The following is an 82,680-nucleotide window of genomic DNA, read 5'->3' on the forward strand; positions in this document are numbered from 1 at the left end:
CAAAGGTGAGTTAAAAAATCTTGCCTAAACTTTAAAGCTTAGAATTTATCATTGAAGTTTTCAGAAAATTCTGCTGAGAGTGAGAAATTGTGCTTTGCAATGGACGGGAGAAAAGGAAATGATAATTTTATGTTATAATCTAAAGCTAAAGACCTCTTAAGGAAAGCAATGCGGCGCAAAGATTTTGATTGTAAAGATTCTAAGTTGATTGCGGAATTTTTAAACCAAATAGAGTTTGGCACACTCGTAATACCTGATAGTATCCCTTATGCTGTGCCACTTAGCTTTTGCTATGAGGATTCTAAAATTTATCTGCACGGAGCAAAGGCTGGACGCAAATACGCACTTTTAAAGCAAAATCCCAAAGTTGCCTTTAGTGCAGCAAAGCCTTATGCTTATATCCCCTCATACTTTTTACATCACACGATGATTCCCACGCAATTTTTCTTTTCTATCTTTTTAGAAGGACAATTTTGCGTGGTAGAAGACTTGGTAGAGAAAAAGCATATTTTAACGCGCCTTGTTCAAAAATATGAGCCAAATAATCAAACAATGGATATGGAGAAAGGGCAATTTATCGGTCAAGAAAAAGGTGTATTTGTAGGAAAAATCCTTGTGAAATCTTTAACTGCAAAAGCGAAATTTGGACAGAATCTTAAGCAAGAGGATTGGGAGGAAATTGTGCAGGATTTAAGCAATCGTGGGGATAGACTAGATACACAAACGATAGAGCAAATGAAGAGATTTTCACCTCAAAGGCTTATTAATCCCTAAGCTTTGCCTGATGCCAAAATCCTTTGTCGTACAGAGTTTGACAATTAAATCCGCGATGCTTTTGCGAGAGATTCTCCCACTTGGATTTTTAAAGGCTTCGCCCTTTTGCGTCAGCTCATAGTCTATCTCATCGGCGTTGCTAAACCACTGCGCTCGGATAATCGTGTAATCAAGCGGGGAAGATTCTATAATCTTTACTTCCTCTCTGTGTAGCGCGATATAGTTTGCAATGCGCCTTAGCTCACTCTCTGGAATCTCTTGGTATTGCCCATTATACACGCCAAAGGAAGTTATCCACACAAGCCTTTTAAGCCCCACTTGCTGCATAGAATCTATAATTACTCTTGCCATTTGCGGCGTGTCTGTGCCATAAAGATTCGCATAGACGACATTGACATCACTCATTGCCTTTTTGAGCGCATTTTCATCAAGTGCATTACCCTCCACTACTTCCACACGCGCACTTTTGAGGTGGGAAAGTCGCTTTGAGTTTCGTAAATAAAGTTTCAAATCTACATTGGTATTTTGTAAAAACATCGTAGTAGCTACCCTTGCGACACTCCCATTCGCACCGATAATCAGCACTTTGAGCCTTTCACCTTTGCCTTGTGTGCTTTGGGATTTCACATTTTGTGCGAAAAGTGGATAAGACGCATAAGCCGTGAATGCCACTGCTCCTGCAAGTTGTGCTAGATTCTTTAAAAAGTCCCTACGATTTGTCATTATTGCTCCTTTATTAGAATCTAAAACGCGCAACTTTGCGCTTACTAAAGCTCTATTTGTCAAAAACCTTTTTCAAATGCGCCTCATAGTCTTTGATATATTGTTCCACTTGCGGATTTTTGACGACATCATTACAGATAAAGCTCGGCAAAGCCTGCATTCCCATAAACTCGTGTGCTTTGTGTAAATGCAAATACACGCCATCTACCCCCACTCCCTCAAAAAATCCATTTTTTTCTGTGAAAGCCTCAATCGGAGCATTCCAGGTAAGAGAAAACATATATTTTTTGTCTTTCAAAAGTCCGCCTGTGCCATAGCCTTGAGTTGGATTATTACTATGCCGCCCATCACTTGTAAAAAACTTCCCAGCCCCAGCAATACCTATCTCATCAATATATTTTTTCACAATCCACGGCTCACCCATCCACCAACCGGGCATTTGATAGATGATTGCATCACTTTGAAGCCATTTTTGCACCTCTACTTGCTCCTCATAACCCTTATCAATATGCGTTTGCAAAATCTCAAAGCCAAGATTCTCTAAAGTCTGTTTTGCGACATCGTGCAAAGTTTGGCTAAGCCTCCCACCAGAGCCTCCAAAGACTTTGCCACCATTTAAAAGTAAAATTCTTTTCATTTGTTCTCCTTAAAATAGATTTTGAAATTATACAGCCTGATACTAAGTGTTTGTCAAGGGGTTGGAGAGGGAAAATCTATAAAGGTTACTTACCAAAAAATAAAAATGCTAGATTCTAAAGCTAGAGTAAATCAAAAACTTTTACAACCACGCATAAAATTTGCAAGGCAAGGACAATTTCCCAAGCACATTGCTTAATGCGTTATTGCAAAACACATCTCCCACTTGCACATTGATTGATAAAACGACTAAGGGGCATATTGCGAGTTCCTCTCCTATCTTCCCCCTCACCGCTACAATTATTATTAGATACAAATGCATTAATGGGATTAGGATAAATCTCACGCAAACGCAAGGAATAAAGCATATATAAGTTGAGTGTGCCATTGCGCGTAACGACATTGTATGCCTCTCTTAAATTATGTGCAAAAGAATTGGATAATGCCCGCTCATATCCCTCATAGTTCATATTTGTTAAGTTAGTTGGGATAAATTGGATTCCATCACCTGTCCTTAGCACAGGCATTCCGTGTCCATTGAAGCTACCATCTCGGGCGACATAATACATCTGCACCACCCATAAAGTCCCAGCAGGTTGTTGAAACAAATCTCTCAACGCACTTCTTATTGTAACATCACTTGTGGCAAACTCTGAAGAGAGCCAAAAATGTCCGGGAAAAAGGCTTAAGGCAATGGCTCTATACATCTGTGCTGCATATGCAAACACAGCAGAGCGAGATAAGCCCGGTGGAGTATTAGAGGCACGATATTGTTCAAGCGAAGCAGCAAGCATTGGATAACGCGCACGAAAAGAAGTAAAAGGATTACGTCCAAAAGCTGTATCAAAGAAAAAGCCTCCAGATTCTAGCGGAGTAGCAGTATATTCATTCATTTCAGCAATCATTTGATAGCTATGCAATAAACACACGCCACAATCTCCAGCTCTTTCTAAAACTCCATCGGTTGTCGTTGCAATCTGCCATAATCGCTTTTTCCACTCTTGCGTTAAGACAAAGCTAGGGGGTAATTTTACACTCGCTTTTAGATTCTTTGCATAAGAGCCATTTGCAGGGCAAGTGGGGAGAGAATCTGAAAGATTTGCATTTTTAAATCTTTCCAATTTGAGCCATATTTGGTAACGCGTAAAAAATTGCCTAAATAATCCTTAAGCATTGCGCTATCATTATCCGCAAACATAAAAAGTTTCCAATTTTGCGCGTTTAATTTAGATGGTGCTGCTTTATTTTCTCGCAAATTTTGCTGCAAACATTCTTCCCAACTCACCCAATTCCAATCTTGCTTTGCATTCTGCTTAGAAGTAAGACAAAACATCTTTGCACTTGCTGAATCATATTGTGCGATAATGCCATTTTCAAGGTTGAAATAAAGCTCTTGCGGGTCATTTTTAATCGATTCATTATTGCGCAAATAATATACATCAAAACCTTGAGGGCTAATGAATTTCCAGGCGATAAAGCCCTTTTGCATTAAGGGTGCAGGAGTGGCTATTGTATCAAGCCATTCTTGCATATTATGGAGGATAAGATTAGATTGCACACCTTTAGATTGGCTTTTTTGCAGAGTAAGGAATCCATTGGCAATACGAACCACAAAGCGCAAATCAGGAGTATATAGCATATTGTCTTTGATTGTGAAACTTTGCGTTTTATCATCAATAACGCAAGGTCTTAAGATGAGTCGCTTACCTTGATTATACTTTTCATTTTCTGCACTTAAACATACCCAACCATCGCGAAGTTTCCACGCTATGCGGCTAAAGACATCATAACGCGCATCTATTGCTTCTTCGCAATCACTTACACCCACATAACCCTCAGAGTTTGTAAAGACTGGCGTGAGACACTGCGTCAGCGAATCAGGCTTACTTACAAAGGCAATGGGTCTGTCTTTGGGCTTATTGGCAAGTTTTTGGGAGACTTGCTTAGGATTTTCAAGCGCAAGAGCAGTATAAAAGGGCACACAAAGGCTAAAAAAGAAGAAAACAAAGGCATATAAGCGTGAAACTAAGCTTTTCATATATATATCCTTTTGGGGTATCTAACTTGTGTTTATTATAGCAGTTTTGGCTGAATATAAAATTTCTACCTGCCTATAAATGCCCTTAAGATGTAGAAACTTGTTATTGCTTTATGTGGCTATTTCTCATACCCCTCAATGCTTTTTAGCACCCTTGCAGGGTTGCCTCCAACAATCACATTTGGAGGAACATCTTTAGTTACCACACTTCCAGCAGCAATCACAGAATTTTGCCCAATGGTTACTCCCGGACAAATGGTTGCATTAATCCCTATCCATACCCTATCTTTTATCACAATGGGTTTGCAAAAAGTCGCTTGGCGATTGTAGGGATTAAAATCGTGATTAATCGTTGTGAGGCAGACTTTTGGTGCGATAAACACATCATCACCGATTGTGATGCCGCCCCTATCCATAAAGGTGCAAGCTTGATTCATAAAGAAATTTTTGCCCACCTTAATATTTTTGCCAAAATCCACATAAAAAGGCGGGATAATCCAAGTGCTGCAATCCACCTCTTTGCCAATGATTTGCGAAAATAGCTCCCGCACACGTTCAGTGCTATGATGTACGCTATTTAGCTCACTTGTAAGCCTAATCGTCTCTAAAATAATCTCTTTAATCCTCTCAAACTCTGGGTCATTCATATCTATAAGCTCCCCACCCAAATCCCGCGTGAAAATATCGCGATTTGTGCTAGGTGTGGGTGTGCTACGAAGCGAAAAAGTTGGTTTCATAGTTTCTCCTTAAAAACTTTTTTAGCTACAAACACCGCATTAAGTACCTTTGGAAATCCTGTGTAAGGAATGCACTGCATCAAGCATTCAATAATTTTTTCCTTGCTTATGCCAACATTTAAAGCCGCATTGATATGCACTTCAAGCTGTGCTTCGCAGCCTCCTGCTGTGAGCAAACTAGAAAGCGTAATCATCTCTCGCTCTTGCAGATTAAGCTCACCTCGCGTATAAATATCACCAAAGGCAAATTCTATAATAAAGCGTCCCAAATCAGGTGCAATATCCTCTAAGGAGCTAATGACTTTGTCCCCCGCCTCTCCATCAATGCTTTGAAGTTGTTTTAAACCTTTTTCAAATCGTGTTTGCATTCTCTCTCCTTGTTTGATTTGTATTTGTTGATGATGTGTTTTAGCAAATGCTTGCGTGCCAAGCACTCCTAATCCTCCTGCAATAATGAGTGAATCTTTTAGCACCTTACGCCTTTTAAAATCTTGATTTTTCATTTTTGCTCCTTCACCTGTTCTTTCAAAACCCTTTTGCACTCGCTAAAGCTAGAATGCCGATAATCCACTCCATTTTCAATCAAATCTGTATAAAGCTGCTCTTTGTATTCAAGCATTGCGATATTTTCCTTAGCTTTTGCAAGTTGGGCGAGATTCTTTTTCTTTTGCGCTTGAATGATTTTTAATCGCTCTTTTAATGTTTCATCGCCCTTATCACACAAATCTTTGTAATATTTAAGCTCTTTAATACTCATTCCAAGCTCACGATAAAGGTTAATCCAACAGAGCCAATCAATATCTTTTGGATTAAAAAGCCGTGTGCCGTTTTTGTCCTTATAAATGCGTGGAAAAAGTCCCTTATCTAGCCAAAAGCGAATCTTGCGTGAGGGAATGCCGCTTTTATGCTCCGCTTCTAAAATGGTGAAATTCATCTCATCTCCTTTTAAAGTTTTTAACCAAGTTTTTGAGGCTTATAAAATGACATTATAAATCCTAACACTTAGTGTTTGTCAAGGGGTTGGAGAGAAATTGTAGAAAAATATTTGCTTTTATGAGGTGAGATTAGCCTTTTTCCTCTAAGCGACAGATATTGCCAAATCCAGCGACAGGCACACCAAGAGCGCGGATAAGCCTTGACCAATAATTCACCTGCGCAATGGTTGAGGTAATAATCACAATACCACGTTCAGAAAAATGCTCCTTAAGACTACAAACAATCTCTTTTGAAATAAAAACAGGCGTATTTGTCGCCATTTCTACGTATTGTAAGATAATCCTTTCTTTTTCACTAAAAGTATGATAAGTGTAATTTTTATCAGCTATTGCATTGATTTCATCGAGTTTTAATCCAAATTTTTCATACTCAAAGGCATTCATATCAATACAAAATGGACAAGCCACCAGCATAGAAACCTGCACACGAATGATTTTTAGAATCCGCTTATTAATCTCTGCATCATCGTGAGCTACGAGGCTTTCTAAAACTGCAGAACTCACCGCTGCCTTAGGATACCAAGTCAAAAGTTTAGCGATGAGCACTTCTTTCTTGACGCTTTTTTGCGCTAAATAAACGGCTATTTTTAGCAAAAATGGCATTTTTTTGGGTGGCTCTATATAAGCCTTATCTTTGTCTTTGAAAAAGTTATTCTCATCATTGATTGTAAAGCGCATACTTCCTCCTTAACACAAAATATATGTGATATTATAGAATCTTACACTTAGTATTTATTAAGGGGATTTGGTAAAATGTAGAGTGAGAAAAACAGCAAATCTTGCTTAAGATAATAAGAGTAATTGAGATTTTTCAAAGTGCTTAATGCAGTTTAAGCACTCTATTTTACCCTCCCAAGCAATCTCCAAACACCTAAGCTTAAAGCAAGGCTTATAAGCCCCAATATTCCCAAAGTGTAAGAAAAAGATTGCAGATAAATAGAGGGTGCATTTGCTGAAATCAGCGGATTCTCAACCGCACTAAGATTTCCACTTGCGATACTTTCCACAATGGGATACACAGAATCTTCACTATCCAAAAGATAGGAGAGATTTGCGGTAATAAACACCACCATAAGTGCGCCATAGAGGCTTACTCCCACCGCTTCAGAGCCTAAACGCAAGGAATTAAGCACTCCTGCGCCTAAGCCACTTTTAGCAGATTCTACACTCCCAAGAGCCAATCCATCAATCGCCCCTGCGTGTAATCCCATACCACAGCCAATAACAAAAAGCACTAAAAGCGTCATTAGCTGAAGCGTAACACCGCTTAGAGTATGCAAGATGATTAAAAGTGCAAAGATTCCTAAGCTCATCATCAAAGACATTGCAAGGGCAAGAGCTTTAGAATCTACCCCTTTGTTTAGCATTTTTCCTGCAAGAATTGGACAAAATAGCATAGGCGTAGTGAGGGAGAGCATAAAAAGCCCAGAAAAAGAGGCAGAGAATCCAAAGTTTATGGAGAGAAAAGTAGGAAAATAAGTGAGTAATACGACAAAGCTAAATCCAGCAATCACTGCTACAAGGCTAAATCCAAAAAACGAAGCATTTTTAAGCACTTCAAAGTCTAAAAGCGGTTGAGGAATGTGCAGGGTAGGATTTGGTGTAATATTTTTATAGTGCAAACTTCTCTGATGCACCCCAAAAACTATCCCTACAATGAGACAAAAGGCTAATATTCCAAGTGTTTGAGGCTCTTTGAAAGCGTGGATTTTGGTGATAAAAAGCATAAAGCTTGACATAAAAGCGATAAAGAGAAGTGCACCCATTTTATCAAACTTAAAGGCTTTTTGTTGTTTTTGTGGGTCTTTTGGCAACATAGGTGAAAGGAGCAAAACAACCCCAAGTGTGAGAAAATGAAAGACAAAAATCGCCCTCCACGCAAAAAGATCAATGAGGAATCCACTTAATGTGGGTCCTAAGGTAATGCCAAGCCCTGCGGTTGTGCCAAAAAATGCAAAGGCTTTCACTCGTTCCTTGTCTTCAAAAGTGCGGATTAAAATAGCACTTCCACACGCAAAAACACTTGCCCCACCAATCCCCGCTAAGGCTCTACCCACATCAAGCCAAAGTAGGCTAGGAGCGAGAAATGAGAGTATTGAGCCTAAAAGATAGGTTGCCACCCCAGCAATAAGACAAGTTTTTGCACCTAATCTATCACTTATAGTACCCCAAATGAGCGTAAAACACGCAAAAAATAGATTAAAGCTATTCACAACCCATTGTAAGAGCGTGGTATCACTTCCAATATCCTCTGCGATATAGGGTAAGGCAATAGCTGTGCCAGAAATAGAGCTAGGCACAACAAATACAGCAAGCAGAATAGTAAAAAGAATGGGATTCATTGAGTCTCCTTAGATTTTAGCCTTTTTAATGTAATAAATAATATTACAACTAGGAATAGAGGAAGTATAAAACAGTTTTGTTATAATGTCAAGTATTACAATACAATCTTGTGCTACAATACCACAAATCAATCAAAGGAATCTTATGCAAATCCCCTCACGCTTTAGTATTGCTATCCATATGTGTTTGTGTTTGGAGTTTTTCAATGAGGATTCAGGGTTCAATGCAAATACTAACAAAACACATTGCAAAAAGATGACAAGCAAGGCTTTAGCGGATTCTGTGGGAGTGAATAGCGTGATTATCCGCAATATCCTTGCTCAACTTAAATCTGCGGGGTTAATAAATGTAGCAAGAGGCAGTGGCGGGAGTGTATTGAGTAAAAAACCACAAGAAATAAGCCTTTTAGATATTTTTAACGCAGTGCAGTCTATGGGTGGCAAAGAGACTAATAGCAAAAATCGGCTTTTTAAGTTTCACGCTAATCCTAATGAGCTTTGCCCTTTGGGTAAAAACATTCATCTTATTTTAGATTCATCTTTTGAAAAAGCACAAATTACTTTAGAATCTTATCTTTCAAAAGTAAAATTAAGCGATTTATTGAAAAAATTGCAAAACTTGCCATTGTGATAAGGTTTGCAAAAGTTTTGATGAAGCACTCTACACATTTTTCGTGTGAATTTTGTATATTTGCCCCTTTCAAGATAAAATAATAGTATAAATCCTAACACTTAGTATTTGTCAAGGGGCAAATAAGATTTTAAAATCTACAGCCCCACGCTCTTTGCCGCATCGCTATTGGGTGCGTATCTATCACCTACAATCACAAGCTTACTTAACTCCTTGTTCATTTCTTCTAACTCACTTGGGCTAAAGGTTAATAAACTTGCGTTAAGATTCTCCTCTAGTCTATGAATCTTGGTCGTCTCTGGGATTGGAATCACAAAGCTTTTATTAGAGAGAATCCACGCTAAAGAAACTTGTGCAATGGTGGCAGGTTTGCCATTAATGCTTTTACTCTGCGCTACCTTTTTGATAAACTCAATCACACTTTGATTTGCTTCTAGGGCTTCTTTGGTATAACGTGGCATAGACGCTCGGAAGTCAAGCGTTTTGTGAAAAGTCGTGTTTTTATTAAAGTTTCCACCTAAAAATCCTCTATCAAGTGGAGAATAAGCAACAATCGTGATTCCTAGCTTTTGGCAAGTGTCCATTATGCCATTTTGCTCTAATTCACGGAATGCCATAGAGTATTGACTCTGCATTGCCACAGGGGCAAAGACTTTGTGCGCCCTCTCTATTGTCTTAATCCCTGCTTCGCCTAACGCCCACGCCTTGATTTTGCCCATTTTGACTAAATCTTTCATCGTCCCTGCCACTTCCTCAATAGGCGTGTCAATATCCACTCTATGCTGCGTGTAGAGGTCAATACAATCCCTTTTTAAGCGTTTCAAGCTCCCATCAACTGCGCGCATAATAGACTTGCGACTAGAATCTAGCTGTTGTTTGCCAAAGGGATAGTAAAAGCCAAATTTGGTATTGATGACGATTTTGTCTTTATAACCTTTCAAAGCCTCGCCGAGTAGCTCCTCATTGGTATGTGGTCCATACACTTCAGCGGTATCAAAGAATGTATATCCCAAATCCACCGCTTTATGCAGCAGCTTTATCATTTCTTTTTTATCCCTTGCCGGTCCGTGATTGGCACTCATTCCCATACAACCTAAGCCAATCGCGGAGACTTTGAAATCGCCAATTTTTCTTTGTGGAATCGCTGTTTTTGTCATTTTTGCCTCCTTAGCATTTACGAAAGTTTGTGCGCTTAAAAATGCCATTGTAGCAAGTGCTGCACTTGTTTTTAAAAACTTTCGTCTTGAATCTTTTGCTGATTTTTCTTTCATCGTATTTCCTTGTATGTTTGTTATCATTTATTTCCCTATTACTACAACGGCGCAATCTCATCAAGCGCACTTAGGGCGTTTAAGCTTCTAGGGTAGCCGATGTAAGGCACAAGTGCGGTGATGACAGAGATGAGCTTGCCTCTATCATTTCCTACTCTTATATTTCCTGCGATATGCGCCCTCACTTGAGAATCTGCCCCGCCCATTGAGAGAATATACACAAGGGTTAAAAGCTCCCTAAACTTTAGAGGAAGCCCACCGCGCGTGTAATAATCCCCAAAGCAATTCGCACTTAAAAAGGTGCGGATATGTTGGTAATCCTTTGGTGCTGCGGCATTGCCTTTGTCAATCGCCTCACCAAAAAGTGCGCGTTGGGTTTCTAGCCCTTTTTCTCTCCTTTGAGCGTATTCTACCCTGCCTTGAGATTCCAAAGGAAGCGCAATTCCAAGTTGTGCAAAGATTTCATTGGTGGCGTTAATAAAATCTAGCACTTTCCCCATACCCACATAAGGCGTGGCTTGATAGAGAATCTCCTTAATTGCCACAGGTTCAACGCCATTTTTCAAAGCCGCATTGAGAATTGCCTTAAACTCACTCAAAGCAGGAATAGCTACAAGTGAGGCAAGAGTAATCATCAAGCCCTCTTTTAGCTCAAGCTTAGATTCTGTGGGGACTTCATCAAAGGCAAAATTCACATAATTACTAAAAAACTCGGGGTCGCTTTTGCTTAGTGGCACATCGGTGCTGCCAAAAAGCTTTTCAAAGGTTTGCTTGGCTTTTGGGGTTAGATTAGTTTTCATTATGTCTCCTTGAATGTGTTGTGTTTGCGTGTTTGAAGTCTTAGAATCACACGCACTTAAGGCAAATCCGCTAAGGCTCACTAGACTTGCTCCTATGCCTAATTTTGCAGAGGTTTTGAGAAACTCCCTGCGCTCTAATAACTCTTTGTGCTCTTGCATTCTTTCTCCTAAATAATAAACTTAATATTTGAAAATCTCATTTTCTCATCTTGCCCTCTGCCTCCTTGATATAGCCCTCATATTCTGTATCGCTTAAAAGCTCTAGCCAAGTAACATTCTTGCCATTTTTCTCGTGCGTAAGGGCGATATGCACGCCCTTTTCTTTCAAGCCTGCTCCGTGCCAATGCTCTACATCAGGCGGACAAAGCACCACATCACCAACCTTTGCGATTTGTGTAATACCTGCTTTTGTGCCCGTATAAATCGTGCCTTGTGTAACTATAAGCGTCTGTCCTGCGGGGTGAGTGTGCCACGCTGTCCTAGCCTTTGGGCTAAAGGTAACCTCCCCACCTCCATAAGGGCGATAATCTCCGCTTTTAAAAAGTGTTTTGACACTCACTTCACCGCTAAAGATTTTAGAATCTCCTTTAAATCCTCCAAGACTGCCACTTTTAACCACTTCTTGTGTTTTTTGCATTTTTGCCTCCTTTGTATAAGCGATATTCACGCAACCTAAAGCTGTAACCAAAGCAATAGCAATGAGTTTTTGCATTTTTTCTCCTTATGATTTTAAAATACATTTGAAATTATAAAGCCTGATACTTGGTGTTTGTCAAGGGGAATATTAAAATTTATCATAAAAGATTTTGTTATAATCACAGCATAAGGATTGATAATCGCAGAGGAAACAAGGGGTGCAATGTCGGCTTGGAATAAATCACTACAACCACACAAAGATGAAATCATTTATGAGTTTAAGTATAGTTTTCCAAAGGGAAAATTTAATCGTTTTGAGCGGATAGTAGATAGAATAGCGACAATAATAGTTTTATTTGTCTCACTTGGATTGATTTTAGATTTTTATAATTATAGTGCAATCTATGATACGATGATTCTAATCTTTAGTTATCCTACATATTTGAGCTTAGAAAATTGGCTTGTTTTGGGGTTATATAGTATTTGCTTTCCTGCACCTTTTTTATTGGTTTTATGGAGCTTTAATGGGCTCTTGTTTCGTCAAAGAAATGCTATTTGGCTTACTAATGAGGGAATGTATATACGCTCTAGTGGTTTTTTAAAGCTATGGTATCAGCATAGATTCTATAAATATGGGGAATTTGGGTTTTATGTAAATTGGGTATCAAGTGCTATCTATACGGGTTCGTGGGTAATAAGAATAAATGATATAAACACACAATATCGCCACTACTTTCATAATCTTTCAAACAAAGAATCTAAAGTTTATGTGATAGTTGATAATGATGAACAAGATATGAAAAAGCTCCTTGAAATCCTAAGAGAAAAAACACAAGAAGCCTTAGAGAAACAAGGCAAAGCAAATCAATATGATTTGCGTGAGAAAATTAAACCTATAAAAAAAAGAAGAGGCTTGCAAGAGGAGGAGCAAAAATGAATGGCAATTGGAGTAAATCACCACAACCACACAAAGATGAAATCATTTATGAGTTTAAGTATAGTTTTCCTAAGGGGTGGTTTTATCGTGTAGAGAGATTAATGATAAAATTAGTTTTTTGGGTCGGTTGTTTGTTTGCTCTTTTGATGTTGCAATACCAAATAGAATCTACACTCAACTTTATAACCTCTAATTTAATAATGCTACAAAATATTGAGATATTAGACTATATTATTCTTGCTTGTTTGTGTTTTATTATTTATATCATTCCTTGTCTTTTACTCTTTCTTTTTATTTGTGCTTGTATTAATATCCTTTTCTTATGTCCTTATCATTCTATCACCTTAACACACAAAGGTGTATATATCAAATATGCTCCCCTCTTTTTTCCATATTATCAATACAAATTTTATGCTTATGGGAATTTTTCATTTCATAGTTATTTTGGTGGAAAGATTTTTTGGGCAGTAAGAGTTTGTGATGATATAAGCAAAAATTATAAATTCTTTGATTTTAAGCACTCACATACAATACCCTTTTTAGAATATGTGGGAATGCAGTATGAACAAGAAATCATTAGAATCTTGCGCGAAAAAACGCAAGAAGCCCTAAAGAAACAAGGCAAGGCAGAAATATATAATGTGAATGATAGAATTAAAAATATCCAAAAGGGGTAAAAATGAATGGTAATTGGGAATATTTTCCACCTTTAAATCCAAATAATATACCACACTATATCAATGAACTTGATAAATATGAACGCGAACAAGATGAATTAATCTATTCCGATAAATATATTCTTATATCTAAAATTAAAAACATAATAAAAATCACTTTACAAAACTTATCTTTTGAGGGCAATGGCTCGGATATTGGTATGGCGACTATTAGCGCAATTCTATCCTCTATTGGTGAAGGCATTAATAGGCTTACGAAACTAGGATATATAGCCCCAAAAGTAGGTCCTTTGCAATATGTATTTTTTGTTTTTGATGTATCTATTGTTTTTACCTATAATCAGGGAACTAAAGATTGGTATAGAGGTATTGCTGCAACAACTTTCAGCCTTTTTACTTTAATAATTACAATACTTGTAGGATTTTTTATCTCAACTTGGTGGCTTGCCCTCATCATTGCGGCACTCATTGCCTTTATTGCTGCTCTTTTTGCAACCTCAAAATGGGGTAAAAGCGCATTAGAGTGGAGTGCAGAGAAAATACAGGAGCTTGCAGAAACCATTAAAACCAACCTAGAAAAAGCAAAGGCATTTTTTGAGGCAAACGAGCAAGACTACTACAAGCCCTTTAGAAATAAAGATTTTATGAAAAATCTCTGTGAGGATTTGACTTGCAAGGATTTCAGTGAGCAGAGTTTGCGCGATTTACTCGCATATAGTGGCTATAAGAGAGATAATAATGAGTGGCAAACCTTTGTCTATTATCATACTCGCTTAAGTCTGCAAGATATATTTGATAGAGAAAATGGCACATTCAAAGCAAGCTATAAAGCAATGCGTGATACTGCTTTTGAAAAAGGAGTTGAATCTCAAAAAGAAGCACGACTTACCTACAATGCAAGCAAGCCAAAAATAACTTCTGTGTAGCAAAGATTTCATCTTGCTTAGAATCTCCTCTCCTCAAAAACTTTTTATTTCTTTTTATCCTTGTCTTTCACTTTGTCTCCTTGCTTTTTATGAGAATCTGCCCTCTAAGCATTAAAAATATAATGCTTAAAACCACCAAGCACACTGCCGCTAAAACTGCAAAGCGTGAGCCATTGAGTGAGATAAACAGCCCACAAAGCGAAGTGCCAAGCGTGATACCGATATTTGCAGCACTGATGAAAAGTCCATTTGCGAGTTCCTTTGCCTCTGGGATAGGCGAGGTTACGACAAATTGTGCCATATTATTACCAATCCCCGCAAAGATGCCAAGAATGATGAGAATCACACTCGCTCCCCAAACATTGCCACCACCAAAAAAGAGTGCGTTATATAACACAATGAGGCTTAAAGGCACGATTCTTAAAGTCGCATTGGGCGCACTCACAAGGCTTTTACCCGCAATGAAATTGCCGATGACATTGCTTAGCCCATAGATAAGCAAAAGCACGCTAATGAGATTAAAAGAAACCTGCGTGAAATTGAGTAAAAACTCACTCATATAGCTATAAAAGCCAAACATTGCGCCATTTAGGAGCATTACAACAATGACAGAAGCCCACAATATGGGCTTTGATAATACCTTGAATTGCTCGTTTTGTGGAGCTTTTTGCTCTTGCTTTTGATTTGGGATAAATAAAAGTGTGGCAAGGAGGCTTAGGGCATTAAGCGCACCAAAAAAGATAAAAGACATTTCAAGGCTTGTATTGCTTGCGATAAAGCTAGTAAGCGGCACCCCAAGCGTCATACCTGCAGAGACAGCGATAAAAATCTTTGCGATTGCCTTTGGGGATTCGTTGTGTGGGACAGAATCCGCTGCCATACTAAAGGCAAAGGCGCAAAAGATAGGGTGAAAAAATGCTGGAATTGCGCGCAAGATAAGCAACACAATAAAATTTGTGCAAAAGGCTGCCAAAAACGAGCTAACGCTAAAGACAAGTAGGCAAAATAGCAAAACTTTTTTCGCGTCATACTTCGTCAAAAGCGGGGGTAAAATCGGTGCGACAAGCGCAACAATGAGTGCAAAAATACTCACAACCCACCCCGCGTCTGCGACACTCACATTATAGACTTCCGCCACGATAGGCAGCACACCCATCATTCCAAGCTCCATACTCAAAAGCGCAAATACACCAAGCATTAGCGTAGGAAGCAAAAGAGGATTTGTTTTTATCATTTAGATTCCTTTGTTTGAAATAATAAAATTGACATTATAAAGCCTGATACTTGGTATTTGTCAAGGGGTTGGAGAAAAAATATATTAAAATTATGAAGCAAATATTGCGCTACTAATCTAGCAAAAGCCAAGTAAATATAAACCTCGTAGTTCTTTAGCCCCAAGAGAAGCTAAAGATTCTAAGCTAACTAAAATTTATGATAGTGCCTTTAATCCCACGACAGAGATAATAATAAGTGCGATGAAAAAGAGTTTTTTTGCACTTTTGCTTTCTTTAAAAAACACCACGCCCACAAGCACGCCTCCAGCTGCGCCGATGCCTGTCCATATCGCATAGGCTGTCGCCATTGCAATGCCCTGCATAGCCATTGATAGCAGAGCAAAGCTTAGCATAAACTGCACCAAAAGCCCGAGTAAAAAGATTTTTCGCCCACTTAGGGAGTATTTTTTCATCGTAATTACGCCTATGATTTCCATACAACCAGCCATTATGAGATACACCCAGCTCATTTTGCCTCCTTGATAGAATCTTGCACGATTTCATCAATTCCCAAATCGTGTGAGAGCGTTTCTGCGAGTTTTTCTCCTTGAGTTTCCTCTGTCTTATCTGCTGAAAGCTTTAGCCCCACCACGCCAAGAAGTAAGGTCGCAATAAAGAGGATTTTAAGAAGTGAGAAAGGCTCACCAAAGATAAAGATTTCAGCAAGTGTAATGCCCGCTGTGCCAATGCCCACAAACACGCTATAAGCAATACCAATCTCTAAGACTTTTATCGCTAGAATCATACTTACAGAGGATATGAGAATCCCGATTCCTGTGAGTGTGTAAAAAAAGAGATTATCGGAATATTTTAACCCACTCGCCCAAAAGCATTCTACAATGCCACCAAAAAGCACCAATCCCCACGCGAGATTGTGGGTAAGTTTGATATTTTTCATTTGTTTCCTTTGTTTTATTTTATACATTTTATGGGTTCAAAAAGCCAAAGCCCATAAATGTAATTAGAATTTATGTAATGATGTGATGTGTAAAGGTGAGAAGCAGAGCTTAAAGTGAGGAGATAGAGAAAAAAATAGATGAGAAACGCAAACGATTGATAGCCTTGGTCCCAAAACATTGCCTATCCCTCCATTTTAAGAATCTTAAATTTGCGACATTATAGCATAAAAGCTATATCTCTTACACTGCCAAGCACAACACTTGTGTATTTAATGGTTTGCAAAAAAGTTTAAGAAACTTATCTTTATCTACCCTAACATTCCATTAAAGTCATTTTCAATTTTGAGTATATCTAGCGCGGCGGCAATTTGTCCGCGATGATGTGTAGCGTGGTTTAAAAGTGCGAGGATAAAAAATCCACGAGATTTTTTAAACTCTACACCCGGAAAGCTAAGTGTGGCAATGCTTTCAAAATCCTCAATGGATTCTATCAACGCGATGATTTTGCTATCTACTTTGGCGCGCAACGCTTCAAATGCACCCATATCCTCATAGAATGCGCTTTTTAGCCTGTGCATACCCTCATAAATCGCACTTTGCAACTTACCCTCTTCTAGGTTAAGAGTTTGCAAAATCTCCTCCATACCCTCTAAGGGTTTGGAAGCAAAGGCACTAAACCTCCCCAAAACAAGCTCTATATCTTCGCAAAGAATATGCTCTGCTGTTTGCATCACACTCCCAAAATACAACCCACAATCCTTATACAACTCTTCCTTTGAGCATTTCTTAAAAGTCGCAAACATATTTGCATTGGCAAGTTGATTGTATTGCGCCTGAAGCAATAAAGTCTCTTTCATTCTATTTCCTTTTGCATAAAATCTGTGCCATTATATCATTAGAATCTATAATTCAATGAGGCTTATTCTTTGGCGCATTTTAATCTCTCCACTAGAAAGCAGTTTGATAAGTGCAGTCGCATAAGTGCTATAAGACACTCTACTTTCACCTTTTGCATTGACTTTAAATTCCTCGCCTATTAACTCATAATTTTGCGATTTACCCTCATAAAAAAGTGCTGCAGGGCTGATATAGAGCCAATTGAGATTGCTTTTGCGCACAAACTCAATCTTTCTTTTATGCAAACTTTTAAGGATTAATAGTTTTTGCCTCAACTAAAGGAGGGAGAATGAGCATAAGTTTATACAAATTTATGGTTAATATTTTATCTACACTACAAGGAGTAATGCCAATGCCCCTTCCTGAAGGTAAGCGAGGGTTAAAAAACACCGAAATACATTCTGTTTTATCCAAAACAAAAGAACGAATTTGCACCGCAGAACTTGTTGTAGGAATAATTGTAAATACGGTTTCAAAATTTTTACTTTTTAAATCCTCTTCACAATTTTTAAGCGCAAAAAATCCGCTTTCATCAATCCCTAGGCACGACTTTGGATCATCTGCATTAACAAATTGCATAGCCCCTAAATTAAACTTATCAAAAGGATCACTTTTGCGGATTTGCTCATCAAGATCAACTTGCTTGAGATTCCAATTTGGTTTTCTATAATCTGGAGCAAGCAAATCTCCTGTTGCAAGACTTCTTAGAGAAAATGGTGCGGTAAAATCTGGTAAATCTTCAGGATCACCTCCATATACAAAGCTTGAGATTAAAATGAATAATAAAGTAAATTTTTTCATTGATGCCTCCTAAAATCGTCCAAAATGCACAGGTGAATGGTCAGATGAGAGGTGTGCGCGTATATTTGCTGCCATAAGTATTGCTGCAATTTGCGGCAATACTATAGTGGAACGAGAAGGGCTTGATCTACCTACTACCGCATAATCAAGTGTTCTATTTGTTCCTCTAGAGCTAAAATGTGTAGCAGAGTTTGGAGCAGTAATACGGATATGATTGGCGATTCTCGTATCTAGCCCCGATTGCAAGAGCGCTGGATCGCGATTGAAATCTCCAGCGATAAGCCAATTTATTTGTGGCATATTAATAAAATTATCGTGTACAGCTGTAACTAAAGCAGGCGCATCACCACCTCCACTTGCTAAAGCGTGAATATTAAAAAACACATCATTGCCGATACGAATACCAATAGCTGGACGCGATGCCTCTGTAGCAACAACATTTTGATGCACTACAAGAACTTCATCGGCTCTTCTATCAGAAACTATGGCGAGATTCACCCTTCTTGCTCCCACATCTAGAGGAGCATAATAGATATAAACTGTATTTGGTCTAGAATAAGTTCCAAGTTCCCATGTAAACTCCTCTACAGGTGTTCCACCGGGCTGAACCATTCTGCCTGTTCTTCTCGCTGAAGCAGGTATAGCGCCAGCCTCTTGCACCATAAGGACATTAGCGGGATTGTCTCCTGTGATGAGTTGTCTCACACTTATATTCCATTTACTCTCAGTATTTGCTGAAGAACCTTGCAGATTCCAAGTACTTACCCTATAATCTTCAAGATTGGCTAAAACAAAGGTAAAACTCATTAAAAAGCATAATAGTATTCTCATTTTTACTCCTTAATATTGATTATTTAATGAAAAAAATAGGCTCTGGTTCTAGTGCCACAGGGGTAATATACCATTGTTGGTCAAGGTTAGAACTCGTCGCACATTTTGTTAAATAAATACTATAGTATGTCGTTGTTCGCACAGTTGGTGTTTGCAAACAAGTTTTTGCACTCACACTTTGAATTTGTATGGCTTGATTGTCAAAAAAGTTGAGATTCCATAATTGTGCTTGATTTTTACTATCGCATATATCGTGAATTACACCATTTCCGTAAGCCTGAAGACAAGTATCTTCTTGCATATTTTTAATTATCACTTGCCCATTTGAAAAACTTATAATACGCCAAAATTTTGCTCTGCCAAACTCAAAACTATCAATAGGCGTATATCCCCATACCCAATTTCTTGGCTTAAGCGCCCAAAGTGTTAAAAGACCTCCCGATGAAGACATAATTGATATAGGATTAGAAACATTTTTATCTATTTTTGATGCATTTGCATCAGGAATCCTAACAGGAATTTCACGCCCTTCCATTTCCATCAGCATTGCTCTTGATTTTTCACCCGGTATTCGTTCATTAGGTGGAGGCGTTGGACTTAATCCTATACCCAAATCTTTTTCAGTCTTAGACGAATGCTTAGGCTGATGAACCTTTGGTGTTGAAGAACACGCTGCAAACAAAAGAGTTATTAAGAGAAAAAATAAAAGTCTCATTGTTATATCCTTTGTAAAATAAATTGATTAAATACACTCAATAGCAGTCTATAACCAAAAGTTAAATACTTAAACATTTTAAACATTAATGTAAATAAGAATCTAAATTTATATATTAAAATTAAATAAAAAAGTTTATTTAATTTATTCTATAAGATAGAGCTAAATACTTTAATTTTGCTATTTATTTTCATAAAGAGCCTGATATATTTAATATTTGGCAAAACTGCTTTATTCAAATGTATTTATATCATATATTAAAATGATTAATAATGCAAAAATTTTTATTTTTTTTTAAAATTTATCATTTTAATCCTTTTTTTAATTGCTCCTTAACTATTTACGCTCATTTGTTTTAAACGGATAACCACTTATTTAGCAGTGGGTGCGTGAAGCGGTATAATCGTATAAAAGCTTTTTATCTTGCTTTTTAAATCGTTTATGCACATCAGTTAGTGTCCCACCTTATCATCAATGTGTAAAGACAGACTCCCTTTTTCACTCATTAATTCTTTGATTAAAATTAGACGATAGTAGAGAAATTCCAAATAAGATTCCAAATTAAATTTGTCTTTATATGCAATTTTTGAATCTAAACTTGCGCTCATCGTGCTTCCTAGTCTAAAGATATTATTTGTGGCAAAAGGAGGGTCAATATAGATTAAATCAATGCTATTTTTGAAGCTTTTAGCTTGATTTTGCAAGAGATTTTGCATAGCATTGAGGTTATCATCAAAAATAAGTAAATTTTTTTGATTGTAACTCCCTTGTAATTCTCTACTCAATGGGAGTTTTAGAAAATCTTGCGATAAAATCTAAGCCTTTTAGGCGAGTATAGCTTAATATTCCTTTGCAAATTTTTGCATAGCTGTATCTGAAACATTTATGATACAATCACACATAAAAATTCATTTTACCAAGTGAGGAAAAATCTTTATGCAAAGGACTGTAAATCTTTTAGAAATTTGCAATCTTTTTAAAGAAGAAGAATTACTATCGGACAAACATATTAAAGAATTTCTACAAATTCAAAATGTTAAAAAACACGAGATTCAAAGTTTATGTCTTTTATGTCAAGAGTTTAGAAAATTAAAAGATGAAAATTTTAATGTTTTTGAGGGCTATTACATTAACTACACTATTCCACAAATCGGAAAAGAATTTGATTTAGTTAGATTTGAAAAGAATAAAATTATTAATATTGAGTTAAAATTTGAGGAGATTGCAACCGATAAAATTCTTAAACAACTTCAGTGTAATTACCACTATTTTTCTCCTCTTAACAAAGAGATTCATTGTTATACCTTTGTGGCTACTCAAAAGAAACTCTATAAATATTTCAAGGGAGAATTGAAAGAAATTGAAACACCTAACTTACTCCAAGAACTTAGAGAGTTTGAAAGCGAACAAAGACATCCAGATACTTTATTTGCCCCAATTAATTATTTAATCTCTCCTTTTAACAATACACAATCTTTTATTAATGAACAATATTTTTTAACTAACTATCAAGAACAAATCTGTAAGGAGATATTAGAAAAGATTCATCAAAAAAGTCATTATATATTTTCAATATCTGGTCAAGCTGGAACAGGAAAAACTCTGCTAACATATCACATTGCAAAAAAATTAATGAAACAAAGCTATAAAGTTGTAATTGTGCATTGTGCAAGTCTTAATGAAGGAATATATAAACTTAGAGATTTGAAGTGGAATATTTACCCAATCAAAGATTTTAATCATATTAAACAAATTCAAGCCGATATTATTATTGTTGATGAATCTCAAAGAATAAGCGTTAAACAGCTAAAAGAAATACTGCAAATAAGAGAAAATGGAATATTAATTTTTTCTCACGATGTTCATCAAAGACTTAACAGAGCTAACGAAGCAAAGGAAGTAACGCAGACGATTCAAGAAGCTGCAAAAGAAACTGATTATAAATTAAATAATAAAATTAGACACAATAAAGAAATTGCTTATTTCATTAAAAAAATATTTAATCCAAAAAATAAAGAATCTCAAGATTCAAAACCAAAGGAATTTAAGAATATATCCTTATACTACGCAAATAACTTACAAGATACGCAAGAATATGTTAATTTTTTAATTAAAGAAAAATGGAAATATATTTATCTCTCCACTAGTTTGCATACACAAGAAAAATTAAGCCAAGTTAAACTTTCTTCAGACACAAGCTCTCATCAAGCTATTGGACAAGAATGGGATAATATTGTTATAATAATTACTGAAGATTTCTACTATACAGAAGAAGGTAGATTAAACTATAAAGCTAGAGCTTATTATAATCCCTTAGAAACACTATTTCAAGCCCTAACAAGAGTAAGAAAACGACTTAAGTTGATTATTATTAATAATCCCGATATTTATAAAAAGTGTGTGGAAATTCTATGTGAAAACTAACTTTGATTTTGCTTAATAAAGTTTGAAAGTGATACTACTATGCTACACGCGGTTAATGCCATCTACTTCGTTAATGATTCTATCATTTGCAAATTCCAAAAAGCTAGAATCTAGCACTGCATTTTCTAAGCTTCGTTGTGAAAACAAAAATCGCCCATCGCACACAAATCCAAGTTCCTCCCAATCCACATTATTAAGCCTCTCACATAATATCCCCAATCTTATAGAATCCACCTTAAATTTTGGAAAAACTGCTAAAACAGAACCATCATAAACATTGCAAGGATGCAAGAAAAAAGGGGTTTTGTTTCGTGTTTTAGTATTAACATAGATTCTAGGATTCTCACTTTTATAATAGTCTCTACCCCATTCCCACCAATTCAATTCATTAAATTTTTTAATCCTCCTCCTCAAGAGCTGTTCTTTAAAATCTTGCAAATATGCACAATCTTTGCCATAGATTCCATAAATCATTTTTCTCGTTTTGCCACTTTTAGCACTTTGTGAGCAAACAAAATCCATATTACCCCATTTTTCATTCGCAAAGATAGAATCTGCCCCACTCACTGCTCCAACTTTGACAAAAAATAAATCTTTAAAAGGAATCGTGTAGGCTTTTTTAGTAAAAAGTAGCTGTCCATTGATACAAGAAAACTCTCTTAAACACTGCGTCTTACGCGTAAAATTATCCTTTTCAAATCTCCAAATCGCACAATTTGGCTGGGCGTTATCAAAAATCTTTTTATCGCCCAAATCAATAAAATGCGTGATACTGCCTTGATGAAACAAAAACTCATTTAAGCGCACACTTGAGGTTGATTTTAAAAAATCTCGAGGGGTAATAAAAATCAACTCTCCTCCCTCTTTCAAGTGCAAAATACACTTATAGATGAAAAAAAGATAGAGATTTGAGCGAGAATCAAAAAGCTTGGAATAAGACTTAAGAAGATCTTTTGTAGATATAGCAATGTCTTGATAACGCACATAGGGTGGATTCCCAATAATGCAATCAAATTTTTCGTTTGTAGAATAAGCAAAAAAATCTTCTTGCAAAATCGCCTTATCACAAACTACACCAGAATCTATTTCAATGCCTACTTTATTTTTAGGTAGATTTTGAAAAAATGCTCCATTGCCACAACTTGGCTCTAGAAATCTAGGATTAGAAAGCTTCTTTGTGCTTTGAATAAGGGCTAACATATCACTCACAATATGTGGTGGGGTAAAAACCTGTCCAAGATTTACTACATTAAGATTCATAAAAATATGTCCTAAAATGCAAATAAGCATCAGCTCGAAGTTTTAAAGATTCCTCAAAAGTTCCAAGTAAAAAGGCTTTTGCACTTTCAAAATCTCTATGAATAAGTTGGCGATTATTATCCCACTTAGCTTGAAAGGGGAGATTATTACCATTTGGCAAGATAAATTCTAAACTTTTTAACGAAGTAACAAACACATCACTAGGGTTATCTTTATTTATAATTAAAAAATAATAATCTTTGCTATTTGCTTCTAGGTTCTCACTTAAAGTTTTAAAATATATTTCCCAGCTTACACCATTATTAAAAGGTGGAATTTTACCTGTTAAAGCATAATAAATTCCAAGTTTGCAATTAAGATTATCAGTTGTTTTTGTCGTGCTAACTTTAATATTTACAGGATAGAATACATTATTTTCATAAAAGCTAAAATCCACCCAGTCACGCATATTTGGGTGATTTATTGCAAATTTTGATTCTAAAAGTCTAAAGATTTCATCTTCATTAAAAGCTGAATTTATCCGCCCATCACGACTTTGATTACTTAGTTGTAGATTTTGTTTTTTAAGAAAATCTACTATATCATTTAATAGATTGGGCAATGTGGTTTTTTCACTCATTTCCTACTCCCACTCAATCGTGCCCGGGGGTTTGCTTGTAATATCATACACCACGCGGTTAATGCCCTCTACTTCATTAATAATGCGATTACTCACAGATTCTAAAAAATCGTGGGGCAAATGCGCAAAAGTCGCTGTCATTCCATCAATCGCTTCCACTGCACGCACACAAATCGTATTATCATAAGTGCGATTATCGCCCATTACACCCACGCTCCGCACATTGAGCAGCACACAAAACGCTTGCCATACTTTATCATAATAGCCTTGCTTGTGCAGTTCATCTATAAAAATAGAATCCGCCTCGCGCAACAAATCTAAATCCGCCTTATTCACCTCGCCCATAATGCGAATCGCAAGTCCGGGTCCCGGGAATGGGTGGCGCATTAGCATAGATTCAGGCATTCCAAGCTCTCGCCCTAACGCCCTCACTTCATCTTTAAAAAGCTCCCGCAAAGGCTCAATGAGTTCAAACTTCATCCACTCCGGCAATCCACCCACATTATGGTGGCTTTTTATCGTCTTAGAGGGACCCTTCACACTCACAGATTCTATCACATCAGGATAAAGTGTGCCTTGTGCTAGGAATTTTATCTCGCCTTTGGTATTATGCTTTTTCGCCTCTTTTTCAAATACTTCAATAAAAGTCTCACCGATAATTTTACGCTTAATCTCTGGCTCAAGCACACCCTTAAGGCGGCTTAAAAATAACTCACTTGCGTCCGCAGTAATCAGTGGCACTTTGAGATTCTCTCTAAACATTTTCTCTACCGCCTCTCTCTCGCCTTTGCGCAAAAGTCCGGTATCCACAAACACCGGAATAAGATTCTCCCCAATGGCACGATAAAGCAACGCTGCAACCACACTGGAATCTACCCCGCCACTCACCGCACACAACACTTTGCTTGTCGTTGGCTTTTGGGCTAAAATATGTTTAAAATCTTGGCATTCCACAATTCTAGTATTTGCGGTGTGGCTGTGTAAATTTTTTGGATTTTTTGTAAGGTTAGCGGACTTAGCGTCCGTGCCTTGCGAAAAATCAAAAATCTTATCGCATTGCATACCCAAAGATGAATTGCACTTAAAGCACGAGGTAAGATGGTCATTCACCATTCCAATACTCTGCATCATCGCATACATAGTCGTAGTGCCGACAAACTTAAACCCGCGCTTTTTCAAATCCTTAGCGATTTTATCCGATAGCGGCGTGGAAGCGGGTAAATCCGCAATGCTTTCAAAGGCATTGATAATCGGCTTACCTCCCACAAAGCCCCAAATATATTTATCAAAGCTCCCAAACTCCCTTTGCACCGCCATAAATGCCTTAGCATTGATAATCGCTGCTTCTATTTTGGCACGATTCCTAATAATCCCCTCATTTCGCATTAGCTCTTTGATTTTGTCCTCATCATAGTTGGCTACAATGTGAGGGTCAAAGTCATCAAATGCCACCCTAAAAGCCTCGCGTTTTTTAAGAATTGTAATCCAAGAAAGTCCCGCTTGAAAGCCCTCTAGCACAAGATGTTCAAAGAGCTTTTTATCCTCGTGCAGTGGTTCGCCCCACTCTGTGTCGTGATAGTCCTCATAGAGCTTACGCGCCGCCTCGTCCTTATCGGTAGCCCAAGCGCAACGCACCTTTTCACGCACACCCTCATTTGAATCTTGCGCCTCAAGCCCCAAAGACTTTTGCAAACTCTCACGCGCAATGCTTAGAGGGATAAGTTCGGGTGAAAATGCACCAGCACTCCCCGCAGGGATAGGCTTTTTTCCTGTTTTTGCAAACCCCAAAGCCTGATAGAATCCTAAAGCCCACTCAAGACTATTAACCTTTATCACTTCAAATGCACCTAAATACCGCATAAATGCCTCTTTGAGCAGTGCCTTGCCCAAACCCTTTCTAAAGGCTTTTGGAGCGACAAAAAGCATTGCAATTTCATTTTTTTCTATCTCAATAAAACCTAACCATTCTTCATTTTTTTGCGCTATAAGTAAATTTTTAGATTTTAATATAGCCTCCCGTATTTCCTCTCTCATACCCGCAATTTCATTTTCGCTTAAATCTTTGTGTGTAGCCCTTGCACCTTCCTCCCAGATTTCAACAAGTCTTTGTATGGTTTGTGCTTTGCCAATGTGCTTAAAGGCTTCTTGAATCTGCATAAAACTCATAGGATTTTCACAATGTGCCTTGCCTCCATAGACGATACGGCGCAATTTTTCAATCTCATTTTGCGCGAAATGACGCATATTCCAGCAAGTATTTGCACCGCAAATCCCTACTGCAAAGTTTTGCAACATTTGCCCACCACATTCACTATGCACAACTTCAGGGTGAAACTGCAGGGCATAAATCTTGCGTTTAGAATCCGCAATCGCGCAATAATGCGTATTTCCAGACTTTGCAAGCTCTCTAAATCCTTGCGGGATAGATTCTACCTTGTCCGCGTGGCTCATCCACACGATAGAATCTTGCTTCACGCCTTTAAAAAGTGAGCAAGATTTAAAACCTTGCGTGGCGCTATTTCCTAATTCTTGCCATACTTTTTTTTCAAGCCTAAAGACACAATGGGGTAATTCCTTGCCCTTATAGTTTTTGATGTGTTTCCCTATAAGCTCCATTTCAAGCATTTTTGCTACCTTGATTGAAGCTTTATTATCCTCTTTGATGAGGCAATACACTTCCTCTAATCCTAGAGTTTCAAACCCATATTTTACACACATTCTAGCCACTTCGCTTCCATAGCCTTTGCCCCAAAAATTGCGGTGCAAAAGATAGCCGATTTCTACAATTTTTTGAGTTTTTCCCTTTAGACTTATCTCCGTATGATTTAGCCCCGCATTGCCGATAATTGCGCCGCTTTGCTTCTCTATAATCGCCCAGATTCCAAAGCCATATTGTTGATAATGCGCTAATTGCTTATCCAGCCATTCTTGGCTCTGCTTTTTGCTAAAGCCCTGCCCCCACGCATACATTGTTTCCTTATCGCTCACAGTTTTATGCAATGCCGCAAAATCTGCCTGCGTGTAAGGGCGCAAAAAGACGCGCTCACTCTCGCACACAAAAGCATTTGCCACAGAATCGCTAGTTTCTCTTTCAAGTGCTTTTTTTAATATCGCTTTGCTCACCTTTAAATGCACGATGGGGAAGTCTCTCCCTGCGGAATCTTTTTCGCTCATTCCTACTTTTTCAAAGCCTAAAGACTTATAAAATGCCAAACCTTGCGTATTTTGCTCATTGCAATCTACTAAAATGCAAGGATAGTCTTTCAAATATCGCTCTAATGCTTCTTTGAGTAGTGCTTTGCCTATACCTTTTCTAAAAGCACTTGATGCGACAAAAAGCATTTCAATCTTATTCTTTTCCACACCAACAAAGCCCAAAAAGTCCTTTTTATCTGTCGCAGTGATGATGTTTTGGGAGCTTTGCAATGCCGCTTTGACTTCTGGTCTAATCTCTGCAATGTGTTGCTTAGTTAAAAAAATATGGCTTGCTTGCACAGAATCTTCCCATAAATCAAGCAGGGCTGTGAGCATTTGAGGAAACTTGCGATGAGAAAAAATATCAAAAGAGAGCGTCATCGGTGCTTGTATGCCTTGAGAAGCACCTTGAAATGCGAAACAAGATGAATCTTTAGAATCTTGAGAAGATTCCATAATCTCTAGCACCGCCTTGCCAAATTCTTGCGCGTCCGCCTTGATGACGCGTCCGCCAAAATGTTGGGCAATGAGCTGCATACCATAGCAGATGCCAAGAATGGGAATCCCAAGCGTGAAAATCGCACTATCAGGCTTATAAGCGTCTTTTTCATACACGCTTGCAGGTCCTCCACTTAGGATAATGCCTTTAGGATTTTTGCTCTTAATAGAATCTAGCTTTTCAAAGTAAGGGACAATCTCGGTATAAACGCCATATTCACGCAGTCGCCTTGCGATAAGCTGTGTGTATTGAGAGCCAAAATCTAGCACTAAAATTTGGACATTATTTATATTCATAAAGAATCCTTGATAAAGTAGAGTTGCATTTGTTAATTTTCGGCGCAATCTTAGCTAAAAGTTGCTTTAAGAAACATTATAAGTAACATAAATAAGAGTAATACGCTCATTTAAAATACAACAATCAAGAGAATTTAGATTATTTACATTCCTTGCAGTATTTTTTGACTATGCGTTCAACCTTGAAATCGTAATCTGAACCATATCCAGTGCCATAATAAAACATTTTCATACAACCCTTAAATTTTTTATAACTTAATTTTATATTTTCATTGCTAATGCCATAAAATTCTTTTTCTTCATCAATATATTGTTTTAATTCATTAAAAGCTGCTTTTGAATCCATTATTTTTACTTTATCTCTAGTGGGGTCAAGTGATAAGTGATAAAGTTCTTTTTCAATTTCACTCTTATCATCTATGCCTATACAATATGATAATCCTAACCAACCAAGCTCTGTGGCTTTTCTGTAAGAATCCAAGAATCTTTCTTGCTCCCCTGCATTTGAAATATAAAAAGAAAGAACTAATAAAACAAACAATCTATTTATTTTTTTCATTATATCCTCCTTTTTATTTTAGTTTCCAAAACTGAAAATCAACTACAAAGATAATCCATTATTAACATAAAAGGATTACCCTTTCTTCCAAGAGATGCCCAATTTGCATTAACATAAATACCAAGAGAGTATTTATAGGAGTGGGTCATTGGAATTCCTTCAAATCAATGTAGTGGGAGCTTTTTGCATTAATAGCTTCTTTAAAGACTTGTGAGATATATTTTTGAGAAGAAGCATAATCCATATGATATATTCTATGCCTTTCTTTGATAATCATTTCATCTCCTATATATTCTTTATTTTCAAGAGCTATTTTCTCTATTATATCATATTCTTCTTTCAAATCTTTAAAAGGTCTGCATCGGATACGTTGTTTATGGTCGCTGTGCATTGAAAAGCTTTTTTTTGTCCAGCTTGTATAATATTCAAAAGCTTGTGTGTATATATATATAATTTTTTTTCCATCTGAAACGCTCACTATGTTTAATCTAATAGAATCACTCACAAGAGAATTAGGAAAAGAAAAATGTATATCCTCCACTCTAGCCCCCTCTCCTACAGGTCTTGCATACACTACCTTGCCTATCTCTTCTTTACAAAGTCTTTGATATTCCTTATATTCAGAATCTAAAGCCTTAGGGATAAAGGCACGATAACTTGTAGGATAAGCACAACCTTTTATCATAAAAAATACTATTAAGATTCCAAATATGCCTGAAATAATATATATCATTTTATACCCTCTATGCTGCATTCTTTCTCCAATGATAATTAACAGAGACTTGTGTGCAAGGAGTAGGAATCCCTGCAATGTTATTAGTGCAGCCTATGATAGGAGAATGAAGTAAATCAGATTTGGTAATCACTCCTACACCTTCTACTTCAAGCAAATCTCCACAGAGACTTTTTAATTGAACGATTCCTTTATGAGGACAAGTGAGTATATCAGATTCTAAAAGAGGATTTGTCTCATTCATAAAAAATCCTTAACAAAGTAGAGTTGCAAGTTGCATTTGTTAAATTGTGGTGGAATCTTAGCTAAAAGTTGCTTATAAATGCTTTTATTCAAGCTTTGTGATTGAGGTTTGTAATAGAGCATTTTATTGGCTTGTAGTAGAATTTGTTTTCTTTTGATAAAATACATTTATCAATCCACAAAAAGGCAAGAGATGAGCATAGGTATTAAGATTTATAATCAAGGCATTCGGATACTATCAGGCTTCATACCACTAAAATCGCTTCGCAAGAAGTTTAGAAACCACTTTTTTAAGCGCATTCCGCTTTATTTTGTTACGCACTCTCTGTATGGCAAAATCTATATGCCCCATTATGAACTTCACCATCCCATTTTATGCCAAGAGCCCGAAATCTATAACGCGCAAGGAGAGAGAATGCGGACATTTTTTGTGCGAAGTTATTTGGACGCTCATTATCCCAATAGTGATTCAAAGTATTTTTTATGGGATAGATTCAATGTCTCCTTGCCTGTGCATTTTTACAAAGAAAGGGCGATATTAGAAACAATGAATAATAACGGGGGGGGGGGGCAAAATACGCTTATTTTAGCGAGAGTGAATCCATAATCCCAAAAGATTATGAAATATTCCAAACCCACAAGGGAATCCACAAAGATTTTCAAGCTGTTTTTACATTCTCTGAAAAACTACTCAATACATTAGAAAATGCGAAGTTTGTCCCTGCCACAGGCTTATGGTATGGATTTGAGCGCAGTTGTGATATAACCCTTGATGATAAGGTGTATCAGATTAAAGATAAAAATATTTCAATGATGTGCTCTGATAAAATCCTCTGCGAAATGCACAAAATCCGCCATTGTATCGCTAAAAAAGCCTTGCAAACCCAAAAAATAGATGTATTTGGGAAATTTAATGGAGGCACATATCTACCTCATAAGGCGGATTCTTTGCAAAAATATCGCTTCCAAATTGTCGTAGAAAACGACCTCACTGCATATTATTTTACAGAAAAAATTTTGGACTGCTTCGCAGCGCAATGCATTCCTATTTATTTGGGAGCAAGAGAAATTCATCAATTCTTTAATCCAAATGGCATTATCACCTTTACTCCCGATACACCACTAGAGGAAATCTTAAAAATGTGTAATGAAAAGGAATATCTCGCGCGATTAAAGGCGGTGCTGGATAACTATCATAGGGTGTTGCCCTATCAAAATATGAATGATATATTTTATGAGGAATATTTTACCAATAAACCTAAAAGATTCACTGGGATTAGGTAGTGTAAGGAAATCTCAAGCGTATGGAGAAGCCAAAATGTCTTTATAAATCGCCCCTCCCACTTGCGACTTTGCAAAAGCTAGAAAATAGGGATTCCTGACACTTGGCTTATTATACTGCAAAGGTTTCTTACTCTCACAATCTAATATCACACCGCCTGCTTCTTCTAGCACAATGTCCGATGCTGCGCTATCCCATTCGCTCGTGCCATTCAAACGCGGATAAATATCTGCTTTACCCTCTGCAAGTGCGCAGACTTTAAGCGATGAGCCATACTTTTGCACTTTTAAGTGATATTTTGCGATAAAATCTTGCGTTTCTTTCGTGCTATGAAAAAGCGAATCGCAAGCGATAATCTGCTCCTCTTTTGCGATTCTCTCTCCGCTTAACCTTTGTTTGTTTTGCTCTAGCCAAGCAGGATTTAGAGTTTTAGAATCTAGTGCGTCTTTTAGCGTTTGAGGTGTATAAGTAAAGCTACCAAAGCCTTTCAATGCAGAATAAAGCTGATAAAATGCAGGAGCATACACGACCCCCAAAATCGGGCGATTCTTGTGGATTAGGGCAATATTAATCGTGAAACCGCCGTTTTTTGCCAAAAAATCCTTTGTTCCATCAAGCGGGTCAATCAGCCAATAATATTCTAAATCTTTGCGCTCTTCATACTCTAATACCGCTTCTTCAGAGCATACCTTATAAGGAGAATTTTCTTGCAATTCTTGCGTAATAAACGCATTAGATTCTAAATCCGCCTTTGTAAGTGGCGAAGAATCCGACTTTAACGCAAACTCCTCCAAACCATAATATTTTAATACCAACTCTCCTGCTTTGATTGCAATAATGGCACTTTGATAGAGTAAAATATTCAAATCATAATCTCCAAATCACTCTTAAAATCAATCTCGCACCAACCGCCATTAATCTCCACCGCTTGTGCGCCACCGAATCTATCAATCAAGCCCTGCAAAAAGCTTGTCATATACATATTATCAAAATCTTTGCCATCATACATCGCACCTCTATCCAAGCTATCATAAAACTCTAAAACTTGTGGCAAAAAGCAATGCGAAAATTTAAAAAGCCCAATATACTGCCCCTCTATCTCCTCATAACTCTTAGGCTTTTTGCCAAGCTCTATAACTTTGCCCTCTCTTATTTTTAATGTCTCTGCGTCCAAAAGCGGATTTTCAAATCGCTTCTCCCACAATGTGCGCCAATTTTTATCCACCACAATACTTAAAGGCTCTTGCGATTCTATCAATGCGCGCACAATCTCTGCGCTATACACAATATCCGCATACGAAATAATCAAATCTTGCTTGTGTGTGATACAAGATTCTATAAACTCCCTTGCACAAAAGAGCGTTTGCACCATATTTGTTTTATTAAATTCAAGATTTTGATAAATATTTTTTATGTTAAATTGCGATTCCACATAGTTTTTTAAAACTGCAAATAAATATCCGCCCACCACTGCAATTTCCTTAATCCCAGCGTCTTTTAAAGCCCCGATTTCATAATCAATGAGCTTTTTGCCGCGATATTCCACCATACACTTTGGATTCTCTTGCGTAAGAGGCATTAGCCTTGAACCAAATCCCGCCGCTAGAATAATTGCTTTCATTATTTTGCTCCTTTTTGTATTAAAAACTTTTCTACCGCGTTATAAAGTTCCTTCACTTTAGAATCTAACTTATCGGCGGTGTTGTTTTGAAGCACATAATGCGCTTTAGGCGTATCATAGGTTAAATCTATGCCTATAACATCTTTTATATTTCCCTTGAGAGCTTGAGAATACAAGGCTTTTTTATCTCGTCTTAATAGCTCCTCCATAGAACACTCTACAAAAACTTCAAAATAACGCGCGATATGCGAGCGATTGAAAGCATAAATCTCATCAAAAAGCGAAATGGTTGCGCACACTACGATTAAACCACTCTTTGAGAGAAAAACACATAATTTTGCAATCAATCTTGCGACTTCTAAGCGCTCCTCTTTGCTAAAGCCACTGCGTCCAAAAATCTCTCTAAACTCATCGCCATCTAAAAATATTACATTAGAGTATTTTTGCTCTAAAAGCGTAAAAATTTCTTTGGCAATAGTCGTTTTCCCTGCTCCTGCCAATCCACAAATCCAAATAACTGCGCCTTGTTGCTTTGAACACATTGTGCTTGTTTGTTGATTATCTTGTTGTGAAGTTTGTTTTGATTGTATGGATTGATTTTGCATAGCTACTCCTTTGATTGAGATTCTACCCCAATTTTCCATTGATTAAATAATATATTTTCTCCCATTTTTGGAGCACGTTCAATATGCCACATCAGCGCAAAAATAGGCTTATGTTTATGCTTGAAAGCCTCTATGCTCCTATCTTCTGCCCTCACCAAAGGCTCTAAGCAGTCCCCTAAAGCCCTAATACCATAGTTATGAAAAGAATTGACTTCAAATTTCTCACCACTGCTTGTATCTACAACTTGATGATTGCCAATATGCCCCTCTAAAAGCTCCAATTTCGCACCAAAATATTCTGCTATCCTCTGCGCACCACGACAGATTCCAAGCAAAGGCACATTATACTGCAAACAATGCGTGAGTATTTGCGCCTCATATTCATCACGCATAGAGGAAAGTGGATTAGGATTTAAAGAGTTTAAATCATTCCCACCACTTAGAATCACGCCACCTAAACTCCCCCCTAGAGATTGCGCATAAGTGCTAAAAGGCATCGCATAGCTTAAAGGCAGAGGCAAAAAGCCCTGCAAATGCTCCTTAAAAAAATCGCCCCACTCTACGCTTAAAGCCTCACGCACCTCGTAATAACTCGTATTTTCTAGCAATCTTTGCGTAATACCAATAAACTTCATAAGACTACGATTTGCCCACTTTCACAATCTAGCTTAATGCGCTTTGCGCTTAGAAATTTGCTAAAGTTTTCCTCGCCTACACCAATCGCAGCAGGCAATCCAAGCTCACTTGCGCGAATTGCCATATGCGAGTTTGCCCCACCATAGCAAGTAATCAATCCCACGATATTTTTCGTAAATAAATAATCAAATCCGGGGTCAGCGGATTTAATCAGCACAATTTTGCCCTCTAAATTCGTATCACTTAAATCGCTAATGAGCGCACTCACCGACTTTTGCGTGATGAAGTTTGGCACAATCTCCGCGCTTAAAAAGCTCACAACCTGCTCTGCATTGGTAAGTAGCACAGGAAGCTTCACGCTCAAAGTCAAGGCGTATTCCTCCTTGTGCCTTTTAATTTCCTCTAAAAATCTTTCCTTTGGATTTTTAGAATACAGCGAGGCATAAAGGTTTAAAATATTTTGAATATCCAAATGCGCCATTTCCTCTTTTGGGATTCCATAATAAACGCCTAGCTCACCAATGAGGCTTAAAGCACGAGAGAGTAGTTTGGTAAATTCAAACTTCGCATATTCTCTCCCCTCAATCGCTCTTTTCAAAAACTCTAAAAACTCTTTTGCGCTAATCTTTAGCCCGTGTTCGCTTAAAAGCGTATCAAGAGATTGCAGCTTTTTAGTATTAAGCACAAAATTACTTTCATTTGATGTCAAGCCCTCTTTTGCACCCAAATCAAAGTAAGCTCTAAAATCCTCATCATAGCGCGGACTTAAGATATTATAAGTGCTAGGGCGCAAATGCCCAAATTTGCTTAAAAACTCCTCTTTTGTTTCCTCTGTAAGCGTAGCAACACTTGAGGCTAGCTCCTTGCTTACCGTATTGAGAGAATTTAAAAATGCCTGTTTTTCCGCCAAGCTAAAAAATCCAATTTCTACAAGAGAATTAAGCATAGAAACCGCCACAAACCCAGCCCTTGCAATCCCTGCAAAAGGCAAAGTCCCGTATCTCTTACAAGATTCCAAAAGCCAATAAATCTTATCCAAAGTCGGCAAGTGCGAATCCTCTAAATCTTTGTAAATTTGCTCTAACTTTGCAATCTTTTTTAAATCCTTGATATACAAGCCTTTTTTAGGATTGATGATAGAATTTGTAAGCTCCAAAAGTGCAAATTCTAGCCTTTTAATCTCATTTTCATTAAAGCCTTTTGAAAGCAGACTTTTTAATTTATGAGGGATATTTAAATCATAGCAAGAAAAGACAATGTTAAACTCTATCTTATCGTGGAAATGCGGGTTTGCCTCCAAAGTATCCAAATAATAATCCACTAATTTACTTGCGATTTTTTTATCCAAAGATTTGGGGATAAAGGAGTTAAAAGAAAGACGCACATCAATATAAGGAATGCCCAAAAAGCAGTGCATTAGCGGGTGAGAGCGTAAATTAAGATAACCATAATTATCCCGTTGATACGCCCAAATATTATCCGTGATGATTTCTTTATAAAGGCTTAGGGCTAATCGCTTAGGCTTCAACCCCAAAATCTCGGCAGGATTCCAATCAGGCATTACACCAAAAATTGCGCGTTTGCCATAAATATCTGGCGTTTGCTTTTGCAAAGAAACAATGCGCTTTTGTAATCTCTCTAGCGCGCTAAATGGCAGGGATTCATAGAGATTGAGTTTATCTTTGACTACAAGCGGACGCACTTGCAGACAATACAAATCCCCGCTAGAATCTATCGCAAATTCCACATCTAAGAATTTATAGTCAAAAAGAGATTCTAACTCCCTTAGCATTACAATAATAGCTTTTAAAGTGCTATCTTTTGGCAATTCCGCTTCTTTATGAGCAAAAAAGCTTAAGCCTTTGGCGCTTCCATCGGTAATCGCACTATTTGAACCGCTTTTATCCCACTCAATGCAATAATAAGGCGCAAGCGTATCTTTATCCGCACTCATCGCCACACCGCACATCGCGATATGCTCTAGCATTGGCTGAATGAGAATCTCATCATCAAGCTTTGGCATAGACGCCCCAACTTTGCGCAACGCCTCTAAAATCGCTTGGGATTCCACATTTACATTAGAAAGACTTAAAAATGCTCCTGCATTAGAAGTTTGCGCACTATCTTCACTTTTGGAACTGCTACGAACGATAAGCTTTTCACACGCATTTTCACCGCTGAAGCATTTTTGAATCTCCTCTAATACCCCCGCCTCATTCGCTTCCAACTCTTTAAGAGAAGTGAGCATTAAGGGCAAGACTTTTGCACTCTTTAATATGCCCTGCAAAGCTAATAAATTACGCGCTTTGGTTTGAAAAGATAATTGCATAATAAACCTTAGATGCTACAAAATAAAGGCGATATTATAGTTTAAACTTACTTCAAGATTCTTTATTTTGCGCTTCTGTTGCTCCTATACCTCTTTAAAGCTATTTGCCTTACTCGCATTCCTTGCAGTATTTTTTAACTATGCGTTCTACTTCGGCTTGGTATTCTTCTAGTCTATATATAATCATACAATGCGCAAAACGAAAGGTATTCATTGCATTAGGCAAATAGTTATAGTTGTCATCAAAATATTTTTGCAAATCTAACCTGCCTTGAGCTACATCTTTGCGTAGCCCAAAAATTTTATCTTTCTCTATAGGTTTAAACAAATTTTCTTTATCATATTGTAAGCAATATTGTAATCCCCATTCGGCTAGAATAGAGGATTGTGTAGCATTTGTTACTGCAAGAGCTTCACCAAATGGAGGTCCTGCATATACTATTGTATATGCCATAATCAAATATTGCAAAACAAACTTTTTCATACAACCCCTTTAATCAATTAAATCCCAAAAGTATAAATCTCGTATTATATATTGATATTCATTAAGATAATTAGGGCTTACTTTCAAGTCTGTATCTACAAAATCATTCCCATTCCACAAAGTAGTATGTCGTAGCCCATCTGTGCCAATCATTGCGATAATGCTTTTTCTTTGAATGAGAGCAATCATTTACTCGCATTCCTTGCAGTATTTTTTGACAATGCGTTTGACTTCTGCTTGGTATTCTTTGGAATCGTAGAGGTCAAGGCAAATGGCTAATAAATTCCTTTCTTTTGTGTATCTGTCAATAAAATGTTTCAGCTCATTATCAGCTTCTTTGCTCACAAATTTGGACATATTTTGCTTTTCCCCTATCCATTGTTTCTTGTGGGATTCAAAGGGTATTTTTTCCGTATAACCAGAACAATACTCAAATCCCCATACCTTATGTAAATATATTGCATTTTGTTTATAATATTTTTCATAATTGATATGAACTTCAAGTCCTCCTGCAAGGATATTACAAAACATTATTTTTACAAATAAACATATTTTTAATGTATTCTTTATCATTTTAATCCTTTAATTCCCAAAAATAAAACTCTGAAACAAATGGATAACTATTATTTGAGTCATTAAGATAATCATAACCAAAAAGATATAAAGGTATATCAACCTCCTTATTCATTTCCACATCTACAAAATTATTCCCATTCCATAAAGTGGTATGCCTCACTCTATTGCCTTGTAATCTCATTGCCACAATGCCTTTTCTTTGAATAGATTGTAATTCTTTGAAAAATTGTTGATTTTCATCTTTTGAAGTCATATTATGATAAAAATCTTCAGAACAACCACACGCTATAGATTGTTTAATTACATTATCAAGCTTTTTTGGTTTCTTCCAAGCCACGCTCAATGCATTAATAATGCCATCAACTGATAAATAATAATATTTACCTCCAATATCCCAAAGCCCACTAGGCAAATCTGTTTTGTTAGCTATTTCATTCAAGGGTATTGTGCTATTATTGAGTGCATAGCTTACTCTTGTGGCGCAGGTATTATATCTATTCTCTCTATTATCATTATAAAAATTTAACAAAACTTGACTTACTTTTTTATATCTTGCCTCCGACATAGTATAAGATAGCCGATTAAGTTCATCTCGTGTTTGTGGTTGTTTTGTTTTATAAGTTTTTATAAATTCATCAGCACCCTCTTTTGTTATCTCCCTATATCCCTTTTCCACGCTCTTAAAGCTCGGTCTTTGAATCTTAATTGTTGCCTCTTTGTCTCCACATTTTACTTTGCATACATTCATTATGACTCCCCTATATTCCATTAAAGATATTTAGAATCGTAGCTTGATTATTTCTTATGGTTGCTGAAATTTGAAAGGTTTTTTCTTGAAATTCTAATGTCAAATCCAATCTCTCCCCCTCATTATATCCTTGTGTTCTTATATGGTGGATTTGTCTCATTCATAAAGAATCCTTGACAAAATAGAGTTGCAAGAATTGCATTTGTTAAATTGTGGTGGAATCTTAGCTCATCTCCTCGCACATTGCTAAAAACTCCTGATAATACTTCCAAGATTCTATTATGTCGGGACGCACAGAAGCTAGAAATGCTAGATGTTTTTCAAAGACTGCTTTAGCTTCAAGACATAAATCTTTGTGAGATTTGAGATATTCTAAAATGTCTTTTTCGGTAAGTTTTTTAGCATTCTTCATCTCTTTTTGCTTTTCTAAGAGTGGGATAATCTCTAACAATCTCTTTTTAACCAACCCTAAGAGATTTTCATTCTCAAAAAGAATTGCCCAATCTTTTGAATGAATGCAAAGAATAATCCTGTCATAAAAGCAAGTTTGCCCAAGAAGAGAAAAAGTAATGTCTTTATAATTTGCATTCTCCTCCAAAGCCTGTTTATGATAGCTCGAGCATCTTTGAGAATTATAATCAAAGATATATTTTCTCTTATCCATACAAAATACCCTATCCATTAGAGTAATGGCAATCACTTGATTGTGGCTTTTAAACTCCAAAGTAAGGGGCAAAATCGTTTGATACTCCGATATACCCATTGCAAATATCTCTTTATCTTCGGGCTTTGGCGGAGGGAAATGAAGCTGCTTAGCTAGAGTGTGGATTGTCTCAAATGCCCTATCACCTACTATTTCAGCCATATCAAGTATTATACTCTCCTTAAAATTGATTAGAAAATCCCAAAGCTGCGTATCGTGGAAACAATAATAAATGTCTTTAATAAAATACTCCATTAAATGCGCAAAAGTATCTGTCTCTGCGATTCTTAAATCCTCTTTATCTCCCTTGCCTCTATTTTGCAAAAAATGCAATAAATCCTCTGGATTGACAAGCTTTTTCATCTCTACATACACTTCTCTGCAAGGAGTTAAAGAACAAGCACTCTTTAATGCACTAATTGGGTCTCGGACAAGGTAAATAGAGGGAGTATTGGGAATAAGTGCGCAGAGTTTTTCTCCATTTTCTTTTTTATTATGCGGTATATAGTTTCTTAATGCAATGTAGCTAAAATAATCTTGCAAATCTGTATGCTCCATAATTAAAGTAAATAATGTAATATACGCTGCTTTTGCCCTATCCTCTACATCTACATCGCCTTGATAATAAGATAAGCCCCCGCATCTTTGGATAAGATTCTCTAATCCTGTGTTACCTGTGGCGTGGCTACCAAAATAGAGGAACTGATAATAAGGCGGCAAAGGAATATTTAACTTCCACGCAAATTCGGGGGGAATGTCTGTGTAATCTATTTCTTTAGGATTAAGCAGCGGAGGATAAGTATATAATGGGGGGGGGGGCAGAATATAAGTCTCTTTAAATTCCTTAGATTCTAACCACTGCTTTACATTGTCGTATTCTTTAGCAAAATACGAAAGAAATGAAAAATCAGCAACACAAATATTATATCTCCTTAAAGCTCGGTAAATCTCATACGCGCGGGGTTTATCAAGGCAATAGAGGGTAAGAAGCATTAGTAGTTTTTGAAGCAGTGCGTAAATTCCGCCTTTATGTGCCTTTTTATCTGCCACATATCTTAAGGCATTTAATACGCCACTTTTCTTTAAAATCTCAAATGTTTTGCTTTTACCCATTTTACTTCCTTAATTTTACCCTACTTTTCTTGCACTCCAGCAACGCGTAGTGTATTTGATGTCAAATTCTTGAGGGAGAACTTCTCGCATTTTTGCAGTGATTTTATCAAAAATCTCTTGCCCTTCTTTGGTCTCTAAATCCCAATAAGGATTTTTCACACTCTGCCACGCTAAGATATAGTTTTCCAAACTTTGGTGAAAGTAAAAATCCTCTTCAATGTAGATAATATTATCAAAAAGCTCTTTGTGTGCTTCAATAATTGGGCGTTGGTCTTCGCGTCTCACACCTCTTGTGTAATCTGGCACGATGGAGAGAATCGCATTCTCTGCCTTTTGCTGAATGGGGTCGTTTAAGTCTCTATGATTCCACATACACGAAAAGTATCCATTGCCTTTAAGCAGTCTATGGGCTTCTTTTAACGCCTCTGTCCTATCCATTACATTAAAGCTACTGCCAAAGGTTACCCAATCAAAACTCCCGCTTTGTAATGTAGAATCCACGCCCGTAGCCCTTACCCATTCAATTTTTGCGCCTTTTGTGCGCTCAATGCCAATTTCACGCATTGCGTCATTTGGCTCTACACTCACCACTTCACAACCTCTCTCTAAAAGCATAATGCTTAAATTTCCTGTCCCTGCGCCAATATCTGCGACTTTCAAATTGCCCACTTTTTCTCCGCTAGCCAAAGTGATAAGCATATTAATCGTTTTGGGTGCGTAATTCGGGCGGTAGCTGTAATACTTCGCGTGTTTGGTGTAATCCCAAACTTGTTCTACTATTCTTGTCTTATTCTCTTGCATTGTTGTTTCCTTATTATGTTGCCCAATGCAAAAGAAAAAGAATAGAGAATTACGCCCTAGAGCCTCCTTTGCTGGACTTTCTAGCCGTCCAAGCGCGAATTTTATAAGGAATCTCTAAAGTTTGTAAATGTGAGATTTTGGATTCTATCATTTCCAAAATCTTTTTCCATCTTTGCTCCCCTGCTTGGGCTTGTATATCATTTACAGAATGCCACGCTCCAAGATAACGCGCCTTGTCCATTATCTCTATATAATCGCACTCCATAAAAAAGCAGTCTGTGAAATCCCCGGTGGAGATGAGGATTTCCTCCCATTTTTTGACATTTTGCGTCCCGCTGCTCACTCTAGCAAGCTCTGGAACAATATTCTTAATCTCTTGTTCAATTTCATAGAATACTGAACCCTCTAGGATATTTCTAGGATTCCATATAGCAGTGAAATACCCCCCCCCCCCGCAGAAGTATTGTGGGTAGAAGTATGGGCAGAGCCATTTTGAGCCGCAGAATTTTTTAAGATTCTCGCAAACTCGGGCAAAGATTTCTTAGGGTCAGTCCAATGGAAGCTACTCGCCATAATCACCCAATCGGCAATTCCACTTTGCACGCCTGTTTCCTCGCCACTTCCTTTTTGCCATTTGATATTTGTGTCTTTGGTATAGGCGATGCCCTCTTCTCTCATCTCATCATTTGGCTCTACGGCTAAGACTTGCATTCCAAACTCACTTAGCATTTTGGTAAGCTTGCCTGTCCCTGCACCTACTTCCACGATTTGCAAATCTTTGAGATTTTTTTGCTCATCATTGATACAAGCAATCAGCTTTTCTAACAACATCGGGCTATACGCCGGACGATTATGATAATGCTTCGCCACTTGTGTAAAATCACCTTGTTTCATTATTTAAGTCTCCTTGAAATATTTATTTCTCATTAACGATTAAAATGAAAGTATAACAAAATATTGATAACTTTATTTACCTAAGATATTTCCTCGCACATTGCTAAAAACTCCTGATAATACTTCCAAGATTCTATTATGTCGGGACGCACAGAAGCTAGAAATGTGAGATGTTTTTCAAAGACTGCTTTAGCTTCAAGACATAAATCTTTGTGAGATTTGAGATATTCTAAAATGTCTTTTTCGCTAAATCTCTTTGCCTCTTCAATTTTCCTTTGCTCCTCTAGACGTGGAATAAATGCGAGGAGATATTCTTTGATTTGCTCACAAGTTTTTGTGTCTTGTTTTAGAATCTCAAAGTCTTTTTTCTCAATACACACAATAATACGCTCATAAAAACTATCTTGATTAAAAAGAAATTGTGTGATGTCTTGATAATGCTCAAAAGCATTTTTATGCTCAACAAACTGACCTAATTCTATATAAAATCTGCAATCTGAACAATAAACATTGTCCAAAAGGTAAATATGTATATTCTTATAAGCAAACTTTATGGGCAACACTCCCTCATATAAACCAGCCTTTATTCCAAATTTCTCCTTATCACTAGGTTTTGGGGCAGGAAAAGAAAATGCTTTTGCTAGAGTATTCATTGTTTCAAAGGCTCTCTTACCTACAATTTCAGACATATCAATACATATAATATCTTCATCTGCAATATTAATAAGGGCTTTTCTTAAGTCTGTGTCGTGGAAAGTCGCATCATATTGATTTAGCCGAAATGCACTTGTTCGTAGTGTAGGATATTTGGTGTATTCCCAAATAAGATGTTTTCCATCAAAATGCCAATCTATATATCGTATAAGCTCCTCAAAAATCTCACTAGGACTAAGGGCAAGTTCAAATACTTGCGTAAAACTAGGACGACCATGATATGAGGTATAGCTCTTAAGCATACCTATAGGGTCTCGAACGAGACAAAGTGCATTAGTTTTGGGGATAAGGGCATAAAGCTTATCTTTATATTTATCATTAAACATATATTCTCGAACAGACAAATAGCCAAAATATAACGGGGGGGGGGCATAGTATAATGGTAATTTCTCATAATTTGTTTAAAATAACAAAAATAAGATTCTTTCGCCCAAGATTCGCTATTGAGCAAAGGTGGTTGCACACAATAATTCAATCCCCCACATCTCCTCAAAAAACTTTCCAATCCTCTATTACCAGTTGCGTGGCTACCAAAAAACACGAACTGATAATAAGGTGGTAAAGGCAAATTAAGATCCCACGCAACTTCGGCAGGAATCTTTGTGTAATCTAATTTTTTGGGATTAAGCAATGGAGGATATGGGTGATTAGCATATTTTTCTAAGAATGATTGAGAGGTAAGCCATAGTTTGATATTATCATACTCTTTGGCAATCAAATCCAAACTTGCTTTACATTCAATTAAAATATTATATTTTCTTAAGAAAAAAAAACTTAAGTTACATTTTGCTTTATTTACAAGAATAAACATCTTTAAAATTTTATACCAATGAGTTACTTTTATCTTTTTTGCTATTCTCTTCTTTTTCTTTCTAATTCGATAAGCAAGGGCGTATCGTAATCCTACCCTTTTAATAATTTTTATTGTTTTAGACTTTTTCACTCTTATTTCCCAATCGTTTTGATTACTTCTATTATAGTGAATCTAAGTAACTTTTTATAAAAGCCTATTTTTCAAACATAAAAATAATATCCCCAAATCAGCCCGAACAATCCTAAAAATAGCACAGGTAGAGTAACCACAAACGCCACTGCCATATAACACATAAAACTAATGCGGATTCCATAGCCTTTTAACCTTTCAAGCCAAAGTAAAGTTGCAAGTGAGCCTATGGGTGTGAGTTTCGAGCCAATATTGCAGCCAAGCAAATGTGCGATGATAAGACTTTCCTGCGCCTCATTCAAATATGCTTTAAAATCTGCAAGTGCGAGATTACCAAGCATTACCATAGGTAAATTGTTTATCACGCTACTGCCAACACCACTTCCAAGCCCCATACTTACAATCTGCCATTCTTTGGGCAACGAGACAAACAACGACAGATTATCACTTAGAATCTGCAACACACCGCCATTTTTAAGCCCAAAAACGACAACAAATAGCCCAAGAGAAAATAACACGATACCAAAGGGTGCGTTTTTAAAACAAGAGAATATCCCTAGCTGCCCTTTTATCTTGCCATAAAGCAATGCCAAAATCGCACATAGAAATGTAAAACTTGAGAGTGGAATACCTAATTTATGTGCAAAAGCAATACCAAACACAAGAAGGAGTAGCAGTGCAAAACAAAAGATAATGCAACCTTTAGAAATATCACTTTGCAAATCCCTAAATTCAAGTCTAGGAGGCAAGATTCTCCTCACTATATACCAAAATCCTACAATCCCACAAATCACAACAATTTGGGGCAAAAACATAAGCACGCTAAAGCGGAGTGAGGGAATCTCAAAAAAATGCGCGGTGATAATGTTTGTGAGATTAGAGATAACAAAGGTATTTGAAGCAAAATCACTCACAAAGCTTACAAGAAACAAAAATACAATTAAAGGCGTGAAAAATACCTTTGTATTATGCACTTTAAAAAGTGTGAGGATTAAAGGTGTGAGGATTAAAATAGCACCATCGTTTGCAAAAAACGCACTTAAAAAAGCACTAAAAAGCACAAGAAAAATATAGAATCTTGCGCTACTTAAGCTTTGTTTCTCACCCTTTTGACTTAAGATTCGGATAAGTAATAATGCAAGGAAATCAAAAAATCCTAATGTTTCAAACGCGAGAGTAAGAAGGATAAGTCCAATGAGTGTAAGTGTGCTATCCCACACCATTGCCCATACACGCCAAATATCGTCCAAATTCACTACATTGAATAAATAAGCGCCTACAGCTCCTAAAGTGCTAAACACCCACAAAGGAAGATTTAAAGGACGCCAATAAATAAGAAGCATTGTGAGTATAAAAAGACTAAAAGCCATAAAATCCATAAAAGGCTACCTCGTTCATACCTGCTTTGATTTGCAATTTTTGCGAGATTCTAACATAGAGGGTATTAAGAAGAGTTAAGATTAACTTAGCTTCAACTGCTCTATTTCCCTAAGCGCATTCTTAAGACTTATACAGATTTCCTCGCTTAATTCTTTTGGGTTTGGTAGATTCTCCAAATCCTCTAAACTCTCATCTTTTAGCCAAAAAATATCCAAATTCATTTTATCGCGCTTCTTAATCTCCCCAATGCCAAACAAGCGAAATCACTCACTCTCCTTGCGATTTTCCATTGCCCCCACGCAAAAACAAGATTCAAACTCCCTTAAATGCTCCGCACTTAAAGGACTTGTTACAAGGCTTAGATTCATATTCGTGCGCATATCATACACCCATACTTTTTGTGTGGAATCCTCACTTGTTGCCACTTTGTCAAAAAATAGCACATTTGCTTTCACCCCTTGCGCGTAAAAAATCCCTGTGGGCAGTCGCAAAATCGTATGCAGATTGAAATCCTCTAAAAGCTTTTTACGCACTTTCTCTCCTGCTCCTGCTTCAAACAGCACATTATCGGGTAACACGACTGCCGCTTTACCCCCGATTTTTAAAAGATTCATAATGTGTTGCAAGAAATTGAGCTGTTTATTAGAAGTCGTGGCGAAAAAATCCTCTCTGTTGTATTCGTCCTTTTGGCTTTTCACCTTGCCATTTTCGGCTAAAATCTTAGTCGCCGACTTCTTGCCAAAGGGCGGATTGGTTAGCACCCTATCAAACCGCCGATTGCCTAACTCACTTAGAGAATCCCCGATTTCTATAATGCCTCCCTCGCCCCCGATTCCGTGCAGATATAGATTCATCGCGCACAAAGACGCCACTAAGGGCGTGATGTCCTTGCCACAAAGCCTCTCATTTCGTAAGCATTTGAGCTCCTCTTTGTCTTTCGTCTGTGCTTTCATCACCTCATACGCACTTAGCAAAAATCCACCCGTCCCACACGCAGGGTCGCACACCTCCATATTGGGCTTTAGCTCCATTAACCCCACGATAGAATCTATCAGCACTCTAGGAGTGAAATACTGCCCCGCTCCCGCCTTTGTCTCTGTGGCGTTTTTGGCAAGTAATCCCTCATAAATCGCACCTTTGACATCTACATTCAAGCCTAGCCAAGTCTCACTATCCATAAGCACAAAAAGCTTTTTGAGATTCGCGGGTTCTTTGATTTTGTTTTGCGCATCATTATAGATAAGCCCTATCACGCCCTCACTCTTTGCAAGTTGCGCTAACGCGGCATCATACGCACTCTCTAGTTCCAACCCATCTAGGTTTATGAGCCGCTCCCATTTGCAGTTTGCGGGGATTTTGCTACTCTCTCCGATACTCTCCCTCTCACTTTCCATTTTCAAAAACAGCAAATAGCTTAACTGCGCGACATACTCGGTATAACTCACACCACTATCACGCAAAATCGTTGCGAAATTCCACACCTTTGCAACAATCGCCTTTTCACTCATTTTTGCCCCTTTGTATTATTTTTAAAGTTTCAACCTATTTCCACAATATGTTAATTTTCTCTCATTTTTTTAACACAATCTCCCATTCTGTTAAAAATCAAGCGGAATTTTAACATACTCCTTTTTTAAATAATTCAAATAAGCCAATATTGACATAATAATGATTCCTACCTATTTTTACACATCGCATGATTTTAAGCTCCTCACAAATTTTAAGATATTTTGAAGCGGTCTGCCTTGTGATATTAAGCTTACTTGCAATCGTTTCTATCCTAGTGTATGGGTGTATAAACAAAGTCTCTAAAAAATCTTTTGTGTAAAATTCAGTTTGATTTTTTAATAAATCTTTTGTATGTTGCATAAGGGTTTGAATAGCTTTTATTGTTGTAGTCGTTGTTTTAGAAGTATATTCTACTCCTTTTAAAATATAGCTTATCCACTCTTCCCACGCATTTTCATCACGCACTTTTTGTAAAAGTTCATAATATTCTGCCTTATGCCGCACAATATAACCACTTAGGTAGAGTATAGGCAAGTCCAAAAGCCCTTTATACACAAGATATAGGATATTAATAATCCTCCCACTTCTCCCATTCCCATCATAAAATGGGTGTATGCTTTCAAATTGATAATGAATAATTGCCATTTTGATAAGCGGGTCTAAGTCTTGCATACTATCATCATTTATATATTGCTCTAAATTACTCATTAAACGCACTATATCCTCATAATGCTGTGGTGGAATATGCTTAATTTCTCCTGTGCTTGGAATTTTAAGCATTGTGCCACTTTGTCGTCTAAACCCCGCATCATTGCGTTCAAGTCGTTTTTGAATCGCCAAAATATGAGAGTTTCTAAACAACCTATCCCTACTAATAAGCCAAAATCCTATTTGTAGAGCCTTACCATAATCTTGCACCTCTTTAGTAGCTTTTGCCATTTTACTCTTATCAACTTGCGATAAAAACAATTCATCGTGCGTAGTGATAATATTTTCTATCTCACTAGAATCCTTTGCTTCTTGTAAGACTAATGCATTAATCAATATAAAGCGGTTGGGAATTGTCCTTGCTATACCTCTTAGCTCACTCAAAGCCCTTGAAGCAGTTACAAGTAATTTATACATATTTTCACTTATAGGAATTTCTAATGGAAGTTCATTTGGGATAAATTCTTTCATTTGCCTTGCCTTGATATGTTAAAAAATATAAAATTTTTTAACATTATAACAAAATATGTTAAAAACCAAGAGGAATCTTAACATATCAGCTCACCCTTAAAGGCTTGGTTTAAAAGTGAGGATTTGAGTTTTTGGAGATTTTCTAGGCTTGCATTCACAAACTGCGCTAAATTGTCTAAATGAGTGAATTTGGATTCTAAAATTTGCACGATTTGATTTTGGGTTGCAAGGGGTGGCATTACAACTTGTAGTTCATAAATTTGACTTCTACTAATCCCGGGCTTTACGCCTCTTGCAAATTGTTTTAAATTCAAATACTTAAGCAAATGATATAAAAATACCAAATTGTATTTTTCCTTATCAAAATTAACATAATATGCGACATCAAGCACCCAACAAGGGGAGGAGGTTAATACAACACTTCCTACGCTTCCTTTTCTGCCAACAATAATAGAATTTTCGCTTATCATAAATTCATCGCTATAATCTTTGATACCATTTGCAGCATATACGGGATATTTTCCATTAGTTTTTCTTTTTGTTTGATTCAAGGCTTTGCCATATACAAATTCACATACTTCCCCAAGTGTTTTAACTTCCCAACCTTGCGGAATTTCTTCCTTTATGAGAGGGTGGAGAGGCAATGCAGAAGTCTCTCCCTCCTCTCCAACAACGCGCTTTTTTAAGGTTTGCACTTTGTGCGATGAATTTTGAGATTCTGTAAGTTTGCCACTAAAGGCACAGTGGAGCAAGGAGGATTTAAGACGCGGAATGTTTGTTTGCACCGACTTAAGATGACGCACTGCCTCATCAATATGCGCAAAGGCATTTTCTAGCTTCTCCACTATGGCTTTTTGGGTTTCAAGCGGCGGGAGGGGGATTTTCTCTTTTTTATAATCTCTAAAGTAAATATGTGGAATCACTGAACCGCTTATGTATTGATTAAAATTAATTGTTTGCAAAAAATAATATAAATACTTTAAATTCAAATTTTCATTTGCTTGTATATAAGCCATTGTTCCAATGACAGATGATTTGGGTGGTAATAAAAATATCTTGCCTACTGCACCATCTTTGACTATGCCTAAACTTTCTATTTCTATGGTGTAGAAATCAATAGTTTTTAAGAATCCTTTTGCTCCATAGATTGGATATTCTCCTGTATTGTTTTCAATATCTCTTAAAACGATATTAGAATTTTTAGAAGTGCAAACTTCTGCTAAGGTTTTGACTTGCCAATTCTTAGGGAGATTGTGAAAGTTATTTATTGTCATTAATTTTTATTCTCCCTGTGTATTTCTTTTTACATCTACAATTAATGGTAGAGTTGATTTCAATGCTTTTCCAGCTACAATCGCTTGGTATTGCTTGAGAAAGGGTAAAGTTGAAGCCAAGTCTTTGCCTATATAATTGCCCAAGAAATTAGCATTTGTATCATCAAAAGCCTGAAAACAAATCATAGTGTTACATTGTGTTAAAATTGTTTTTGAAATATTAGCAGTTCTTTGTCCGATAATCATAAAACCTATATTATATTTTCGTCCTTGTAACGCAATTTGACTGATAGTATTTATAACACTTTGTGATGTTTTATCGCTGTTGCCGATAAAATTCCATTCAGGGATAATGGTGTGTGCCTCTTCTATAACGATTAGAATTTTTTTATTGCTTGTCTGGCTGTTTTTCGCCATATCAAATATAACTTTAAAAAAATACTTTGTATATTCTAGTATTGCTGTGCTATTGACTAAATCAGGCAATTCCAAATGAGCGATATTCTTATCGTTTGAATTTAAAAAATCCTGAATAGATTTTTCAAAATTCTCTTTTATTGTTTTATTATATTTTGATATGCTGGCTTTATCTTGTTGGTTTGCGAATTTTTCACACTCAATTATAAGATTATCAATATTTTTTTGAATTGTTTTTACGCACTCCTCATTGATTATATTTTTAATATCTTCAAAGTATTTTATAAATTCGTTGTTAAAATCCACACAAATAACTTTTGTATCCTGCATAAGTTCTTTTATCATTTCTCTAGCTAAAAATGACTTACCAGAGCCTGTTACCCCAATTAAAGCTATGTGATGACTAACTGCTTCATTTAAACTAATTACAGAGGGAATGTTTGTCTTTGGGATACAGCCTAACTTGTATTGAGGGTAAGTAAAGTTTTCATTGCAGTGTATTTCTTCTACCTTAAAAATGGGTGAATATATATCTGCAACCCAACCAAACTTTTTAAAATCTAGTAATTCATTATCCCATTCACCTAATTGAGTGGCTTCACCCTTGATAAATCCATTTTGATTTTTTGATTCTAAAATTTCACTTTGAGTGATGCCATTTACAACTTGATAAAATATACTTTTTTCTCCTATTTCGATTTTAAGCAAATCCCCCTCTTCTAAATCTCTTTCTTTTTTGGAATATTCAAAGTTGATTTTTGAGATATTTGAATTTTCGCTTACAATACCCACAAAAGTATTAATTTTATCTTCTAAATTGGAATCTGAAATTTGATAAACAACATTTGGCTGTATTTCTTTTTCGTCTTGAGATAAGTTATTAATAATACAAATTTTTGCCCATTGTTGATTATTTAACTCATAAATATCAAAAATAAATCCTTGAAGTAATTTTCCTTGATAGTTTGTAAATTTTATAGTAGAAAATTGAGCTATATTTTTCTTATCTTCAAATATCTTTACAAGATAAACCTTACTTGAATGCACTGCAAAAATTTCACCTATTGCGTTAATATTTTTTATTTTTTGGTTAAAAGAAAAAGTATTCCTCAAATTTTTAGGATTTATAAGAATGATAAAAAACCAAAATATAAACATAATAAGGGCATAAATATTATCATTTTGATTTACAGCACCTCCATAATACAATAAAAGAGTGGATAAAAACACGAGAGAATAAAGAATCTTACCTTGCCCAAAAAGAATTGTAATATTTTTTATGCAATTTGAAATCTTATTTATCTTATATTCTTCACTTTTATTTTTACCAATTTCTGACAAAATTATAGAGACAATAGAAAGTGTAATAACACCCACTATGAAATAAAAAATTATGCTCCAAATCAATGGACTTATAAAGTCATTTTTTATTGCCAAGAAAACCAATAGTAAAGGCAAAGAATTTGTTAAGGCATTTTTAGGGGAAGTAAAGTAAGGCTCTATAAACAATAGAGAAAACAACATTGCTCCCAAACCAGAATAAAACCAAATATCTTTTGTTTCAGTAGTTGGCAACATTTGCCCTTTTACATAACAATGGAATGTCATAAACACACCAACAAAAACAATAAGAATAACAAATCTATTGTGAATTATATTTTTAATCATTTTTTCCTCCTTATCCCCTGCTAACTCTTGCAACCTCTCTACCAAAACCACCACTTGTGTATAAGGGCTTTGCCTTTGTGCTTCATTTTATTTTTATTATGCAGTTTGTGAAATGCTCTCAAAATATCTTTCACAATCTTCGTTATTTGAATAAGGAGCATAAGCAATATGATTAGGACTCAAAAAATCCTCTTTGCACGATTGAATTTCCTCTTCATCAGCAGAGACAATACCTAAAAGGCTAATATTCATTTTTGTATAATTTTTGTCTTTTAAGCTAAAATACATTAATTCTTGTATGTCCGCCTTATCATTTACACTGCCAAATCTACTATAATATTTCTTGCTTGTTATTTTATTAATGACAGAAAAAGAAAAATCATTACAAGATTCCAATAAAAGCTTATTTTGAAACTTCTTTTCATAGACAATTTTTGTTGTTTCATTGGCTTGTGCGTATCTATCTTTTTGCTCTCTAACGTGAAACTTATAACCGATATAATCCTCATATAAAATATTTGCTACCTCATTTATATCTTGTTCGCTTACTATGGAATCTATCTCGCTAAAGCGTAAATGATTATCATACCAAGATTGTGCGTTCATCTCTTGCCTTATGCTTTCTAAGAAAAAAGGTAAGGCTTTTTTATCAATGGAGGGAAATTTAAAAAGGTGCTTGATATGCTCTTGACTTTTATCAATATAGATTTGTTTTTTATTGCCTTGCTCGTCCCATAGCCAAATACCAACATTAAAAAACTCATCACTTCTTATATGTGGAAAGTATTTTATCACCCTGTAAGTGTAGATTTTACGCATTAAAAATCCTTTTTGATTGCTCTCTTTTGGCAATGATTTGTGCTAAATATTCTTTCTCCTGTGATTGTGATTCAAATAAATGCGTGATTTTACAAATATTTTGGATAATATTATTTAACGCAACCTTATCAACTTTTGAGCGTAAATGCTTGATATTTTTTCTCTCTATTTCGTTAAAAAGATAATCTTTAAAGCAACATTTATCAAAATAGATTTCATTTGGATTAAACATTTTGGTTTTTGATTTTAAATCATCAAAAAGATAAAGTGAATCTAACGCTAAACCAAAATCAATCAACCAATATTTTTCGTTAGAATCTTTTAAGATATTAGGATTTTCTGTGCTTCTGTCTGTATTCATCAATCTTGCGTCATAGTGAATGGTTAAGCGTTTAAATTCTTGTGTAAAGTTCCTTGGGGGGAGAGACTTACTTGCATTAGGTATAAATTCCACACCTAGATTCAAGCCTTTTGAAACTTTAAGGTTTTCATAAGCTTGTTTTTCTCTCTCGTCTTGACTATTTGCGAATTTCTGTGCTAGGCTAAGTGTCTCGTCATTGACTTCAAGGAGGCAAAACTTTGGAATATAAGAGGCATTTAAAGCATTTAGGTAAAGATAAGAAAAAATTTCAGCAAAAAGCTCTTTAGAGGAAGTGAAAGGCTCATCATTTGAATCAAAAGTTTTTATTCTTGTCTTTAAAATATAATCTTTTCCATCATCTGCAACAATATGCAACGGGCAAGTCATTCCATAGCCCATTACTCTTTGTATTTTGTTAATTAGCCTTCTTTCCACCACTCCACCACCTCAATAAAATGAATGAATTATATCTCTTTTTACTTAACCCTACCCCACCAATGCCAAACTTAGCTCCTCCACAAGACTAGGCAAAGAATCGTTAAAAATCGCTTTTGCCCTATAAATCCCGCCTAAGTCCGCGCAAATCTCTTGAATATCCTTGATTTCTGCACAGCCATTTGCGATAATGTATTCTTTGATAAGCTCCAAAAATGCCTCTTGCTCGGGGCTAAATGCAATGCCCTTTTTCTTACATCGCCCACGCCACAGATTATAACGCGCATTCGCCCCAATCGCAAAATCTTGCAGTTCATTATCCATTTTGAGCGCATAACGCACAAGGGAGATGAGGTTGGTTAGGTTTTTGCTAGGATTCTTACTCACTTTGCCCTTATCGCGCAGTTTATACGCATTCCATAAGCTTGGAATATCCATAGAATCCTGCTTAAGCTTATGCGCTAACTCCTTAATTACCTCATAAGTTAGGTGGCGGTTTTTGTAATTTTGCGCATAGATAATGCTTAGGGCGGTGATTTCATCTTTATGCTGTAAAATAAATTCATTAAATTGCGCGATGAGATTCTGCGCCTTTTGCGTGTCAAATTCTGCACTAAGCACAGAATCTTGCGAGATTTCATCAATATAGATTTTGCTCTTTTTTACCAACTCTAAAAGCAATTTGCAAAATGTGTCATTTGTGAAAATCTCTAGCGGGTTGTGCGCTATCTCTGCCCTCTCTAACGCTTGTAAGGAATCCGCAAATGTTAAAATCTCTTTTGCAAGTGTGCAAAGGCTTTTGTCAAAATTAAGTTCTTGCAAACTCGTATTGTCCTCATCACTTAACTTTAGCTCTAAACGCGTAAGCCTTGAAGCAAGGCTTAAAAGCGTGTCTTTTTCATATTCACCTTTTGCCACACTCTCGCGCACAAGTTGCAAAATCTCCTTTAGACTTAAGCGTTTCTTGCGCTCTAAGGGGCGCGAATCAATCTTTTGGCTTTCACTCACACCCACCGCGTCAATCACATAAAAACGCGTCTTGCAGTCCGCATTTGGCGTAACCGCCCTTAAATCGTCATTATGGATACTCCGCACCCCGCGCCCAACCATTTGCGCATAATAACTCGCCGATTTGACATCACGCATAAAAATCAGCACTTCTAAGGGCTTAATGTCTGTGCCTGTGGCTATCATATCCACCGTAACCGCAATTCTAAACTTTTTGGAATGCCTAAAGGCATTGATAAGCTCGTGTGGGTTTTGATTGCCGATATTATAGGTGATTTTTTGCGCAAACTCATTGTCTGCGTTAAACACTTCTCGCGCAAGGCGCACGATTTCCTCTGCGTGATTATCATCTTTGGCAAAAATCAAAGTTTTGGCCAAGAAGCTTCGCTCACGTTCGGGAAAAAGTAGGTCAAAGACTTTGTCTCTATAAGTCTCTAAAATCGTGCGGATTTGGCTAGGAGCAAGCACAGAGCGGTCTAAATCTGCTTTGGAATATTCTAAATCCTCCTCTAAGCTCTCATAGCCGATTTTTCGCGTGTCTTTATCGCGGAATGGCACTTGAAATTCCGCATTTGCTTCAATAATACTTCCTTGCTCACTAATTTGGGTTTTAATCCTAAAGATTTCATAGCCCACATTGACTTTGTCAAGAATGGATTTTTCTAAATCATATTGCGCCACAATATTTTGAGCGAAAAAGCCTAGAGTGTGTTTAGAGGGTGTCGCACTAAGCCCGATAAGAAACGCGTCAAAATACTCTAGCACTTGTCGCCACAGCCCATAAATGCTGCGGTGGCATTCATCAATGATGATAAAATCAAAGGTATCAATGCCAATTTGGGGATTATAGGCAACTTCTTTTGTTTCTTTATCCTCATTTTCAAAGGCGGAGTGTTCCTCCTCTGCGCTATCAAACTCACTCTCTCCACGCAAGATAGAATACAGCCGCTGAATTGTCGTAATCACGACTTTGGATTCTGTGGGAATGTGATTTGTCTCTAAATGCACCACATTATAAATCTCGCTAAAATGCCGCTTGTCTGCACTTGGGCTGAAATTATCAAATTCTTTTTTTGCTTGTTTGCCAAGATTGTTTCTATCCACAAGAAACAAAATGCGCTTTGCTTTTGCTATGCTTAGCAGACGATACGCAAAATTACAAGCGGTAAAGGTTTTGCCCGCACCTGTTGCCATTTGGATTAAGGCTCTTTGTTTGTTTTGTTTCAAAGATTTTTCTAAGCCCTCTATCGCGTCTTTTTGACAATCTCTTAGCTTTTTAGAATCTTGGCTGCTTAGTGCTGGGATTTGTTGAATTCTCTCACGCAAAGAATTAGAGCTAAGTTTATCCAAAAGCTCTTTTGGCGTGTGAAAGGCAAAAATCCTCCTTGCGCGTGGGTTTGGTTCGCGTAAATCTGTAAAATAAATTTCACTCGCATTGCTGACATAAACAAAGGGCAACATACCTTGAAAAGAGGGAATATGCGCGGGGAGAGTATAAGCATAATTTTTGGCTTGATTTTCCGCCCCACTTAGAGACAAAGAAAATTTTTTCGCCTCTATCACTCCACACGCCTTGCCTTTGACAAAAAGCATATAATCTGCCTTTGTGCCATTTTCTAGGATAAATTCTTTTATGGCGAGATTGCGTGCTGCATTGGGAGTGGAATCCCCTAAAGCGTAATCCTTAAAATCTCTTAACTCAAATCCCGCTAATGATAAAAGCTTATCAATCTCTTCTCTTGCTTTTTGCTCTGGCTTTAAATCTTGTTCCAAACCTTGTCCTTTTTCTCTTTGCCTTATCGCATTTTACAATAAACTTAAAAGTTATGTGCAAGGAATCGTAACTATTTCTTGGTAAAATACCATTCAAGAAACGCAAGTATAATAGAGCTAAAAGGAGTTCCCATAAAGAATAAGCATCATTTTTTAACAATCTCTTTGTTTGCAGTGGTATTTTTAGCAACTTCTAGCCTTGCAAGTCAAAAGGATATAATGCAAAAACAAGCACATATAAATCCTTATTTAAAATCTTGGAGCGACATAGGGGAATTTTTTGCAAGTGATTATTTCTATGCGCCACTTTCTGGCACTTCAAGGCTAAGCAGCAACTTTTTTAGTATAAAGATTCTCAAGCATAATAAAAATACTTTACAATTAGGCTTTCTGCTTGAAAAAGCAATAAATGGCGGGGCAAGACTTAGAGAATGGGGGAATGAAGGCTCTTGTTATAGAAATAATGAGAGCAAAGGTAAGCCCATTGCACTTTTAAAGCCTTTAAGCCCTACACAAGCACAGATTCTATTCCCTGCTTTTCCACAATGCACCCTTATGGCACAAAGAGATGCTCAATACTTATATATTAATATAAAGAAGCAAAAGGCAAATAAAGCCTGTGCGTTTTTAGAGCAAGAATGTGAATTTGATGTGGGGGAAGAATATTATATCACTGATAAATATTATAAGCTTAAAGCTGGATTTGACTGCACAAAGGCAAGAAGTGCGAGTGAAAAGAGCATTTGTTCTGACCCCTCTCTAGCAAATGACGATAGGATAAATAATGTCTTGTATCTTGGTGCAAGAGAATATATAAAGAATCTCGCCTTAGAAGAATTAACGCTATACACAGATAAAAATAATGAAGTATCTATCAATGAGCTAGATTCAAAGCTTATAAACACTCTACAACAAGAGTTAGAGACACAAAAATCCCTTCTGCTTAAAAAGCTTTTAAATACTCAAAGAGATTATTTGAAAAACAGAGAATCTTGCAGCGATGATAAGGAATGTATAGAAAATGTTATGCATAATAGATTTGGTGAGCTAGACTATCCTTTTCCAAGATATGAAGAAGAAAACATAAACAAAGCAGTGCAAAAAGTCTTTATGTCTCAAAAAAAGGATTCATTATGAAAATGCCTCCACTTAATGAGCAAGAACGCGCAGTTCTTTTACACAAAGCCACTGAAGCACCTTTTAGCGGTGCTTATACAGATTGCTTTGAAAATGGAATCTATCTTTGTAGGCAATGTGGCACACCCCTTTATGAATCAAATGCAAAATTTCCTTCACATTGTGGTTGGGCAAGTTTTGATGATGAGATTCAAGGTGCGATAAAGCGCATACCCGATAGTGATGGTGTGCGCACTGAGATTATCTGCGCTCATTGTGGCGGACATTTGGGACATATCTTTGAAAATGAGGGCTTTACCCCTAAGAATATACGCCATTGTGTAAATTCACTCTCGCTTAGCTTTCGTAAAAACAATGCTCAATAAGAAAAGATAGAATCTACCCTATACGAGCGATTTCTTCGCTTAAAAATGTCTTCCAATGTTCAGGTGTAAGAGCCTTAGCAGTAATAAATATATCCTTATCGCCGCGTCCGGAAATATTAGCAATAATTTTTTTGCCTTTTATATCTTTGCATAGGCGTATAACAGCAGCGAGAGCGTGGCTAGATTCTAAAGCGGGAATAATGCCCTCATATTGAGCAAAAAAACTAAGTGCTTCTAAAGCCTCTTTATCTGTGGCAGATTGAAATTCCACACGTCCAACCTCATACAAATGTGCTAATTGAGGTCCAATCCCCGCATAATCAAGTCCTGCCGAAATAGAATGCGTATCACTAAGCTGCCCATCTTTATCTTGCAAAAACAAGCTTTTATAGCCCTGTGCAATGCCTTCACTTGCATTTATTGTATTAATCCTAATAGCATTTTCCCCCTCTTTATCTCCTATACCTCCAGCTTCAACGCCAATAAGTCGCACACGCTCTTCTTTGAGATAATGAGTAAAAAATCCCATAGCATTGCTTCCTCCACCCACACAAGCTACCAAAATATCAGGCAAGGAGCTAAAATAAGCCTTTGTTTGCTTCTTAAGCTCTTTACTTATCACACTCTGCAAATCTCGCACAATATCAGGATATGGATAAGGTCCAAGTGCGCTTCCTAGCACATAAAAGCTATCATCACTTCTTTTACTCCACTCACGCAAAGCCTCATTAACTGCATCTTTAAGCGTCTTGCTTCCACTGCTGACACTATGGACTTTTGCACCAAAAAGTTCCATATTAAAGACATTGGGACGCTGTCGTGCTATATCTATCTCACCCATAAAAATTTCACACTCTAAACCCAAACGTGCGCAAGCTGCTGCTGTGGCTAATCCGTGCTGTCCTGCTCCTGTCTCGGCAATCACACGTTTTTTCTTCATATGCTTTGCTAAAAGCACTTGTCCTAGAGCATTGTTAATCTTGTGCGCCCCTGTATTTGCTAAACCTTCAAACTTCAAATAAATATCATTTTTGAGAATCTTTGAAGCATTATGAGCATAAATAAGCGGTGTTGGACGCCCCACAAAATGCTTGAATAAGCTTTTAAGCTCCTTTTTATATGCTTTACTCACAAACACGCCACGATATGCTTTTTCCAATTCTTTTAAAGCCGGAAGCAAAATTTCAGGGATATATTGCCCACCAAAAGCGTGATTACCACCTTTTGCTTCCCCAAAATAACCATTTTTAGATTCTGTAAATATTTTCTTTTTCATTATTACACGCCACTCTTTAATTTGAAAGTAGCTGAGATTATAGAAAAAAACGCATTAGCTTCACTTTAAATAACATTCTTTTCAAACAAATTATAGTATAATTGACACTTTCTTTAACTTTTATAGTCATCTTGGAGGATTCTTTGAGCGCACAACCAAAGCCACAGCTTATGGGACATATCATTGCAGGTTATCCAAGCTTTGAATCAAGCTTATATGCGGCACTTGGTATTTGCCAAGCCGGAGCGAGTTATCTTGAAGTGCAGTTTCCATTTTCTGACCCAAACGCCGATGGAAGCGTTATTGAAGAGGCGTGCAATAAAAGCATAGCGCAAGGATTCAAAGTTGCTCAAGGTTTTAAGCTACTCCACACGCTCTCCCAACATATAAACCAAGACAACAAGCAGCCCACACGACTTATTATTATGACTTATGCTAATCTTATTTTTCATTATGGCATTGAAGCATTCATCAAAGAAGCTAAAAAATGCGGTGTATGGGGTATAATCGCACCTGATTTACCTATAGAATCTGATGAATCTCTCCGCATTTTAGCCAAAAAACATCATATCCGCATTATCTCTCTTATTGCTCCAAAAGTAAGCATATCACGGATTAAAAAAATTGCAAAAATCAGCGATGAAATCGTATATGTCGTGGCACGTGCTGGGATTACTGGGGAAAAAACACATATTGATAAAGCACTTTTTGAGTGGATAAGGCTTATTCAAAAGCACTGCAAAAAACCTATTGCACTTGGCTTTGGGATAAATTCCTACGAACAAGTAGCAGCACTAAAAGATAAAGTAGATATTATTGTGGCAGGAAGTTATTTTGTGCGATTTATTAGCGAGCTTAGCACACAATCTCAACTTAGCCCACAAGATTATATGCACAAACTTCAAGCACACGCACAAATGCTAATGGGTTGGGATATAAATGAGTAAAAAATGACACTTCTTATTCTTTTGACAATCTTATTTCTTATTCTCTTAGTATGTGGGAGTATTGCCGGACTTATAGCATATTTTTCTACAAAAAAACTACAGAGCATTTAATCACACTCAATGCACAAATTACCACCCTTAAAGCTGCTTTAAAACAAGCTCAACAAGGCGAAACTTCATTAAAACAATCTACAGATAAAAATATCATTTCACAAAGCTTATCTCATCATACTCCACAAACACACATATTACAAGAAGCACAAACTGCTGCTTATACGCATTCTCAATCTACTACAAAAATACCAAAAGATACTTTAAAACCCACACAAATACTCCAATCACAATCCCTTAAGAAAAAAGACTTTTTTGATTTTGAATGGCTCTTTACACAAAGGGTAATGGTATTTTTAGCGGGAATTTTCTTTATTTTTGCAGCTTTTTTTCTTATTCGTTATAGCCTCGAACATAATTTGCTCACACCTGCTGTGCGCATAAGCCTTTGTATAGGATTTGGCATTATCCTTTTTGTAAGTGGCATATCTTTACACTATCTCCAACATCATAGCATTTTTTATAGAATCTATAACCTTGCACTCCACCATTTAAGGCGCATTGCTAAAATACAACCTCAACCTCTCAATACCTCTACTTCATATTTTTCTTTGCCTCATTTAACATTGCAAATAATTGCTCAAACACTTGTTGGTTCTTCACTCGTAGTGCTATTTTTTAGTTTTTATGGAGGCTTTAAGATTTATGGCTTTTTTGGTGATTTTTTTACGCTCATAACTTTAAGTCTCATTGCACTTATAGGATTAGGCTTAAGTGTGCGTTTTGGTGTGATTATTGGTATTTTTGGATTACTTGGAGGCTTTACAACACCTATTTTGCTCTCAAGTGGATATTATAACGCACCTTTTCTCTTTGGCTATTTAGGAATATTTTATATCATAAGTATGTATTGTGTGCTACGATATGCTCAATCTAAACCTCAACTTATATACTTAATAGTACTTGCAAATATCCTTATGGCTCTCTTTAGCTTACACTTTATAATATTTTACACTATGAGCAAGAGTGATTTGTTCATAGCATTTTTGCTCTGTGTCGGTATGTTTTTAGGCAATATACTCTTACTTGCAAAATTTCACACCCTTAGAGAATCTCCTGTGTATAATAACTTTATTGCCTTTAGTATTCTCTCTCCTGTATGCTTTGTGGTCTGTCTTTTTGGGCGAGATGATATGGCTATAACTTTTTCTTTTGTAGAATACGCTTTTTTAGCTGTGCTTTGTGTATTGACATTGCTTATCCCTTGTATGCTAAAAAATCTGAGTTCATTTGTGCTCCATACTCCTTTGATAGCGACTTTTCTCTCAGTCGTAGCTCTTTTATTAAAATTAGACAATGCGCCATTTTTGCCCTTTTGTATCATATTTATGAGCTTTATCTCTGTGTATCTCTTCATATTTAAGCATAAGATTCTTTATCTGTGGCTGCAATTTATGGTTGTGTGTGGCTTTAGCATAATGATGCAAGGCTATGATAGAGACGCATTAGAAATAGTGTATTGTGTATGGTTTGCAATGGGTATTTTTGCATATAGCTATATTTACAAACATATCAGCGCGGAATGGGCAAAGGCAAAAAGCCTTGATTATCTTTTGTTATCTTATAGTATTTTATGTGCGATAGGAGCATTGAATCTAAGCAATATGCCTTTTGTGATATGGGTAAGTAGTGGGCTGATACTTGCGTATTTAGGTGGGCAGATTCTCAAACGCAACATTGCATATTTTGAATATATTTTTATCGCTCTTGGGATATTGGCAAATGTATTCTCAAAAGAGGGATTGTTTTATATTGATTCGGTAAGTATTTACTCTCCAAATCCAAATATATTTATTACATTATCCGCCTTATTTGGAAAAACTATGCACTATCATTTTAGCACTCTTTTACTCTCTCTTGGCTCTTGTGCGATTTTGCTTTTTATTTTAAAAAATAAATCTTACGCATTTCACACCTATGTCAATATCATCTTATTGAGCATTTGCTGCATAAGTGCAATTTTAATTGTGCAGGATCTATGCTCTATTCACCTTTTTGGACATCATCTTATCTCATATCCTCTAAGCACATTGTGTATTGGGTTTTTGGCACTTATTATGGGAAAATATTTATCTGCAATTAACACATTAAGCATAAAGGCACAACAGGCTTATATTTTTATAGTAGGCTTTTTATGTGTGAAGTTTTATTATGATGTGGTTATTCTTGGTATATTTGCGTATAATCCACTTATAATGCTTATCCCTCATTGGAATCTTTATGATATGGCTCTTTTACTTGTTGGATTAATAGGTTGCCTTCTTATCGCGTGGCACTTCCAAAGCATATTTACATATTTTCAAACACAAGATTATATGTTTAAAAAAGATTATAAGCACATCATTTCTGCTATCCTTTATGTAAATTATAGCCTTATTTTCGCACTCGGTCTTATAGTGCTATTTTTTGGAGTAGCTTACGGATTCTATGTATATCATTTTTTAGGAGATTTGATACACATACCCGATAGCACAATTAATTGGGATTTTTGGCTTATGTTTCCTTTGCAAAACTACGCTTATTCGGTAACTTTAGTGCTAAGTGGAGTAATACTTTTATACTTCTACATCAAAAAGCATATAAAGATTTTTAGAATCTACTCCCTTCTCTTATTTATCCTTGCTACCTCAAAAGTCTTTTTACTTGATACAAGCTCTTTTGGTGGAATTGCTAAGATTGTGCTTTTTATCTTTATGGGCATTGTTTTTCTCTTACTCTCTTATATCTATTCACGCTATATTAACAAAGAACACGCTTAAGGCTCAATGATATAAGGCACGGAGCGCACACCCGTATCTGCCACCGCTTGTGTAAGTGCCATAGCTGCTTTTATATCCATAGATTGTCCTTTAGATTTAGGCGTATAAAGCTTTTGAAGCATAGCGATATCTTTGGCTTGATTACCGCTTTTATTTTTTAGCGCATTTGCAGCTTTAAGTATAGAATCTTCACCCAAAAAGCCTACGACCAAAAGTTCTACATTTGCACTTTCTAAACGTTTATCAAGATTTGCAAATTCTCTTTGGCAATAAGGGCAGTTAAAATCGGATACGATATAAATAGTTTTGTTGCTTGGCTTTTTTGCTTTAAAGGTAAAAACATTGGCTTTTTGGGCTTTAAAAACCTCCTTAAGTTTTGCGCTAATTCTTAGCTTTTCTTTTTCATATAAATTTTTATAAAACTCTTGCACACGAGATTCTGTGCTTTTATCTTGAGCAATCAACACTTCAGCTTGAAATATCATTTTACCATCATCAGTAGCAAGAAATGGCGCTTGTTGATTATTAACCTCCACTATAACCATACTCAAACCACTCCCTAAATCACTACTAGAGACGATATTTCCTTGAATCTTATTTGCTTGGAGTGTTTTTTGTAGCTCTGCCTTATCAGCCGCACCATACCCTACACTCCATATAAAAAATAATGCGATTAATCCTTTTACAATGTTCATTTGTGCTCCTTATATTTTTAAAAATATGCGATTATAGTCTTTATGAGTAATCTTTTTAGAATCTTTTGTCATTATCAATATTTTACTTACATTGCTTGGGCTTGAGCTTCATTAGGCTGCGCAGGAACAGATTCTATACGTTTGAGATAACCATCTTCAAGCATAATTTCTACAATGCGTTTAAAAATTGGAGCGGCTGTGCGTGCGCCATAATAATCATCTTTTATATCAGATTCAAAAGCCACAACACCAATGGTATAAGCATTACTTTCATCTTGTGCAAAGCCAAAAAATGAGCCATTATACTTACTATCATATTTCCCATTAAGAGCGATTTTAGCCGTGCCTGTTTTACCCCCAGTAACAATACCTTCTACTTGGGCTATTTTAATAACCTTTTGCACAACTTGAATAAGCGTATGATAGACTTGCTGCGTTGTTTGTGGAGAAATAATAGCGATTGGTTCAAGTCGCTTAGGGATATACTTTTCTCCACTCGGAGAAGTTACATATTCGCTTACACGAGGTGTTATCAAGTATCCACCATTGCTAAAAATTGCATAAGAGCGCAAAAGCTGTATAAAAGTCGCTCTCATTCCATATCCATAGCTCACACTCGCACGATACACTTCATTGTTAAAAGTTTTAGGGCTTGGCACTAAACCCGTTTTTTCATAAGGCAAGTCAATCCCGCTTAATTCCCCGAATCCAAAAGCGTGGAGTGCGATATGATATTCATTGGGCTTTAAATCTTTAGAGATTTTTACCATACCTATATTGCTAGAACGCACTATAACATCTTCAGCACTTGCGCTTTTGAGAGGATGAGTATCGCGTATAGTATAACTTTTTAACTTGTAGTAACCATTATCAAGCTCAATCATATCATTTGGGCTTACCATACCCTTTTGCAACAAAATGGCATAGATGATAGGTTTAATCGTGCTGCCTGGTTCATAAGAATATTCAATGGCATTGAGATTAAGATGTGGATAATCTTTTTGTTGAATATTCTTTGGGTCAAAGCGATTTGAAGTCGCAAGAGCAAGAATCTTACCTGTTTTAGAATCCATTACTCCAGCAATAATCTCACGCACCTTATAACGTTTTTTTGCCTCATCAAGTTCAAACTCTATTTTACGCTGCAAACTTAAAGGAATGCTTAGCGTAACATCAAAACCATCTTGCCTACTTTGAATATGCGCTGATTTATTGGCAATGACGTTAAAGCCCACATCGCGTTTGCCCGTGATATTGCCATCTTGCTTAGGAGAAAGTATATCATTATAATATTTTTCTACTCCCTTGACACCATCAACACGTGTGATATTTTGGCTCTCAAATTTACGCGTATAGCCTATGAGCGGCTCAAGGATATTTTTATATACATAATTTCTATTATTGCCGCTCACTTCAATGCTAAGTCCCATTTTTTGTATCACGCGTCCTCTTTTATCTTCATACTCACGAAATACGTCATAACGGATAAGGATAAGATTGAGATTCTTTAAATTTGTCGCCACAGCGGAATTGAGAGTATAAGAAAGCACCACATAACCCTTTTGGGCTAATTTTTTGCTAATCTCATCTTTAGGAATACCGCTATATATGGAAAAAAGTGTGATAAATAGCTCTTTTTTATCTGGGTCAATACTTTGAGTATTCACACTTGCTTTATAAAGTTTATCACTATAGGCGACTTCAAAACCATCACTTGTATAAAGACTGCCTCTTACCGAAGTATCACTCTTAGTTGCCGTTACTGCAGGAAGTTTGCGTGGAGTTACTATTTTGACATACACAATGCTAAGAAAAATAATAAAACATAATAAAATCAAGAAAAAAACAGATATAATCACACCTGTTTTTTTCGCATAATACGCCACAAATGCCCTTAAATTTGAGTTCTTAAAATCTCTTTATAAGCATTAATTGCTTTGTTTCTCACTTCAAGCATTACTTTCATACTATTTTCTGCACGATTAATCGCAATTGCTGCTTGATGCAAATCTTTCACTTGCCCACTTGCTATATCTGCAAGAGCTTTTTCTGAAGTTTGTTGCTCTGTATTGACATCTTGAATAGAATCTTTAAGAGTTTTAATAAAATCAAGTCCATCTTGCCGATTTTTTATATTTTCTACATTCTTATTGCTCGTGCCAATAGGTTGAATATCGTTTGTAATCACACCAAATTTATTAGCCATCTATTTCTCCTATGCTTGAAACATTGTAATTGCATTGCTCGCCATATTCTTTGCACTTTGAAATGCCGCAACATTTGCTTGATATGCACGAGTTGCTTCTATTAAATCGGCCATTTCAACAACGGGATTAACATTAGGATAAGCGACATAACCTTCAGAATTCGCATCTGGGTGGCTTGGGTCATATTTCATAAGCGGCTCCCTGTCATCACGCACGATTTTTGGAATATAAACGCTCATTATAGCAGGTTTTGGTTCTTTTCCCAAATCGCCTTCATTTAATGGGTCTTCATATCGTAATTGCTGGTTATTTTTGCCCAATTTTTCATTTAATACTTTATTAAAATCAAATGCACGAAATATCACTTCTCTTCTGCGATATGGACCACCCTCATCGGTGCGTGTAGTGTTTGCATTGGCAATATTTGATGAAATCGTATTAATACGCACTCTTTGCGCTGAAAGCCCATAACCGCTAATATCAAAACTTGAGAGAAACATATTTGCTCCTTAATTATTTTAGATATTTCTACCTGAATCCATAGCATAAGCAAAAATACCCTTATGCCTCTTCAAAGCACTTGTGAGAGCTTGATACATTGTGCTATTTTTGCCCATTTCGCTTGTTTCTACGTCTAAATCTACGCTATTGCCGTCATTTTTTGCCAAATGTCCATCACGCCAAAACATTGTAGCAGTGTCCTTATCTATGCGTCTTGTATCAAGGTGTTTGCTTGAAGTTTTCGCAAGCTCAAGCTTATAGCTTCTAGGCGCAGTGCCAAATATTTTTTTATTTTCTCGTGATAAATATTGTTCAAAATTGACATCTTTAGGACGATAAAAAGGCGTATCAACATTAGCAAGATTTGACGCAATCATATCTTGACGGATTGAACGATAATCAAGCGCCTTATGGACAATAGGATAAACCTTTGAAATATCTGCAATAGCCATATTTTTAACCTCTCTTTACACAATATTGTGCAAATATGAAAGCAAAATATATTCCAAATATTTGCTTTTTTAAGGTCCTCTATAAGTTTTTACGAATGGATATGCTCTAATGTCCTTAAGCTGCATTTTAGATTCTAAAATATCCTTATAAGTCTGCTTCTGTATAGAATCTCCCATATCATAAATACCTTGCCTTGCAATCGCACTCGCACTTATCAGATTAAACCAAATGAGTGCTATATCTTTTTTATCTTCATCATCAAGTCTTGCGTATCTACTATCAGTTGCTGGTAAAATAATGCCCTTAGCCACATAACGCCAATGAGCAATACTTTCAAAAATATTACTTAAAGCATTGCTCTCGGTAACTGCAAGGCTTTTTGTAATCATAGGATTATTTTTAAGCGCATTTTGATAATCCCCATTTGTAATGGCAATTTCAAGCATTTGTGCCGCTATTTTATTAGTAGGAAGATAAATACCATTATCAAGTAAAAAGAGTATGAGAGTTGCCGCGTCTGTATTGCCCCAAAGTGCTGACTGCATAAGAGCATTAAGCGCACGAGTATTTAGCCCAGAGAGTGCAAAATGCGCATAAGCACTCACAAGCAAGAGAGAATCTTGCTTATTTAATCCCTCACACAGCAATTTTTCGCCACTTAAAGCATAAGAATCTAGACTCACAAGCCGCCCTAAAAGCTCTTTGCTTGGTTGTGAATGTGTAAAATCTATAATATGCCACACCTTTCTATCATTTATTTTTTCAGGCATAAAAGTTAAAATAAAGCCTATTTGTTCCTCTGCCACGCGTAAGCAAGTAATGCAAGGTGAGCGAGTGTCCATTATTGCCAATTGCATAAGATAGACTTTAGCAAGTGTAGAATCTTTTGCCAATGTCGCAAGTTCTTTGATATGAGGGATATTCTCCGCGTTGTCCCTTAGAGGCATTTTGCGAGATTTTTGGATAGAATCCGCAATCAAAGAAAGAGTCTGAGATTCAGCTTTTGCATTATGATTTGTCTTTATTTTCTTATCATTTGTGCTCATCTCGCATTGAAGCACACCACCCAAATCTGCCTTACTTGTTTGCAAAAAAGCATTTTTTATAAACGCTTCTTTAAATTGCGGCAGAGTAAAATCACTTGCACACACTAATGCCACAGATATAACCAAACTTATAATATATCGCATTCCCTCTCCTTGTGCCCAAAACCTAACATATTTATACAACAAACCTATATCAAATCATACGGGAAATATTTATAGCCTTTAAATTCTTCTTTATCTACACCTAAGATTTTTAAAACAGCTGCTCCTTCATAATTCCAATATCCACTATAAACTAATCTCTCGTCAGGATATTTATGATCTCCCCACCAAGCATCACCTCTGCTTTTGCTATACCATTGCTTAAGATAGGTTTTAAAATAATCGCTCTCTTTGGTTTCAATAAAAAGCTTAAGTGTATCGTATTTTTTGAGACTTTGCGCCATTTTTGAAAAGTCCTTTTTCGCTCCCTTACTCGCTAGAAAATGAAGCAACCAATCATCATAATATGTGTCCTCCTTTTCCCTCTCGCTCACATTAAGCTGCTCTAATACCCAAGAAGTATTCATATCGCACAGAATCATCACAGCAAGTTTTTCAGTATTTGTAGTGTAATCACTTATATCAAAATTATTTTTCCATTCATTGAGACTTTTTACAAAGACTTGCTTTATAGATTCTATATCATCACCCCTAGAATACATTGCCGTTGCTATGCAAAAGTTTTCGCTGTAAATATTATGGCTCTCATTGTATTTTTTCAAAAACTTCTCTTCCGCCCTAATATACCTATCAAAATATTCCTCATCTTTGTGAATATCTCTTAGTGTTTTTGGCGTTTTTGGCTTTTCATCGTCAATCTCTATGGGCGTTTTTTGATAGCTCTTATCCTCCAAACGCTCATAGTAGATTCTCACCTGCTCAGGCACAGTAAGAGTCGTATCGATATTATATTCCTTGATAAGCTGTTCCCAGCTCCGCGCACCTGCTGCTTTTAAAAGTTCCTCATTCTGCACCACATTACAATAATCCAGCACAGATTCAGGCTCACTATACTCACCTCTACCCTCACGTATCCTTTTGCCATTCCTTTCAACTTTGTGGCTTTTTTCCATATAGCCCACCGCATTGACCTCCGCCCCATACTTGAGTAGCAGCTGTATGCTAGCTCCCATTGGTGCTTCACGGGCGAATGTAGAATTTCCAGCATACATCAAAGGCGTAGCTCCGATATTTTTACCACCCAAATCCCAGCCATCGCTTAGAGTTGGCGGGATATTTTTCACATTTGGATTCGCACCATATTTGAGGGCAAATTCAAGATTAGGTGCCTCATTCATCTCCGCCCAAAAATGCAATTTTGTCTCGCCATTCCTGTCATAGACTTCCCACCTCGCGCCCTTGTTTAAAAAGTATTCAATCACAGATTCTCTCTTTTTTCCCTCAAGGTCAATATACGCAAGAAGCGCATTATCACCACGATATTCATAATCTGCCCTTAGTCCGCATTTTTCAAGGAGTTCAAGCATTGCAAAATTTTTACTAGAGCTATTTCCCGCACAAGCTAAAAGTTTCACGGGATCGAGGAAAGATTTATTATACTCGAAGCACTTTTCATAGAAAGTTTCTTTCACAGGATAAACCTTGAAAAACTCACTCACGCTATCCAAATTATTGTTTCTCACCACACTAAACAACTTAGATTTTAATTTTTCTTTTTGTTCTTGACTCATCGCCTTGAGATCTTCTAGTGTTTTCATTGTGTCTCCTTTGGTTAAATATTCTGCAACTATGAATTGAATATGCAGATAATATCAAGGCTTTTGCTTTTTGATTTGATATATCACGCATAACAATAAATAAAAATTCATAGCTTTAAATTAGTGTCTTTATTTCCTTTTTGATGTTTTACTTCTGGAATCTAAATCCACTTTAGTAGCCTTCAATTTTGTATTAAAATATTATCTTTATTTAATTTAGCGTTTTGTAGGTATGAATTTATCTTGTGTGTTTTGCATTATATCCCCTCTCTGTATGAAGCATCTTTCATCTGCATATTGTATCGTTTTTTTTTTTTTGTAAAGTAGGATTAGACATTGAATCTAATAATATCAATACTTAAGACTTCACTTAAAAACCAAACATTCAAAACTAAAGTCAAAAATGGCATACAAAGTTGAGTTTGTATTATACAAGCTCAATAATTGCCATTTGTGAAGCATCTCCTCTGCGTAAGCGTGTGCGTTGGATTCTTGTGTATCCACCATTGCGAGAGGCATATTTAGGAGCTATTTCTGTAACGAGCTTCTTTGTAGCAGATTTATTTTGTAAATATGCAAAAACATAGCGGTGTGCATTTAAATCTCCGCTACGCGCTGCTGTAATAAGCTTTTCAATATAGCTTTGTAATTCTTTTGCCTTAAATACCCCTATTTCAATCTTACCATATTCAATAAGTGCAATAGCAAGATTCTTAAGCAATGCCTTGCGATGAGCTGAAGTCCGTCCTAATTTCCTATATCCGTGTCTATGTCTCATTGTTTTGCTCCCAATTAATTACTTTTAAGTTTGGCTAACTTACGATTGAGTAATGGCAAGATATCATCGGCAATTTCCCCACCAACAGGGTATCCTAGCTCCTCAAGCTTATCTGCAATCTCATCATAAGATTTTTTACCCATATTTTTGATATTTTTAAGCTCATTCTCACTCATAATCACAAGCTCACCAACATATTTTAAACCAGACCTATCAAGACAATTAAAACAACGCGCACTTAAATTGAGTGTGTCTATTTTAATCATCAAAGTTTTAAGTTCTCCAGAATCTTCAGAAATATTTCTTGTGCCGCTAGAAGCAGTGCTCAAATCCACACCAAAAATACTCATTTGTTTGTGCATTATGGCTATGGCTTCTTTAAAAGCTGTTATAGGTTCAATTTGCCCATCTGTCTCAATATCAAACACAATTTTTTCATAATTTGGATTGTCTTCAACGAGCACATTTTCAATTTCATACACTGCTTTTTTTACAGGCGTAAAATACGCATCAAGCGGGATATAATCCTCTGAAATTTTACCACGTATGCTTTCACTTGGCACATATCCAATACCCTTTTGCACGATAAGAGAAAAACTCAAAGAGGCATTCTCATTAATTGTTGCTAAATACGCTTCGGGATTGACAATCCCCACCATATCATTAACGAGCTCATTTGCACTCAAAACCATTGGACCTTTAAATTCATAGTGAAGCTGCACATTATCACTCTCCGTGTCCTTAATAAGAAAGCGAATATTCTTGAGGTTAGTAATAAAATGTGACACATCTTCTACAATACCTCTAATTGAATCAAACTCGTGTGTTACACCCTGAATCCTCAATGCCGTAGGGGCATACCCCACAGAACTTGAGAGAAGTAATCGGCGAATAGGGTGGGCAAGAGTAATAGCATAACCTGATTCAAAAGGATAAGCACTAATTCTGATTCTATTGGTTGAAATTTCCTCAATGCTTATATCAGTAGGGATATAAGGCTCAATTTTAATCATATTCATTCTACAACCATCCTTATGTTTTATTTCTTATTTAGAGTAAAGCTCAACGATTAGTCTTTCTTCAATAGGTATTACAACCTCTTCCCTTTGTGGAAAACGCGTGAATATACCAAATTTCTTTTCTTTATCCACATCCACCCAAGGAACAATACCTGTTTGAGAAGTCAAGTCAATCGCCCGAATCACTTGAGGATTGTTTTTACTCTTTTCTTTTACTTCAATCTTTTGTCCGGGTTTTACCATATACGAGGGAATATCCACACGCTTACCATTTACAAGAATATGTCCGTGTGTAACAAGCTGACGAGCAAAACGACGTGTTGTCGCAAAACCCATACGATACACAACATTATCAAGTCGCTGCTCAATGATACGCACAAGATTCTCACCTGTATTACCCTCTTGACGATTTGCCTCTTTAAAAAGCGCACGAAATTGCTTTTCGCTTACGCCATACATAATCTTGGCTTTTTGTTTTTCGCGAAGCTGTAAGCCGTATTCGGAAATCTTGCCTCTTTTTTGCCCGTGTTGCCCGGGTCCATAAGGTCGCTTATCAAGTGCGCATTTACCTGCCAATCTCCTTTCACCCTTAAGTGCAAGAGATATACCAAATCGTCTCTCTAATTTTTCAACTGGTCCTCTATATCGTGCCATTTATACTCCCTTACACTCTTCGTCTTTTTGGCGGTCTGCACCCATTGTGCGGCAATGGTGTAATATCTTTAAGCCATAGCACCTTAATACCTTCAACCGCTCCCACACTTTTTACAGCTGTTTCGCGTCCGCTGCCTGGTCCTTGAACCTTAATACCTACTTCCTTAATGCCGTGCTCTTTAGCTTTTTCCATTGCAGATTCTACTGCTTGTTGTGCGGCATAAGGTGTAGATTTCTTACTTCCTTTGAATCCTAAACCACCCGCAGTAGCCCAACACAATACATTTCCCATTTCATCGGTAATTGTTACATTTGTATTGTTAAATGATGCAGAAATACACACTATACCCCGTGCAATATTCTTTTTAACATTTTTTTTCTTTGTTACACTTTTTTTTGCCATACCTACTCCTTACTTACTACCAACTGTTTTCTTTTTGCCCTTGCGTGTGCGAGCATTATTTTTGGTAGTTTGTCCCCGAACAGGCAAACCTTTTCTATGCCTCAAACCTCTGTAACTTCCTAAATCCATTAAGGATTTAATGTCCATTGTTACTTTCTTTCGAAGGTCACCCTCTACCATATAACTTTCTTGAATCTTTTTTGCAATAGATGAGACTTCATCTTCGCTGAGATCAGAAACTCGCTTATCAAAAGAAATATTTACAGCCTTAAGAATATCTTGAGAACTCTTAAGTCCAATGCCATAAATATAAGTGAGAGCATACTCCACTCTTTTCTTTTTTGGCAAATCTACACCAGCAATTCTAGCCATTTTTTATCCTTGTCTTTGTTTATGTTTTGGGGTAGAACAAATTACCCGAACTATACCCTTACGCTTGATAACCTTACACTTGTCGCACATTTTTTTGACTGAAGGTCTAACTTTCATACCTAACTCCTTTGTATTTTCTAACTTTTTTGAGTTAAAAGTGCCGATTCTATAAAAAAAATATTTAAAAACTACTTACAAAAGCACTATTTATGCCTATAAGTGATTCTACCCTTATCCAAGCTATAAGGTGTCAATTCAATTTTCACCATATCGCCGGGTAAAATCTTAATATAATGCATACGCATTTTGCCTGCAATATGGCATAACACTATATGCCCATTTTCAAGCTGCACGCGAAAAGTCGCATTTGGCAAAGCTTCAATAACTTTGCCATCAACTTCAATCACATCATCTTTTGCCATTCTTATACCTCCGTTAAAATCTCTGCTTTGCCATCAACAATTGCAATCGTATGTTCATAATGGCTACCATTTAAACCATCTTTGGCTATTACCGACCAATTATCATTTAAAATCACGGGCTCCCCATTATGTTGAGCAATCATCGGCTCTAAACAAAACACCATACCTTCTTTAATTTTTGGTCCTTGATTTGTATGAGGAGATTCTAAATAATTTGGAATCTCTGGCTCTTCGTGCGGACTTCGCCCGATTCCGTGCCCACAAAATCCACGCAATGGAACGAATCCACGCCCATTAATCGCTTGTTCTAGAATGAGGCTTAATTCCTTAAAGCGCATACCTATTTTGACTTTAGAAATAGCCTCATATAAAGTATCCTTAGCACAATCAATCAAGATTCTATCTGTCTCTTGAATATCGCCAATCCCAATAGTAATTGCAGCATCGCCATACCAGCCATTATATTCCACGCCTATATCAATCCCTACAATATCACCATTTTTGAGTATATAATCTGTGGGGATTCCGTGAATAATCACTTGATTCACAGAAATACAAATTGATTGCGGAAAACCATACAACTGATAAAATGAAGGTCGCCCTCCTTGCGAGATAATAAAATCTTTTGCTTTTCTATCAAGCTCAAGAAGACTTATGCCCTCTTTTGCTTCAATACGTAGAAGTTCAAGCGTTTGAGCAACAATCTTATTAGGTATGCGCAAAGATTCTATATCTTTCTTACTTTTAATACCTATCGCCATATTAGAGCCCTACGGCGCTTAGGGTCTGATATTTACTCATATAAATTTGGGCTTCTATGCGTCTCATCGTATCAATAGCGACTTGCACGACAATTAATACCGCTGTCCCACCAAAATAAAAAGGAACTCCTGTAAGTTTTACAAGCACCCAAGGAAGCGTTGAAACAAGAGCCAAATATAATGCACCCCAAAAAGTGAGATTACTCGCAACATTATTAAGAAAATTTGCTGTGCCCTCTCCCGGACGCAAACCGGGTATAAAACCGCCTTGCCTTTTTAAATTATCTGCAATGTCCTTCGCATTAAAAACAATAGAGGCATAAAAAAAGGCAAAAAATATGACAAAAATAAACATAAGCAAATTATAAATATAACCATCAGGCTTTAAAATATCGGCAACCGCTTGAATCATACTATTTGATGATGCTTGCAAAATTGTTGAGGGGAATACAAGTAGCGCAGAGGCAAAAATAGGGGGAATAACGCCACTTAAATTCATTTTTACAGGAATGTAATTCATAATGCGCTTATTTTGATTTTGCATAACAACCTTACGCGCATAAGAAACAGGTATGCGTCTCTCGGCAAGCTCTATGAAAATAATCACTCCAACGGTTATAACAATCACTGCAAGAAGAATAAGCAACATAAAAACATTAATTTGTCCTGTATTAACAAGATTAAATGTTTTTCCTATATTTGAAGGAATTGAAGACACAATCCCACCAAAAATAATAAGACTAATCCCATTACCCACACCTCGTTGTGTGATTTGCTCTCCAATCCACATAAGAAGCATTGTCCCTGTAAGCATTGAAAAAACTGATATAGCAATAAAAAGATTTAAATCAATTTTAATTGCTCCGACACTCATACTATTGAGCCCTATACTTACGCTCACAGCTTGGACAATCGTAATAGCAATAGTTACATAACGCACGATTTGCATATATTTTTGCATACCATCACGTTCTTTTTTCATTTTAGCAAGATTGGGGAAAGTCGCTGCGAGAAGCTCCATAATAATAGAAGCGGTAATATAGGGCATAATTCCCAAAGAAATAATACTGAAACGTTCCACGGCATTACCGCTAAACATATTAAATAAGCCAAGTGCATTATTAGCATTATCATCAATAAATGATTTAATAATACTCACATCTACACCTGGCACAGGCACATACGCCAAAATTCTATATGCAAGTAAAAAAGCGAGTGTGATAAGAATCTTATTTACAATGCTCCTTGTCATTCTTTGCTTCCACTTGTTTTAATGCACTCATCTTTAATTTTAGACATCAAAGCTTTTGCTTTTTTCCCAATAAGCTTTACTTTCACTGCATTCTTAGGAATACTAAAATGTGTTCGTAACACTTCCAGATTGATTTCACTTAGAGAATCAAAAATATGTGTTTTATCAACATTAATGACAATAGGCTTTTGCACACGTGAGCTAAAACCAATTTTTGGCAAACGTCTTTGAAGCGGTTGCTGTCCTCCTTCAAATCCTCTTTTTGCTTTATAACCACTACGTGCAGTTTGTCCTTTACCACCTCTGGTAGAGGTTTTACCCATACCACTCCCTTGTCCTCGCCCTATGCGTTTAATTTTTCTTACGCTTCCATTTGCTGGTTTAATTTTTTCTAGCATAAGTTTCTCCTTAAGCTTTAATTCTCGCAAGTGCATCAATTGTTGCGCGCACTACATTATAAGGGTTATTTGAACCAAGCGATTTTGTCAAAATATCTTTAATTCCTGCAAGTTCAATAACAGGACGCGTAGAGCCACCCGCAATAACACCCGTTCCTTCACTTGCTGGTTTTAATAAGATTCTACTTGCATTATACTTATGCTCAATATCGTGGGCAATTGTTGTGCCTTTAATATTCACTTTGATAATGTTTTTAAACGCATCATCAATAGCTTTTTTAATCGCATCAGGCACTTCTTTAGCTTTACCAAGTCCAAAACCAACAAGTCCATTTTTATTACCTACAACTACAAGTGCATTAAAACGGAATCTACGCCCACCTTTAACAACCTTTGTAACTCTACCGATATTTACAACCACTTCGCTAAATTCTTCTCTATTGATTTCCATAATCTTCCTTTATAACTTTATGCCATTTTCACGTAAAGTATCAGCAAATGCCGCTACAACCCCGTGATAAAGGTATCCATTTCTATCAAAGACCACCTCTGTAATCTTAGCCTTTTTAAGTGAAGTTGCAAATTCATTAGCAATTTGCTTTGCGTTCTCTTTATTATTTCCTAAACCAAGCTTTTTGCCATCAACACTTGCAAGCGTTACACCCAACTCATCATTGATAGCTTGCGCATAAAAATATTTATTGGATTTAAACACGCTTACACGTGGCTTATCAGCTCTACCAAAAATTTTCCCTCGTGTTCGAAGCTTTCTTTTTACTTTAAGAAGCTGTTTTCGTTTTAATACTTTATCTGTCATCGCATAATCCTTGCCCTATTTTTTAGAAGTTTTACCAGCTTTGCGAACAATCATTTCATCGCTGTATTTAATACCTTTACCCTTATAAGGTTCTGGTGGTCTAAATTTTCGAATCTCAGCTGCGATTTGCCCTATTTGTTGCTTATCAGCGCCTTTAATGGTGATTGTATTCTTATCTACACTCATTTCAACGCCCGCAGGAATAGGATAAATCACAGGGTGAGAAAATCCTAGAGCCATCTCAAGATTCTTTCCGCTAATATTAGCTTTATACCCTACGCCATTAATTTCTAACACCTTTGTAAAACCCTGACTTAGTCCCACAATAATATTATTTGCCAATGCGCGATAAGTCCCCCAATATGCACGAGATTGAGCTTGAGAATCAACACAAGCAAAACTTAATGTTCCATCTTGCAAATGAATTTGGACACGCCCATAAGTTTCAAGCTCTTTTTGCTCTTTAGCACCCTTAAAGAGGATTTTACTTCCTTGCACAGATACTTCAACACCCTTTGGAATGTTAATAGGTTTTTTTCCAACTCTTGACATATCTCTCTCCTACCATATACTGCAAAGCGCTTCGCCACCGACATTTGCCTTATAAGCTTCGTCATTGGCAACCACGCCTTTACTTGTGCTCACTACTATTGTGCCATAGCCATTTTTAAAACGCTTTAATTCGCTTCTAGCCTTATAAACACGGCGTCCGGGCTTACTAATGCGTTTAATTTCATTGATAGCACTTTTGCCTTGCTCATCATAAGCAAGTTGCACCATAATAGAGCGCTTTCCATCTTTATCATTTACCTTATAATCTTTGATAAAGCCCTTTGTCTTAAACACTTCTACAATTGAAACAACGATTTTCGCATAATACAACGTTGTAACTTCTAATCGCCTCATAGAGGCATTACGAATTCTCGTTAAAGAATCTGCAATAATATCATTTACCATACTTTCTCCTTACCAACTTGCCTTACGAAGACCGGGTATTAAACCTTCATTGCCCATTTTTCTCAAACATACCCTACACAACCCAAAGTCGCGATAAACAGAATGTGGTCGCCCACATACCTGACATCTTGTATATGCTCTTGCACTAAATTTTGCCTTTCTCTTTGACTTTGCAATAATTGATTTTTTTGCCATTTTATCGTCCTTTCGCAAAAGGCATACCAAGAAGCTCAAGCAACTTAAACGCCTCTTTATCACTATGAGTAGAAGTTACAATCGTAATATTCATACCATGAGTTACCATAATATCATCATATACCACTTCAGGAAACATAAGCTGTTCATTTAAGCCAAAGCTATAATTCCCACGCCCATCAAATCCATTACGTTTTAAACCTCTAAAGTCCTTTACACGTGGCAAAGCAATAACAATAAGTTTTTCAAGGAAATTATACATCATCTTGCCACGAAGAGTTACTTTCACTCCCATAGGCATACCTTCACGCATCTTAAAACCTGCTACCGATTTCTTTGCCAAAGTAATAACAGCCTTTTGCCCCGCAATAAGCGAAATGGTATCAGCGATATTTTGCATAATTTTTGAATCTTTTGCATAATCGCCTGCACCTACGCTAATAACAATTTTTTCAAGCTTTGGCAACAACATAGGATTGCTCATATTAAGCTCACTTTTAAGCTGAGAGATAATTTCGTTTTTATATTTTTCTCTTAAAGCAAACATTAGTTATCTCCTTCCGCTTTTTTCACATTTGAAATACTCATTGGCATTTCCTTAGATACAAAGCCACCTTTGGGATTCTTTTCACTTACCTTGATTGCTTTTTTAACAACTTTACAACCCTCTACAATAACTTGTGCTTGCTTTGGCAATACTTGCAACACTTTTGCTTTCTTGCCCTTATCATCTCCTGCGATAACTTGCACCATATCGCCTTTTTTAATCTTAAACTTTGCCACTATAACACCTCCGGAGCTAACGATACTATTTTCATAAAATTCGCGTATCGCACTTCTCTACTTACTGGTCCAAAGATTCTCGTGCCAATGGGTTCTTTCTTCGCATCAAGAATCACCGCCGCATTATCATCAAAGCGCACTAAAGAGCCATTTTCTCTATGAATCTCTTTTTTTGTTCGCACAACTACCGCCTTAACAACCTGCCCCTTTTTTACCTTGCCATTTGGAATAGCTTTTTTCACAGATGCCACAATGACATCACCTACACGTGCATATCTTCTATGACTTCCGCCTAGAATCTTAATGCACATAATCTCTTTTGCACCGCTATTATCTGCAACGCTTAATCTTGTAAAACTTTGTATCATAGCTCTACTCCTGCAGTAATAATTTCTTTAAACCTAAAAGCTTTCGTTTTAGAAATAGGCTTGCATTCAATGGCACTTACTACATCGCCAATTTTTGCACTCTGATTCTCATCGTGTATAGTATATTTTTTAAAACGTTTTACAATCTTACGATATTTGCTATGAACAACTTTCCGCTCTACCAAAATTACTATACTTTTATTTCCTGCTTTACTGATGACTTTACCTTGAATTACTCTTTTATGCGCTTGTTTTTCACTCATATTCTAATCCTTCTTTGCACTTAAGGCTGTATTGATTCTTGCAATATCCTTGCGAATAACCTTAATTTCGCTTGGATTAGTAAGCTGCATTGTCTTTAGCTGCAATCTTTTTTCAAAAAGCAACGATTTTTTTTCCTTCAACATTTTTTGCAATTCTGCAATGTCCTTGTCTTTCAAATCAATAAATTTCATTTTCACTCTCGCTGGTTATGATTTTAGTTTTAAAAGGAAGCTTACTTTGAGCTAAAGCTAAAGCCTCTCTCGCCAAAGCTTCATCAATCCCTGCCATCTCATAAATCAAACGACCGGGCTTAATATTCATTACCCACTTTTCTACACCACCTTTACCCTTACCCATTCTTGTTTCAAGAGGCTTTGCAGTTAATGGTTTATCAGGGAATACACGAATCCAAACTTTACCTGCTCTTTTGATATGCCGAGTCATTGCAATACGAGCAGATTCTATCTGACGAGAATCAATGCGCCCGTGCTCTATTGCTTTAATTCCAATATCACCAAAAGCCAGATTTGCGCCACGGAAAGATTTACCGCGATTGCGCCCTTTCATCTGCTTTCTATATTTTGTTCTTTTTGGCATTAACATAATTTATTGCCTCCCTCTTCGTGATTTAGAACGCACTTCTTTATCGCCGCTCTTGCTCTCTTCTTTTTTCTCTGGCAAAATGCCTTTATGAAGCACCTCGCCTTTAAAAATCCATACTTTTACGCCAATGATTCCATAAGTTGTCATCGCCTCTGCAAAACCATAATCAATTTTTGCACGCAAAGTATGTAAGGGCACGCGACCTTCCATATACCATTCTGTTCTTGCCATTTCTGCTCCTGCTAAACGTCCTGATACCTTTACTTTAATACCTTTCGCTCCCGCTTTCATTGCAGCCTGCATAACCTTTTTCATAGCGCGTCTAAAAGCTACACGCTTTTCAAGCTGTGTTGCAATATTTTCTGCCGCAAGTTGCGCATTTGCTTGTGGACGTTTTGCCTCTTTAATATTAATAAACACTTCCTTATGAAGAATCTTTTTCAACGCTTCTTTATGCTTATCAATATCCACACCTTTTTTGCCAATAATCAATCCCGGACGCGAAGCTACAACGGTTACACGAATCTTATTTGCTGCACGTTCAATAATAAATTCGCTTACACCCGCATAATACATTTCACGTTTCAAAAACTTACGAATCTTATGGTCTTCTAATATATTTGAAGGTGTTGTTTGCGACACAGAAAACCACCGAGAAGACCAATTACGATTAATACCTAACCTTAAACCTATTGGATTAACTTTTTGACCCATTGTTATTTTTCCTCGCCTTCAGTTTTTTTCTTTGTTGTTTTTCTTGTTGCTGTCGATTTTGTTGTTGCCACTTTTGCTTTAGCTACTTTAGTTTTAGATTCAGCTTTTTCTTGCGTTGTTGATGCCTTTTGGGCGGCATCTACTTTTGAATCTGCTTTAGATTCTGTAGTTTTTAAAGAATTTTTAGAATCTTCACTCTTAATATTTTTTGCTCCTTTTGCCTTAGCTTTTGTTGATTGAACAGATTGTTGAACAGATTTTTGCGTTCCAACTTCTACTAAAATATGTGCCATTGGCTTACGAATAGGTGTTGCTCGTCCTTTAGCTCGTGGCATAAACCGCCGCAATACAGGACCCGCATCAACACGACAAGAAAGAATGATAACATCTTGGGCATCATATCCACCATTTGCAACAGCAGATGCAATAACCTTTGAAATCACTCGTGCAGCTTTATTGGGAGTAAATTCCAAACTCGCAATAGCAATCTCTGCATTCATACCCTGCACTTGGCGAGCCACTAAACGCGCTTTTGTTGGAGACAATCGGATATATTTTAATAATGCTCTACTCATTCTCTCCCCTTACTTACCAATTTTCTTTTGGACACTACCTTTGTGCCCCTTAAAAGTGCGTGTTGGAGCAAACTCACCAAGCTTATATCCAACGTGGTTTTCAGTAATATAAACAGGCACAAATGCTCTGCCATTATGGACATTAAAAGTAAGTCCTATCATATCTGGTAAAATCGTGCTACGTCTTGACCAAGTTTTAATAGGCTTATTATCTTTACTTGCTTTTGCTTTCTCAACCTTTTTGACGAGATAATCATCAACAAATGGACCTTTTTTAATTGACCTTGCCATACTTCCTACCTTACTTTTTCTTTCTTGAGATAATTAATTTATCACTCGCTTTTTTCTTACGAGTTTTAAATCCTTTTGCTGGAGTTCCCCACGGAGATACAGGATGTCCGCTAGAACCTGTTTTACCTTCACCACCGCCGTGAGGGTGATCTACTGGATTCATTGCGCTACCACGCGTTTGCGGGCGAATACCACGATGACGATTACGCCCTGCTTTACCAATAGAGATATTTGCAAAATCCTCATTTCCCACTACGCCTATGGTCGCCATACATTCTTCTAAAATATATCTCATTTCTCCACTTGGCATTCTAAGGATAATATATTTACCCTCACGCCCCATAATTTGCGCACTTGTTCCTGCACTCCTTGCGAGTGCTCCACCTGCACCCGGGTGCATTTCAATATTATGCACAATCGTTCCAATAGGCATACTTTTTAATTTCATTGCAAAGCCTGTTTTAATATCAAGCCCAGATGAGGCAGAAAATACTACATCACCCACTTTGAGACCACTAGGTTGAATAATATAACGCTTTTCTCCATCAACATAATGAATAAGTGCTATGCGGCAGTTGCGATATGGGTCATACTCAATCGCTGCTACTTTTCCTTGAATATTAAATTTATTACGTTTAAAATCAATGATTCTATAAAACTTCTTAGCTCCGCCTTCTTTATGACGACTTGTAATGCGTCCATTATTATTTCTTCCTGCACTTACTGGTAATTTAATAAGCAAACTTTTTACACTCGCCTTACCCGTAATGTCGCTAGAACTTAGATTGCTCATAAATCTACGACTTGGGGTATAGGGCTTATATGTTTTAACTGCCATAATCACTCCTTATACTGATAGCGCATCAAGTTTTGCGCCCTCTGGAATCTTTACATAAAACTTTTTAAACGATGCTCTCTGCCCGATTTTACCTCTAAATCTTTTTACCTTGCCCTCTTGACGAAGAGAATTGATTCTTAGAGGTGTAATCCCAAAATATTCTTTAAAAATCTCCTTTAATTGATTTTTACTTACATTTGTTGCTGTTTGCACAACCAACACGCCACTTTCTTGGAGTGAGAGAGATTTTTCTGTATAGAGAATTGACTTAATGTCTGTAATATCTGCCATTTATTCCCCCTTCTTTTCTGCAATAATTTCATCAAAAACAGCCTTTTCAATCACAACAGAACGAAATGCTGCTACCAAATAGGCATTAAGCTCATTTGCATCAGCCAAATAACATTGTTGCAAATTTCTAAATGCCAAAAATGTTGGTTCATCACTCATCTGTGCAACAAATAATGTGCTACGTTGTTTTAACGCCTTAAACATTGCATACGCATCTTTTGTTTTACCACTAGGCATTGCTAGAGAATCTACTACAAAAAGTTTGCCCTCTTGTGCTTTTTGAAAAAGTGCGCATTCAAGAGCCAAACGTTTTTGTTTTTTATTGATTTTAAGTGTATAATTTTTATCATTGCTAGGTCCGTGAGAGACACCACCACCTACAAATACAGGAGAAGTGATACTTCCAGCGCGTGCGCGACCTCCTCCTTTTTGTTTCCACGGCTTTTTACCTCCACCACTTACTTCGCCTCTCTTTTTTGCAGAGGCAGAATTTGCACGAAGTGATGAGAGATAAGATTTTACATACAAATACAAATTATGCTCTTTGATTTGTGCATATCTCTCTGGCAATGCTAATTCATTGCTTTGTTGAAGCTTTTTGTCCAATAAAATTGCTTTACTCATACTGCCCTGCCTTATTTTATAATTTGGATTCTGCCAAATGCACCATTAAATCCAGCTACTGAACCCTTAAGCACCAAAATAGCACTTTGCTTATCAAAAGACATAATATCATTTTTTGCGCTTACAAGCTCATTTCCATAATGTCCAGCCATTTTTTTACCCGGCTGAACGCGCCCAGGCCACTCACGATTCCCTATTGAACCCAAACGTCTATGGAATCTACTTCCGTGCGCACCCGGACCACCTTGAAAATTCCATCGTTTCATTGCTCCGCTAAAACCTCGCCCCTTAGTCTTAAAGCTTACCTGAACGCGTTTAGCTTCACTCAAACTTGCAACATCAAGCTCACCAACTTCTTTATTACTCACTTTAAGTGTTGCAAAGCGATTAAACTCTTTGCTTAAGCTGTATTTTTTCTGTTGCCCTGCGATAGCTTTATTCACAGATTTTCCTTGAGAATAAGCCACCAATGCCTTACCATTATCGTATATTTCGCACACTTTTGCACCAAGCACACGAAGCAAAGTTACAGCTTCACTCTTTGTGCCTATCGTGCGGCTCATACCGATTTTTTCAACTATAAATTCCATTGACCAAATCCTTAATCCTAAACTCTACATAATTTTCTTTGCTCATTTTTCTTAGCTACTTACTCATAGACATAACTTCTACATCTACTTCTGGAGCCAAATCAAGCTTCATAAGGCTATCTACGGTATCAGGAGTAGCCGACATAATGTCAATAATGCGATGATGAACTCTGATTTCAAACTGCTCACGAGAATCTTTATTGATATGTGGCGAACGAAGCACAGTGTATCGCTTCTTTTTGGTAGGAAGTGGCACTGGACCCCTTATCTCTGAACCTGTCCTTTTTACTGCTTCTACAATAGATGCAACCGACCTATCAAGAACCCTATGATCATAAGCCTTAAGCCTAAGTCGTATTCTTTCCATAATGTTTCCTTGCTTTAAAGAACCCACCAAAAATTTTGATGTTTTGAGTGCGCGATTATAATCAATTTTGAGAAAAAAAGTCAAGTATTTTGCCTATTTTTGGATATTTTTTAATATTTTTATTTCCTTAATATAAGGAAAAATAGAAAATATTGCTCTTTTTTACACAACCAAAATTTAAAATATGAGACACATTGATTTAAATAGATTCGCTTACACAATTTAATACTATATTTAATATATTTAATACTATTTTAATTTTGATATAAATTAAAATAGTATAGTATTACAAAAAAAAAAAAAATAACCAAGTATTGTATTAATTCAAGGTTTGGTGAAATTGACTTTAAAAGGAGACACAATGAAAACACTAGAGGAACTCAAAGCTATCTTTAGAGAAAGTGGGGACGACATAAGAGATAAGTTTTGGGAGCTTATCAAATCAAA

General features: G+C 36.7%; 96 protein-coding genes and 3 pseudogenes. 12 read left to right on the forward strand and 87 right to left on the reverse strand.

Annotated elements, in window-relative coordinates; translation table 11 throughout:
* Positions 1–168: 168 nt before the first annotated feature.
* Complete coding sequence (locus tag LS66_RS08185) at positions 169–774, forward strand: FMN-binding negative transcriptional regulator (RefSeq protein WP_034368185.1); 606 nt, start codon at positions 169–171, stop codon at positions 772–774.
* Here the strand turns inward: LS66_RS08185 and LS66_RS08190 are convergent.
* The 8 genes and pseudogenes from LS66_RS08190 to LS66_RS08230 all read right to left on the reverse strand — a co-directional run bounded on the left by LS66_RS08190 (position 748) and on the right by LS66_RS08230 (position 8,245).
* Positions 748–1,497, reverse strand: a complete 750-nt coding sequence (locus LS66_RS08190; RefSeq protein WP_052057519.1) for an SDR family oxidoreductase — start codon at positions 1,495–1,497, stop codon at positions 748–750. The genes LS66_RS08185 and LS66_RS08190 overlap by 27 nt on opposite strands.
* 52 nt (positions 1,498–1,549) lie before the next feature.
* Positions 1,550–2,134 (reverse strand): NAD(P)H-dependent oxidoreductase, encoded by a 585-nt coding sequence (locus LS66_RS08195; RefSeq protein ID WP_034368182.1) that lies wholly within the window; start codon positions 2,132–2,134, stop codon positions 1,550–1,552.
* A gap of 202 nt (positions 2,135–2,336) precedes the next feature.
* Positions 2,337–4,171: pseudogene (locus LS66_RS10450) on the reverse strand (DUF1561 family protein).
* Between the two features lie 119 nt (positions 4,172–4,290).
* A complete protein-coding gene (locus tag LS66_RS08210) occupies positions 4,291–4,908 on the reverse strand; it encodes a sugar O-acetyltransferase (protein ID WP_034368174.1) in 618 nt (205 codons plus the stop codon).
* Positions 4,905–5,411 carry a carboxymuconolactone decarboxylase family protein gene (locus tag LS66_RS08215; protein ID WP_201273676.1) on the reverse strand — a complete coding sequence of 169 codons (507 nt, stop codon included), beginning with the start codon at positions 5,409–5,411 and terminating at the stop codon, positions 4,905–4,907. The genes LS66_RS08210 and LS66_RS08215 overlap by 4 nt, the downstream gene beginning before the upstream one ends.
* Positions 5,408–5,842, reverse strand: coding sequence for a MerR family transcriptional regulator (locus tag LS66_RS08220; protein WP_034368173.1), 435 nt, complete (start codon positions 5,840–5,842; stop codon positions 5,408–5,410). Before LS66_RS08220 ends, LS66_RS08215 begins: the two co-directional genes overlap by 4 nt.
* 130 nt (positions 5,843–5,972) lie before the next feature.
* A complete protein-coding gene (locus tag LS66_RS08225; protein ID WP_034368170.1) occupies positions 5,973–6,581 on the reverse strand; it encodes a carboxymuconolactone decarboxylase family protein in 609 nt (202 codons plus the stop codon).
* Between the two features lie 161 nt (positions 6,582–6,742).
* Positions 6,743–8,245, reverse strand: a complete 1,503-nt coding sequence (locus LS66_RS08230) for an MFS transporter (RefSeq protein ID WP_138092034.1) — start codon at positions 8,243–8,245, stop codon at positions 6,743–6,745.
* Positions 8,246–8,390: 145 nt separating this feature from the next.
* On the opposite strand from LS66_RS08230, the gene LS66_RS08235 reads away from it, so the two are divergent.
* Complete coding sequence (locus LS66_RS08235; RefSeq protein WP_034368346.1) at positions 8,391–8,876, forward strand: Rrf2 family transcriptional regulator; 486 nt, start codon at positions 8,391–8,393, stop codon at positions 8,874–8,876.
* A 137-nt stretch (positions 8,877–9,013) separates the two neighbouring features.
* Here the strand turns inward: LS66_RS08235 and LS66_RS08240 are convergent, their stop codons facing one another.
* The 3 genes from LS66_RS08240 to LS66_RS08250 are packed head-to-tail and all read right to left on the reverse strand — an operon-like array spanning position 9,014 to position 11,659.
* Positions 9,014–10,174, reverse strand: coding sequence for an aldo/keto reductase (locus LS66_RS08240; protein ID WP_236097011.1), 1,161 nt, complete (start codon positions 10,172–10,174; stop codon positions 9,014–9,016).
* A 14-nt stretch (positions 10,175–10,188) separates the two neighbouring features.
* The gene (locus tag LS66_RS08245; RefSeq protein ID WP_081947997.1) at positions 10,189–11,106 is read right to left on the reverse strand and encodes a carboxymuconolactone decarboxylase family protein; all 918 of its coding nucleotides are present in this window, start codon (positions 11,104–11,106) and stop codon (positions 10,189–10,191) included.
* 37 nt (positions 11,107–11,143) lie between these two features.
* Positions 11,144–11,659, reverse strand: coding sequence for a cupin domain-containing protein (locus tag LS66_RS08250; protein ID WP_081947996.1), 516 nt, complete (start codon positions 11,657–11,659; stop codon positions 11,144–11,146).
* Positions 11,660–11,806: 147 nt separating this feature from the next.
* Between LS66_RS08250 and LS66_RS08255 the strand changes: the two genes are divergently transcribed.
* The 3 genes from LS66_RS08255 to LS66_RS08265 are packed head-to-tail and all read left to right on the forward strand — an operon-like array spanning position 11,807 to position 14,123.
* Positions 11,807–12,520: a hypothetical protein gene (locus tag LS66_RS08255; RefSeq protein WP_138092037.1), complete on the forward strand. Its 714-nt coding sequence runs from the start codon at positions 11,807–11,809 to the stop codon at positions 12,518–12,520.
* Positions 12,517–13,197 carry a hypothetical protein gene (locus LS66_RS08260; RefSeq protein WP_034367853.1) on the forward strand — a complete coding sequence of 227 codons (681 nt, stop codon included), beginning with the start codon at positions 12,517–12,519 and terminating at the stop codon, positions 13,195–13,197. The genes LS66_RS08255 and LS66_RS08260 overlap by 4 nt, the downstream gene beginning before the upstream one ends.
* A 2-nt stretch (positions 13,198–13,199) precedes the next feature.
* Positions 13,200–14,123 carry a hypothetical protein gene (locus tag LS66_RS08265; protein WP_034367851.1) on the forward strand — a complete coding sequence of 308 codons (924 nt, stop codon included), beginning with the start codon at positions 13,200–13,202 and terminating at the stop codon, positions 14,121–14,123.
* 67 nt (positions 14,124–14,190) lie between these two features.
* On the opposite strand, the gene LS66_RS08270 is transcribed toward LS66_RS08265, so the two are convergent.
* The 9 genes from LS66_RS08270 to LS66_RS08310 all read right to left on the reverse strand — a co-directional run bounded on the left by LS66_RS08270 (position 14,191) and on the right by LS66_RS08310 (position 20,325).
* Positions 14,191–15,357 carry an MFS transporter gene (locus tag LS66_RS08270; RefSeq protein ID WP_034367849.1) on the reverse strand — a complete coding sequence of 389 codons (1,167 nt, stop codon included), beginning with the start codon at positions 15,355–15,357 and terminating at the stop codon, positions 14,191–14,193.
* Between the two features lie 195 nt (positions 15,358–15,552).
* Positions 15,553–15,867 (reverse strand): multidrug efflux SMR transporter, encoded by a 315-nt coding sequence (locus LS66_RS08275; protein ID WP_011116292.1) that lies wholly within the window; start codon positions 15,865–15,867, stop codon positions 15,553–15,555.
* Complete coding sequence (locus LS66_RS08280; protein ID WP_034367847.1) at positions 15,864–16,295, reverse strand: multidrug efflux SMR transporter; 432 nt, start codon at positions 16,293–16,295, stop codon at positions 15,864–15,866. The genes LS66_RS08275 and LS66_RS08280 overlap by 4 nt, the downstream gene beginning before the upstream one ends.
* 309 nt (positions 16,296–16,604) lie before the next feature.
* Positions 16,605–17,153, reverse strand: coding sequence for a DinB family protein (locus LS66_RS08285; RefSeq protein ID WP_034367845.1), 549 nt, complete (start codon positions 17,151–17,153; stop codon positions 16,605–16,607).
* A gap of 45 nt (positions 17,154–17,198) precedes the next feature.
* Entirely contained in the window at positions 17,199–17,414 is a 216-nt protein-coding gene (locus LS66_RS08290) for a hypothetical protein (RefSeq protein WP_201273678.1), read from the reverse strand.
* 28 nt (positions 17,415–17,442) lie between these two features.
* Positions 17,443–17,994, reverse strand: coding sequence for a cytolethal distending toxin subunit A/C (locus tag LS66_RS08295; protein ID WP_034367843.1), 552 nt, complete (start codon positions 17,992–17,994; stop codon positions 17,443–17,445).
* Positions 17,995–18,003: 9 nt separating this feature from the next.
* Complete coding sequence (locus LS66_RS08300) at positions 18,004–18,825, reverse strand: cytolethal distending toxin subunit B family protein (protein ID WP_034367841.1); 822 nt, start codon at positions 18,823–18,825, stop codon at positions 18,004–18,006.
* Positions 18,826–18,844: 19 nt separating this feature from the next.
* Positions 18,845–19,540, reverse strand: coding sequence for a cytolethal distending toxin subunit A/C (locus LS66_RS08305; RefSeq protein ID WP_052057499.1), 696 nt, complete (start codon positions 19,538–19,540; stop codon positions 18,845–18,847).
* Between the two features lie 452 nt (positions 19,541–19,992).
* Entirely contained in the window at positions 19,993–20,325 is a 333-nt protein-coding gene (locus tag LS66_RS08310) for a DNA methyltransferase (protein ID WP_034367840.1), read from the reverse strand.
* A gap of 151 nt (positions 20,326–20,476) precedes the next feature.
* Between LS66_RS08310 and LS66_RS08315 the strand changes: the two genes are divergently transcribed.
* Positions 20,477–21,964, forward strand: a complete 1,488-nt coding sequence (locus LS66_RS08315) for an ATP-binding protein (protein WP_034367833.1) — start codon at positions 20,477–20,479, stop codon at positions 21,962–21,964.
* A 42-nt stretch (positions 21,965–22,006) separates the two neighbouring features.
* Here the strand turns inward: LS66_RS08315 and LS66_RS08320 are convergent, their stop codons facing one another.
* The 6 genes from LS66_RS08320 to LS66_RS08365 all read right to left on the reverse strand — a co-directional run bounded on the left by LS66_RS08320 (position 22,007) and on the right by LS66_RS08365 (position 29,369).
* Entirely contained in the window at positions 22,007–23,224 is a 1,218-nt protein-coding gene (locus tag LS66_RS08320; protein WP_081947984.1) for a class I SAM-dependent methyltransferase, read from the reverse strand.
* A complete protein-coding gene (locus LS66_RS08325) occupies positions 23,214–23,843 on the reverse strand; it encodes a restriction endonuclease (RefSeq protein WP_138092040.1) in 630 nt (209 codons plus the stop codon). The genes LS66_RS08320 and LS66_RS08325 overlap by 11 nt, the downstream gene beginning before the upstream one ends.
* A 3-nt stretch (positions 23,844–23,846) precedes the next feature.
* Complete coding sequence (gene guaA / locus LS66_RS10315) at positions 23,847–27,833, reverse strand: glutamine-hydrolyzing GMP synthase (RefSeq protein ID WP_236097012.1); 3,987 nt, start codon at positions 27,831–27,833, stop codon at positions 23,847–23,849.
* A gap of 139 nt (positions 27,834–27,972) precedes the next feature.
* Positions 27,973–28,392: a hypothetical protein gene (locus LS66_RS08355; RefSeq protein WP_034368255.1), complete on the reverse strand. Its 420-nt coding sequence runs from the start codon at positions 28,390–28,392 to the stop codon at positions 27,973–27,975.
* 145 nt (positions 28,393–28,537) lie between these two features.
* Positions 28,538–29,125, reverse strand: coding sequence for a hypothetical protein (locus tag LS66_RS08360; protein ID WP_236097013.1), 588 nt, complete (start codon positions 29,123–29,125; stop codon positions 28,538–28,540).
* Positions 29,126–29,135: 10 nt separating this feature from the next.
* Positions 29,136–29,369 (reverse strand): hypothetical protein, encoded by a 234-nt coding sequence (locus tag LS66_RS08365; protein ID WP_052057526.1) that lies wholly within the window; start codon positions 29,367–29,369, stop codon positions 29,136–29,138.
* A 192-nt stretch (positions 29,370–29,561) separates the two neighbouring features.
* Between LS66_RS08365 and LS66_RS08370 the strand changes: the two genes are divergently transcribed.
* Both LS66_RS08370 and LS66_RS08375 read left to right on the forward strand, forming a co-directional pair.
* On the forward strand, positions 29,562–29,975 hold the full coding sequence (locus LS66_RS08370) for a hypothetical protein (protein ID WP_138092043.1): 414 nt from the start codon (positions 29,562–29,564) through the stop codon (positions 29,973–29,975).
* Between the two features lie 173 nt (positions 29,976–30,148).
* Positions 30,149–30,652 carry a glycosyltransferase family 10 domain-containing protein gene (locus tag LS66_RS08375; protein ID WP_268903664.1) on the forward strand — a complete coding sequence of 168 codons (504 nt, stop codon included), beginning with the start codon at positions 30,149–30,151 and terminating at the stop codon, positions 30,650–30,652.
* Between the two features lie 12 nt (positions 30,653–30,664).
* Here the strand turns inward: LS66_RS08375 and LS66_RS08380 are convergent, their stop codons facing one another.
* From LS66_RS08380 to LS66_RS08480, 24 genes and pseudogenes are all read right to left on the reverse strand, one after another.
* The gene (locus LS66_RS08380; RefSeq protein ID WP_138092049.1) at positions 30,665–31,516 is read right to left on the reverse strand and encodes a 3'(2'),5'-bisphosphate nucleotidase CysQ; all 852 of its coding nucleotides are present in this window, start codon (positions 31,514–31,516) and stop codon (positions 30,665–30,667) included.
* The gene (locus tag LS66_RS08385; protein ID WP_034368228.1) at positions 31,513–32,271 is read right to left on the reverse strand and encodes a sugar phosphate nucleotidyltransferase; all 759 of its coding nucleotides are present in this window, start codon (positions 32,269–32,271) and stop codon (positions 31,513–31,515) included. Before LS66_RS08385 ends, LS66_RS08380 begins: the two co-directional genes overlap by 4 nt.
* Entirely contained in the window at positions 32,271–32,876 is a 606-nt protein-coding gene (locus LS66_RS08390) for an adenylyl-sulfate kinase (protein WP_052057524.1), read from the reverse strand. Before LS66_RS08390 ends, LS66_RS08385 begins: the two co-directional genes overlap by 1 nt.
* 2 nt (positions 32,877–32,878) lie before the next feature.
* Positions 32,879–33,511, reverse strand: coding sequence for a gamma-glutamyl-CDP-amidate hydrolase (locus LS66_RS08395; protein WP_034368230.1), 633 nt, complete (start codon positions 33,509–33,511; stop codon positions 32,879–32,881).
* Positions 33,508–35,844, reverse strand: a complete 2,337-nt coding sequence (locus tag LS66_RS08400) for a PEP-utilizing enzyme (RefSeq protein ID WP_236097017.1) — start codon at positions 35,842–35,844, stop codon at positions 33,508–33,510. Before LS66_RS08400 ends, LS66_RS08395 begins: the two co-directional genes overlap by 4 nt.
* Positions 35,845–35,950: 106 nt before the next feature.
* Positions 35,951–36,325, reverse strand: coding sequence for a hypothetical protein (locus LS66_RS08405; protein ID WP_034368233.1), 375 nt, complete (start codon positions 36,323–36,325; stop codon positions 35,951–35,953).
* A gap of 9 nt (positions 36,326–36,334) precedes the next feature.
* Complete coding sequence (locus LS66_RS08410) at positions 36,335–36,514, reverse strand: hypothetical protein (RefSeq protein ID WP_034368235.1); 180 nt, start codon at positions 36,512–36,514, stop codon at positions 36,335–36,337.
* Positions 36,515–36,898 carry a hypothetical protein gene (locus LS66_RS08415; RefSeq protein ID WP_138092052.1) on the reverse strand — a complete coding sequence of 128 codons (384 nt, stop codon included), beginning with the start codon at positions 36,896–36,898 and terminating at the stop codon, positions 36,515–36,517.
* Between the two features lies 1 nt (position 36,899).
* Positions 36,900–37,649 (reverse strand): T6SS effector amidase Tae4 family protein, encoded by a 750-nt coding sequence (locus LS66_RS08420; RefSeq protein WP_236097014.1) that lies wholly within the window; start codon positions 37,647–37,649, stop codon positions 36,900–36,902.
* 10 nt (positions 37,650–37,659) lie between these two features.
* Positions 37,660–37,809, reverse strand: a complete 150-nt coding sequence (locus tag LS66_RS10100) for a hypothetical protein (protein WP_161594736.1) — start codon at positions 37,807–37,809, stop codon at positions 37,660–37,662.
* Positions 37,810–37,872: 63 nt separating this feature from the next.
* The gene (locus LS66_RS08425) at positions 37,873–39,465 is read right to left on the reverse strand and encodes a DUF2972 domain-containing protein (RefSeq protein ID WP_138092055.1); all 1,593 of its coding nucleotides are present in this window, start codon (positions 39,463–39,465) and stop codon (positions 37,873–37,875) included.
* Between the two features lie 15 nt (positions 39,466–39,480).
* Positions 39,481–40,266, reverse strand: coding sequence for a class I SAM-dependent methyltransferase (locus tag LS66_RS08430; RefSeq protein WP_034368533.1), 786 nt, complete (start codon positions 40,264–40,266; stop codon positions 39,481–39,483).
* A gap of 49 nt (positions 40,267–40,315) precedes the next feature.
* Positions 40,316–41,160 (reverse strand): annotated as a pseudogene (locus LS66_RS08435) (class I SAM-dependent methyltransferase).
* Positions 41,161–41,240: 80 nt separating this feature from the next.
* Positions 41,241–42,200, reverse strand: a complete 960-nt coding sequence (locus LS66_RS08440) for a DUF2972 domain-containing protein (protein ID WP_138092058.1) — start codon at positions 42,198–42,200, stop codon at positions 41,241–41,243.
* Entirely contained in the window at positions 42,119–42,598 is a 480-nt protein-coding gene (locus tag LS66_RS10105; RefSeq protein WP_236097015.1) for a hypothetical protein, read from the reverse strand. The genes LS66_RS08440 and LS66_RS10105 overlap by 82 nt, the downstream gene beginning before the upstream one ends.
* Before the next feature lie 290 nt (positions 42,599–42,888).
* Positions 42,889–44,196, reverse strand: a complete 1,308-nt coding sequence (locus LS66_RS08445) for an arsenic transporter (RefSeq protein ID WP_236097016.1) — start codon at positions 44,194–44,196, stop codon at positions 42,889–42,891.
* An 81-nt stretch (positions 44,197–44,277) separates the two neighbouring features.
* Complete coding sequence (locus tag LS66_RS10220; protein WP_201273679.1) at positions 44,278–44,418, reverse strand: hypothetical protein; 141 nt, start codon at positions 44,416–44,418, stop codon at positions 44,278–44,280.
* 42 nt (positions 44,419–44,460) lie between these two features.
* Positions 44,461–45,705, reverse strand: a complete 1,245-nt coding sequence (locus LS66_RS08450; protein ID WP_201273680.1) for a type I restriction-modification system subunit M — start codon at positions 45,703–45,705, stop codon at positions 44,461–44,463.
* Positions 45,706–45,814: 109 nt separating this feature from the next.
* Positions 45,815–46,885: a Fic family protein gene (locus LS66_RS08455; protein ID WP_034366860.1), complete on the reverse strand. Its 1,071-nt coding sequence runs from the start codon at positions 46,883–46,885 to the stop codon at positions 45,815–45,817.
* 77 nt (positions 46,886–46,962) lie between these two features.
* Positions 46,963–48,159, reverse strand: coding sequence for a restriction endonuclease subunit S (locus LS66_RS08460; protein WP_052057387.1), 1,197 nt, complete (start codon positions 48,157–48,159; stop codon positions 46,963–46,965).
* Positions 48,160–48,165: 6 nt separating this feature from the next.
* Positions 48,166–49,734, reverse strand: coding sequence for an ATP-binding protein (locus LS66_RS08465; protein WP_161594738.1), 1,569 nt, complete (start codon positions 49,732–49,734; stop codon positions 48,166–48,168).
* Between the two features lie 606 nt (positions 49,735–50,340).
* Complete coding sequence (locus LS66_RS08470) at positions 50,341–51,063, reverse strand: DUF3037 domain-containing protein (RefSeq protein WP_034366854.1); 723 nt, start codon at positions 51,061–51,063, stop codon at positions 50,341–50,343.
* Positions 51,056–51,859, reverse strand: a complete 804-nt coding sequence (locus tag LS66_RS08475; protein WP_138092061.1) for a HipA family kinase — start codon at positions 51,857–51,859, stop codon at positions 51,056–51,058. The genes LS66_RS08470 and LS66_RS08475 overlap by 8 nt, the downstream gene beginning before the upstream one ends.
* A gap of 51 nt (positions 51,860–51,910) precedes the next feature.
* A complete protein-coding gene (locus LS66_RS08480) occupies positions 51,911–54,640 on the reverse strand; it encodes a DEAD/DEAH box helicase family protein (RefSeq protein WP_034366848.1) in 2,730 nt (909 codons plus the stop codon).
* A gap of 219 nt (positions 54,641–54,859) precedes the next feature.
* Here LS66_RS08480 and LS66_RS08485 point away from each other — a divergent pair, with 219 nt between their 5' ends.
* Positions 54,860–55,777 carry a hypothetical protein gene (locus LS66_RS08485; protein WP_138092064.1) on the forward strand — a complete coding sequence of 306 codons (918 nt, stop codon included), beginning with the start codon at positions 54,860–54,862 and terminating at the stop codon, positions 55,775–55,777.
* A 2-nt stretch (positions 55,778–55,779) separates the two neighbouring features.
* Positions 55,780–56,142: a methionine-R-sulfoxide reductase gene (locus LS66_RS08490; protein ID WP_034366867.1), complete on the forward strand. Its 363-nt coding sequence runs from the start codon at positions 55,780–55,782 to the stop codon at positions 56,140–56,142.
* A 13-nt stretch (positions 56,143–56,155) separates the two neighbouring features.
* Here the strand turns inward: LS66_RS08490 and trpB are convergent, their stop codons facing one another.
* Positions 56,156–57,418: a tryptophan synthase subunit beta gene (trpB, locus tag LS66_RS08495; protein ID WP_034366842.1), complete on the reverse strand. Its 1,263-nt coding sequence runs from the start codon at positions 57,416–57,418 to the stop codon at positions 56,156–56,158.
* A gap of 143 nt (positions 57,419–57,561) precedes the next feature.
* On the opposite strand from trpB, the gene trpA reads away from it, so the two are divergent.
* Together trpA and LS66_RS08505 are read left to right on the forward strand one after the other, a co-directional pair.
* The gene (trpA, locus tag LS66_RS08500) at positions 57,562–58,365 is read left to right on the forward strand and encodes a tryptophan synthase subunit alpha (protein ID WP_034366839.1); all 804 of its coding nucleotides are present in this window, start codon (positions 57,562–57,564) and stop codon (positions 58,363–58,365) included.
* A gap of 50 nt (positions 58,366–58,415) precedes the next feature.
* A complete protein-coding gene (locus LS66_RS08505; RefSeq protein WP_034366836.1) occupies positions 58,416–61,235 on the forward strand; it encodes a DUF2339 domain-containing protein in 2,820 nt (939 codons plus the stop codon).
* Here the strand turns inward: LS66_RS08505 and LS66_RS08510 are convergent.
* The 36 genes and pseudogenes from LS66_RS08510 to rpsJ all read right to left on the reverse strand — a co-directional run bounded on the left by LS66_RS08510 (position 61,232) and on the right by rpsJ (position 82,233).
* A complete protein-coding gene (locus LS66_RS08510) occupies positions 61,232–61,930 on the reverse strand; it encodes a hypothetical protein (RefSeq protein WP_034366834.1) in 699 nt (232 codons plus the stop codon). The genes LS66_RS08505 and LS66_RS08510 overlap by 4 nt on opposite strands.
* A gap of 86 nt (positions 61,931–62,016) precedes the next feature.
* A complete protein-coding gene (locus LS66_RS08515; protein ID WP_034366831.1) occupies positions 62,017–63,816 on the reverse strand; it encodes a penicillin-binding protein 2 in 1,800 nt (599 codons plus the stop codon).
* An 8-nt stretch (positions 63,817–63,824) separates the two neighbouring features.
* Positions 63,825–64,136, reverse strand: a complete 312-nt coding sequence (fliE, locus tag LS66_RS08520; RefSeq protein WP_034366829.1) for a flagellar hook-basal body complex protein FliE — start codon at positions 64,134–64,136, stop codon at positions 63,825–63,827.
* Positions 64,137–64,145: 9 nt separating this feature from the next.
* Complete coding sequence (gene flgC / locus LS66_RS08525) at positions 64,146–64,637, reverse strand: flagellar basal body rod protein FlgC (protein ID WP_011116248.1); 492 nt, start codon at positions 64,635–64,637, stop codon at positions 64,146–64,148.
* Positions 64,638–64,655: 18 nt separating this feature from the next.
* Positions 64,656–65,090 (reverse strand): flagellar basal body rod protein FlgB, encoded by a 435-nt coding sequence (gene flgB, locus LS66_RS08530; protein ID WP_011116247.1) that lies wholly within the window; start codon positions 65,088–65,090, stop codon positions 64,656–64,658.
* A gap of 69 nt (positions 65,091–65,159) precedes the next feature.
* Positions 65,160–66,281 carry a hypothetical protein gene (locus tag LS66_RS08535; protein ID WP_034366825.1) on the reverse strand — a complete coding sequence of 374 codons (1,122 nt, stop codon included), beginning with the start codon at positions 66,279–66,281 and terminating at the stop codon, positions 65,160–65,162.
* A gap of 44 nt (positions 66,282–66,325) precedes the next feature.
* Positions 66,326–67,897: a PoNi-like cognate immunity protein gene (locus LS66_RS08540; RefSeq protein WP_034366822.1), complete on the reverse strand. Its 1,572-nt coding sequence runs from the start codon at positions 67,895–67,897 to the stop codon at positions 66,326–66,328.
* 427 nt (positions 67,898–68,324) lie between these two features.
* Positions 68,325–68,675: a 50S ribosomal protein L17 gene (gene rplQ / locus LS66_RS08545; RefSeq protein WP_034367582.1), complete on the reverse strand. Its 351-nt coding sequence runs from the start codon at positions 68,673–68,675 to the stop codon at positions 68,325–68,327.
* A 14-nt stretch (positions 68,676–68,689) separates the two neighbouring features.
* Complete coding sequence (locus LS66_RS08550) at positions 68,690–69,694, reverse strand: DNA-directed RNA polymerase subunit alpha (protein ID WP_011116243.1); 1,005 nt, start codon at positions 69,692–69,694, stop codon at positions 68,690–68,692.
* 27 nt (positions 69,695–69,721) lie between these two features.
* Positions 69,722–70,348: a 30S ribosomal protein S4 gene (gene rpsD / locus LS66_RS08555; protein ID WP_011116242.1), complete on the reverse strand. Its 627-nt coding sequence runs from the start codon at positions 70,346–70,348 to the stop codon at positions 69,722–69,724.
* Between the two features lie 10 nt (positions 70,349–70,358).
* Positions 70,359–70,751, reverse strand: coding sequence for a 30S ribosomal protein S11 (gene rpsK / locus LS66_RS08560; RefSeq protein WP_011116241.1), 393 nt, complete (start codon positions 70,749–70,751; stop codon positions 70,359–70,361).
* Between the two features lie 9 nt (positions 70,752–70,760).
* Positions 70,761–71,123, reverse strand: a complete 363-nt coding sequence (gene rpsM, locus LS66_RS08565; RefSeq protein ID WP_011116240.1) for a 30S ribosomal protein S13 — start codon at positions 71,121–71,123, stop codon at positions 70,761–70,763.
* A gap of 3 nt (positions 71,124–71,126) precedes the next feature.
* On the reverse strand, positions 71,127–71,240 hold the full coding sequence (gene rpmJ, locus LS66_RS08570) for a 50S ribosomal protein L36 (protein WP_034367579.1): 114 nt from the start codon (positions 71,238–71,240) through the stop codon (positions 71,127–71,129).
* A gap of 86 nt (positions 71,241–71,326) precedes the next feature.
* Positions 71,327–71,545: a translation initiation factor IF-1 gene (gene infA, locus LS66_RS08575; RefSeq protein ID WP_011116239.1), complete on the reverse strand. Its 219-nt coding sequence runs from the start codon at positions 71,543–71,545 to the stop codon at positions 71,327–71,329.
* A gap of 2 nt (positions 71,546–71,547) precedes the next feature.
* Positions 71,548–72,306, reverse strand: coding sequence for a type I methionyl aminopeptidase (map, locus tag LS66_RS08580; RefSeq protein WP_034367576.1), 759 nt, complete (start codon positions 72,304–72,306; stop codon positions 71,548–71,550).
* A gap of 1 nt (position 72,307) precedes the next feature.
* Complete coding sequence (gene secY, locus LS66_RS08585; RefSeq protein WP_011116237.1) at positions 72,308–73,558, reverse strand: preprotein translocase subunit SecY; 1,251 nt, start codon at positions 73,556–73,558, stop codon at positions 72,308–72,310.
* Positions 73,555–73,956 (reverse strand): 50S ribosomal protein L15, encoded by a 402-nt coding sequence (rplO, locus tag LS66_RS08590; RefSeq protein WP_034367573.1) that lies wholly within the window; start codon positions 73,954–73,956, stop codon positions 73,555–73,557. Before rplO ends, secY begins: the two co-directional genes overlap by 4 nt.
* Before the next feature lie 10 nt (positions 73,957–73,966).
* Positions 73,967–74,407 (reverse strand): 30S ribosomal protein S5, encoded by a 441-nt coding sequence (rpsE, locus tag LS66_RS08595; RefSeq protein WP_011116235.1) that lies wholly within the window; start codon positions 74,405–74,407, stop codon positions 73,967–73,969.
* A 9-nt stretch (positions 74,408–74,416) separates the two neighbouring features.
* On the reverse strand, positions 74,417–74,773 hold the full coding sequence (gene rplR, locus LS66_RS08600) for a 50S ribosomal protein L18 (RefSeq protein WP_011116234.1): 357 nt from the start codon (positions 74,771–74,773) through the stop codon (positions 74,417–74,419).
* Between the two features lie 15 nt (positions 74,774–74,788).
* Positions 74,789–75,325: a 50S ribosomal protein L6 gene (rplF, locus tag LS66_RS08605; protein ID WP_011116233.1), complete on the reverse strand. Its 537-nt coding sequence runs from the start codon at positions 75,323–75,325 to the stop codon at positions 74,789–74,791.
* Between the two features lie 9 nt (positions 75,326–75,334).
* Entirely contained in the window at positions 75,335–75,730 is a 396-nt protein-coding gene (gene rpsH / locus LS66_RS08610) for a 30S ribosomal protein S8 (protein ID WP_011116232.1), read from the reverse strand.
* Positions 75,731–75,739: 9 nt separating this feature from the next.
* A complete protein-coding gene (locus LS66_RS08615) occupies positions 75,740–75,925 on the reverse strand; it encodes a type Z 30S ribosomal protein S14 (RefSeq protein ID WP_011115058.1) in 186 nt (61 codons plus the stop codon).
* Between the two features lies 1 nt (position 75,926).
* Positions 75,927–76,472 (reverse strand): 50S ribosomal protein L5, encoded by a 546-nt coding sequence (rplE, locus tag LS66_RS08620; RefSeq protein ID WP_011116230.1) that lies wholly within the window; start codon positions 76,470–76,472, stop codon positions 75,927–75,929.
* Positions 76,472–76,708, reverse strand: coding sequence for a 50S ribosomal protein L24 (rplX, locus tag LS66_RS08625; RefSeq protein WP_011116229.1), 237 nt, complete (start codon positions 76,706–76,708; stop codon positions 76,472–76,474). Before rplX ends, rplE begins: the two co-directional genes overlap by 1 nt.
* Positions 76,708–77,076, reverse strand: coding sequence for a 50S ribosomal protein L14 (rplN, locus tag LS66_RS08630; RefSeq protein ID WP_011116228.1), 369 nt, complete (start codon positions 77,074–77,076; stop codon positions 76,708–76,710). The genes rplX and rplN overlap by 1 nt, the downstream gene beginning before the upstream one ends.
* Positions 77,073–77,339 (reverse strand): 30S ribosomal protein S17, encoded by a 267-nt coding sequence (rpsQ, locus tag LS66_RS08635; RefSeq protein WP_034367570.1) that lies wholly within the window; start codon positions 77,337–77,339, stop codon positions 77,073–77,075. The genes rplN and rpsQ overlap by 4 nt, the downstream gene beginning before the upstream one ends.
* Positions 77,340–77,342: 3 nt before the next feature.
* Entirely contained in the window at positions 77,343–77,531 is a 189-nt protein-coding gene (gene rpmC, locus LS66_RS08640) for a 50S ribosomal protein L29 (protein ID WP_011116226.1), read from the reverse strand.
* Complete coding sequence (gene rplP, locus LS66_RS08645; protein WP_011116225.1) at positions 77,518–77,943, reverse strand: 50S ribosomal protein L16; 426 nt, start codon at positions 77,941–77,943, stop codon at positions 77,518–77,520. The genes rpmC and rplP overlap by 14 nt, the downstream gene beginning before the upstream one ends.
* Positions 77,944–77,946: 3 nt before the next feature.
* Complete coding sequence (gene rpsC, locus LS66_RS08650; RefSeq protein WP_011116224.1) at positions 77,947–78,657, reverse strand: 30S ribosomal protein S3; 711 nt, start codon at positions 78,655–78,657, stop codon at positions 77,947–77,949.
* Between the two features lie 212 nt (positions 78,658–78,869).
* Positions 78,870–79,232 (reverse strand): annotated as a pseudogene (gene rplV / locus LS66_RS10320) (50S ribosomal protein L22); the annotation flags it as partial.
* 9 nt (positions 79,233–79,241) lie between these two features.
* A complete protein-coding gene (gene rpsS / locus LS66_RS08660; protein WP_011116222.1) occupies positions 79,242–79,523 on the reverse strand; it encodes a 30S ribosomal protein S19 in 282 nt (93 codons plus the stop codon).
* Between the two features lie 10 nt (positions 79,524–79,533).
* Positions 79,534–80,361 carry a 50S ribosomal protein L2 gene (rplB, locus tag LS66_RS08665; RefSeq protein WP_011116221.1) on the reverse strand — a complete coding sequence of 276 codons (828 nt, stop codon included), beginning with the start codon at positions 80,359–80,361 and terminating at the stop codon, positions 79,534–79,536.
* 9 nt (positions 80,362–80,370) lie between these two features.
* A complete protein-coding gene (locus LS66_RS08670; protein ID WP_011116220.1) occupies positions 80,371–80,652 on the reverse strand; it encodes a 50S ribosomal protein L23 in 282 nt (93 codons plus the stop codon).
* Positions 80,653–81,276 (reverse strand): 50S ribosomal protein L4, encoded by a 624-nt coding sequence (gene rplD, locus LS66_RS08675; RefSeq protein ID WP_011116219.1) that lies wholly within the window; start codon positions 81,274–81,276, stop codon positions 80,653–80,655.
* An 11-nt stretch (positions 81,277–81,287) separates the two neighbouring features.
* The gene (gene rplC, locus LS66_RS08680; protein ID WP_011116218.1) at positions 81,288–81,866 is read right to left on the reverse strand and encodes a 50S ribosomal protein L3; all 579 of its coding nucleotides are present in this window, start codon (positions 81,864–81,866) and stop codon (positions 81,288–81,290) included.
* 55 nt (positions 81,867–81,921) lie between these two features.
* On the reverse strand, positions 81,922–82,233 hold the full coding sequence (gene rpsJ / locus LS66_RS08685; RefSeq protein WP_011116217.1) for a 30S ribosomal protein S10: 312 nt from the start codon (positions 82,231–82,233) through the stop codon (positions 81,922–81,924).
* Between the last annotated feature and the right edge of the window lie 447 nt (positions 82,234–82,680).

The organism is Helicobacter sp. MIT 03-1614, from assembly GCF_000762925.2.
Classification (GTDB): Bacteria; Campylobacterota; Campylobacteria; order Campylobacterales; family Helicobacteraceae; genus Helicobacter_C; species Helicobacter_C hepaticus.

What these genes read in the sequence shown, in the direction of transcription:
- LS66_RS08185 (WP_034368185.1), top strand. Translation starts at nt 169, where the DNA reads ATGCGGCGCAAAGATTTTGATTGTAAAGATTCTAAGTTGATTGCGGAA.
- LS66_RS08190 (WP_052057519.1), bottom strand. Translation starts at nt 1,497, where the DNA reads ATGACAAATCGTAGGGACTTTTTAAAGAATCTAGCACAACTTGCAGGA.
- LS66_RS08195 (WP_034368182.1), bottom strand. Translation starts at nt 2,134, where the DNA reads ATGAAAAGAATTTTACTTTTAAATGGTGGCAAAGTCTTTGGAGGCTCT.
- LS66_RS08210 (WP_034368174.1), bottom strand. Translation starts at nt 4,908, where the DNA reads ATGAAACCAACTTTTTCGCTTCGTAGCACACCCACACCTAGCACAAAT.
- LS66_RS08215 (WP_201273676.1), bottom strand. Translation starts at nt 5,411, where the DNA reads ATGAAAAATCAAGATTTTAAAAGGCGTAAGGTGCTAAAAGATTCACTC.
- LS66_RS08220 (WP_034368173.1), bottom strand. Translation starts at nt 5,842, where the DNA reads ATGAATTTCACCATTTTAGAAGCGGAGCATAAAAGCGGCATTCCCTCA.
- LS66_RS08225 (WP_034368170.1), bottom strand. Translation starts at nt 6,581, where the DNA reads ATGCGCTTTACAATCAATGATGAGAATAACTTTTTCAAAGACAAAGAT.
- LS66_RS08230 (WP_138092034.1), bottom strand. Translation starts at nt 8,245, where the DNA reads ATGAATCCCATTCTTTTTACTATTCTGCTTGCTGTATTTGTTGTGCCT.
- LS66_RS08235 (WP_034368346.1), top strand. Translation starts at nt 8,391, where the DNA reads ATGCAAATCCCCTCACGCTTTAGTATTGCTATCCATATGTGTTTGTGT.
- LS66_RS08240 (WP_236097011.1), bottom strand. Translation starts at nt 10,174, where the DNA reads ATGATAACAAACATACAAGGAAATACGATGAAAGAAAAATCAGCAAAA.
- LS66_RS08245 (WP_081947997.1), bottom strand. Translation starts at nt 11,106, where the DNA reads ATGCAAGAGCACAAAGAGTTATTAGAGCGCAGGGAGTTTCTCAAAACC.
- LS66_RS08250 (WP_081947996.1), bottom strand. Translation starts at nt 11,659, where the DNA reads ATGCAAAAACTCATTGCTATTGCTTTGGTTACAGCTTTAGGTTGCGTG.
- LS66_RS08255 (WP_138092037.1), top strand. Translation starts at nt 11,807, where the DNA reads ATGTCGGCTTGGAATAAATCACTACAACCACACAAAGATGAAATCATT.
- LS66_RS08260 (WP_034367853.1), top strand. Translation starts at nt 12,517, where the DNA reads ATGAATGGCAATTGGAGTAAATCACCACAACCACACAAAGATGAAATC.
- LS66_RS08265 (WP_034367851.1), top strand. Translation starts at nt 13,200, where the DNA reads ATGAATGGTAATTGGGAATATTTTCCACCTTTAAATCCAAATAATATA.
- LS66_RS08270 (WP_034367849.1), bottom strand. Translation starts at nt 15,357, where the DNA reads ATGATAAAAACAAATCCTCTTTTGCTTCCTACGCTAATGCTTGGTGTA.
- LS66_RS08275 (WP_011116292.1), bottom strand. Translation starts at nt 15,867, where the DNA reads ATGAGCTGGGTGTATCTCATAATGGCTGGTTGTATGGAAATCATAGGC.
- LS66_RS08280 (WP_034367847.1), bottom strand. Translation starts at nt 16,295, where the DNA reads ATGAAAAATATCAAACTTACCCACAATCTCGCGTGGGGATTGGTGCTT.
- LS66_RS08285 (WP_034367845.1), bottom strand. Translation starts at nt 17,153, where the DNA reads ATGAAAGAGACTTTATTGCTTCAGGCGCAATACAATCAACTTGCCAAT.
- LS66_RS08295 (WP_034367843.1), bottom strand. Translation starts at nt 17,994, where the DNA reads ATGAAAAAATTTACTTTATTATTCATTTTAATCTCAAGCTTTGTATAT.
- LS66_RS08300 (WP_034367841.1), bottom strand. Translation starts at nt 18,825, where the DNA reads ATGAGAATACTATTATGCTTTTTAATGAGTTTTACCTTTGTTTTAGCC.
- LS66_RS08305 (WP_052057499.1), bottom strand. Translation starts at nt 19,540, where the DNA reads ATGAGACTTTTATTTTTTCTCTTAATAACTCTTTTGTTTGCAGCGTGT.
- LS66_RS08315 (WP_034367833.1), top strand. Translation starts at nt 20,477, where the DNA reads ATGCAAAGGACTGTAAATCTTTTAGAAATTTGCAATCTTTTTAAAGAA.
- LS66_RS08320 (WP_081947984.1), bottom strand. Translation starts at nt 23,224, where the DNA reads ATGAATCTTAATGTAGTAAATCTTGGACAGGTTTTTACCCCACCACAT.
- LS66_RS08325 (WP_138092040.1), bottom strand. Translation starts at nt 23,843, where the DNA reads ATGAGTGAAAAAACCACATTGCCCAATCTATTAAATGATATAGTAGAT.
- guaA (WP_236097012.1), bottom strand. Translation starts at nt 27,833, where the DNA reads ATGAATATAAATAATGTCCAAATTTTAGTGCTAGATTTTGGCTCTCAA.
- LS66_RS08355 (WP_034368255.1), bottom strand. Translation starts at nt 28,392, where the DNA reads ATGAAAAAAATAAATAGATTGTTTGTTTTATTAGTTCTTTCTTTTTAT.
- LS66_RS08360 (WP_236097013.1), bottom strand. Translation starts at nt 29,125, where the DNA reads ATGATATATATTATTTCAGGCATATTTGGAATCTTAATAGTATTTTTT.
- LS66_RS08365 (WP_052057526.1), bottom strand. Translation starts at nt 29,369, where the DNA reads ATGAATGAGACAAATCCTCTTTTAGAATCTGATATACTCACTTGTCCT.
- LS66_RS08370 (WP_138092043.1), top strand. Translation starts at nt 29,562, where the DNA reads ATGAGCATAGGTATTAAGATTTATAATCAAGGCATTCGGATACTATCA.
- LS66_RS08385 (WP_034368228.1), bottom strand. Translation starts at nt 32,271, where the DNA reads ATGAAAGCAATTATTCTAGCGGCGGGATTTGGTTCAAGGCTAATGCCT.
- LS66_RS08390 (WP_052057524.1), bottom strand. Translation starts at nt 32,876, where the DNA reads ATGCAAAATCAATCCATACAATCAAAACAAACTTCACAACAAGATAAT.
- LS66_RS08395 (WP_034368230.1), bottom strand. Translation starts at nt 33,511, where the DNA reads ATGAAGTTTATTGGTATTACGCAAAGATTGCTAGAAAATACGAGTTAT.
- LS66_RS08405 (WP_034368233.1), bottom strand. Translation starts at nt 36,325, where the DNA reads ATGAAAAAGTTTGTTTTGCAATATTTGATTATGGCATATACAATAGTA.
- LS66_RS08410 (WP_034368235.1), bottom strand. Translation starts at nt 36,514, where the DNA reads ATGATTGCTCTCATTCAAAGAAAAAGCATTATCGCAATGATTGGCACA.
- LS66_RS08415 (WP_138092052.1), bottom strand. Translation starts at nt 36,898, where the DNA reads ATGATAAAGAATACATTAAAAATATGTTTATTTGTAAAAATAATGTTT.
- LS66_RS08420 (WP_236097014.1), bottom strand. Translation starts at nt 37,649, where the DNA reads ATGAATGTATGCAAAGTAAAATGTGGAGACAAAGAGGCAACAATTAAG.
- LS66_RS10100 (WP_161594736.1), bottom strand. Translation starts at nt 37,809, where the DNA reads ATGAGACAAATCCACCATATAAGAACACAAGGATATAATGAGGGGGAG.
- LS66_RS08425 (WP_138092055.1), bottom strand. Translation starts at nt 39,465, where the DNA reads ATGGGTAAAAGCAAAACATTTGAGATTTTAAAGAAAAGTGGCGTATTA.
- LS66_RS08430 (WP_034368533.1), bottom strand. Translation starts at nt 40,266, where the DNA reads ATGCAAGAGAATAAGACAAGAATAGTAGAACAAGTTTGGGATTACACC.
- LS66_RS08440 (WP_138092058.1), bottom strand. Translation starts at nt 42,200, where the DNA reads ATGTTTAATGATAAATATAAAGATAAGCTTTATGCCCTTATCCCCAAA.
- LS66_RS08445 (WP_236097016.1), bottom strand. Translation starts at nt 44,196, where the DNA reads ATGGATTTTATGGCTTTTAGTCTTTTTATACTCACAATGCTTCTTATT.
- LS66_RS10220 (WP_201273679.1), bottom strand. Translation starts at nt 44,418, where the DNA reads ATGAATTTGGATATTTTTTGGCTAAAAGATGAGAGTTTAGAGGATTTG.
- LS66_RS08450 (WP_201273680.1), bottom strand. Translation starts at nt 45,705, where the DNA reads ATGAGTGAAAAGGCGATTGTTGCAAAGGTGTGGAATTTCGCAACGATT.
- LS66_RS08455 (WP_034366860.1), bottom strand. Translation starts at nt 46,885, where the DNA reads ATGAAAGAATTTATCCCAAATGAACTTCCATTAGAAATTCCTATAAGT.
- LS66_RS08460 (WP_052057387.1), bottom strand. Translation starts at nt 48,159, where the DNA reads ATGACAATAAATAACTTTCACAATCTCCCTAAGAATTGGCAAGTCAAA.
- LS66_RS08465 (WP_161594738.1), bottom strand. Translation starts at nt 49,734, where the DNA reads ATGTTTATATTTTGGTTTTTTATCATTCTTATAAATCCTAAAAATTTG.
- LS66_RS08470 (WP_034366854.1), bottom strand. Translation starts at nt 51,063, where the DNA reads ATGCGTAAAATCTACACTTACAGGGTGATAAAATACTTTCCACATATA.
- LS66_RS08485 (WP_138092064.1), top strand. Translation starts at nt 54,860, where the DNA reads ATGCAAAAACAAGCACATATAAATCCTTATTTAAAATCTTGGAGCGAC.
- LS66_RS08490 (WP_034366867.1), top strand. Translation starts at nt 55,780, where the DNA reads ATGCCTCCACTTAATGAGCAAGAACGCGCAGTTCTTTTACACAAAGCC.
- trpB (WP_034366842.1), bottom strand. Translation starts at nt 57,418, where the DNA reads ATGAAAAAGAAAATATTTACAGAATCTAAAAATGGTTATTTTGGGGAA.
- LS66_RS08505 (WP_034366836.1), top strand. Translation starts at nt 58,416, where the DNA reads ATGTGGGAGTATTGCCGGACTTATAGCATATTTTTCTACAAAAAAACT.
- LS66_RS08510 (WP_034366834.1), bottom strand. Translation starts at nt 61,930, where the DNA reads ATGAACATTGTAAAAGGATTAATCGCATTATTTTTTATATGGAGTGTA.
- fliE (WP_034366829.1), bottom strand. Translation starts at nt 64,136, where the DNA reads ATGGCTAATAAATTTGGTGTGATTACAAACGATATTCAACCTATTGGC.
- flgC (WP_011116248.1), bottom strand. Translation starts at nt 64,637, where the DNA reads ATGTTTCTCTCAAGTTTTGATATTAGCGGTTATGGGCTTTCAGCGCAA.
- flgB (WP_011116247.1), bottom strand. Translation starts at nt 65,090, where the DNA reads ATGGCTATTGCAGATATTTCAAAGGTTTATCCTATTGTCCATAAGGCG.
- LS66_RS08535 (WP_034366825.1), bottom strand. Translation starts at nt 66,281, where the DNA reads ATGCGATATATTATAAGTTTGGTTATATCTGTGGCATTAGTGTGTGCA.
- LS66_RS08540 (WP_034366822.1), bottom strand. Translation starts at nt 67,897, where the DNA reads ATGAAAACACTAGAAGATCTCAAGGCGATGAGTCAAGAACAAAAAGAA.
- rplQ (WP_034367582.1), bottom strand. Translation starts at nt 68,675, where the DNA reads ATGAGACATAGACACGGATATAGGAAATTAGGACGGACTTCAGCTCAT.
- LS66_RS08550 (WP_011116243.1), bottom strand. Translation starts at nt 69,694, where the DNA reads ATGAATATGATTAAAATTGAGCCTTATATCCCTACTGATATAAGCATT.
- rpsD (WP_011116242.1), bottom strand. Translation starts at nt 70,348, where the DNA reads ATGGCACGATATAGAGGACCAGTTGAAAAATTAGAGAGACGATTTGGT.
- rpsK (WP_011116241.1), bottom strand. Translation starts at nt 70,751, where the DNA reads ATGGCAAAAAAAAGTGTAACAAAGAAAAAAAATGTTAAAAAGAATATT.
- rpsM (WP_011116240.1), bottom strand. Translation starts at nt 71,123, where the DNA reads ATGGCTAGAATTGCTGGTGTAGATTTGCCAAAAAAGAAAAGAGTGGAG.
- rpmJ (WP_034367579.1), bottom strand. Translation starts at nt 71,240, where the DNA reads ATGAAAGTTAGACCTTCAGTCAAAAAAATGTGCGACAAGTGTAAGGTT.
- infA (WP_011116239.1), bottom strand. Translation starts at nt 71,545, where the DNA reads ATGGCAAAAGATGATGTGATTGAAGTTGATGGCAAAGTTATTGAAGCT.
- map (WP_034367576.1), bottom strand. Translation starts at nt 72,306, where the DNA reads ATGGCGATAGGTATTAAAAGTAAGAAAGATATAGAATCTTTGCGCATA.
- secY (WP_011116237.1), bottom strand. Translation starts at nt 73,558, where the DNA reads ATGACAAGGAGCATTGTAAATAAGATTCTTATCACACTCGCTTTTTTA.
- rplO (WP_034367573.1), bottom strand. Translation starts at nt 73,956, where the DNA reads ATGCTAGAAAAAATTAAACCAGCAAATGGAAGCGTAAGAAAAATTAAA.
- rpsE (WP_011116235.1), bottom strand. Translation starts at nt 74,407, where the DNA reads ATGGAAATCAATAGAGAAGAATTTAGCGAAGTGGTTGTAAATATCGGT.
- rplR (WP_011116234.1), bottom strand. Translation starts at nt 74,773, where the DNA reads ATGACAGATAAAGTATTAAAACGAAAACAGCTTCTTAAAGTAAAAAGA.
- rplF (WP_011116233.1), bottom strand. Translation starts at nt 75,325, where the DNA reads ATGTCAAGAGTTGGAAAAAAACCTATTAACATTCCAAAGGGTGTTGAA.
- rpsH (WP_011116232.1), bottom strand. Translation starts at nt 75,730, where the DNA reads ATGGTAAATGATATTATTGCAGATTCTTTAACGAGAATTCGTAATGCC.
- LS66_RS08615 (WP_011115058.1), bottom strand. Translation starts at nt 75,925, where the DNA reads ATGGCAAAAAAATCAATTATTGCAAAGTCAAAGAGAAAGGCAAAATTT.
- rplE (WP_011116230.1), bottom strand. Translation starts at nt 76,472, where the DNA reads ATGTTTGCTTTAAGAGAAAAATATAAAAACGAAATTATCTCTCAGCTT.
- rplN (WP_011116228.1), bottom strand. Translation starts at nt 77,076, where the DNA reads ATGATACAAAGTTTTACAAGATTAAGCGTTGCAGATAATAGCGGTGCA.
- rpsQ (WP_034367570.1), bottom strand. Translation starts at nt 77,339, where the DNA reads ATGAGTGAAAAACAAGCGCATAAAAGAGTAATTCAAGGTAAAGTCATC.
- rpmC (WP_011116226.1), bottom strand. Translation starts at nt 77,531, where the DNA reads ATGAAATTTATTGATTTGAAAGACAAGGACATTGCAGAATTGCAAAAA.
- rplP (WP_011116225.1), bottom strand. Translation starts at nt 77,943, where the DNA reads ATGTTAATGCCAAAAAGAACAAAATATAGAAAGCAGATGAAAGGGCGC.
- rpsC (WP_011116224.1), bottom strand. Translation starts at nt 78,657, where the DNA reads ATGGGTCAAAAAGTTAATCCAATAGGTTTAAGGTTAGGTATTAATCGT.
- rpsS (WP_011116222.1), bottom strand. Translation starts at nt 79,523, where the DNA reads ATGGCAAGGTCAATTAAAAAAGGTCCATTTGTTGATGATTATCTCGTC.
- rplB (WP_011116221.1), bottom strand. Translation starts at nt 80,361, where the DNA reads ATGGCAGTTAAAACATATAAGCCCTATACCCCAAGTCGTAGATTTATG.
- LS66_RS08670 (WP_011116220.1), bottom strand. Translation starts at nt 80,652, where the DNA reads ATGGCAGATATTACAGACATTAAGTCAATTCTCTATACAGAAAAATCT.
- rplD (WP_011116219.1), bottom strand. Translation starts at nt 81,276, where the DNA reads ATGAGTAAAGCAATTTTATTGGACAAAAAGCTTCAACAAAGCAATGAA.
- rplC (WP_011116218.1), bottom strand. Translation starts at nt 81,866, where the DNA reads ATGGAATTTATAGTTGAAAAAATCGGTATGAGCCGCACGATAGGCACA.
- rpsJ (WP_011116217.1), bottom strand. Translation starts at nt 82,233, where the DNA reads ATGGAAAGAATACGACTTAGGCTTAAGGCTTATGATCATAGGGTTCTT.